At 65.8% G+C, this 115,343-nt stretch carries 100 protein-coding genes (1 of these 100 running past the window's edge); 40 read left to right on the forward strand and 60 right to left on the reverse strand.

The features are described from left to right. Positions 1-522 precede the first annotated feature (522 nt). Positions 523-1,212: an FkbM family methyltransferase gene (locus D4Q52_RS15925; RefSeq protein ID WP_182915336.1), complete on the reverse strand. Its 690-nt coding sequence runs from the start codon at positions 1,210-1,212 to the stop codon at positions 523-525. Between the two features lie 500 nt (positions 1,213-1,712). On the opposite strand from D4Q52_RS15925, the gene D4Q52_RS26525 reads away from it, so the two are divergent. Continuing rightward, on the forward strand, positions 1,713-1,889 hold the full coding sequence (locus D4Q52_RS26525) for a hypothetical protein (protein WP_182915337.1): 177 nt from the start codon (positions 1,713-1,715) through the stop codon (positions 1,887-1,889). A 220-nt stretch (positions 1,890-2,109) separates the two neighbouring features. Further along, entirely contained in the window at positions 2,110-2,424 is a 315-nt protein-coding gene (locus D4Q52_RS15930; protein ID WP_119857556.1) for a hypothetical protein, read from the forward strand. A 142-nt stretch (positions 2,425-2,566) separates the two neighbouring features. Here D4Q52_RS15930 and D4Q52_RS15935 read toward each other — a convergent pair whose 3' ends face one another. Beyond that, positions 2,567-2,998 carry a DUF5413 family protein gene (locus tag D4Q52_RS15935; RefSeq protein ID WP_119857557.1) on the reverse strand — a complete coding sequence of 144 codons (432 nt, stop codon included), beginning with the start codon at positions 2,996-2,998 and terminating at the stop codon, positions 2,567-2,569. 103 nt (positions 2,999-3,101) lie between these two features. Next, positions 3,102-4,646 carry an acetolactate synthase large subunit gene (locus D4Q52_RS15940; protein WP_119857558.1) on the reverse strand — a complete coding sequence of 515 codons (1,545 nt, stop codon included), beginning with the start codon at positions 4,644-4,646 and terminating at the stop codon, positions 3,102-3,104. A 187-nt stretch (positions 4,647-4,833) separates the two neighbouring features. On the opposite strand from D4Q52_RS15940, the gene D4Q52_RS15945 reads away from it, so the two are divergent. Further along, complete coding sequence (locus tag D4Q52_RS15945) at positions 4,834-5,409, forward strand: L,D-transpeptidase (RefSeq protein WP_119857559.1); 576 nt, start codon at positions 4,834-4,836, stop codon at positions 5,407-5,409. A 74-nt stretch (positions 5,410-5,483) separates the two neighbouring features. Then, the gene (locus D4Q52_RS15950) at positions 5,484-6,290 is read left to right on the forward strand and encodes a DUF2927 domain-containing protein (RefSeq protein WP_119857666.1); all 807 of its coding nucleotides are present in this window, start codon (positions 5,484-5,486) and stop codon (positions 6,288-6,290) included. 193 nt (positions 6,291-6,483) lie between these two features. On the opposite strand, the gene D4Q52_RS15955 is transcribed toward D4Q52_RS15950, so the two are convergent. Beyond that, complete coding sequence (locus tag D4Q52_RS15955) at positions 6,484-7,656, reverse strand: isovaleryl-CoA dehydrogenase (protein ID WP_119857667.1); 1,173 nt, start codon at positions 7,654-7,656, stop codon at positions 6,484-6,486. 339 nt (positions 7,657-7,995) lie between these two features. Between D4Q52_RS15955 and D4Q52_RS15960 the strand changes: the two genes are divergently transcribed. From D4Q52_RS15960 to mdlC, 5 genes are all read left to right on the forward strand, one after another. Then, positions 7,996-9,261, forward strand: coding sequence for a cytochrome P450 (locus tag D4Q52_RS15960; protein WP_119857560.1), 1,266 nt, complete (start codon positions 7,996-7,998; stop codon positions 9,259-9,261). A gap of 32 nt (positions 9,262-9,293) precedes the next feature. After that, on the forward strand, positions 9,294-10,469 hold the full coding sequence (locus tag D4Q52_RS15965; RefSeq protein ID WP_119857561.1) for an acyl-CoA dehydrogenase family protein: 1,176 nt from the start codon (positions 9,294-9,296) through the stop codon (positions 10,467-10,469). Positions 10,470-10,577: 108 nt separating this feature from the next. After that, a complete protein-coding gene (locus D4Q52_RS15970; RefSeq protein WP_119857668.1) occupies positions 10,578-11,672 on the forward strand; it encodes a CaiB/BaiF CoA transferase family protein in 1,095 nt (364 codons plus the stop codon). Between the two features lie 12 nt (positions 11,673-11,684). Beyond that, a complete protein-coding gene (locus tag D4Q52_RS15975) occupies positions 11,685-12,542 on the forward strand; it encodes an FAS1-like dehydratase domain-containing protein (RefSeq protein WP_119857562.1) in 858 nt (285 codons plus the stop codon). 232 nt (positions 12,543-12,774) lie between these two features. Further along, a complete protein-coding gene (gene mdlC, locus D4Q52_RS15980; RefSeq protein ID WP_119857563.1) occupies positions 12,775-14,397 on the forward strand; it encodes a benzoylformate decarboxylase in 1,623 nt (540 codons plus the stop codon). Positions 14,398-14,539: 142 nt separating this feature from the next. On the opposite strand, the gene D4Q52_RS15985 is transcribed toward mdlC, so the two are convergent. Together D4Q52_RS15985 and trhA are read right to left on the reverse strand one after the other, a co-directional pair. After that, positions 14,540-15,337 (reverse strand): SDR family oxidoreductase, encoded by a 798-nt coding sequence (locus D4Q52_RS15985; RefSeq protein ID WP_119857564.1) that lies wholly within the window; start codon positions 15,335-15,337, stop codon positions 14,540-14,542. Positions 15,338-15,391: 54 nt separating this feature from the next. Beyond that, on the reverse strand, positions 15,392-16,090 hold the full coding sequence (gene trhA, locus D4Q52_RS15990) for a PAQR family membrane homeostasis protein TrhA (protein ID WP_119857565.1): 699 nt from the start codon (positions 16,088-16,090) through the stop codon (positions 15,392-15,394). 208 nt (positions 16,091-16,298) lie between these two features. Here trhA and D4Q52_RS15995 point away from each other — a divergent pair, with 208 nt between their 5' ends. From D4Q52_RS15995 to D4Q52_RS16015, 4 genes are all read left to right on the forward strand, one after another. Further along, a complete protein-coding gene (locus D4Q52_RS15995; RefSeq protein ID WP_119857566.1) occupies positions 16,299-17,768 on the forward strand; it encodes a YcjX family protein in 1,470 nt (489 codons plus the stop codon). Beyond that, positions 17,765-18,838, forward strand: coding sequence for a YcjF family protein (locus tag D4Q52_RS16000; protein WP_119857567.1), 1,074 nt, complete (start codon positions 17,765-17,767; stop codon positions 18,836-18,838). The genes D4Q52_RS15995 and D4Q52_RS16000 overlap by 4 nt, the downstream gene beginning before the upstream one ends. A 192-nt stretch (positions 18,839-19,030) precedes the next feature. Beyond that, positions 19,031-20,809, forward strand: coding sequence for an adenylate/guanylate cyclase domain-containing protein (locus D4Q52_RS16005; protein WP_119857669.1), 1,779 nt, complete (start codon positions 19,031-19,033; stop codon positions 20,807-20,809). Positions 20,810-21,152: 343 nt separating this feature from the next. Further along, positions 21,153-21,395 carry a hypothetical protein gene (locus D4Q52_RS16015; protein ID WP_119857569.1) on the forward strand — a complete coding sequence of 81 codons (243 nt, stop codon included), beginning with the start codon at positions 21,153-21,155 and terminating at the stop codon, positions 21,393-21,395. Between the two features lie 80 nt (positions 21,396-21,475). Here D4Q52_RS16015 and D4Q52_RS16020 read toward each other — a convergent pair whose 3' ends face one another. Beyond that, positions 21,476-22,126: a hypothetical protein gene (locus D4Q52_RS16020; RefSeq protein WP_119857570.1), complete on the reverse strand. Its 651-nt coding sequence runs from the start codon at positions 22,124-22,126 to the stop codon at positions 21,476-21,478. Positions 22,127-22,257: 131 nt separating this feature from the next. Between D4Q52_RS16020 and putA the strand changes: the two genes are divergently transcribed. Then, the gene (gene putA, locus D4Q52_RS16025; RefSeq protein WP_119857571.1) at positions 22,258-25,260 is read left to right on the forward strand and encodes a bifunctional proline dehydrogenase/L-glutamate gamma-semialdehyde dehydrogenase PutA; all 3,003 of its coding nucleotides are present in this window, start codon (positions 22,258-22,260) and stop codon (positions 25,258-25,260) included. Positions 25,261-25,398: 138 nt separating this feature from the next. Then, positions 25,399-26,604 carry a CaiB/BaiF CoA transferase family protein gene (locus tag D4Q52_RS16030; RefSeq protein WP_119857572.1) on the forward strand — a complete coding sequence of 402 codons (1,206 nt, stop codon included), beginning with the start codon at positions 25,399-25,401 and terminating at the stop codon, positions 26,602-26,604. Position 26,605: 1 nt separating this feature from the next. Here D4Q52_RS16030 and D4Q52_RS26530 read toward each other — a convergent pair whose 3' ends face one another. The 3 genes from D4Q52_RS26530 to D4Q52_RS16040 all read right to left on the reverse strand — a co-directional run bounded on the left by D4Q52_RS26530 (position 26,606) and on the right by D4Q52_RS16040 (position 29,362). Then, positions 26,606-26,758 carry a hypothetical protein gene (locus D4Q52_RS26530; protein ID WP_182915338.1) on the reverse strand — a complete coding sequence of 51 codons (153 nt, stop codon included), beginning with the start codon at positions 26,756-26,758 and terminating at the stop codon, positions 26,606-26,608. 29 nt (positions 26,759-26,787) lie between these two features. Further along, positions 26,788-28,287: a hypothetical protein gene (locus D4Q52_RS16035; protein ID WP_119857573.1), complete on the reverse strand. Its 1,500-nt coding sequence runs from the start codon at positions 28,285-28,287 to the stop codon at positions 26,788-26,790. A 100-nt stretch (positions 28,288-28,387) separates the two neighbouring features. Continuing rightward, complete coding sequence (locus D4Q52_RS16040; RefSeq protein ID WP_119857574.1) at positions 28,388-29,362, reverse strand: hypothetical protein; 975 nt, start codon at positions 29,360-29,362, stop codon at positions 28,388-28,390. 217 nt (positions 29,363-29,579) lie between these two features. Here D4Q52_RS16040 and D4Q52_RS16045 point away from each other — a divergent pair, with 217 nt between their 5' ends. Then, positions 29,580-30,191, forward strand: a complete 612-nt coding sequence (locus tag D4Q52_RS16045) for a glutathione S-transferase family protein (RefSeq protein ID WP_119857575.1) — start codon at positions 29,580-29,582, stop codon at positions 30,189-30,191. 49 nt (positions 30,192-30,240) lie between these two features. On the opposite strand, the gene D4Q52_RS16050 is transcribed toward D4Q52_RS16045, so the two are convergent. Both D4Q52_RS16050 and D4Q52_RS16055 read right to left on the reverse strand, forming a co-directional pair. After that, positions 30,241-31,131, reverse strand: coding sequence for an NAD(P)/FAD-dependent oxidoreductase (locus D4Q52_RS16050; RefSeq protein ID WP_119857576.1), 891 nt, complete (start codon positions 31,129-31,131; stop codon positions 30,241-30,243). Positions 31,132-31,141: 10 nt separating this feature from the next. Continuing rightward, positions 31,142-31,582 carry an RrF2 family transcriptional regulator gene (locus D4Q52_RS16055; protein ID WP_119857577.1) on the reverse strand — a complete coding sequence of 147 codons (441 nt, stop codon included), beginning with the start codon at positions 31,580-31,582 and terminating at the stop codon, positions 31,142-31,144. Between the two features lie 133 nt (positions 31,583-31,715). On the opposite strand from D4Q52_RS16055, the gene D4Q52_RS16060 reads away from it, so the two are divergent. Further along, complete coding sequence (locus D4Q52_RS16060; protein WP_119857578.1) at positions 31,716-31,946, forward strand: DUF2798 domain-containing protein; 231 nt, start codon at positions 31,716-31,718, stop codon at positions 31,944-31,946. 265 nt (positions 31,947-32,211) lie between these two features. On the opposite strand, the gene D4Q52_RS16065 is transcribed toward D4Q52_RS16060, so the two are convergent. The 5 genes from D4Q52_RS16065 to D4Q52_RS16085 form a co-directional block, all read right to left on the reverse strand. Further along, on the reverse strand, positions 32,212-32,709 hold the full coding sequence (locus D4Q52_RS16065) for a TPM domain-containing protein (RefSeq protein WP_119857579.1): 498 nt from the start codon (positions 32,707-32,709) through the stop codon (positions 32,212-32,214). A 14-nt stretch (positions 32,710-32,723) separates the two neighbouring features. Continuing rightward, entirely contained in the window at positions 32,724-33,626 is a 903-nt protein-coding gene (locus tag D4Q52_RS16070; protein ID WP_119857580.1) for a TPM domain-containing protein, read from the reverse strand. Positions 33,627-33,642: 16 nt separating this feature from the next. Then, positions 33,643-34,263 carry a LemA family protein gene (locus D4Q52_RS16075; RefSeq protein ID WP_119857581.1) on the reverse strand — a complete coding sequence of 207 codons (621 nt, stop codon included), beginning with the start codon at positions 34,261-34,263 and terminating at the stop codon, positions 33,643-33,645. Between the two features lie 215 nt (positions 34,264-34,478). Further along, positions 34,479-36,809 carry a xanthine dehydrogenase family protein molybdopterin-binding subunit gene (locus tag D4Q52_RS16080; RefSeq protein ID WP_119857582.1) on the reverse strand — a complete coding sequence of 777 codons (2,331 nt, stop codon included), beginning with the start codon at positions 36,807-36,809 and terminating at the stop codon, positions 34,479-34,481. A 437-nt stretch (positions 36,810-37,246) separates the two neighbouring features. After that, complete coding sequence (locus D4Q52_RS16085; protein WP_119857670.1) at positions 37,247-38,122, reverse strand: dihydrodipicolinate synthase family protein; 876 nt, start codon at positions 38,120-38,122, stop codon at positions 37,247-37,249. 153 nt (positions 38,123-38,275) lie between these two features. Between D4Q52_RS16085 and D4Q52_RS16090 the strand changes: the two genes are divergently transcribed. The 3 genes from D4Q52_RS16090 (at position 38,276) to D4Q52_RS16100 (ending at position 42,625) form a co-directional block, all read left to right on the forward strand. Then, on the forward strand, positions 38,276-40,384 hold the full coding sequence (locus tag D4Q52_RS16090) for a S9 family peptidase (protein WP_119857583.1): 2,109 nt from the start codon (positions 38,276-38,278) through the stop codon (positions 40,382-40,384). A 159-nt stretch (positions 40,385-40,543) separates the two neighbouring features. Beyond that, on the forward strand, positions 40,544-41,839 hold the full coding sequence (locus tag D4Q52_RS16095; RefSeq protein WP_119857584.1) for an O-acetylhomoserine aminocarboxypropyltransferase: 1,296 nt from the start codon (positions 40,544-40,546) through the stop codon (positions 41,837-41,839). A gap of 3 nt (positions 41,840-41,842) precedes the next feature. Then, positions 41,843-42,625, forward strand: coding sequence for an alpha/beta fold hydrolase (locus D4Q52_RS16100; protein ID WP_119857585.1), 783 nt, complete (start codon positions 41,843-41,845; stop codon positions 42,623-42,625). Between the two features lie 369 nt (positions 42,626-42,994). Here D4Q52_RS16100 and cbbX read toward each other — a convergent pair whose 3' ends face one another. The 3 genes from cbbX to D4Q52_RS16115 all read right to left on the reverse strand — a co-directional run bounded on the left by cbbX (position 42,995) and on the right by D4Q52_RS16115 (position 45,957). Continuing rightward, entirely contained in the window at positions 42,995-43,921 is a 927-nt protein-coding gene (gene cbbX / locus D4Q52_RS16105; protein ID WP_119857586.1) for a CbbX protein, read from the reverse strand. Positions 43,922-43,923: 2 nt separating this feature from the next. Beyond that, the gene (locus D4Q52_RS16110; protein WP_119857587.1) at positions 43,924-44,346 is read right to left on the reverse strand and encodes a ribulose bisphosphate carboxylase small subunit; all 423 of its coding nucleotides are present in this window, start codon (positions 44,344-44,346) and stop codon (positions 43,924-43,926) included. 153 nt (positions 44,347-44,499) lie between these two features. Continuing rightward, positions 44,500-45,957, reverse strand: coding sequence for a form I ribulose bisphosphate carboxylase large subunit (locus D4Q52_RS16115; protein WP_119857588.1), 1,458 nt, complete (start codon positions 45,955-45,957; stop codon positions 44,500-44,502). A 171-nt stretch (positions 45,958-46,128) separates the two neighbouring features. Between D4Q52_RS16115 and D4Q52_RS16120 the strand changes: the two genes are divergently transcribed. Next, on the forward strand, positions 46,129-47,100 hold the full coding sequence (locus D4Q52_RS16120) for a LysR family transcriptional regulator (RefSeq protein ID WP_119857589.1): 972 nt from the start codon (positions 46,129-46,131) through the stop codon (positions 47,098-47,100). Positions 47,101-47,323: 223 nt separating this feature from the next. On the opposite strand, the gene hemA is transcribed toward D4Q52_RS16120, so the two are convergent. From hemA to bchF, 14 genes are read right to left on the reverse strand one after another with little or no spacing between them, the layout of a single operon-like run. Next, complete coding sequence (hemA, locus tag D4Q52_RS16125) at positions 47,324-48,535, reverse strand: 5-aminolevulinate synthase (RefSeq protein WP_119857590.1); 1,212 nt, start codon at positions 48,533-48,535, stop codon at positions 47,324-47,326. After that, positions 48,532-49,602: a putative photosynthetic complex assembly protein PuhE gene (gene puhE / locus D4Q52_RS16130; protein ID WP_119857591.1), complete on the reverse strand. Its 1,071-nt coding sequence runs from the start codon at positions 49,600-49,602 to the stop codon at positions 48,532-48,534. Before puhE ends, hemA begins: the two co-directional genes overlap by 4 nt. A 12-nt stretch (positions 49,603-49,614) precedes the next feature. Beyond that, positions 49,615-50,730, reverse strand: a complete 1,116-nt coding sequence (gene acsF / locus D4Q52_RS16135) for a magnesium-protoporphyrin IX monomethyl ester (oxidative) cyclase (protein WP_119857592.1) — start codon at positions 50,728-50,730, stop codon at positions 49,615-49,617. Then, positions 50,727-51,032: a hypothetical protein gene (locus tag D4Q52_RS16140; RefSeq protein WP_119857593.1), complete on the reverse strand. Its 306-nt coding sequence runs from the start codon at positions 51,030-51,032 to the stop codon at positions 50,727-50,729. Before D4Q52_RS16140 ends, acsF begins: the two co-directional genes overlap by 4 nt. Next, positions 51,029-51,517, reverse strand: a complete 489-nt coding sequence (puhC, locus tag D4Q52_RS16145) for a photosynthetic complex assembly protein PuhC (protein ID WP_119857594.1) — start codon at positions 51,515-51,517, stop codon at positions 51,029-51,031. The genes D4Q52_RS16140 and puhC overlap by 4 nt, the downstream gene beginning before the upstream one ends. A gap of 13 nt (positions 51,518-51,530) precedes the next feature. Further along, entirely contained in the window at positions 51,531-52,193 is a 663-nt protein-coding gene (puhB, locus tag D4Q52_RS16150) for a photosynthetic complex putative assembly protein PuhB (protein WP_119857595.1), read from the reverse strand. Beyond that, positions 52,190-52,957, reverse strand: coding sequence for a photosynthetic reaction center subunit H (puhA, locus tag D4Q52_RS16155; protein ID WP_119857596.1), 768 nt, complete (start codon positions 52,955-52,957; stop codon positions 52,190-52,192). Before puhA ends, puhB begins: the two co-directional genes overlap by 4 nt. 21 nt (positions 52,958-52,978) lie before the next feature. Next, positions 52,979-54,412, reverse strand: a complete 1,434-nt coding sequence (locus D4Q52_RS16160) for a BCD family MFS transporter (RefSeq protein ID WP_119857597.1) — start codon at positions 54,410-54,412, stop codon at positions 52,979-52,981. Then, positions 54,409-55,110 carry a magnesium protoporphyrin IX methyltransferase gene (gene bchM, locus D4Q52_RS16165; RefSeq protein ID WP_119857598.1) on the reverse strand — a complete coding sequence of 234 codons (702 nt, stop codon included), beginning with the start codon at positions 55,108-55,110 and terminating at the stop codon, positions 54,409-54,411. Before bchM ends, D4Q52_RS16160 begins: the two co-directional genes overlap by 4 nt. Then, the gene (bchL, locus tag D4Q52_RS16170) at positions 55,110-56,048 is read right to left on the reverse strand and encodes a ferredoxin:protochlorophyllide reductase (ATP-dependent) iron-sulfur ATP-binding protein (RefSeq protein ID WP_119857599.1); all 939 of its coding nucleotides are present in this window, start codon (positions 56,046-56,048) and stop codon (positions 55,110-55,112) included. Before bchL ends, bchM begins: the two co-directional genes overlap by 1 nt. Beyond that, a complete protein-coding gene (locus tag D4Q52_RS16175) occupies positions 56,045-59,791 on the reverse strand; it encodes a magnesium chelatase subunit H (protein WP_119857600.1) in 3,747 nt (1,248 codons plus the stop codon). Before D4Q52_RS16175 ends, bchL begins: the two co-directional genes overlap by 4 nt. Beyond that, positions 59,766-61,388: a ferredoxin:protochlorophyllide reductase (ATP-dependent) subunit B gene (gene bchB / locus D4Q52_RS16180; RefSeq protein ID WP_119857601.1), complete on the reverse strand. Its 1,623-nt coding sequence runs from the start codon at positions 61,386-61,388 to the stop codon at positions 59,766-59,768. The genes D4Q52_RS16175 and bchB overlap by 26 nt, the downstream gene beginning before the upstream one ends. A 1-nt stretch (position 61,389) precedes the next feature. Next, on the reverse strand, positions 61,390-62,676 hold the full coding sequence (locus tag D4Q52_RS16185; RefSeq protein ID WP_119857602.1) for a ferredoxin:protochlorophyllide reductase (ATP-dependent) subunit N: 1,287 nt from the start codon (positions 62,674-62,676) through the stop codon (positions 61,390-61,392). Next, complete coding sequence (gene bchF / locus D4Q52_RS16190) at positions 62,673-63,263, reverse strand: 2-vinyl bacteriochlorophyllide hydratase (protein WP_425328488.1); 591 nt, start codon at positions 63,261-63,263, stop codon at positions 62,673-62,675. The genes D4Q52_RS16185 and bchF overlap by 4 nt, the downstream gene beginning before the upstream one ends. A 234-nt stretch (positions 63,264-63,497) precedes the next feature. Here bchF and D4Q52_RS16195 point away from each other — a divergent pair, with 234 nt between their 5' ends. Both D4Q52_RS16195 and D4Q52_RS16200 read left to right on the forward strand, forming a co-directional pair. Next, positions 63,498-64,382, forward strand: a complete 885-nt coding sequence (locus D4Q52_RS16195; RefSeq protein ID WP_119857604.1) for a cobalamin B12-binding domain-containing protein — start codon at positions 63,498-63,500, stop codon at positions 64,380-64,382. 65 nt (positions 64,383-64,447) lie between these two features. Then, positions 64,448-65,107, forward strand: coding sequence for a heme oxygenase (biliverdin-producing) (locus tag D4Q52_RS16200; protein WP_119857605.1), 660 nt, complete (start codon positions 64,448-64,450; stop codon positions 65,105-65,107). Positions 65,108-65,119: 12 nt separating this feature from the next. On the opposite strand, the gene D4Q52_RS16205 is transcribed toward D4Q52_RS16200, so the two are convergent. Together D4Q52_RS16205 and ppsR (D4Q52_RS16210) are read right to left on the reverse strand one after the other, a co-directional pair. Next, entirely contained in the window at positions 65,120-67,318 is a 2,199-nt protein-coding gene (locus D4Q52_RS16205; protein WP_119857606.1) for a GAF domain-containing protein, read from the reverse strand. Then, the gene (gene ppsR / locus D4Q52_RS16210) at positions 67,319-68,695 is read right to left on the reverse strand and encodes a transcriptional regulator PpsR (protein ID WP_119857607.1); all 1,377 of its coding nucleotides are present in this window, start codon (positions 68,693-68,695) and stop codon (positions 67,319-67,321) included. 313 nt (positions 68,696-69,008) lie between these two features. Between ppsR (D4Q52_RS16210) and D4Q52_RS16215 the strand changes: the two genes are divergently transcribed. Then, on the forward strand, positions 69,009-69,425 hold the full coding sequence (locus D4Q52_RS16215; RefSeq protein WP_119857608.1) for a c-type cytochrome: 417 nt from the start codon (positions 69,009-69,011) through the stop codon (positions 69,423-69,425). A gap of 93 nt (positions 69,426-69,518) precedes the next feature. Here the strand turns inward: D4Q52_RS16215 and D4Q52_RS16220 are convergent, their stop codons facing one another. From D4Q52_RS16220 to D4Q52_RS16300, 17 genes are all read right to left on the reverse strand, one after another. Beyond that, the gene (locus D4Q52_RS16220) at positions 69,519-69,788 is read right to left on the reverse strand and encodes a hypothetical protein (protein WP_425328489.1); all 270 of its coding nucleotides are present in this window, start codon (positions 69,786-69,788) and stop codon (positions 69,519-69,521) included. Between the two features lie 48 nt (positions 69,789-69,836). Then, the gene (locus D4Q52_RS16225; RefSeq protein WP_119857610.1) at positions 69,837-70,301 is read right to left on the reverse strand and encodes a TspO/MBR family protein; all 465 of its coding nucleotides are present in this window, start codon (positions 70,299-70,301) and stop codon (positions 69,837-69,839) included. Between the two features lie 162 nt (positions 70,302-70,463). Then, on the reverse strand, positions 70,464-71,669 hold the full coding sequence (locus D4Q52_RS16230) for a geranylgeranyl diphosphate reductase (protein ID WP_119857611.1): 1,206 nt from the start codon (positions 71,667-71,669) through the stop codon (positions 70,464-70,466). A 1-nt stretch (position 71,670) separates the two neighbouring features. Next, entirely contained in the window at positions 71,671-73,005 is a 1,335-nt protein-coding gene (locus D4Q52_RS16235; RefSeq protein ID WP_119857612.1) for a BCD family MFS transporter, read from the reverse strand. Positions 73,006-73,033: 28 nt separating this feature from the next. Beyond that, entirely contained in the window at positions 73,034-73,942 is a 909-nt protein-coding gene (gene chlG / locus D4Q52_RS16240; RefSeq protein WP_234831221.1) for a chlorophyll synthase ChlG, read from the reverse strand. Next, a complete protein-coding gene (gene ppsR / locus D4Q52_RS16245; protein ID WP_119857614.1) occupies positions 73,935-75,368 on the reverse strand; it encodes a transcriptional regulator PpsR in 1,434 nt (477 codons plus the stop codon). The genes chlG and ppsR (D4Q52_RS16245) overlap by 8 nt, the downstream gene beginning before the upstream one ends. A gap of 305 nt (positions 75,369-75,673) precedes the next feature. Continuing rightward, positions 75,674-76,597 carry a photosynthetic reaction center subunit M gene (gene pufM / locus D4Q52_RS16250; protein WP_119857615.1) on the reverse strand — a complete coding sequence of 308 codons (924 nt, stop codon included), beginning with the start codon at positions 76,595-76,597 and terminating at the stop codon, positions 75,674-75,676. 27 nt (positions 76,598-76,624) lie between these two features. Beyond that, complete coding sequence (gene pufL / locus D4Q52_RS16255) at positions 76,625-77,458, reverse strand: photosynthetic reaction center subunit L (protein WP_119857616.1); 834 nt, start codon at positions 77,456-77,458, stop codon at positions 76,625-76,627. Between the two features lie 131 nt (positions 77,459-77,589). Next, on the reverse strand, positions 77,590-77,769 hold the full coding sequence (gene pufA, locus D4Q52_RS16260; RefSeq protein WP_011442873.1) for a light-harvesting antenna LH1, alpha subunit: 180 nt from the start codon (positions 77,767-77,769) through the stop codon (positions 77,590-77,592). A 15-nt stretch (positions 77,770-77,784) separates the two neighbouring features. Beyond that, positions 77,785-77,982 (reverse strand): light-harvesting antenna LH1, beta subunit, encoded by a 198-nt coding sequence (gene pufB, locus D4Q52_RS16265; RefSeq protein WP_054165516.1) that lies wholly within the window; start codon positions 77,980-77,982, stop codon positions 77,785-77,787. Positions 77,983-78,134: 152 nt separating this feature from the next. Beyond that, the gene (locus tag D4Q52_RS16270; RefSeq protein WP_119857617.1) at positions 78,135-78,359 is read right to left on the reverse strand and encodes a hypothetical protein; all 225 of its coding nucleotides are present in this window, start codon (positions 78,357-78,359) and stop codon (positions 78,135-78,137) included. 77 nt (positions 78,360-78,436) lie between these two features. After that, entirely contained in the window at positions 78,437-79,885 is a 1,449-nt protein-coding gene (gene bchZ, locus D4Q52_RS16275; protein ID WP_119857618.1) for a chlorophyllide a reductase subunit Z, read from the reverse strand. Then, on the reverse strand, positions 79,885-81,510 hold the full coding sequence (gene bchY, locus D4Q52_RS16280; RefSeq protein ID WP_119857619.1) for a chlorophyllide a reductase subunit Y: 1,626 nt from the start codon (positions 81,508-81,510) through the stop codon (positions 79,885-79,887). Before bchY ends, bchZ begins: the two co-directional genes overlap by 1 nt. Before the next feature lie 25 nt (positions 81,511-81,535). Further along, complete coding sequence (locus tag D4Q52_RS16285; RefSeq protein WP_119857620.1) at positions 81,536-82,534, reverse strand: chlorophyllide a reductase iron protein subunit X; 999 nt, start codon at positions 82,532-82,534, stop codon at positions 81,536-81,538. Further along, positions 82,534-83,472, reverse strand: a complete 939-nt coding sequence (bchC, locus tag D4Q52_RS16290) for a chlorophyll synthesis pathway protein BchC (protein ID WP_119857621.1) — start codon at positions 83,470-83,472, stop codon at positions 82,534-82,536. Before bchC ends, D4Q52_RS16285 begins: the two co-directional genes overlap by 1 nt. A gap of 78 nt (positions 83,473-83,550) precedes the next feature. After that, positions 83,551-84,681, reverse strand: a complete 1,131-nt coding sequence (locus tag D4Q52_RS16295; RefSeq protein ID WP_119857671.1) for a methyltransferase — start codon at positions 84,679-84,681, stop codon at positions 83,551-83,553. Between the two features lie 46 nt (positions 84,682-84,727). After that, on the reverse strand, positions 84,728-85,594 hold the full coding sequence (locus D4Q52_RS16300) for a polyprenyl synthetase family protein (protein WP_054165521.1): 867 nt from the start codon (positions 85,592-85,594) through the stop codon (positions 84,728-84,730). A 121-nt stretch (positions 85,595-85,715) separates the two neighbouring features. Between D4Q52_RS16300 and crtD the strand changes: the two genes are divergently transcribed. Both crtD and D4Q52_RS16310 read left to right on the forward strand, forming a co-directional pair. Beyond that, positions 85,716-87,263: a 1-hydroxycarotenoid 3,4-desaturase CrtD gene (crtD, locus tag D4Q52_RS16305; protein WP_119857622.1), complete on the forward strand. Its 1,548-nt coding sequence runs from the start codon at positions 85,716-85,718 to the stop codon at positions 87,261-87,263. A gap of 31 nt (positions 87,264-87,294) precedes the next feature. After that, entirely contained in the window at positions 87,295-88,248 is a 954-nt protein-coding gene (locus D4Q52_RS16310) for a carotenoid 1,2-hydratase (RefSeq protein WP_119857623.1), read from the forward strand. Positions 88,249-88,399: 151 nt separating this feature from the next. Here D4Q52_RS16310 and D4Q52_RS16315 read toward each other — a convergent pair whose 3' ends face one another. After that, the gene (locus D4Q52_RS16315) at positions 88,400-89,410 is read right to left on the reverse strand and encodes a CBS domain-containing protein (RefSeq protein ID WP_119857672.1); all 1,011 of its coding nucleotides are present in this window, start codon (positions 89,408-89,410) and stop codon (positions 88,400-88,402) included. Positions 89,411-89,946: 536 nt separating this feature from the next. On the opposite strand from D4Q52_RS16315, the gene D4Q52_RS16320 reads away from it, so the two are divergent. Then, positions 89,947-90,591: a hypothetical protein gene (locus D4Q52_RS16320; RefSeq protein WP_119857624.1), complete on the forward strand. Its 645-nt coding sequence runs from the start codon at positions 89,947-89,949 to the stop codon at positions 90,589-90,591. Positions 90,592-90,871: 280 nt separating this feature from the next. Here the strand turns inward: D4Q52_RS16320 and D4Q52_RS16325 are convergent, their stop codons facing one another. Continuing rightward, complete coding sequence (locus tag D4Q52_RS16325; protein ID WP_119857625.1) at positions 90,872-92,488, reverse strand: ABC transporter substrate-binding protein; 1,617 nt, start codon at positions 92,486-92,488, stop codon at positions 90,872-90,874. Between the two features lie 262 nt (positions 92,489-92,750). Between D4Q52_RS16325 and D4Q52_RS16330 the strand changes: the two genes are divergently transcribed. From D4Q52_RS16330 to D4Q52_RS16375, 10 genes are all read left to right on the forward strand, one after another. Beyond that, positions 92,751-93,881, forward strand: coding sequence for a M20/M25/M40 family metallo-hydrolase (locus D4Q52_RS16330; RefSeq protein ID WP_119857626.1), 1,131 nt, complete (start codon positions 92,751-92,753; stop codon positions 93,879-93,881). A 180-nt stretch (positions 93,882-94,061) separates the two neighbouring features. Then, complete coding sequence (locus tag D4Q52_RS16335) at positions 94,062-95,003, forward strand: ABC transporter permease (RefSeq protein WP_119857627.1); 942 nt, start codon at positions 94,062-94,064, stop codon at positions 95,001-95,003. A 10-nt stretch (positions 95,004-95,013) separates the two neighbouring features. After that, positions 95,014-95,904 (forward strand): ABC transporter permease, encoded by an 891-nt coding sequence (locus D4Q52_RS16340; protein ID WP_119857628.1) that lies wholly within the window; start codon positions 95,014-95,016, stop codon positions 95,902-95,904. A gap of 124 nt (positions 95,905-96,028) precedes the next feature. Continuing rightward, complete coding sequence (locus tag D4Q52_RS16345) at positions 96,029-97,681, forward strand: ABC transporter ATP-binding protein (protein ID WP_119857629.1); 1,653 nt, start codon at positions 96,029-96,031, stop codon at positions 97,679-97,681. Between the two features lie 135 nt (positions 97,682-97,816). After that, positions 97,817-99,316, forward strand: a complete 1,500-nt coding sequence (locus D4Q52_RS16350; protein WP_119857630.1) for a M81 family metallopeptidase — start codon at positions 97,817-97,819, stop codon at positions 99,314-99,316. Between the two features lie 456 nt (positions 99,317-99,772). Continuing rightward, complete coding sequence (locus D4Q52_RS16355; RefSeq protein WP_119857631.1) at positions 99,773-100,753, forward strand: alpha/beta fold hydrolase; 981 nt, start codon at positions 99,773-99,775, stop codon at positions 100,751-100,753. A gap of 153 nt (positions 100,754-100,906) precedes the next feature. After that, entirely contained in the window at positions 100,907-101,959 is a 1,053-nt protein-coding gene (locus D4Q52_RS16360; protein WP_119857632.1) for a hypothetical protein, read from the forward strand. Between the two features lie 15 nt (positions 101,960-101,974). Then, positions 101,975-103,084, forward strand: a complete 1,110-nt coding sequence (locus tag D4Q52_RS16365; RefSeq protein ID WP_119857633.1) for an ATPase — start codon at positions 101,975-101,977, stop codon at positions 103,082-103,084. Continuing rightward, complete coding sequence (locus tag D4Q52_RS16370; RefSeq protein WP_119857634.1) at positions 103,077-104,456, forward strand: vWA domain-containing protein; 1,380 nt, start codon at positions 103,077-103,079, stop codon at positions 104,454-104,456. Before D4Q52_RS16365 ends, D4Q52_RS16370 begins: the two co-directional genes overlap by 8 nt. 34 nt (positions 104,457-104,490) lie before the next feature. Continuing rightward, entirely contained in the window at positions 104,491-105,891 is a 1,401-nt protein-coding gene (locus D4Q52_RS16375; protein WP_119857635.1) for a carotenoid oxygenase family protein, read from the forward strand. Between the two features lie 30 nt (positions 105,892-105,921). On the opposite strand, the gene D4Q52_RS16380 is transcribed toward D4Q52_RS16375, so the two are convergent. Further along, positions 105,922-107,799: a sigma-54-dependent Fis family transcriptional regulator gene (locus D4Q52_RS16380; protein ID WP_119857636.1), complete on the reverse strand. Its 1,878-nt coding sequence runs from the start codon at positions 107,797-107,799 to the stop codon at positions 105,922-105,924. Between the two features lie 236 nt (positions 107,800-108,035). Between D4Q52_RS16380 and adh the strand changes: the two genes are divergently transcribed. Together adh and yiaY are read left to right on the forward strand one after the other, a co-directional pair. Continuing rightward, on the forward strand, positions 108,036-109,556 hold the full coding sequence (gene adh / locus D4Q52_RS16385; RefSeq protein ID WP_119857637.1) for an aldehyde dehydrogenase: 1,521 nt from the start codon (positions 108,036-108,038) through the stop codon (positions 109,554-109,556). A 181-nt stretch (positions 109,557-109,737) separates the two neighbouring features. Next, positions 109,738-110,889 (forward strand): L-threonine dehydrogenase, encoded by a 1,152-nt coding sequence (gene yiaY / locus D4Q52_RS16390; RefSeq protein WP_119857638.1) that lies wholly within the window; start codon positions 109,738-109,740, stop codon positions 110,887-110,889. 252 nt (positions 110,890-111,141) lie between these two features. Here yiaY and D4Q52_RS16395 read toward each other — a convergent pair whose 3' ends face one another. Next, positions 111,142-111,984, reverse strand: coding sequence for a DUF1194 domain-containing protein (locus tag D4Q52_RS16395; protein WP_119857639.1), 843 nt, complete (start codon positions 111,982-111,984; stop codon positions 111,142-111,144). Between the two features lie 220 nt (positions 111,985-112,204). Between D4Q52_RS16395 and clpS the strand changes: the two genes are divergently transcribed. After that, entirely contained in the window at positions 112,205-112,516 is a 312-nt protein-coding gene (gene clpS, locus D4Q52_RS16400) for an ATP-dependent Clp protease adapter ClpS (protein WP_119857640.1), read from the forward strand. Between the two features lie 83 nt (positions 112,517-112,599). Here clpS and D4Q52_RS16405 read toward each other — a convergent pair whose 3' ends face one another. From D4Q52_RS16405 to D4Q52_RS16415, 3 genes are all read right to left on the reverse strand, one after another. Next, a complete protein-coding gene (locus D4Q52_RS16405; RefSeq protein WP_119857641.1) occupies positions 112,600-113,799 on the reverse strand; it encodes an adenylate/guanylate cyclase domain-containing protein in 1,200 nt (399 codons plus the stop codon). Between the two features lie 72 nt (positions 113,800-113,871). Next, positions 113,872-114,957: a chorismate synthase gene (gene aroC, locus D4Q52_RS16410; RefSeq protein ID WP_119857642.1), complete on the reverse strand. Its 1,086-nt coding sequence runs from the start codon at positions 114,955-114,957 to the stop codon at positions 113,872-113,874. 131 nt (positions 114,958-115,088) lie between these two features. Continuing rightward, positions 115,089-115,343 carry the 3' portion of a histidine phosphatase family protein gene (locus D4Q52_RS16415; RefSeq protein ID WP_119857643.1) on the reverse strand. Its footprint extends 339 nt past the window's final position, so only the last 255 of its 594 coding nucleotides appear in the window; its start codon lies off the right edge, out of view; its stop codon occupies positions 115,089-115,091.

Here is a 115,343-nt window from a genome sequence, read left to right on the forward strand (position 1 = left end):
CGATCGACGCCCTGCTCAAACCGCCGCCGACCATCAAAGATCAGCGACAGTTGAGCCTCAGTATTGATCAAATTTAAACCGGACAGCCGTGGCACAAGGCCGGGCATGACGCGTGGAGGCGGAGGTATCAGAATCAAAAGGGCGAATTCTCGGCGAGGCACTGAGAAGCCCGGCGAAGCCGAGCATCTCTACGAATAAAGCCACGCCGCACCGGTGGCCCATGGGTGGAGACGGCGCTTCGCACCTTCTCACCATGAGGTTGCGCGAGAGGCGACGTCACCTCCGCCGGCTCAGACTCTAACAAAAGCCGATCAGCTCGAGCAGATGCGATGCGGATGATCCTCGGCACATCACGATCAGCGCCGCCCCTTGCAGAGCGCGTTCCGGTTCGATCACCCGCCGAAGAACGCTATGAGATACAAAGTAGCAGCCCTTCAACTCAGCTTCGCCGGAATAAATGCCCTCTTTTCCGAAGTCGGTTAGTGGTGCGGCTCTCAACGGATCTGCCGACCGCAGGCCGTATCAGACAGGTCGAAACAGGCAGTCGACCTCGACCATCGACATCCCATCCTCGTGATCGAAATTAACCGGTGCAATCTGCGCGGGAATGAAGCCCAATGAAGCCATGTATGTGAGGGCCTCAGGGAGCGTCCAGTTTCCGCGATAGAATTGAACGACCGGAAGTTCCAGCAGGACTCCCTTGGATCGCGATAGCGTTCGGCGTCCGCCTTCGAGGACCGCTTTCTCAAATCCCTGGGTGTCGATCTTGATGAGATAGTTCGGTTCGCCGTCGTCGGCGACATCATCCAGTTTCTTGACCTCGACTCGTTCCTGGGACACCGCGGTGGAGTTCTGGTCAAACTGCACCGCCGCGTCATCAAGATCGAGAAACGAGCTGAACCGCGAATCTTTTGAGACGTGAATGTCGAGCTGACCTGCGGTATCGCCCAAACCGAAATTGAAGGCCTTCCACTTACCGTCGCGGCGCGTTTTTTGTTCGAGCTCCTGAAATACCAACCTGATCGGCTCAAAAGAGATGAGTTTGCCGTGGTATCCGCGCTCTCTCGTCCAAGCTCCAAACTGACCGGCGTTTGCACCGACGTCGTAAATCAGTTCGATGCGCCGATCCCGGATAAAATCGAAGAGATCTGGTCGCGGTCGGCGAACTTCGATACCGAATCCTCGCAATGCGCGCTGCAAATGCCTCATCATCGCTACAATCTCCAAATCACAAATGTGGTCGACCGAAATGTAAATCGCTTGCCGGCGCTTGGCCTGAAAACAGCAAGTATCCTTTGTTACTTGACGTGCGTCAATTGCTTCACGGGGGCACGCAGACGGGATCGGAGATCCCCAAGAGGTCATAGCGGCGCGAGGCGAACGCCATCGAGGCGAAATGGCGCGTCGTCATCGCGTCAGCTCCACGGCTTCCAACGACATCCCCGAACGGCATTGTCGCGCCGCTGAACTCGAGGCGATGCCGGATTCAGCAGAATGAGGGTCGGCGCATCGATTTGGGGGGCAGCAGAGCGAGGGGGACGCCGGACAAGCTAAGTTCCATCGCGGAACGTCGAACCGACGCCCTCTTTCAGCGCGCAGCGGCAGGATCGAACCTGCAGGCTGCGAGGTTAACTGGTAGTTTACCATATCGAGGCCACCAGCGGAACGAAACAAATTGCTTAAAATTGTCATGGTGACGGACGGAGGGGACCATGGCTCGGATCGACTATCTCAACGACCAGATCTCACGCGCGGAACGGTTGGCGAAGATGATCGCCGATGAGCTGACCGCCACCCGGCTGCGGGCGTTTGCGGCGGAGTGCCGGGCCGAGCTGGCGGCTACCCAAGGCCGCGGCGAGTTTGCCGGGTTCGGACCGCAGGCGGGTTGAAACGGCCAAACCTCCGATCGGGCGTCCTGAACGGTGAGTCCGCTACCCTCCCCGATATGCGCATGACCCGCTCGCGCGCATTGGCTGAGGCAACATCATCCCGCAGATTTGAGCACCTCTGGGCACCGCACCAATTGATCCTGCACAATGCGGCCGCCCCCGACCTTCGTTTAGCGGAGGTCGAGATGGCCCACAGAGCATCGGCGGGAGGCGACGGACTATGGCTCACACCCTCGAACAGACGATCAACGCGTTGCTCGAACAGGAGCCGGCGCTGCGGCAATGGCTGGAGCAGATGCGGGCGCTGATCCGCGATACCCGCGGGGTCACCGCGATCGCCGGGCTGACGCCAGCGGAAACCGAAGAATTCCTGCGGCTGGACCCGCGGCTGCGCGCCCATCGCGGCGCCATGACCACCGCCGAATTCGAGGCGGCGAGCGGCCGGCACGCCGAACTCAAGAGCCGGATCGAAGCCGCGCTGCAGGACGGCGCCATCGAGAGCCTCAGCGACTGGGGCGCCCCAGCCCGGGGCTGATGAGCGATCGTAGCGTGGGTTGAGCGCAGCGAAACCCACGGCGGGGGTCGCCGCAGGTATTTCTTCGATTTCAACAAACCGAGGTGATGGGTTTCGCTGCGCTCAACCCATCCTACGGCTCACCACGCTACGGCTGCGCCGCTCATGCCGCCGCCTGCGTGGCGTGCGGGCCGACCGGCTTGCAGAACCGGCTGACCAGCCAGGACGACAGCACCGCCGGTACCAGCCCGACCAGGCCGTAAAGCAGGAACTGCACGGCGCCGGCGTCGGCGCCGCGGTTGGAATAGAGAAACGCGGTGAATACGAATCCGATCGTGCCGACGATCACCAACCGCAGCGGCGGCTTGATGATGCGGATGTGGCAGATGATCTCGTCGATCGCCGCCATCATCAGCGCCGGCAACAGGCCGAACAGATAGCTGTATTGCAGCGACTTGAACATCACGACGAAGAACTTCTGCACCTCCATCAGATTGGTGTGCATCCAGTAACCCGACAGATAGCTGGTCGCGAACAACAGCAGCAGTCCGCCGACGAACGGCCCGATCGCGCCGAAGATCAGATATCGCTTCATGCCTGCTCCACCCGCGGCCCACCCGGCCGCGCCACTACGCTACGCCCGCCGCGCCGCCGCCGACAACTGCCCTGCGCGGCGGACGGGCGACATGCGACGATGGTTACATCCGCACTTCGATCAGGCTCGGCCCGCTGCCACGCACGCCCGCGTCGAGCGCGGCGTTGAGTTCGTCGGCGGTCGTCACCGCCCGGCCCGGGACGCCCATACCCTTGGCCAGCGACACCCAGTCGAGGTCCGGCCTGTCGAGCGTCAGCATGTCCTGCGCCCGCTTGCCGGGCTCGCCGGCGCCCACGCCGTCGAACTCGCCTCTCAAGATTTGGTACTTGCGGTTGGCGAACACAACGGTGGTGACGTCGAGATTTTCCCGCGCCTGGGTCCACAGCGCCTGCAGCGTGTACATCGCGCTGCCGTCGCCGACCAGGCAGATCACCTTGCGGTCCGGACACGCCACCGCTGCGCCGACCGCGACCGGCGGCGAAAAGCCGATCGAGCCGCCCATGTTCTGCAGCCAATCATGCGGCGCCGCCGCCGCGGTCGGCGGGAAGAAGCCGCGGCCAGAGGTGATCGACTCGTCGATGACGATGGCGTTCTCAGGAATCGCGACTGCGATCGCCTGCGCGATATTGTCGAGCGTCAGCGCGCCGCTGGGCTTGGCGATGTCGACCAGCGTCTGCGGCGGGACATCGGACGCCTTGGCGCCGAGTGCGCCGGCCAGCGCTTCCAGCGCGCCTTCGGAATTGTCGCCGGCGTCGGTCATGCGATGGGCCTCGCAACCCTCCGGCTTCAGCAGGCTCGGCTTGTCCGGATAGGCGAAGAACGCCACCGGATCCATCGCCTCGACCAGCACGATATGGCGGAAGTCCTTGAGGATCGGCAGCGCCGCTTCGACCACATAGGGCACCCGCTCGATGGAGTAGCGGCCGCGGCCGCGGGCCATCCGTGGATTATAGGTCTGGCCCATCACCCTGCAGCCGGTCTTGCCGGCGATCCGCGCCGCCAGCGCCAGACCGCGCTCGGTCAGTGCGCCGCCGGACAGCAGCAACAGCGTCGGCTCGCCGGAGCGCAGCACGCGCGCCGCCGTCTCGACCGCCTGCGGCGAGTAGCTCGGACGCTGCTGATCGGCCGGCACTTCGGCGATGCCGTCGGCCTCATTCCAGGCGGTGTCGGCCGGCAGGATCAGCGTGGCGATCTGCGGCGGCGTGCTCTTGGCCGCAGCAATCGCGGCGGCGCCGTCACGCGCCACCGACGTGGCGTCCGGCGACGTCCGCACCCAGGACGACATCGGTCGCGCCAGGCCCTCGATATCGGACGTCAGCGGCGCGTTGTAGTCGATGTGGTAGGTGGCGTGCTGGCCGACGATATTGACGATGCCGGAATTCGCCTTCTTGGCGTTGTGCAGATTGGCCAGGCCGTTGGCGAGGCCGGGGCCAAGATGCAGCAGGGTGGAAGCCGGCGTCCGCTTCATCCGGAAGTAACCATCGGCGGCGCCGGTGACGACGCCCTCGAACAGCCCGAGCACGCAGCGCATGCCCTCGACGCGATCGAGCGCGGCCACGAAATGCATCTCGGAGGTGCCGGGGTTCGTGAAGCAGACGTCGACGCCACCATGCACGAGCGTCCTCACCAGGCTTTCGGCGCCGTTCATCGTTTCTCTCCCTGTGCTGTCATCCCTCCGATCAATCATTGTTGAACGTGTTCGTCAAAGGGGCGAACACGCGGGACAGCGCTTCGTCGGGCGCACGTCGGCACCGGGCTCGTCGCCGCGACGACTTGCGCAATCGCCATGATTGTGGCCTGTCTAGGGTGAGATTCCGACGAATGCGAGGTTCACGATGGTTCGCTCTGCCGCCCGCCTGTTTGCGCTCGCCGCCCTGTTGGCTGCTGGGGTGACCCAGGCAGCCGCCCAGGAAGATATGCGGTCCGTGATGGGGTTCGGGCCGTTCTTCCGCTCCGGGCCGTCCGCCAGTCCCATCCCGCGCGAACGCGTCAGTTTCATGGGCAACTACGCTCCTGGCACCATCGTGATCAGCACCTCTGAACGCCGGCTGTATCTGGTCGAGCCGGGCGGCAGCGCGCTGCGCTACGGCATCGGCGTCGGCCGGGACGGGTTCCGCTGGGCCGGCGTGCACCGCATCACCGCCAAGAAGGAATGGCCGAGCTGGACGCCGCCCGCGCAGATGCTGCGCCGCCGCCCCGACCTGCCGCGGCACATGGCGGGCGGCGAGGACAATCCGCTCGGCGCCCGGGCGATGTATCTCGGCTCGACGCTGTACCGGATCCACGGCTCGAACGAGCCGGAAACGATCGGTCAGGCGGTTTCGTCGGGCTGCTTCCGGATGACCAACGAAGACGTCGTTGACCTCTATGACCGCGTTCGCGTCGGCGCCACGGTGATCGTGCGGAATTGATGCAGCGGGGCGCGCAGCCCCACCGCTTCGAATTGCTGGTTGTGCGGCGCGGCGGATTGCGGCAGCGTTCCGTCATGCACTTCGGCCGCGCCACCGCTATCCTAGGCCCCGCGCTCGCAGCGATGCTTGCCGCGACGACGGGCACGCTGCCGGTGCGGGCCGCCGACACCACCGACATTTCGGCCAATCAGCGCGCCGACAAGCGCGACTTCACCGACAGCCAGATCTTCGACGGTTTCTTCAAGACCGCGTTCGGCGCCGAGTATCACCTCGCCGGCCGGGTCGACCGCATCCGCAAATTCGAGGGGCCGGTGCGGATCTTCGCGGAGGGCGAGACACATCCCGATCGCCGCGCGCAGCTGGGCCGCGTCGTTGCCGACATCGCCAAGCGGGTCCGGCATCTCGACATTGCGATCACCGACGACGCCGACGAGGCCAACGTCACGGTCCACCTCGTCCGCGACAGGAATCTGAACAAGACGATCCAGACCTTCTACGGCGCCGAGCGCGCCAAGGAGATTCGCGAGTCGCTCGATCCGCAATGCCTGTCCGGCTTCCGCAAGAACGACAAGTTCGAGATCGAGCATGCCGACGTCATTCTCACGATCGACAATGGCGACTTCGTTTTCCTCGACTGCGCCTACGAGGAGCTGTTGCAGTCACTCGGCCCGATCAACGACACCGACGAGGTACCGTGGACGATGTTCAACGACAACGTCCAGAAGGGCTATTTCGACGTCTACGATCAGTATCTGATGAACATCCTGTATCACCCGCAGATCAAGCCGGGCATGACCGTGCAGGAGGTCAAGTCGGTGCTGCCGCAAGTGATGGCCGACGTCCGGAGCTTCGTCGGCAAGGTGAACGGGCTGGGGCAATAGGCGACTGACCGGCAGCTCTTCCTGCGACGACCTCTCCCCGTCATTCTGGGGCACGCGAAGCGTGAGCCCCGAATCCATATCCCCTGGCATCTCGACTAGTAATAACGACCGCCGCCCGTTACCACAGGCGCTGCGGCGTATGGATTCCGGGCTCGCCGCTGCGCGGCGCCCCGGAATGACGAGGGGTGTTGGGCTACGCCGTTTTGGTGAACAGTTCGCGGCCGATCAGCATCCGGCGGATCTCGCTGGTGCCGGCGCCAATTTCGTACAACTTGGCGTCGCGCAGCAGACGGCCGGTCGGATAGTCGTTGATGTAGCCGTTGCCGCCGAGCAGCTGGATGGCGTCGAGCGCGCATTGGGTGGCGCGTTCGGCGGCGTAGAGGATCGCTCCGGCGGCGTCCTCGCGGGTCGTCTCGCCGCGGTCGCAAGCCTTGGCCACGGCGTAGACGTAAGCGCGCGAGGCGTTCATCGTCACATACATGTCGGCGACCTTGCCCTGCACCAGCTGGAAATTGCCGATCGGCTCGCCGAACTGCTTGCGCTCGTGCACATAGGGCAGCACCACGTCCATGCACGCCTGCATGATGCCGAGCGGCCCGGCGGCCAGCACCGCGCGCTCGTAGTCGAGCCCGCTCATCAGCACGTTGACGCCGCGGCCGACCTCGCCGAGCACGTTCTCCTCCGGCACTTCGCAGTCCTCGAACACGAGTTCGCAAGTGTCGGAGCCGCGCATGCCGAGCTTGTCGAGCTTCTGGGCGGTGCTGAAGCCCTTGAAACCCTTCTCGATCAGGAACGCCGTCATGCCGCGCGGACCGGCGTTGGGATCGGTCTTGGCGTAGACCACCAGCGTTTCGGCGACCGGGCCGTTGGTGATCCACATCTTGTTGCCGTTGAGTATGTAGCGGTCGCCTTTCTTGTCGGCGCGCGTCTTCATCGACACCACGTCGGAGCCGGCGCCGGGCTCGCTCATCGCCAGCGCGCCGACGTGCTCGCCGCTGATCAGCTTGGGCAGATACTTGCGCTTCTGCGCCTCGTTGCCGTTACGGCGCAGCTGATTGATGCAGAGGTTGGAATGTGCCCCATAAGACAGGCCGACCGACGCCGAGGCGCGCGAGATTTCCTCCATGGCGATGCAGTGCTCGAGATAGCCGAGCCCGGCGCCGCCATATTCCTCCTCGACCGTGATGCCGTGCAGGCCGAGTTCACCCAGCTTCGGCCACAGCTCGCGCGGGAACGTGTTGGTCTTGTCGATGGCCTCGGCGCGCGGGGCGATCTCGTCCGCCGCAAAGCCGCGCACCGTTTCGCGGATGGCGTCTGCGGTCTCGCCGAGATCGAAATTGAACAGGCTCTGCGCGTTCGGAATCATGGTCGGGCTGTCTCCACTCGCCGCGCGGCACCGCCGCGCCGTGTTCTGATTGAGCGGCACCATGTCATGCCGACGCAGGGCTGAGAAGGCTCCACAGGTGGGTTTGGGCCGCGGGCGGCGGCGGCCCCGCAGCGCCTCCACGCAACTGTTGCGCCGCCGAAGCCGGATATCGCGCGATCTTGCGCGGAGCCGCTCTCCGATCGCCGCGTTCGCCTTGCTCTTGCCCACGCAACCGGATGTAATCGCCGCCACGGACTGCCGCGACCAAGACGGCAGCCACGACAGACTGACCGCTGCAAGGTGGCAGTCAGGAGCGAAACACCGACCATCGAGGCCCCCATGCACGGCACCATCGACATCGACACAGCCGCCCGCCAACGCGCCGCGCGTGAGGAGGCCTACGCCACCCCACTGAAGGACTTTCATCCCGGCGCGCCGCGGCACTTCCGCGACGACACGCTGTGGCCGTGGTTCGAGCGGTTGCGCGCCGAGGAGCCGGTGCATTACTGCACCAACGCGCCGATCGAGCCGTATTGGAGCGTGGTGAAGTACAACGACATCATGCATGTCGACACCAGCCACCAGGTGTTCTCGTCGGACTCGACGCTCGGCGGCATTTCGATCCGCGATGCTCCGCCCGGCTACGACTGGCCGAGCTTCATCGCGATGGACGAGCCGCGGCATTCGGCGCAGCGCAAGACGGTGTCGCCGATGTTCACGCCGGATCATCTCGACGAACTCGCGGTGCTGATCCGGCAGCGCACCCGCAAGGTGCTGGACGGCCTCCCGCGCGGCGAGACCTTCAACTTCGTCGATCGCGTCTCGATCGAACTCACCACGCAGATGCTGGCGACGCTGTTCGACTTCCCGTTCGAGGAGCGGCGCAAGCTGACGCGCTGGTCGGACGTCGCCACCGCGCTGCCCAAGAGTGGCGTGGTCGAGTCCGAGCAGCAGCGCCGCGACGAACTGAACGAATGCGCCGCGACCTTCGCCCGGCTTTGGAACGAGCGGGTCAATTCCGATCCGCGGAATGACCTGCTGTCGATGATGGCGCATCACGACGCCACGCGTTACATGGACCGCGACAATCTGATGGGCAATCTCATCCTGCTGATCGTCGGCGGCAACGACACCACCCGCAACACCATGACCGGATCGGTGCTGGCGCTGAACGAAAACCCGGACCAGTTCGCCAAGCTGCGCGCCAATCCGAAGCTGATCGACAGCATGGTGCCCGAGGTGATCCGCTGGCAGACGCCGCTGGCGCATATGCGCCGCACGGCCAAGGAGGACACCGAGCTCGGCGGCAAGACGATCCGCAAGGGCGACCGCGTGGTGATGTGGTACGTCTCCGGCAACCGTGACGACGAGGTGATCGAGCGGCCGAACGAGTTCATCATCGACCGCAAGCGGCCGAAGATCCACCTCTCCTTCGGCTTCGGCATTCACCGCTGCGTCGGCATGCGGCTGGCGGAATTGCAGCTCAAAATCGTCTGGGAAGAAATGCTGGACAGGTTTGACCGCATCGAAGTTGTCGGGGAGCCGAAGCGGGTGTATTCGAGCTTCGTCAAGGGCTACGAGTCCTTGCCGGTTCGCATTTCCTGACCTCTCCCAAGAAAAAGAAGACAGCCTCGACAATGAAACATCATGCCGCCGCGGAGCAGGACGAATTCCACGACATCCGCGACGCCGTCGCCAAACTGTGCGCGCAGTTTCCGGGCGAATACTGGCGCAAGCTCGACCGCGACATGGCCTATCCGAAGGCGTTCGTCGATGCGCTGACCGAGGCCGGCTATCTGTCGGTGCTGATCCCCGAGGAATATGGCGGCGCCGGGCTGAAGCTGTCGGCCGCGGCGGCGATCTTGGAAGAGATCCAGCGCGCCGGCTGCAACGGCGGCGGCTGCCACGCACAGATGTACACCATGGGTACTCTGCTACGCCATGGCAGCGACGAGCAGAAGGCCAAGTGGCTGCCCAAGATCGCCAGCGGTGAGCTGCGCCTGCAAGCCTTCGGCGTCACCGAGCCGACCTCGGGCACCGACACCACCTCGCTCAAGACCTTTGCCAAGAAGGATGACAACGGCGACTACGTCGTCAACGGCCAGAAGATCTGGACCAGCCGCGCCGAATATTCCGACCTGATGATCCTTTTGGCGCGCACCACGCCGAAGGATCAGGTTACGAAGAAGACCGAAGGCCTGTCGGTGTTCCTGGTCGACATGCGCGAAGCGCGCGGCAGCGGCCTGGAGATCCGGCCGATCCGCACCATGATGAACCACGCCACCACCGAAGTGTTCTTCACCGACATGAAGGTGCCGAAGGAGAACCTGATCGGCGAGGAAGGCAAGGGCTTCCGCTACATCCTGTCCGGCATGAATGCCGAGCGCATCCTGATCGCCTCGGAGTGCATCGGCGACGCCAAATGGTTCATCGCCAAGGCCACCAACTATGCCAAGGATCGCGTGGTGTTCGGCCGGCCGATCGGCCAGAACCAGGGCATCCAGTTTCCGATCGCCAAGGCCTACGCCAACATGCGCGCGGCCGAGCTGATGGTGAAGGAAGCGACCCGCAAGTACGAAGCCGGCATGGACTGCGGCGCCGAGGCCAACATGGCCAAGATGCTCGCCGCCGACGCCTCGTTCGAAGCCGCCAACGCCTGCATCCAGACCCATGGCGGCTTCGGCTTCGCCGAGGAATACGACGTCGAGCGCAAGTTCCGCGAGACGCGGCTGTATCAGGTTGCCCCGATCTCCACCAATTTGATCCTGTCGCACGTCGCCGAGCACGTCCTCGGCATGCCGCGGTCGTATTGATTTGTCGTCATTGCGAGCGAAGCGAAGCAGTCCAGAGCCGAGCACTGCGCCACTGGATTGCTTCGTCGCTTCGCTCCTCGCAATGACGGAGCCATGCAGGAATACAGAATGCTTCCGCTCGAAGGACTGACCGTCATCGCCGTCGAACAGGCGGTCGCGGCGCCGTATTGCAGTTCGCGGCTGGCCGATGCCGGCGCGCACGTCATCAAGATCGAACGCCCCGAGGGCGATTTCGCCCGCGGCTATGATGCCGCCGCAAAGGGCCAGAGCAGTTACTTCGTCTGGCTCAACCGCGGCAAGGAATCCGCCGTGGTCGATCTGTCGACCCAGGAAGGCCGCGACGAGCTCGAAAAGCTGATCGCCTCCGCCGACGTGCTGCTGCAGAACCTCAAGCCCGGCTCGATGGACAAGCTCGGCTTCGCCCGCGAGCGGCTGCGCAAGGACTATCCGAAGCTGATCATCTGCACCATCTCCGGCTACGGCGACGACGGCCCCTACGCGCATCGCAAGGCCTATGACCTGTTGATCCAGGCCGAGAGCGGCCTCGCCTCCATCACCGGCGGCCCGGAAAGCGCCTCGCGCGTCGGCATGTCGGTGGTCGACGTCGCCACCGGCGCGGCCGCGCATGCGGCGATCCTCGAAGCGTTGATCGGCCGCGGCCGTTCGGGGCAAGGCGCCGACATCCGGATCTCGATGTTCGACGTGATGGCCGACTGGCTCACCGTGCCGCTGCTCAACGCCGAAGCCGGCAACCCGCCGAAGCGGCTCGGCCTCGCGCATCCGTCGATCGCGCCCTACGGCGTGTTCACCTCCAAGGACGGCAAGGACATCCTGATCTCGATCCAGAGCGAGCGGGAGTGGAAGAAGCTCTGCTCCGACGTGCTGCGCCAGCCGGATCTGCCGAACGATCCGCGGTTGAAGAACGGCGTTGAGCGGGTGAAGAACCGCGCCTACACCGACAAGATCGTCGCCGATATCTTCGGTTCGCTGACCCGCGACGACCTGCTCGAACATCTCGCCAGCGCCGACATCGCCTTCGCCGAAGTCAACACCATGGACGACCTGTCGCACCATCCGCATCTACGCCGGATCGAGGTCGACACGCCGAACGGCAAGGTCGGCTATCCGGCGCCGGCCGCGATCGTGGTCGGCGAGGAGCGGCATTACGGCGCCGTGCCGGGCATCGGCGACAAGCGCAAGTAAGCGGGGACCACCATGACCAATACGCTCGACATCGATCATCTGCGCCAGTGGATCGGCCGCAGCGAACAAGCTAGCGATCTGGTGACGCCGCAATTGGTCAAAGGCCTGCGGGCGACGCTGTTCCTCGACATCGGCCAGCCCAAGACCGGCGACGCCGCGCCGTTCACCGCGCATTGGTGCCTCGGCCAGCCGGTATATCCGATGGACATGTTGGAGCCCGACGGCCATCCCACGCGCGGCGGCTTCCTGCCGCCGGTGCCGCTGCCGCGGCGGATGTGGGCGGGCGGCGAACTGACTTTCATCGATGCGCTGAAGGTCGGCGACGAAGTCACCCGCACCTCGACCATCGGCGACGTGCAGATCAAGCAGGGCTCGACCGGCACGCTGTGCTTCGTCACCGTCAACCACGAGATCACCACGCCCCGCGGCGTCGCGATCCGCGACCGGCAGGACATCGTCTATCGCGACGTGCCGCCGCCCTCCGCAGCGCCGGCGGCCCCGGCCAAGCCGGCCGCAGCCCCGCCAGCCGCGCAGCATCGCGAGAGCCACCTCGCCGATCCGGTTTTGCTGTTCCGCTATTCGGCGCTAACCTTCAACGGCCACCGCATCCATTACGACCGCGACTACGTCACCAAGGTCGAAGGCTATCCGGGCCTGATCGTCCACGGCCCGATGCAGGCTGCGCTGCTGGTCGAATTCGCCGCCAGGCTGAAGGGCGCGGCGCCGACGACATTTGCGTATCGCGGCGTGCAGCCGCTGTTCGACGGTGCCGAGTTCAGCGTCAACGCTAACGCGGTCGGCGACAAGCTCGAATTGTGGACCGCGAATGCGGACGGCGTGCCGACCATGAAGGGCACCGCGAGCTGGTAGCTGCTCGCCGCAAGCACGTCATTCCGGGGCGCGAGCGCAGCTCGCGAACCCGGAATCCCGAGCTGTTCTGCGATTCAGGCGCTTCCACAATTTTGGGATTCCGGGTTCGCGCGCGAAGAGCGCGCGCCCCGGAGTGACCGCGGGGATAGGGGGAGATATTGACTCCCCTCCCCGCGTGCTGATTGATCGGCTTCAATCACCAAGCGCGGCGCGCTGCGCCGGAGGAACCGCCTTGCCGAAGAAGCCGAAGCCGCACGCGGCGACCACCACCGTCAAATCCGCCACCTTCGACCTGCTGCGCGCCTTCAACATCGACAAGGTGTTCGGTAACCCCGGCTCGACCGAGCTGCCGTTCCTGAGCGACTGGCCGGACGATATCGACTACGTGCTGGCGCTCCAGGAGGCCTCGGCGGTGGCGATGGCCGACGGCTACGCGCAGGCGACGCGCAACGCCGGCTTCGTCAATCTGCATTCGGCCGCCGGCGTCGGCAACGCGCTCGGCAACATCTACACGGCGTTCAAGAACCAGACGCCGCTGGTGATCACCGCGGGTCAGCAGGCCCGCAGCCTGCTGCCGCTGCAGGCCTTCCTCGGCGCCGAGCGCGCCAGCGAGTTTCCGCGGCCCTACGTGAAATACAGCGTCGAGCCGGCGCGTGCCGAGGACGTCCCGGCCGCGATCGCACGCGCCTACTACGTGGCAATGCAGCCGCCGTGCGGCCCGACCTTCGTGTCTGTGCCGATCGACGACTGGGCGCGGCCGGCGGCGCCGGTGCCGGCGCGCAGCGTGACACGCGAACTCGGCCCGGAGCACGGCGCGATGCAGGCGCTGGCCGAGGCGCTTGCCACGGCGAAGAAGCCCGCGCTGGTGGTCGGCCCCGCGGTCGATCGCGCCGCGGCGGTCGGGCTAATGGTGCAAGTCGCCGAGCGCGCCAATGCGCCGGTGTGGGTGTCGCCGTTCTCGGCGCGCTGCAGCTTCCCCGAGCGGCATCCGTTGTTCGCCGGCTTCCTGCCGGCGTCGCCCGGGCAGCTGTCCGAGGCGCTGGGCGCCTATGACGTCGTCGTGGTCATCGGCGCGCCGGTGTTCACCTTCCATGTCGAAGGCCACGCGGCGATCTTCGACGGCGGCACACAATTGTTCCAGATCACCGACGATGCCGACGCCGCGTCGGTGACGCCGCTCGGCACCAGTATCCTTGCGACGATGACTCCGGCGCTGTCGCTGCTGCTCGAACGACTTCCTCAGGCCAAGCGCGCCGCACCGGCTCCGCGTGCGGTGCCGCCGACGCCGCAGGCTTCCGACCCGATGCCGGCCGAGTTCTTGCTGGATGCGCTGAGCAAGGCGATGCCCAATAACGCGGTGCTGATCGAGGAAGCGCCCTCGCATCGGCTGGCCATGCAGAAATACATGCCGATGCGTGGCCAGAATTCGTTCGCCACGATGGCCAGCGGCGGCCTCGGCTGGTCGCTGCCGGCCTCGGCCGGGTTTGCGCTGGCGAACGACCGGCGACGCACCGTCTGCCTGATCGGCGACGGCTCGGCGATGTACTCGGTCCAGGCGCTGTGGACCGCCGCGCAGCGCAAGCTGCCGCTGACGGTGATTATCCTGAACAACGCCGGCTACGGCGCGATGCGGTCCTTCAGCCAGGTGATGCAGGTGCGCAACGTGCCGGGGCTGGAGCTGCCGAATATCGACTTCGTCCAGCTCGCGCAATCGATGGGCTGCGCCGCAGAACGCGTATCACGCTGCGAGGATCTGAGCGCCGCGCTGAGCCGGGCGCTGTCGCATGACGGCGTGTTCGTGCTCGAGGCGATGCTGGATAGCGCGGTGCCGCTGCTGTACGCGAAGAACGGGTAATTAATTAGCACCGTCGTTCCGGGGCGCGCGCAGCGCGAACCCGGAACCCAGGAGTTGTTACGAAGAATCGATGAACTCTTCGAGATTCCGGGTTCACGCAGCTTCGCCGCGCGCCCCGGAATGACTGCGCGTTGCCGGAGAGCTACGCCTTCCCGAACGCCTCGCGCAGTTTCGCCTGGATCTTCGCCATGCCGCCAATCCAGCGGTCGTAGTTGTCGGTCTTCTTGCGCATGTAGTCGATCACCTGCGGGTGCGGCAGGATCAGGAAGGTTTCCTGTTCGACGCCCTTCAGTGCGTCCTGCGCGACCTGTTCGGGCGACAGGTTGCCGTCGGCCGACTGCGGCCCCTTGGGCAGGCCACGCAGCATGTCGGTGTCGACGCCCTGCGGGCACAGGATCGAGACGCGGATGTTGTGGGCCTTGTGCGAGATCGCGAGGTTCTCGGCGAAGCCGACGGCGCCGTGCTTGGTGGCCGAATAGGCCGGGCTGCCGACCTGCGACAGCAGGCCCGCCGCCGAGATGGTGTTGAGGAAATAGCCGCCGCCGCGTGCCTTGTAGCGCGGGATCAGATGTCGCGCCGCGTAGACATGCGCCATCACATGGATCATCCAGCTCTTCATGAAAGGCTCGTCGGACGAGCCGCCGGCATTCTCCGACATCGGATCGAAGCCGCCGCCGATGCCGGCGTTGGAGCAGAACAGGTCGATCGGGCCGAACTGCCGCTCGGTTTCCTCGATAACGTGCTGAATGTCGGATTCCCTAGCGACGTCGCATTTGAACGCCGCGCCGCCGATCGACTGCGCCACCGCTTCGGCGCGCGCCTGATCGAGATCGGCGACCACCACCTTGGCGGCGCCGGCCCTGGCGAAAGCCTCGCACAGCGCCTGACCGATGCCGTTGCCGCCGCCGGTGACGACGACGATTTTGCCAGCAATCTGCATGTTTCCCCCGTGTTGTTGTTGCGGGGGTGTCTTATCGCAAAGGCCTACAGATCGCTACGCCGCCAGCACCAGATCCATCACCGCCACATAGTGGCAGGCTGCAGCGAGCAGCACGAACGCATGCCAGATCGCGTTCTGGAACCGCAGCCGGCGCCAGGCGTGAAAGATCACGCCGAAAGTGTAGAGCGCGCCGCCGAGGCCGAGGAACCACATCGCGGTGGTCGGCAACGCCTCGATCACTTGGTCATAGGCGATGATGCCGCTCCAGCCGAGCGCGAGATAAAGCCCTACCGACAGCTTGTCGAACTTCCCGGGCTTGAAAAGCTTGAGCAGGATGCCGACCACCGCGACGCCCCAGACGCCGGCGAGCAGCGCCAGGCCGAAATTCTGGTCCGGGATCTGGGTGATGATCGGCGTGTAGGTCGCGGCAATCAGGATGTAGATCGCCGAATGGTCGAACCGGCGCAAAATCCATTTGCGCGGCGACACCGGCCACAAATTGTAGGCGGCCGACAGGCCCAGCATCGCCAGCAGACCTGCCGCGTACACAGATACCGAGACGATGGTCGGCGTCGACGCAAACACTCCGGTCAGCGTAATCAACGCAGTGACGGCGATCAGGCCGGCGACAAGGCCCAGAACGTGAACCACGCCATCGGCGATCAACTCCGCCCGATCGTAGTTCCAGTGCACTGCCCCTTTGCCATCGATTCTGGCGTGCGAAACGATTTGCTTGAAGCGAAACACTGTCATAGGCGAAGCGCGGACCCTGTCTTTCGTTGACCTGACACCTACATGGCGATGACGAGCGGTGCATGACAGGCCGGCGGCCTGCTAATGCCCACGAATTCTATCCGCCGGAAAGGCGGCGAAGCCATGGCCCCCCGCAGGTCGGATTGTCGCATCACGCGTTTTCCGGCTAACCTACCCGTCACCCATCTCCTGTTTGAATATTCGCCGCATGGCCTTCAGTTTTTCCAATCTGGTCGAGGAAGCCTGGCTGTCGGCGCGGGCGCTGAAAGACTACAGCGAGACCCTCTTCAACCCGACGATCCGGCTCGGTGTCACCGGGTTGTCGCGCGCCGGCAAGACGGTGTTCATCACCGCGCTGGTGCACGGGCTGTCGCGCGGCGGTCGGTTTCCGATCTTCGAATCGATGTCGACCGGCCGGATCGCCACCGCCCGGCTGGCGCCGCAGCCCGACGACGCAGTGCCGCGCTTCGCCTACGAGAATTTCCTCGCCACCCTGATCGAGCAGCGGCAATGGCCGACCTCGACCGTCGATATCAGCGAGCTGCGGCTGGTGATCGACTATCAGCGCAAGAACGGCGCCGCGCGTACCCTGACGCTGGACATCGTGGATTATCCCGGCGAGTGGCTGCTGGACCTGCCGCTGCTGGGCAAAAGCTACGAGAGCTGGGCGGCCGAGAGCCTGTCGCTGTCGCGGCAGGACCCGCGGGCGCGGGTCGCGCGCGAGTGGCACGCACATCTGGCGACGCTCGACCCCAACGGCCGCGAGAACGAACAGGAGACGCTGACCGCGGCACGGCTGTTCACCAGCTATCTGCGCGCCTGCCGCAATGAGCAGTTCGCCATGAGCCTGCTGCCGCCCGGCCGTTTCCTGATGCCCGGCAACCTCGCCGGCTCGCCGGCCCTGACCTTTGCGCCGCTCGACGTGCCGGTAGACGGGACGGCGCCGGAGCGCTCGCTGTGGGCGATGATGCGGCGGCGCTACGAATCCTACAAGGACGTCGTGGTGCGGCCGTTCTTTCGCGATCACTTCGCCCGGCTCGACCGCCAGATCGTGCTGGCGGATGCGCTGAGCGCGTTCAACGCCGGCCCCGAGGCGCTGCAGGATCTCGAAGCCGCGCTCGCCGGCATCCTCGACTGCTTCCGGGTCGGCCGCTCGTCGCTGCTGTCCAGCGTGTTCCGGCCGCGAATCGACCGGATCTTGTTCGCCGCCACCAAGGCCGACCATCTGCACCATTCCAGCCATGACCGGCTGGAAGCGATCCTGCGCAGGCTGGTCGAGCGTGCCATGCAGCGCGCCGAATTTGCCGGCGCCACCGTGGACGTCGTGGCGCTGGCGGCGGTCCGCGCCACCCGCGAAGCCCAGGTGCAACGCGGCCGCGACCGGCTGCCGTCGATCGTCGGCACGCCGATCAAAGGCGAGATGGCCGAGGGCGAGGTGTTCGACGGCGAGACCGAGGTCGCCACCTTCCCGGGCGACCTGCCGACCAATCTGCAGGGGCTGTTCAAGGGCGAGGACACGTTCCGCGGGCTTGCCGCCGGTCCGCACCAGGACGCCGATTTCCGCTTCCTGCGCTTCCGGCCGCCGCGGCTCGCCACGCATGATCCAGAGGGCCCGGCGCTGCCTCATATCCGCCTCGACCGCGCGCTCCAGTTCCTGATCGGAGACAAACTGCAATGACCGAGCGGGTCCCTCCGCGCCGGCCGGCGACCTTCAAGCTGACCGACCCCAGCGTCGTGCTGATCGACTCGGACGAGGCCGGCCCGAGCGCCCGCCCGACTGCGCCGGAGCCGGCGCCCTCGGCGCCGCCGCCGCGCGCTCGCGTGCAGCTGGCGCAGGAGAAAGAGCATCCGATCGTCGCCCCCAAGGCGCCGCGCAGCATCATCAATCCGCGCAAAGGCTTTAGCTGGGGCACGCTGTTCTGGAGCGCCGCGACCGGGCTGCTGTCGCTGGCGTTCTGGCTGTGGGTCAGCAAGCTGGTGGAGGATCTGTTCGCGCAAAGCGCCACGCTCGGCACCGTGGGGGCGATCCTGGCCGCGCTGGCCGGCGGCTCGCTGGCGATCATCATCGGCCGCGAGGCGTTCGGCCTGATCCGGCTGGCGCGGATCGAGCAACTGCACAGCCGCGCCGCGCGCGTGCTGGAGACCGACAATCGCGCCGAAGCTCAAGCGATCGTTCGCGAATTGTTGAAGTTCGAAAGCCCCAATCCGCAGCTCGCCCACGGCCGCGCCACGCTGGCCAAGCATCTCGACGACATCATCGACGGCGCCGACCTGATCCGGCTCGCCGAGCGCGAGCTGATGACAACGCTGGACATCGAGGCGCGGGCGCTGATCTCCAAGGCGGCGCAGCGCGTTTCGGTCGTCACCGCGATCAGCCCGAAGGCGCTGATCGACGTGTTGTTCGTGGCGATCGCAGCGACGCGGCTGATCGGCCAGCTCGCCCGTCTCTATGGCGGCCGGCCCGGCGCGCTCGGCATGATCAAGCTGATGCGGCAGACGGTGACGCATCTCGCCATCACCGGCGGCATCGCGCTCGGCGACAGCGTGATGCAATCCGTGCTCGGCCACGGCCTCGCCTCGCGGTTGTCGTCCAAGCTCGGCGAAGGCATCGTCAACGGCATGCTGACCGCCCGCCTCGGCCTCGCCGCCATCGACCTGACCCGCCCCCTCCCCTTCAACGCCCTGCCTCGGCCCGTGCTGGGCGATCTGGTCAAGGACTTGCTGAAGAAGCGCGAGAAGGAAGAGTAGCTCTCCCCCTCGCGGTCATTCCGGGGCGCCGCGCAGCGCGACCCCGGAATCTCGCGGTGTTGCTACCGCCTAACGCCACAACTTCTGAAGTCCGGGTTCGCTCGCAAGGGCGAGCGCCCCCGAATGACGTGCGCGCGGAAGCGTTATCCGCCGCGAGTTGACCAGCGGTTGAATTCCTTCGACAAGCGGCAGATGCACCGCCCGCCCGACCATCGCGAGACCAGACGGACCACGGACGGCCAACACGCCCGCCTGCCCGGCTGGCTTCGCCGCATCGGCATTCGCCAGGTCCGGATGTTCACCGGGCTGGTGATGTTCGCCTATTTGCTCAGCCATTTCCTCAATCATGCGCTGGGCAACATCTCGCCCGAAGCACTCGAGGCCGGGGTGCTGTGGCATCTCGAAATCTGGCAGTTCCTGCCGGTGGCGATCCTGTTCTACGGTTCGGTGACGATCCACGCCGGGCTAGGTCTGTGGGCGCTGTATCAGCGCCGGCAGTTCCGCTGGCGGACGATCGAGCCTCTGCAGCTGGTGCTCGGGCTCAGCGTGCCGCTGCTGATCTACAGCCATGTGATCGGGCTGCGGCTCAGCAACGTGCTGTATGGCATCGACAAGCTGTATCCGCAGGTGCTGTACGCCTATTGGGTCGCGTCGCCGTCCTACCGGATCTGGCTGATGGTGACGGTGATGCTGGTGGCATGGGTCCACGGCTGCATCGGGCTGGCGCTGTGGCTGCGGATTAAACCGGCCTTCCGCAAGGCCATGCCTTGGCTGCTTGTGCTCGCGGTACTGATCCCGACGCTGGCGCTGCTCGGCTTCTATGAAGGCGGCCGCGACGTCATCCGCGTCGCCACCGATCCGGCCTGGCAGGACGCCAATCTGTCGATCAAGCAGATGGGCACGCTGCATCAGCAGCAAACGCTCGATTGGATCGGCGACGCCTTCGTGCTCGGTTATCTCGGCCTGATTGCGCTGGCGTTGATTGCCCGCGCCATCCGCGGGCTGATCGAACGCCGCGGCGGCATGATCCGGCTGACCTACGGGGGGGACCGCACGGTGCGCGTGCCCAAAGGCATGAGCGTGCTCGAAGCCAGCCTGCGCCACAACATTCCGCACGCCAGCGTCTGCGGCGGCCGCGCGCGCTGCTCGACCTGCCGCATCCGCGTGATCGGCGACGTCGCCGAGCTGCCGCCGCCGACCAGCCGCGAGGCCTTCGTACTCGGCAGCGTCGGGGCCGCCGACGACCCGACCATCCGGCTCGCCTGCCAGCTGCGGCCGACCCATGACCTCACCTTCCTGCCGGTGTTTCCGCCGCGCAACGTGGCGGCGGCGCGGCAGGCGGCGCGCGCGTCACGGATCGGCGACGAGCGCTATCTGGTCAGCATGTTCGTCGACCTGCGCGGCTCGACACAACTCGCCGAGACGCGGCTGCCGTTCGACACCGTGTTCATCGTCAACCGCTTCCTCGGCGCGGTGTCGCGCGCGGTGATCGCCTGCGGCGGCCAGCCCAATCAGTTCGTCGGCGACGGTGTGCTGGCTTTGTTCGGGCTCAGCGACACGCCCCGCGAGGCTTGTCGAAACGCCATCCGCGCCGCGGCCGCGGTCGCCGCATCGGTCGACGAATTGAACGAGCTGATCGGCCACGATCTCGGCGAGCCGATCCGCTTCGGTGTCGGCATCCATGGCGGCGTCGCGATCCTCGGCGAGATCGGCTATCGCGACCACATGGTCTTTACCGCGCTCGGCGACTCCGTCAACGTCGCCGCGCGGCTGCAGGACATGACCAAAACGCTCGGCTGCGAGACGCTGCTGTCCGACGAGACCCGGGCCACCGCCGGCATCGCTGCCGACCTGCTACCAACCCAGCAGGCCGAACTCCGCGGCCGCGCCGAGCCGATGCTGGTCTGCCCGATCGCTCAGTCTCGCGATCTGGCCACCGCACTGGATCGCAGCGAGGCGATGCTGGCGTAGCAAGTCGGCTGACTCGTCCGCCACCGCCTCGTCATGACCGGGCTTGTCCCGCCTGCGCAACCGAAGCCGCTTCGGCGCGGCGAAGGCCCGGCCATCCACGCCTTTTCCTATCTTCTGCTGCAAGGCATGGATGTCCGGCACAAGGCCGGGCATGACGCGTGGATAGAAAAGCGCCCGATGAAGAGCGGGTGTGGAGCGCCGCAGAAAACTCTGCGGGCGGTGTGAACCCAGCTGATTCTTGTTGCGACGAAGGTGCGATGGGCAGGATCTGAAGGCCAGATCCTACTGACGCTGACAGGCTGGAACTAACAACCGCGCCTCGTGCGCAATGAGGAGTACGACCATGTTTCGCAAGCTCGCACTCGGACTGATCGCCGCCGCTTCGCTCGGTGTCGCTGCGCTCGCCCCCACCGCCGCCTCCGCCGGTGGCGGCTGGGGCTGGCATCCGCACCACCATCATCACTGGCACGGCGGTCCTACGCTCGGTATCGGCTTCGTCGGCTATGGCGGCGGCAGCTGCTACGTCACACGCCGCGTTCCGACGCCGCACGGCTGGCGCTGGCGCACTTTCAACATCTGCTACTAAGTCATTCGTTTCACGACTAACGGGGCTGCAATCCCGGTCGCCAGCGCGGCCGGGATTGCAGCCGCGTTGCTTTCCGCCGCTCAGTCGAGCTTGACCCACTGATCGACCGGCATCACTTCCGGCGTCTGCGCGTAGGCGCGGGTCCACATGTCGACGACCCATTCGGCGCCGGTGGCTCGTTCGACCAGCACGGCGGTGTTGTGCGGCGTTTGCAGCACCAGGACGTTGCCGCGATATTTCGGGTCGCCGACACTGTGATACTTCAGCAGGCCCCATTCCTGCATCACCAGCAACAGGCTGGTGGTGTTGCGGGTGGTGTCCCAGCAATCGTAATTGTGCTTGTCGTCGAAGTAACGGAAGTCGGCACGGGCGATCCGCTTGTCGGTGCCGAGCACCGGGCCGAGCCTGCGATCGAGCCACACCACCGCGATTTGTACCGCCTTGCGCTCCGCTGCCGCGGAGGCCTTACCCGCCGCCATGATCCGCGTCAGCGCCGCGCGATCGCCGGGGCCGAACGCGAGCTCGTGACGGCGGCGGCAGACAAAGCCGTAGCACACCGTCATGCCCGACGCCGTCGGCGGATTGATCGACACCGACGTGTAGAGCTGCGCCACCTGCGGGCTGAGCTGATCGGCTTGCGCCGGCACCAGCATCTCGCCGAGCGCGATGCCCGCCGCCAGCATCGCGACGAGGCTGCGCCTCGCCTTCCAGCCGAATCTTTCTGCCCGCATCCTGTTCTCAGCCCTGTCGAAAACCAGCCAAACGCTAGCGTGGCAGACGTGCGGTGCCAATATGGAAGGAAGATGCCACCCGATTTGCTGCACAGGCTGATGCGGGCGGCACACACCCGACGAGGACCGCCATGGCGCCCGATCTGCCGTCTCCCGCTTTTACGGCGCCCTACGCCCCGGACGACGCGGCGCTCGCGGCCGGGCTGCTGTGCGCCGCTCCGCAGACTTCGGGCGCGGCGCGGATCGACGCCACCGCGACCAGTCTGATCGCGGCGATCCGCGCCGGTGATCGGCTCGGCAGCGTCGAGGCGATGCTGCGCGAATACGCGCTGTCGACCAAGGAAGGGCTGGCGCTGATGGTGCTGGCCGAGGCCTTGCTGCGCATCCCCGACAGTGCGACCACCGACGCCTTCATCGAGGACAAACTCGGCCAGGGCGATTTCGCTCATCACCGCGTCCAGTCGGATGCCTTGCTGGTGAACGCATCGGCGTGGGCGCTCGGCCTGTCGGCGCGCGTCGTTCACACCGGCGAGACTCCGCAAGGCACGCTCGCCGGCCTCGCCAAGCGCATCGGCGCGCCGGCGGTGCGCGCGGCGACGCGGCAGGCGATGCGGCTGATCGGCAATCACTTCGTCCTCGGCGAGACCATCGAGGCGGCGCTCGGCCGCGCCAAATCGCAGGAGAGCGACGGCGTGCGCTACTCCTACGACATGCTCGGCGAAGGCGCGCGCAGCCGCGACGACGCCGACCGCCATTTCGACTCTTACGCCCACGCCATCGCGGCGATCGGAACCGCAGCCGGCAACGCGGCGCTGCCGGCGCGGCCCGGCATCTCGGTGAAGTTGTCGGCGCTTCACCCGCGCTTCGACGCCGTCAGCCGCGACCGGGTGATGCGCGAACTCGTGCCACGTCTGATCGAGCTGGCGCGACAGGCGAAGTCCTACGACCTCGCGTTTACGGTCGATGCCGAAGAGGCAGACCGGCTCGAGCTATCGCTCGACGTGTTTGCCGCGGGTCTGCCCGATCCGTCGCTCGCCGGCTGGGACGGCTATGGCCTTGCGGTGCAAGCCTATCAGAAACGCGCGGCGGCAGTGATCGATCATGTCGCGGAACTGGCACAGCGTTTCGATCGGCGGCTGATGCTGCGGCTGGTGAAGGGCGCCTATTGGGACACCGAGATCAAGCGCGCGCAGGAGCGTGGGCTCGATGGCTATCCGGTGTTTACCCGCAAGGCGATGACCGACCTCAACTATGTGCATTGCGCGCAGAAGCTGCTGGGGCTGCGGCCGCGGATCTTTCCGCAATTCGCCAGCCACAACGCCCTGACGGTCGCGACCGTCCTCGAGCTCGCCGGTGATACTGAAGGCTACGAGTTTCAACGGCTGCACGGCATGGGTGACGCGCTGTATGCGCGGCTGCTCGCCGATCATCCCGGGCTCGCCTGCCGGATCTACGCGCCGGTCGGCGGTCACCGCGATCTGCTCGCCTATCTGGTGCGACGGCTGCTGGAGAACGGCGCCAATTCGTCCTTCGTGGCGCAGGCCGGTGACGACCGGGTGGAGATCGCCGAGTTGCTGCGACGCCCGGAAGCCATCATCGGCACGCCAGCACAGGCGCGCAGCGAGCGCATCCCGCTGCCGCGCGATATGTATCAGCCTCGGCGCATCAATTCGCGCGGCGTCGAGTTCGGTGACCGCACATCGCTGCAAACGTTGCTCGCCGCAATCGAGGCTGCGCGGCGGCCCCTGCCAACGCTGCCATCCGGCACGCCGGAGAAGGCCGCAGGGGCGATCGCTGCGGCTCGTGATGGCTTCGCAAGCTGGAGCCATATGACGGCCGAGCTCCGCGCCGCCGCGCTGGAACGTGCCGGCGATCTGCTGGAGCAGCGCCGCGCCGCCTTCATCGCGCGGCTGCAGGACGAAGGCGGCAAGACGCTGGACGACTGCGTCGCCGAAGTGCGCGAGGCGATCGACTATTGCCGCTACTACGCGGCGGAGGGTCGGCGGCTGTTCAGCGACGGCATGGCCTTGCCCGGCCCCACCGGCGAGAGCAACACGCTGCGGCTGCGCGGCCGCGGAGTCTTCATCGCGATCAGCCCGTGGAATTTTCCGCTGGCGATTTTCCTTGGCCAGGTGACTGCGGCGCTGATGGCCGGCAACACCGTGGTGGCCAAGCCGGCGGAGCAGACGCCGGCGATCGCCGATGCCGCCGTGACGCTGTTGCACGAAGCCGGCGTGCCGCGCGACGCGCTGCAATTGGTGCAAGGCGACGGCGCGGTCGGCGCGGCGCTGGTGCAGAGCCTCGATATCGCCGGGGTGGTGTTCACCGGCTCGACCGAGGTGGCGCGCGCGATCAACCGGGCGCTCGCCGCCAAGGATGGACCGATCGTGCCGCTGATCGCCGAGACTGGCGGCATCAACACCATGATCGTCGACGCCACCGCGCTGCCCGAGCAGGTCGCCGACGATGTCGTGGCCTCGGCGTTCCGCTCCGCCGGCCAGCGCTGTTCGGCACTGCGGCTGCTGTTCGTGCAGGACGACGTCGCCGACAGGATGATCGCGCTGATCGCCGGCAGTGCGCGCGAACTGCAGCTCGGCGACCCGCGCGATCCGGCAACGCATGTCGGCCCCGTGATCGATGCGGAGGCGAAGACCAGGCTCGATGCGCATATCGCGCGGCTGCGGCGCAAAGCAAGGTTGCACTTCGCCGGTGAGACGCCCAGCGCTGGCAACTACGTGGCGCCCCACATCTTCGAACTGCGCAGTGCGGCGGAACTAACCGAGGAAGTATTCGGCCCGGTCCTGCACGTGGTGCGCTACCAGGCTTCGGAACTCGGCGCCGTGCTCGACCAGATCGCGGCGAGCGGCTACGCGCTGACGCTCGGCGTGCAATCGCGGATCGACGACACCGTGGCGCGCATCATCGCGCGGCTGCCGGTCGGCAATGTCTACGTCAACCGCAACATCATCGGAGCGGTCGTCGGCGTGCAGCCGTTCGGCGGCTCCGGCCTGTCGGGCACCGGACCAAAGGCCGGCGGCCCGCATTATCTGCCGCGCTTCGCGCTGGAACAGACGGTGTCGATCAACACCGCCGCCGCCGGCGGCAACGCCGCGCTGCTGGCTGGCGAGGAGTGAAGTCATCCCGAATGCCATCCATGCTGGCCGTATTGTTGCATCACGCGGCGAAGCCGGGTCATATGCGAGGGAACGTCCGGCGCGTTGCGGCGCGAATTCCGGGCGACGAAAACCAAGAAACTCAGGGAGCGACGCAGCATGGATGACGGCATCTTCAAGGGTCTCAAGGTGCTGGACTGCGCCAGTTTCATTGCGGCGCCCGCGGCTGCGACCGTGCTGTCGGACTTTGGCGCCGACGTCATCAAGATCGAACCGCCGGGCGCCGGTGATCCTTATCGCAATTTGCCGAACCTGCCGGGCTATCCGCGAAGCGAGCACAACTACGCGTGGATGCTGGAGGCCCGCAACAAGCGCAGCCTCGCGCTCGACCTCGCCAAGCCCGAGGGCAAGGAGGTGCTGCGCCGGCTGGTCGCCGAGGCCGACGTGTTCATCACCAACTTCCCGCCGCCGGTGCGGGCGCGGCTTGGTATCACTTACGCGGATCTGGCGCCGCTCAACGAGCGGCTGATCTATGCGAGCTTCACCGGCTACGGCGAGCGCGGCGCGGAGGCCGACAAGCCGGGCTTCGACAGCAACGCCTGGTGGGCGCGCTCCGGGCTGATGGATCTGGTCCGTGCCGACGAAGACTCGACCCCGGCGCGCTCGGTCGCCGGCATGGGCGATCATCCCTGCGCGATGGCGCTGTACGGCGCGATCGTCACGGCGCTGTACAAACGCGAGCGCAGCGGCAAAGGCAGCGAGGTGAAGTCCAACCTGATGGCCAACGGCATCTGGTCGTCGAGCGTGCTGGCGCAGGCCAAGCTGGTCGGCGCCGAGTTTCAGGAGCGACGGCCGCGCGAGCGTGCGCTCAACGCCGTGGCCAATCACTATCGCTGCCGCGACGGCCGCTGGCTGATCCTGTCGCTGCTCAACGAAGAGAAGCAGTGGCCGGCGCTGATGCGCTGCCTCGGCCGCGAGGATCTCACCGACGATCCGCGCTTCGCCACCAAACCCGACCGTCACGCCCGTTCGGTCGAACTGATCGCGATCTTCGACGAAATCTTCGCCACGCGCGACCTCGCTGACTGGCGCAAGGCACTCGACGGCAACGGCCTGGTGTTCGGCGTCGTCGGCATTCTCGACGACATTCCGGGCGATCAGCAGATGATCGAGAACGAGGTCCTGGTGCCGTTCGAGAACAACACGATCATGACCATCAACAGCCCGATCTGGGTCGAGGGCAGTGCCAAGACTCAGCCGAGGTTGCCGCCGGCACTCGGCGAGCACAGCGACGAAGTGCTGCGCAGCGCCGGCTATGACGACGCCGCGATCAAAGCGCTGCGCGCGTCGGGCGCGGTAGGGTAGTTCAGCGCAAGAACACCCAGCCGAACACCGCGAGCGCGATCACGATGGTGATGATGATCGCGAAGGTCGAGACGCGGACGGAGCTTGCGGTCTGCCGCGCGCTTTCGTTCTCGGCCATCTCGCGGTTGATCTGTTTGGTTTCTGGATCGGTCACCGGACGTCTCCTCGATCACGTCGCCCGGATCAGCGCGGCGCGACGAAGCACATGCCGATCGGAAATGCCGGCGCGCCGCCCGCCGGCTGACAGCTCAACCCAGCCGCGCAGGTCCAGTTCCGGAAGCTCGGATCGACCTCGCCGGCATGAGGCAAACCACAGGCAGCGCCCCAGCCGCCGCGCGGCGCATCGTCGCCGACGATACCGCCGTGCAGTTCGGGCCGATCGGTGAAGCCGCGCGCGAAGTCGGGCGTGCGCCCGCCGGCGATCGCGGCGATGATCGCACCGCGGCGCTGCTGATCGGCGACGAAATGCGGCGATCCCGGCGCAGCGATGCCATGCGAGGGCTCGGCGGTCCAATCGGTGCCGGGGAAGTGGAAGCCGCCGATGCCATTGGTCTGATGACAGCCCGAGCAGGTGATATCATTGAGCCGGCGTTCGAAGCCGGCCGGCGAGTGGACGCTTTGCAGCGCGACGCCGCTCTCGGCGGCGCGTTGTAACGCCGCTACGATGTCCGCGTCGCTGATCAGCGGATCAGATGTCGCCGGACCGACGAGGCCGGCTGCGGGTCGCTGCGCTGCATGCGAGAATGCCGTCGGCGTCGCGGCAATGGCGTCGCGCGCCAGGTACATGTCGGGGATGATCAGCGTGCCGCCATCGAACGCGGCGAGTTGCTGCGGCTGCAGCAGCCAGTGCTTGAACGCTTGGCCGAGTTCGGGATCTGCGACCAGGCGATCGCGGTCGATCTGGTTTTCCATCGGCGCGGCCTGGTAGCGGCCGGTCGCCGGGTCGAAGCGAAACACCCTCATGAGATAGTCGGCGCGGAACTCGCCGGCGATGGCATCGCCCGCGGTCGCGATCTGCAGATTGATCTCGAGCCGGTCGATCGCGGCCGGGCCGAGCGGCGCCAGAGGCCCGTCCCCAGCGATCAGGCGGCGGGCGCGATCGGCGCCGGTCTGCGGCCATGCTGCGGCGGCGAGCCAGCGCTGCGCCACCTCGCGGCAACTGATTGCGCCGTCACCGCCGCGAGCGCGTAGCACCAGGTTGAGCGTCATCGGCAGCCGCTGGCTGCCGGCCGCGGCGGTGTGCACCGGGCGATAGATCAGCCGCACCTCGCCGCAGCTGTCGGCCGCCACATAGCCGCGGTCGAGGCGGCTAGCGATGCCGGCCAGCACGAAGCGGGCGGTCGGCGCTTTCAGCTTGTCGCGATCGACCACCGTCCAGCGCGCCGTCGCGGCCGCGTTGCGATAGCTTGCAACTGCGTCGTCGAGTGCAGCGGCCAGGCCGGCCATGGCGGGCAGCGCGAACAGGCGGTCGTTGCTGATCGGACTGGAGGATGACGCATCGAGCATCTGCCGCAAGCCGAAGCCGGGATGCGGCGAGCTCGGGTCGCGCTGTTCGCGAAGGTCGAGTTCGCGCAGCGTCAGCGCATCGGTGACTGCGAGGGCTTGCGGCGGCTCATCAGTCGCGCCCGCGACGAGCGGAACGACACTGCAGATCAACACGATCACGCTCAGCCAGGCTCGCACCGATGTGCTCCCAATCGGCGCTGGTCGCGCCGCCGGACAGCCTAAAACAAAACGGCGCGGCATGTCTGCCGCGCCGCGCCGTTTTGAAGTTTCGTGATGATCAGCGCGCGACGATTAGACCGCGGCTCGTCACCACCACCCAGCGTCCGTCCTGGCGCCGGATCGCGTCGACCCGGCCGAGGCCGGGCAGCGGGTCGCCCGCATAGACCTCGAAGGTGCCTTCGCGGCCGACCACCACCGCGCCGCCGTCATAGACGTCGCGCAGCACCCAGCCGTCCACCGTTGGCAAGCGGCTGACCTCGGCCGGCTTCGGCACCGGCTTGGGCGAGACCGTGCCGGTGATGTCCTGAGACGCGGACGCCACTTGGGTCGGCGCAGGGGCAGCCGGAGCCGGCGCCGGCTTGTCGGCCTGCGCGGTGCGCAGCTTCTCGACCGTCTCGGTCAGCCTGGCGATCTTCTGCGCCGGCTCCGCCTGGGCCTTCTCGATCTTTTCGAGCCGATCGGTGGCCTTGCCGATTTGCGCGCTGGTGGACTTGGCCGCCTGGTCGACGCTGGCCTTCAGCGCGGCGACTTCGGTTTGGAGCTTGGCGACCTGCTCGTCCAATGCGCGCGCCTGCGTCTGCGCTTTCGTGGCCGTCTCGCTGCTGCCGGGATGGAACAGGTTGGCGTTGGTGAAGGCGCCGCCGGCCGCGCCGGCGAAGGCCGCGAGCACCACCGCGACGGCGATCAACGCCAGCTGACGCTTGTTGTGCGACCGACCGGCGTCGGCCGGCTGATCAGGAGCTTCGACTTCGATCTCGTCGTCCCAATTGCGGTACCAATTCTCGTGGCGCGGCGGCGCCATGATGGTGACCTTGCCGAGGCGCTCGGCGTCCCGAGCTGCTGCGGCCTTGTCCTTGATGCGCTCGACCTGATTGGCCGCCGCGGCGGGCTGCTCATGCTGCTGCGCTGATGCGTCAGCGCCGCTCGCCTGCGCAGCCGCCTCGTGTTCGCCCTCGGCCGCAGCCGACGCGGACGACGCAATGCCGGCGCCAGCCTGGTCCTCGCTGATGGGCTCTTTGCGTTGCTCGTCCACGTCAAATCCTCCTTGTCCGCTTGACCATTCGGTAACTTTGATTACTTGCGAATTCGTTACTTCCGTCGATGCTTACCAAAATTTCAGGAATCACAGATTTCGGCAGGCAATGTGGCGCGCACGGGCCATTGCCGCGTGGCTTTGCGCCGCACGCCGTCCCGCGCTAGGACAGTCATCGAGCACGGCGCGCAAAGTCGCCGGCACAGGGGAGACGTCCATGAAGCTGTACGATTCGATCGGTCCCAATCCGCGCCTGGTGCGGATGTTCATCGCCGAGAAGGGCCTGACGATCCCGACCCAGACCATCGACATCCGCTCTGGCGAGAACCGCCAGCCCGAGCATCTGGCGCGCAATCCGCACGGGCAGACGCCGACATTGGAACTCGACGATGGCAGCTTTTTGTCGGAGATCACCGCCATCTGCGAATATCTCGAAGAGATCCACCCGTCGCCGCCGCTGATCGGATCGACGCCGAAGGAGCGCGGCGAGTGCCGGATGTGGACGCGGCGCATCGACCTGACGATCTGCGAGCCTTTGGCCAACGGCTTCCGCTTCAGCGAGGGACTTAAGATGTTCAAAGACCGTGTGCCGTGTTTTCCCGACGCGGCGCCGGGGCTCAAGCAGATGGCAGCCCATCGGCTGCAATGGCTAAATGCGCAGATGCAGGACCACGAATTCGTTTGCGGCTCGCGCTTCACGCTGGCCGATCTCATGCTGTTCAACTGGATCGAGTTCGGCGCGCAGGTGGGCCAGCCGCTCGACCCGAGCAACCGCGTGCTGGTGGACTGGCACAAGCGGATCGCGGCGAGGCCGTCAGCGAAGGCTTGACGTTCTCTGAGCGTCGGTGCGGCCTTCGCCGCCGATTAGGCAGGCCGGCTCAGGCGTCGGGCCACACCAACGAGCGATGCAGATTGGCGCCGGCCCAGGCGCCATCTGCGACTGCCAGCGACAGCGAATGCGGCACCCGCGCCGCATCACCGCAAGCGAACGCGCCGGGCACTGTGGTCTGCTTCGCGTCATTGGTCTTGATCTGCGTGCCGAACGGCGTGTCGTGAAGTTCGCAGCCCATCAACGTCGCGATCGGTGTCGCCGGCATGTTGTGCGACGTCGTGAAGATGCCGGCGAACGGCAGCTTGCGGCCATCTCGTAGAACGATGGCGGCGTGATCGGCAATCCGCGCGATCGGCGTCGGTTCGATCGCAACGCCGCGGGCTTCGAGATCGGCTCGTGCCGCGTCGTCGGGCGCGACCGCGCCGTTGGTAAACAGCGTCACCTCGCCCCACTCCGGAAGAAGCTGCGCCTGATGCAGCGACATCTGGCAGGTGGCGATCACCGCGATCCGGCCGCGGTCGAGCTCATAGCCGTGGCAGTAGGGGCAGAGGAACACGCTGACTCCCCACCGCTCTTGCAGCCCCTCGATAACCGGCAGCGTATCCGACACACCAGTGGCGAACAGCAGACGGCGCCCGCGATGCTGCGCGCCGTCCTGCACTGTCACGATGAAATCGTCCTTCTGCCCGGATGCCGTTTCGGCTCGGCCATCGATCCAGCTCAGCGTCCGGTAGGCTTCGAGCTGACGCCGTGCTGTCGCGGCGATCTCCGCCGGGTCGGCGCCGTCCTGCCCGAGAAACCCGTGTGAATGATGTGCGAAGCGATTACGGCGTTGACCGGCGTCGATCACCAGGACGTGGCGGCGGGCGCGGAGTAGTTGAAGGGCAGCGGCCATCCCGGCGTAGCTGCCGCCGATCACGATAACGTCGTGTTGCATATCGATTCCCTTAGCTACGGGCGCGGTGCGCCGCGTGACGCCGATTGAAGTCTGCCGACAGCCTGGCCAGCGTCACCTTGGCGAACCGATCGAGTAACAGCGCCTCGGCGTCGGCAAAGGCGCCGTCGAGTGCGGCATTCACCGCCAGTTCGACCAGACAGCCGGGGTTCTCGTTGCGATTGCCGATCGCGAAAATCGAAGGCTCACCGAGCGCCTCGTGCAAGTCGCGCAAGGTGACGGCCTCGAGGTCAGCAGCAATCGTCCAGCCGCCAGACGGGCCACGCTCCGAGGTCACCAGTCCGGCGTCGCGGAGTAATCCCATCGTCCGCCGCACCACCACCGGATTGGTGCACATGCAGGCAGCCAGTTGTTCAGAGGTCATCGGCTCGTTCTGCTCGGCCATATGCAGCAGAGCGTGGAGCACGGACGACAGGCGGCTGTCTCGCTTCATGTAACTTCGTTTATTACGATTTACCCAACCACGCAAGCGCTCTGTCGGACAGCACGCACAAACCATGGCATGTCGTTTGCTTCGTGTGCTGCGTTACTTGATGAATCAGATGCGATTGCAGGCGAGTTCACACATGCTCGGCATTCCACGCAGGTACAGTCACTTCGTCTATGCGGTCCTGCAATCGGGGATCACCACGTCGATCGCTTCAATGATCGCCAGCGTACCATTCATTGGCGATCACACATTCTTGGAGCATTGGATCGGCGCTTGGGGCGCCTCCTGGATGGTGATGCTTCCCGTCGTGATCTTCGCTGCGCCGTTGCTGCGACGTTTGACGCTGGTTCTGACGACCGAGGACTGATCAGTTGAATGAGGTCGGAAGAGGCAGACGCCTTCGAGTTCCTCACCTGACTCAAAACTCAGGCCGAATTCTCAGCCACATTTTATAATCGATTAGTTTGTCCCAATTCCCGTCATGGCCGGGCTTGTCCCGGCATGACCCGTGGAACGAAAGTGCTTACCTCAAAGGGCGCATCTCCGGTTGGGCTCTCAGAATGAGGCCACGGTGCTTTCAGAAAACACCGGATGTTTCGAATGAGGAAAGAACTTCCCCCGCCGTCCGTCGGTCACACCACTACAGGCGCATCAGGCAGCTCATTCGTGCCGGTACCGTCATTGGGAAAATGCGTGGCCAGATGCGCGGTGATCAGCTCGATGCCGCGCAGCACGCCGGCCTCGAATTGCCCCTCACGGAAGGCGCTCTCCATCTCGCGGCAGATGTCTTCCCAGGTGCCGTCGCCGACGCGCACGTAAATGCCGCGGTCGGCGATGATTTCGACGTCGCGGTCGGCCAGCAGCACGTAGATCAGGATGCCGTTGTTGTGCTCGGTGTCCCAGATGCGGAGCTGCGAGAAGATGTCGAGCGCGCGCTCGCGCGCCGGCTGATCTCGGAACAGCGGCGCGTTGTCGAGCGCGCCTTCGACGACGAAGCGGATCTGCCCGACGTGCTGCGCCTCGCTGGCCTTGATGGCGCGCTCGATGGCGTCGAGCGAACTCGGCGGAAACGCACGCGCGACCTTGCCGCGGCTGCTGAAGAGATGCTTGCCGATGCGCCGGATGCCCATCCTCGCCTCCCCGCTCACCAGCTGCCGGAGGCGCCGCCGCCTCCGAAGCTGCCACCGCCGCCGCTGAAGCCGCCGCTGCTCGATCCGCCGGACCACGACGAGCCGCCGCTACCGCCCGACCAGACGCCGCCGCCACGCCGCCCGGAGGTCATCATCGGTCCGCCGAACAGGTCGATAAACAGCGCGAATAGGAATGCGGCAAAGCCGGCGACCAGTGCAAGATACCAGGCGAGCCCGAACACCAAGGCGACGATGCCAACCACAATGCCCGTCACGCCGGACGCCGCCGCGCGGCCCAGCGCGGCCTTCAGGATTCCATTGACCACGAACGAGCCGAACAGCAGCGGGATCGCCCAGCCGGAGATCTGATCGAATGATTCCGGTCCCGACCATTCGTGCTGCGGCTCCGGCTTCGGCAGCGGCTCGCCATCGATCACGCTCATCATCCGGTCGACGCCGGCCTCAATGCCGCCTGCGAAATCGCCGGTCTTGAATTTCGGCGTGATGATCTCGTCGATGATACGCTTGGCGGTGACGTCCGGCAGCGCGCCTTCAAGGCCGTAGCCGACCTCGATGCGCAGCTTGCGATCGTTCTTGGCGACCAGCAGGATGGCGCCGTCGTCGACCTTCTTGCGGCCGATCTTCCAGGCCTCGGCGACGCGGATCGAATACTGCTCGATCGCCTCAGGCTGCGTCGTCGGCACGATCAGCACCGCGATCTGGCTGCCCTTTCGGTCCTCGAACGCCTTCAGCTTCTGGTCGAGCCGCGCGATCGCGTCGCTGCTCAGCGTACCGGTTTGATCGACGACGCGGCCGGACAGCGCCGGCATCGCGACGTCGGCATGCACGAAAGGCGCTGCTGCCGCCATGACGAAGCACAGCAGCAGCGCAATCACGGACGCCCGCACGGCGCTCATCGCCTCCCTTCCGTGCTTACTTCGCCGGGGCTGGTGTCGGCGCCGGCGCCGCGTTGAAGTCGACCTTGGGGGCGGTCGAAATGTCCTTCTCGTTCTCCACCGTGAAGTTCGGCTTTTCCTTATAGCCGAACATCATCGCGGTGAAATTGGTCGGCACCGACCGCACCGTGACGTTGTAGGCCTGCACCGCCTTGATGTATCGGTTGCGCGCCACGGTGATGCGGTTCTCGGTGCCTTCGAGCTGCGCCATCAGGTTTTTGAACAGCTCGTCGGATTTGAGCTGCGGATAGTTTTCGGTGACGACCAGCAGCCGCGACAACGCGCTCGACAGCTCGCCCTGGGCCTGCTGGAACTTCTGGAAGGCGGCCGGATCGTTCAGCACTTCCGGCGTCGCCTGCACGCTGCCAACCTTGGCGCGGGCATTGGTGACGCCGATCAGAACGTCCTTCTCCTGCTGGGCGAAGCCCTTCACCGAGTTGACCAGGTTCGGAACCAGATCGGCGCGGCGCTGATACTGGTTGACCACCTCCGACCAGGTCGACTTGACCTCCTGGTCCTCGCTCTGAATGGCGTTGTAACCGCAATTGGTCAGGCTGAGCGTGGCGAGCGCCGCCAGCACCGTCAGAAACTTCCGCATCGATCTCTCCCCACGCGAACCCGCGCAGCATAGCATGCGCGGGGCAACCATTTGTCGGTCGTTGGACGGATATGGTTCTCAAGCCGTTCAAACCGACGCAACGCCTCGATCCGAATACCGTCATGGCCGGACTTGTTCCGGCCATCCACGCCTCGCCACAAGAAAAGACGTGGATGCCCGCGACAAGCGCGGGCATGACGTGGCGAGACGGTGCCTTAAGCCGCCTGCGCGGCCTTGGCGTCCTGGATCGCGCGCCACACCTTCTCGGGCGTCAGCGGAGTGTTGAGCGCGGTGACGCCGAGCGGGGCCAGCGCGTCGAGCACGCCGCTGACGATGCAGGGCGGACCGCCGATCGCGCCGGATTCGCCGCAGCCCTTGGCGCCGAGCGGATTGGTCCGGCACGGCGCCGAGGGATCGAGCGTGACGGTGATCGGCGGCAGATTGTCGGCGCGCGGGATGCAGTAGTCCTGATAGCTCGCCGTCAGCAGCTGACCATCCGGATTGTAGGCGGCGCTCTCATACAGCGCCTGGCCGACGCCCTGGGCGACGCCGCCGTGGATCTGGCCGGCGACCAGCATTGGATTGACCGCGTTGCCGACGTCGTCGACCGTGGTGTAGCGCACCACGCGCGACACGCCCGTCTCCGGATCGACCTCGATCTCGCAGATATGCGCGCCGTTCGGCCAGCTCGGACCATCGACTTCGCCGGTGGTATCGACGCTGAGACGGGCGCCCTTCTCCTTGGCGGCGATTTCGAACAGGCTGATCTTGCGATCGGTGCCGGCGATGGTCAGCGTGCCGCCGCTATATTCGATGTCCTCGATCGAGGCTTCGAGGATGTTGGCGGCCTTCTCGCGCGCCTTGGCGATCATGTCGACGGTCGACACCGCGACCGCAGTGCCGCCGACGAACAGCGAGCGCGAGCCGACGCTGCCGAAGCCCTGCGCCAGATCGGTGTTGCCCTGCACCACATCGATCTTGTCGATCGGGATGTCGAGCGCCTCGGCGATCATCTGCGAGTAGGTGGTCTCGAGCCCCTGCCCCATCGCCTGAGTGGCCGAATGCAGCACGATGCGGCCTTCGGCCGTGGCGTGCAGCTTGACGTTCTCGGTATGGGCGCGGCCGCCGGTCCACTCGATGTAGCTGGTAACGCCGCGGCCATACAGCAGGCCCTTCTTCTGCGCTTCCTTCTTGCGCGCCTTGAAGCCGTCCCAGTCGGACAATTCGGCGGCGCGCTCCATCATGTGGGCGAAGGCGCCGGAATCGTACACCTGGCCGACCGCGTTGGTGTAGGGCAGTTGCTGCGGCTTGATGTAGTTGGCCTTGCGGATCGCGCGCGGGTCGATCTTCAGCTGGCGCGCCGCGGCGTCCATCAGCCGCTCGATGATGTACACCGCTTCGGGGCGACCGGCGCCGCGATAGGCGCCGACCGGCGCGGTGTGGGTCATCACCGCCTTGATGTCGAAATGCACCAGCGGCAGGTCGTACACGCCGGTCTGCACGAACGGGCCGAGCACCAGCGGGATGATCACGCCGGCGCCGGCCAGATACGCGCCGGTGCCACCGATCGACGTGACCCGATAGGCCAGCACCTTGCCCTTGGCGTCGAGTGCGATCGACGCGGTCGAGGTCAGGTCGCGGCCATGGGTGCCGCCGACGAATTCGTCGGTGCGATCGCCGCGCCAGCGGATCTTCTTGCCGAGCTTGACCGCCGCATAGGCGACCAGCGCGTCTTCAGGATAAACGCCGGTCTTCATGCCGAAGCCGCCGCCGATGTCGCCGACCAGCACCTGGATCGACTCCTTCGGCCGCTTCAGGATGGCGTCGGCGAGCGCGTCGCGGGTCTGCGCCGGGGTCTGCGACTGCACCTGCAGGATCAGCCGGCCGGTCTTCTTCTCGATCTCCGCAATCGTGGCGCGCGGCTCCATCGCCGATGGGATCAGGCGCTGGCTGACGATGTCGAGCGACACGGTGTGAGCGGCCTTGGCGAACGCCTCGTCGACCTTGGCGGCGTCGCCATAGCTCATTGCCGCGACGATGTTGTCCGGCGCAGTGTCGTACACCACCGGCGCACCGGGCTGAATCGCCGCGGTCGGATCGGTCACCGCGGGCAGCTCCTTATAGTCGACCACCAGGGCTTCGACCGCCGCCTGCGCGGCGTCGCGCGAACTCGCGATCACGGCCGCCACCGGCTCGCCGACGAAGCGGACCTTCTCGTGCGCCAGCAGCCGGCGCGGCGGCAGCGCCATCGGCGAGCCGTCCGGGCGCTTGAAGATCGGCAGAGTCGGAATGGTGCCGATGTCGTCGGCAATGAGGTCGGCCCCGGTCAGCACCGCCTCGACGCCCGGCATCGCCTTGGCGGCCTCGGCGTCGATCGACGCGATCTCGGCATGGGCGTGCGGCGACCGCATGATCACCAGCCACAACGCGCCGTCGGCGGGCTTGTCGTCGAGATAGCCGCCGTGCCCGGTGACCAGACGCTGATCCTCGAGACGCTTGACGGGCTGGCCCGCGCCGAACCGCATGGAGCCGGGAAGAATGTTCATGCCGCATCCTTATGTTGCTTGCTTGGCAAGCGTTTTAGCGGAGATCGCGGCGGTACGCCAAGAGGGGGCTGAACCTCTCTCCGCTCGCGGGGAGAGGTCGACCGGCGAAGCCGGTCGGGTGAGGGCATGGCACGCCATGCCATTGACGCTCGACCTCGCGGAGAGGCCGGCCCCTCACCCATCCCTCTCCCCGCAACAGCGGGGCGAGGGAGCCGGCTGTGCTGGGGTAAGGTCGCGTCTCAAGCACAGCGGCCGACCTCCCCTCCCCCTTGCGGGGAGGGGTCGGGGGTGGGGGTGCCGCGGGGAAGATGCTAGCGATGTGCGATAGACTGCGCCACAACCGTGGGACACTCAAAGACGAGCCGTGCCTGGGGACCCCCACCCCCTACCCCTCCCCGCAAGGGGGAGGGGAGTGCGCTGCGGCTCGTGGCTTGCGACTATGCAATCTCTTGCAGCACGGCCTCGACCGCCTTGCGCTCGTCCGCGGTCAGCGGGGCTTGCGGCGGCACTGGGTCGCCGACGTCGTAGCCTTGCAGCGACAGGCCGGCCTTGATGCAGGCGGCGAGGTTGAACTTGGCGAAGGCTTCGTTGACGCGCCACAGCTTGCGCTGCAGCGTCAGCGCCTCGTCCCAGCGCTGCGCCTTGCACAGCTCGTAGAGCTTCACACTCTGGCGCGGCGCGATGCAGGCGGGGCCGGCCATCCAGCCGACGCCGCCGATCAGCATCACCGCGGCCGGAATATGCGCGGAGGCCGAGAACACCTGCAGAGACTCGCCGCAGCGGTTGATGATCGACAACAGCCGGCCGGTGTTGGTCGAGGCATCCTTGATGTAGCGGATGCGCGGATGCTCGGCGAGCCGGGCGATGACGTCGAGCGTGAGATCCGAGCGCTGGAATTGCGGGTTGGTGTAGATCACCACGGGAATGTCGACCGCGTCGGCGATGGCGCGGAAGTAACTCTCGATCTGAGCGTCCTTCAGCGGGAAATACGCTTCGAGGATGGCGAGGATGCCGGTCGCGCCGAGTTTCTGATACGCCCTCGCCTGCGCCACCGCATCGGCCGTCGAGGTCGACGCCACGCCGGCGACCACCGGCACGCGCCCGGCTGCGGCCTCAATGGTCGCCTGCACCACCGCTTCACGCTGCGCGGCGCCCAGATAGGCGAACTCGCCGGTCGAGCCGAGCGGCGTCAGGCCGTGCACGCCCGCCTCGATCAGGTTGTCGCACAACCGGCCGAGCACCTCGGCCCGGACGCGTCCATCGGGATCGAGCGGCGACACCAGATAAGGAAACACGCCGTGAAATTCGGAAATCGTCTCAGCCACTTGCACGCTCCGCGAAGGTCCCGGCCGGCAACGGAACCGGCCGCGTCCTTTCGACCGTAAACCGGCGCGCGCCGCAAGGGCCAAACTCTGCTAAGCCGGACGTTGCCGAACCACGGCCTCCGCTTGCAACGAGACCTATCCATGACCCAGCCTTCCCGCAGCAGCCTGACGCCTCCCGTCGCGCCGCGCCGCCCGCACGCCTTCACCACCCACGGCATCACCATCCATGACGACTACGCCTGGCTGAAGGACCCCAACTGGCAGGAGGTGCTGCGCGATCCGTCGCTGCTGGAGCCGGACATCCGCACCTATCTCGAGGCCGAGAACGGCTACACGCAGAGCGTGCTCGGCCACACCGATGCGCTGCAGAAGAAGCTGGTCGCGGAAATGCGCGGCCGTATCAAGGAAGACGATTCCAGCGTGCCGCAGCCGGACGGACCTTACGCGTACTTGCGCAAGTATCGCGAGGGCGGCCAGCATCCGCTGTACGGCCGCACGCCGCGCGACGGCGGCGAGCTCGACGTGATCCTCGACGGCGACGAACTTGGCAAGGGGCTGGAGTACTTCGAATTCGGCGGGCGCCGGCATTCGCTCGACCACAAGCTCGAAGCCTGGAGCGCCGACACCAAGGGCTCCGAGTACTATACCATCCGGGTGCGCGACTGGGCGACCAAGCAGGACCTGCCGGACGTGGTCGAGGAAACCGACGGCGGCGTGGTGTGGACGGCGGACTCGTCGGCCTTCTTCTACGTCAAGCTCGACGACAATCATCGCCCGATGCAGGTCTGGCTGCACAAGCTCGGCACCGCGCAGGCCAACGATCTGCTGGTGTACGAAGAACAAGACTCCGGCTGGTTCACCCACATTCACGAGAGCACCAGCGGCCGGTTCTGCGTGATCGCCGGCGGCGACCACGAAACCTCCGAGCAGCGACTGATCGACGTGGCGGACCCGACCGCGCCGCCGCGGCTCGTCGCAGCCCGCGAACTCGGGGTTCAGTATTCGATCGGCGATCGCAGCGACGAGCTGTTCATCCTCACCAATGCGGACGGCGCGATCGACTTCAAGATCGTCACGGCCCCGCTCGCGTCGCCGACCCGTGAAAATTGGCGCGACCTGATCCCGCATCGCGACGGCGTCTACATCATCGACTTCGATCTGTTCTCAGGTCACCTGATGCGGCTGGAGCGCGCCAACGCGCTGCCGTCGGTGACGATCCGCGATCTCGCCAGCGGCGACGAGCATGCCATCGCGTTCGACGAAGCCGCTTACTCGCTGTCGGCGTCGGGCGGCTATGAATTCGACACCACCGTGATGCGGTTCTCCTATTCGTCGATGACGACGCCCTCGGAAGTCTACGACTACGACATGGCGACGCGCGAACGCGTGCTGCGCAAGCGCCAGGAGATTCCGTCGGGCCACAACCCGGCCGATTACGTCACCACGCGGATCATTGCCAAGGCTGACGACGGCTCAGAGGTGCCGGTGTCGATCCTGCACCGCAAAGGCCTCGCGCTCGACGGCAAGGCGCCGCTGCTGCTGTATGGCTACGGCTCGTACGGTCACGCCATGGGTGCCGGCTTCTCGACCAACGCGCTGTCGCTGGTCGACCGCGGCTTCGTCTACGCCATCGCGCACATCCGCGGCGGTGCGGACAAAGGCTGGGGCTGGTACCTCGACGGCAAGCGCGACAAGAAGACCAATTCGTTCGACGATTTCGCCGCCAGCGCCCGCGCGCTGATCGCGGCGAACTACACGTCGGCCAAACGCATCGTCGCGCATGGCGGCAGCGCCGGCGGCATGCTGATGGGCGCCGTCGCCAACCGATCCGGCGATTTGTTCGCCGGCATCGTCGCCGAGGTGCCGTTCGTCGACGTGCTCAACACCATGCTGGACGACAAGCTGCCGCTGACGCCGCCGGAATGGCCGGAGTGGGGCAACCCGATCCAGAGCGAGGCGGACTTCAAGACCATCCTGTCCTATTCGCCCTACGACAACGTCGCCGCGAAAGACTATCCGGCGATCCTGGCGATGGGCGGCTTGACCGATCCGCGCGTCACCTATTGGGAGCCGGCCAAATGGGTGGCCCGGCTGCGCGCCACCATGACGGGCGGAGGCCCGGTGCTGCTGCGCATCAACATGGGCGCCGGCCACGGCGGCGCCTCCGGTCGCTTCAGCCGCCTCGACGAGGTCGCCATCGTCTACGCCTTCGCGCTGTGGGCGGTGGGCCTGGCTGACGAGCAAGCGTGAGCGTGTCATAAAGCCCGCAATACACCCTCTCCCCGTCATTGCGAGCGCAGCGAACAATCCAGAAGCGCCGAGCACTGAGCCTGGATTGCTTCGTCGATTCGCTTCTCGCAGTGACGGAGACCAACTAACAAGCCAATCAGGAAACAACCCGAGCACATCATGGCCGCACCCAAACCGCCCGGATTTGAAACCCTCAGCCTGCACGCCGGACAACATCCCGATCCAGTCACCGGCTCGCGCGCGGTGCCGATCTATCAGACGACGTCCTACGTGTTTCAGGACACCGACCACGCCGCCGCGCTGTTCAACATGGAGCGGCCCGGGCATCTGTACACCCGCATCTCCAACCCGACGATCGCCGTGCTCGAAGAGCGCATCGCGGCTTTGGAGAACGGCGTCGGCGCGGTGGCGACGGCGAGCGGCATGGCGGCGCTGCATCTCGCCATCGCCACGCTGCTGAACGCCGGCGATCACATCGTGGCGTCGTCGTCGCTGTATGGCGGCACGATCAACCTCTTGGCGCACACGATGCCGCGGTTCGGCATCACCACGACGTTCATCAATCCGCGCGATCATGCAGCACTGCAAGCGGCGATCCAGCCGAACACGCGGCTGATGATCGGCGAGACCATCGGCAACCCCGGGCTCGAAGTGCTTGACATTCCGAAGGTCGCGGCGATCGCGCACGAGGCGAAGATTCCGCTGCTGATCGACAACACCTTTGCGACGCCCTATCTCAGCAAGCCGATCGAACTCGGCGCCGACATCGTGATGCATTCGGCGACCAAATGGCTCGGCGGCCACGGCATCGCGATCGGCGGCGTGCTGGTCGATGGCGGCCGGTTCGACTGGCGTGCAAGCGGCAAGTTTCCGACGCTGACCGAACCTTACGCCGGCTATCACGACGTCGTCTTCGACGAGCAGTTCGGCCCGCCGGCGTTCGTCATCCGCGCGCGGATGGAAGGCCTGCGCGACTTCGGCGCGTGCCTGTCGCCGACCAACGCGTTCCAGCTGCTGCAGGGCATCGAGACGCTGCCGGTGCGGATGGATCGGCATGTCGCCAACACCAAAGCGGTGCTCGAAGCGCTGCAGGCGAACAAAGCCGTCGACTGGGTGCTGCATCCAACGCTAGAGAGCCACCCGGACTACGCGCTGGCGCAGCAGCTGTTGCCGAAGGGCGCCGGCTCGATCATCTCGTTCGGCATCAAGGGCGGTCGCGAAGCAGGACGGAAATTCATCGAGGCGCTGCGGCTGACCAGCCATCTCGCCAATGTCGGCGACGCCAAGACGCTGGTGATTCACCCGGCCTCGACGACGCATCAGCAGATGAGCGCCGAGCAACTCACCGCCGCCGGCATCGGCGAAGAGCTGATCCGGCTGTCGGTCGGCATCGAGACCGCCGACGACATCATCTCCGACCTGGCGCAGGCGCTGCGCGTTTCGCAGAAGGGCTGAGCCATGCAGATCAACGTCAATGGCATCGACACTTTCGTCGCGACCGGCGGCCATCCGTTCGATGCGTCGCGTCCTGCGGCCGTGTTCATCCACGGCGCCGGCTTCGATCATTCGGTGTGGGCACTGCAGACCCGCTGGTTCGCGCATCACGGCTACGCCGTGCTGGCGCCGGACCTGCCCGGCCACGGCCGCTCCGGCGGCGCACCGCTGACAACGATCGCCGAGATGGCCGACTGGATCGCCGCGCTGCTGGACGCCGCGGGCGCGCAGCCAGCCAAGCTGATCGGCCACTCGATGGGCTCGCTGATCGCGCTGGAAACCGCTGCGCGGCACCCGGACAAGGTGGCGTCGCTGGCGCTGATCGCCACCACCTCGGTGATGGCGGTCGGCCCGGATCTGCTGAAAGCCGCCGAAGCCAACGATCCCGCCGCGATCGCCATGATGACGATCTGGGGCCTCGGCCCGGATGCGGAGATCGGCGGCAACCTCGCTCCCGGACTATGGATGCACGGCGGCTCAGTGCGCGTGCTCGAAGCCAATAAGCCCGGCGTGATCTTCAACGATCTCTCCGCCTGCAACGACTACAAGGACGCGCTGGCGGCGGCCGCAAAGGTGACGGCGCCGACACTGCTGATCCTCGGCGAACGCGACATGATGACGCCGACCAAGAACGGCAAGACACTGGCTGCGGCGATCGCCGGCTCGCGCACCGTGATCCTGAAAGGCGCCGGCCATACGATGATGGTGGAGCGCCCGGACGACGTGCTGAAGGCGCTGCAGGGATAGCCCCGAGGAGGTCATTCCGGGGCGCTCGCGCAGTGAGCGAACCCGGAATCCCGACCTGTGGAGCACCCGGCATTTGCAACAACGTCGGGATTCCGGGTTCGCCCCGCGGGCCGGCCAAAGGCCGCCCCGCGATGCGCCCCGGAATGACGTGGTTGGGGCTACAGGCCTCGCCCAAGCACAGCGAGCTCCCTCGCCCCGCTCTTGCGGGGAGAGGGTTGGGGTGAGGGGCGACGCGGGCACGGCGGATGAACTCTTCCCCACCCCACCCCGCTCGCTAACGCGGTTCACCCTCCCCCTCCAGGGGAGGGTGAAGCGCGTGGCACTTACAATACTCGATCGTAGGCGCCCTGCCGCGCGGTCAGCGGTGAACTACATCCTGCCCTCTCCCTTTCCGAATACCCTGCTCGCCAGCACATCCTTGGCTTCGATCGTCATCAGATCCTCGACGCTCAGTGAGCGGTCGAGGTCGGCGATCAGGCGGTTGGCTTGGCGGAGGCGGATGCGGTCGAGGGCGTTGCGGATGGAGCGGGCGTTGGCGAACAAAGCTTGCGTCTTGCGCACCGCGATGTAGCGCTCGAACGCGGCGCGCGCCTCCGCGTCGAAGTGATAATTCTGCTCGCTCAGCATGCCCTCGGCGATGCCGAGCAGTTCGCCGTCGGTGTAGTCCGGGAAGTCGATGTGGTGGGCGATACGCGAGCGGAAGCCGGGATTGGAGGCGAAGAATTTTTCCATGCGGTCGGCGTAGCCGGCCAAAATCACCACCAGATCGTCGCGCTGGTTTTCCATCACCTGCAGCAGGATCTCGATCGCCTCCTGACCGTAGTCGCGCTCGTTCTCCGGCCGATACAGATAATACGCCTCGTCGATGAACAGCACGCCGCCTATCGCCTTCTTCAGCACCTCCTTGGTCTTCGGCGCGGTATGGCCGATATATTGCCCGACCAGTTCGTCGCGCGTCACCGAGACGACGTGGCCGCGCCGGACGAAGCCGAGCTTGTGCAGAATCGCGGCGATGCGCAGCGCCACCGTGGTCTTGCCGGTGCCGGGGTTGCCGGTGAACGACATGTGCAGCGTCGGATTGCCGGTGGCGAGACCCATCCGCTTGCGCAAGCGTTCGACCAGCAGCAGCGCCGCAATTTCGCGGATGCGAGTCTTCACCGGTTTCAGACCGATCAGTTCGCGATCGAGCTGATCCAGCACCTCGCCGATGCCGACGGCATCGAACTCGGCTCGGAGGTCAACGCGCTCGGGTGGCGCGTCGATCTCGTTGCTCGCTGCGGGAGTGGTCGTGTCCACGATCAGCCTCCGTAGCGCTGGCCCTCAGGCTTGTCGGCCGAGTAGGCGCGGGTGGTGTAACGCATGTTACGGCCATCCACTTCCTGACGGTCGAGCCGAAAGCCGGGCTCGTCCCTCGGCCGATTGACGATGAACGACAGCCGCACCGACTCCCAGCCGTGGCTGGAGTCGAACGCCGACAGCCGGATATAGCGATCGCCGTAAATCTTGCGGCATTCGGTGAGCTCCATCATCACGCCGGCGGCGTCCTGCAGGTCGAACATCGGCAAGCCCCACATCTCCCAGTAGGTGTTGCGAGGATGCGGGTCGTCGGTGAATTCGAGATTCACCGCCCAGCCCTTGCCGAGCGCGTATTGCACCTGGGCGGAAATCTGCTCGTCGGTGAGATCGGGCAGATACGAGAAACAGCCTTGAGTCAGTCGCATGGAAATGGCTCCTTGGTTCGCTAGACCGAAAGCCTTCGTCATTGCGAGGAGCGAAGCGACGAAGCAATCCAGGAGCCCAGTGCATCACGCTGGATTGCTTCGCTTCGCTCGCAATGACGGGGCGAGCTTATCGGCCCGGGTCCGTTCAGGTTGTTAAACCGAGACCGACGCAGTCGGTGCGTAGTCTGGGGTGTCGGTGGATTCGTAGTTGAAGGTCACGTTCTTCCAGGTGTCGAGCGCGGCCTTCAGCGGCGTGCAGGTCTGCGCCGCCTTGGCGAGGATTTCCGGGCCTTCGTGGACGTAGTCGCGGCCCTCGTTGCGGGCGAGGATCATCGCTTCCAGCGCCACGCGGTTGGCCGTGGCGCCGGCCGCGATGCCCATCGGATGGCCGATGGTGCCGCCGCCGAACTGCAGCACGACGTCTTCACCCAAAAGGTCGAGCAATTGGTGCATCTGGCCGGCGTGGATGCCGCCCGAGGCAACCGGCATCAGCTTGTTGAGGCTGGCCCAATGCTGCTCGAAGAACACGCCGTTCTCCAGCCGCATCGGATTGTGGTCCTCGCGGCAGATGTCGTAGTAGCCCTTCGTCGTCGCAGGATCGCCCTCGAGCTTGCCGACCACGGTGCCGGCGTGAATGTGGTCGACGCCGGCGAGCCGCATCCATTTGGCGATGACGCGGAACGACACGCCGTGACTGCGCTGCCGCGTATAGGTCGAGTGACCGGCGCGGTGCAGGTGCAGGATCATGTCGTTCTTGCGCGCCCATTTGGCCATCGACTGGATCGCCGTGTAGCCGATCACCAGATCGATCATCACGATGATCGAGCCGATCTGTTTGGCGAACTCGGCGCGCTCGTACATGTCCTCCATCGTCGCCGCGGTGACGTTGAGGTAGGTGCCCTTGATCTCGCCGCTGGCCGCCTGCGCCTTGTTGACCGCCTCCATGCAATATTGGAAGCGCTCACGCCAATGCATGAAGGGCTGCGAGTTGATGTTCTCGTCGTCCTTGGTGAAATCGAGCCCGCCCTTCAGCGCCTCGTAGACCACGCGGCCGTAGTTGCGGCCGGACAGGCCGAGCTTCGGCTTGACGGTGGCGCCGAGCAGCGGACGGCCGAACTTGTCCATGCGCTCGCGTTCGACCACGATGCCGGTCGCCGGGCCCTGGAACGTCTTCACGTAAGCGATCGGCAGCCGCATGTCCTCGAGCCGCAGCGCCTTGAGCGGCTTGAAGCCGAACACGTTGCCGATGATCGACGCCGTCAGGTTGGCGATCGAGCCGGGCTCGAACAGATCGAGATCGTAGGCGATATAGGCGAAGTACTGGCCGGGGCCGTTCGGCACCGGATCGACCCGGTAACACTTGGCGCGATATTTCTCCGCCGCGGTCAGCCGATCGGTCCACACCACCGTCCAGGTCGCCGTCGAGCTTTCGCCGGCGACCGCCGCGCAGGCTTCGATCGAGTCGACACCGTCCTGCGGGGTGACGCGAAACAGCGCGATGACGTCGGTGTCCTTCGGCTCGTAGTCGGGCTCCCAATAGCCCATCTTCTTGTATTCCATCACGCCGGACCGATAGCGGTCCTTGCCGCGGATGGTGACTGACTCGTTCATGTCGTCCTCCCTGAAGATCATGATGGGTGTGGCAGAGCCGGGCCGGAGGTCGCGGCATGTCGGAAGGTGAAATGCTGCATCGGAGGCACTCGCCTGATGCCGACGATCTTGACGGAAGCGAGCCAATAAGAGAAATTTCATTATCTTCACGATCGCAAAAGTTTCACTTATATGAGCCGCCAGTTCAGGACCGTTTCGATCCGTCAGCTCCGTGCGCTCGCCGCGCTGGCAGAGACCGGCAGCATCACCGCCGCCGCCAACAAGCTGCATCTGACGCAGCCGGCGGTGACGCTGCAACTGCGCAATCTGCAAGCGCTCGCCGGGATCCCTTTGATCCAGCGTCGCAGCGACGGCATGCAGCTCACCGATGCCGGGCTGGAAGTCTTGGCGCTCAGCGAACGCATCGAGGCGGCGATCGCCGCCTGCGACACCTCGCTGGAGATGATCGCCGGCAAGACCGCCGGCCGGATCTCGATCGGCGCGGTGTCGACCGCGAAGTACTTCGTGCCGTTCGCGATCTCGGGATTTCTCAAGCTCAACCCGAAGATCGACGTGCGGCTGTTCATCGGCAACCGCCAGGAGATCGGCGCGGCGCTGCGCGGCTACGAACTCGACATCGCCATCATGGGGCGGCCGCCGGTCGATCTCGAAGTAGAAACCCATCTGATCGGCGACCATCCGCACGTCATCATCGCGCCGACCGCGCATCGACTGGCGCGCAAGTCGAACATCGCGCTCACCGAACTCGCGGGGGAGACGTTCCTGACGCGCGAGCCCGGCTCGGGCACGCGCAGCCTGATGGAGCAGCTGTTCGGCAGCGCCGGCATCCGGCCGACCATCGGCATGGAGATGGGCAGCAACGAGACCATCAAGCAGGCGGTGATCGCCGGCCTCGGCATCGCCTTCCTGTCGGCCCACACGGTCGCGACCGAGCTCGACGAGCGCCGGCTGGTGATCCTCGACGTCGTCGGGCTGCCGATCGTGCGGCAATGGTTCGTGGTGACGCGCAACGACAAGGTGCTGCTGCCGCCGGCGCGCGCGATGCTGGACTTCCTGAAGGCCGAAGGCCCGCAATTCCTGCCGCGGACCGACCGGCGCCTGCGACTGACGCGGCCGTCCGCGGCAACCGGGAAGCGCGGCTGACGACGATCTTCGTAATGTGCGGAAGACTTGGCGTCATTGCGAGCCACCGGGTCGGCGCTCCGCGCCGTCCGATGACAGGCTCCGCGAAGCAATCCAGCGCGGTGCACTGAGCTGGATTGCTTCGCTTCGCTCGTAATGACGGAGAAAACGCACAACGCGCGCCTTGCGGCGCGCGTTGTGATGTTTGCTCGGTCGCGGTCGCGAGGCGACCAAGCGCTCCGGTTCAGGCCGCCTTGGCCAGACCGACCCGCGCCCAGATTTCCCGTAGAGCCTGCACCAGGTGCTCGATATCGGCGTCGGTGTGCTGCGGCGACGGGGTGATGCGCAGGCGCTCGGTCCCGCGCGGCACCGTCGGGTAGTTGATCGGCTGCACATAGATGCCGTAGCGGCTGATCAGCTCGTCGCTGATCTGCTTGCACAACGCGGCGTCACCGACCATCACCGGCACGATGTGGCTCGGATTCGGCATGTGGGCGACGCCAGCCTGGTCGAGCCGCGCGCGCAGTCGCGCGACGCGGTCCTGGTGGCGCTCGCGCTCGGCCGAGCTGGCGCGCAGATGCCGGATGCTGGCCAGCGCACCGGCCGCCACCGCCGGCGGCGGCGAGGTCGAGAAGATGAAACCCGAGGCGAAGCTGCGGACGAAGTCGCACACCGCGGCCGAGCCGGCGATGTAGCCGCCGACCACGCCGAACGCCTTGGCCAGCGTGCCTTCGATGATGGTGAGCCGATGGCTCAGCCCCTCCCGATCAGCGATGCCGCCGCCGTTCGGGCCATACAGGCCGACGCCGTGCACTTCGTCCAGATAGGTCATCGCGTTGGCCGCGTCGGCGACGTCGCAGATCTCGGCGATCGGCGCGATGTCGCCGTCCATCGAGTAGACCGATTCGAACGCCACCAGCTTCGGCGCGTGCGGATCGAGATCGGCCAGCTTGCGCTCGAGATCGCGTGGGTCATTGTGCGCGAAGATGCGGGTCTCGCTGCGGCTGTGGCGGATGCCCTCGATCATCGAAGCATGGTTGAGCTCGTCCGACAGGATGACGCAGCCGGGCATGCGCGACGCCAGCGTCGACAGCGAGGCCCAGTTCGAGACGTAGCCCGAGGTGAACAGCAGTGCCGCTTCCTTGCCGTGCAGCGCGGCGAGTTCCTGCTCCAGCAGGACGTGATAGTGATTCGTGCCCGCGATGTTGCGCGTGCCGCCGGCGCCGGCGCCGCAGCTGTCGAGCGCCTCGTGCATCGCCTTCAGCACCTCGGGGTGCTGGCCCATGCCGAGATAGTCGTTGGAGCACCACACCGTGACTTCACCTGTGCCGTCCGGCTTGTAGTGCGTGGCGCGCGGGAACGAGCCGGCATGGCGTTCGAGATCGGCGAACACGCGATACCGGCCCTCACGATGGAGGCCTTCGAGCTGCCGGCGGAAGTAGGCTTCGTAATTCATGACGTCCTCCCGTTGATCGTTGCGGCCGGCTCGGCAGCGATGCCGACGCGGGCCGGAGCCAGTCCGCTGCGCGGATGCTGTTCGAGGAAAGTCTGACGAAACTGATCTTCGAGGCGCTGGCGGGCGCAGCTCGAGCGCGGCTTCGGCGGTTCGTCCTTACGTGTAGTCGGAACGACGACGAGCTGCGGCCCGGACGCGGTGCGCGCCTCGGCGGTCTGTGGCGATTCGGAAGCTTGCGTCGGCGCGGCATGCACGGACGCAGCGGCAACGGTAGACGGATTCTGTTCCATGATGATGCTCTCCGGCGAGAAAGCTGGACGAATGCCCCAACTCCAAAGTGTGATGGCAGGCAGTGGTAGCAGCATGAACCAATGTTCGACGACGCCAAGTGCGAACAAAGTCGATACCAGCGTCAGGCCGACGACTTCGAACGGCGTATCCGCGACTTCGACGATGCGCTGGATCATCACCACCAGCACGGCGGTGGCAGCGGTCACCGAGATCGGGAAGAACGCACTCACCGGCTTGCGCGCGAAGTAGGTCTTCAGAAATTGGACCGCATCCGGCATCAGCTCGTCATTGGTGACGGGGACGCCGAGAAACAGGTTGATCTTCGCGCTCTGGCGCAGCACCCACAGCGCCAGATAGGTCCAGCGGCCGACTTCGTTCTCGGCGCCGAGCGTCACCCACACCACGATGGCGCCGCAGGCGAGCAGACAGATCTCGTGATAGATGATCGCCTGCAGCGCGTAGCTGAAGCGGGCAAAGCCCTTGGCGTCCGGCGGGCACGGCTCGGCCCGCGGGCCAGTGAGCCAACCGGACAAGAACGCGATCTCCTGCGCGCCCCACAGGAAGATGATGCAGCTGAACGCCATGTAGGCGGCGCCGACGCTGGTATCGTGCGCCGTGACCGACAGGCCGCACAGCGCGATCGTGACCATCCCGCCCGCGCACACCGCCCGGAGCAACTCCGAGCGGCCGACGCTGCCAACCAGCAGCAGCACCGCGCCGGTGGAGAACCACCAGACGAAAGCCGCGAAGATCGGGGGGCCGAGATAGGACACCATCGCGCTACTCTCTCACCACGCCGGCCGCAGGCCGATGACGCGGGGCAGTTCGTTTCGCTTGGCCGGCAGCAGGAACAGACGACCGAACGCCAGCGCGGCCGAAGCCGCGTAGAACGGACGCTTGAGCTTGCCGATCACGCCCTGGCTGCGCGACTCGGCGATCTTCTCCGCCGCCCTGCGCAACCGTTCGAGGTTGGCGAGGAAGCGCGGATCGTCGAGATTGATCGTCACCGGGAAGACCTGCTTGGAAATCTCGGTGGTGATGCGGAACACCTGCATGCCGTAATCGGTGGCATCGACGCCGAGTGCCTCGTAGAACGCCGGCCGCATGTGGTCGCGCACATACATCGTGGCGAACACGGCGAGCAGGAAGAACCGGATCCACAGCTTGTTGACGCCGGACAGCAGCGACGGATCGGCGCGCATCAGCAGCGCGAACGCCTCGCCGTGCCGGAACTCGTCGTTGCACCAGCGCTCGAACCACTTAAAGATCGGGTGAAAGCGGCGCTCCGGATGCCGCTCCATCTGGCGGTAGATGGTGATGTAGCGGGCGTAGCCGATCTTCTCCGACAGATAGGTCGCGTAGAAGATGAACTTCGGCCGGAAGTAGGTGTACTTTTTGACCTTGGTCAGGAACGACAGATCGACGCCGATGCCGTGATCCTTGAGGATCTCGTTGATGAAGCCGGCGTGACGCGCTTCGTCGCGGCTGAGCAGGCCGAACAATTCGCGGATCTCGGGGTTCTTGATACGCTTCTTGATTTCCGAGTACAGCACGCAGCCGGAAAATTCGGCGGTCAGCGACGAGACGAGAAAGTCCTTGAACTCGGCGCGAAGTTCCGGCGGCAGCTTGTCGAGGTCGCTGTCGCGGAATTCGTCGGTCTTCTTGAAATGCGACTTGTTATAGTCGGCGCGCATCTCGTTCATCATCGTCGTCCACTCGGCGCGGACCAGGCTGACGTCGAGCTTGTCCATCGCGGCGAAGTCGGTGGTGTAGAAGCGCGGGGTGAGGATCGTGTCCTCTTTGGCGATGTTGAGGCTGTCGACGCTGCCCTTGATCGCGGGCCGGGACGTCGGCTTCGACGTCGGTCGTAGCGCGCCCTGCGCGCCTCCCTCCATCGGAATCATGAAACCCTCCCATCTGAGAAGCTGACTTCGTAAAGTTCGGTCAGTTCGCGATAACCTTCCAGCCGCGCGCGGATCCTGTCGAGCCAGCCGGCCCGCACCACGGTCGCGGTGCGGCGAACGACCAGCCGTTCGCCGAATTCGACGTGGGTCGGCGCGTCGTGCACCAGCACTTCGTCGCCGGGACCGATCTCGACGTCGCCGTCGAGGATCACGTGGGCATGAAGAGTTTCCGACGTCTGCTCGATTTCCACCGTGCAGGGGACGTCGAAGCTTGTGCGTTTCCCGATCCCGAACGTGCTCATTTCGAGCCGTCCTTGTCTTTGTCGTTGGCTGCCCCGACCGTCGGGCCGGGCATCAGTTGAGAGAAGGCGCGCAGGTTGTCGGCGCCGAAGGCGTTGAGGTCGAGCACCTTGCGGGTGGCGGTGTCGGTCAGCGTGTACTGGCCGTTGCTGTGGCGGGCGAGCACGAAGGGCGGCGCCGAGCCGACCCCGGCCACCGCGCGCTCGCGCGCCAGCCCGCGCATGGCGACCCGAACGAACCCGGATTCGCCCGGATGGATCGTCCGCACCAGGCTGTGATCGCTGGCGCGATAGATGTTGACCAGCCCGTTGGCGCTGTCCTCGAACGTCAAGTCGACGCTCTCCACGACCGCCGGTGGCGTCATGTGAGAATGCCCGTAGCCGGTCAGGCGGACGGTGGCGCCCGCCGCGATCGCAAACAGTACGACCGCTGCGGCGCCGATCAATGCGCCTTTGGGAACGGTGAAACTTTCGGCGGCCTCACTCATCTCTGTCTCCGGTTCAAGCGACGGCGGGGGCCGTCGAGTTCGACAACGGGCCTTGGGTCGGTCCGCTGGTAGCCGTTTGAACGAGAGAGACCGCGGCGGGATCGAGCTGTGCTTTCACCGCCTCGGTGAGGGTGGCGGCCACCTTGGCAACGTCGGGGACCGACGTCAGCATCGGCTCGGGCTCGCGCAGGCGCCAGGGCCGGATGTGCGGCCACAGCAGAACGTAAGAGGTGCGCTTGGTATCGATGATGCGCAGCGGAATGTCGCCGCTGCCGTCGTTGCGTTCGGTCAGATCGGCGTTGACGATCTTGCCGAGCGGAATGTTCAGCGTGATCGGCAGCGCCACTCCGGTCTGGATCAGCACGCGCTTGGAGGTGATGGTGTAACAGCTGGCGCGCCGGAACAGGTAGGTGAGCAGCGTCAGCAGAGCGAGACCGCCGATCGCCGGGATGAGAAGCGTCGCCGCGGACGCCGACGCTTCTCCGAGTGATTGACCGTGTGACCAGTTCGACCAGGCCTTCCACACGATCAGCAGGGCGAAATAGATCGCCACGGCCCGCATGTGGAAGGTCCGGAGTGCCAACCCCTTGAAGGTCGGCTTCCCCTGCCAGAGAACGCGCTCTCCCTCCGGCAGTGGCGACGGAAGCTCACGAAACTGGCTGGGGGATTGGGTCATACGATGGGCTCCTGACGCAGCGGCGTGGCGTAGAGGGTGCCGGCGCCGTAATACGCACAGACCTTGTCTTCCTCGAGCTTGGTGACCTGATCGGCCTTGGCCAGCGCCGGCACGCCGGCGAACTGATCGCCGCGGATGGCATCGACCGAGACCTTGCCGACCGGGCTGTTGATCAGCGCGAACGGCACCGGCAGCAGCACCTTCTTCTTGGTCTTCACGACTTCGACTTCGAGGTAGCGCGCGAGTACTTCGGCGCGGTCGACCCAGACTTCAGTCACCGTACCGCCGATCTGGCCGTCACAGCCGACCACCGGGAAACCAACCGGATTGGGATCGCGCGGATCGAGGAACATGCCCTTCGCGGCGCGGAGCGGCGCGATGATCGGCAAATTGTCGAGGCCGAGCTCCGGCACGTCGGCGCGCTGCGCGTAGGAGCCGGGACCGACACCGTCGGCGAACGGATTGCCGGTCGGGACGAACGGCGCACCGGGCCACGGTGCGGTCGGCGCGAGCGCGACATTGGGCCGATCGTTGCCGGACGACGGCACCGTCTTGGTCGCACCGCCGCGCAGCAGATAGGTCTTGGGATCCGGCGGGGCCGGAACGCCGATCTTGCCGAGCCGCGTGCCGCTGCCGGTGTCGGCGACCAGCGGATAGCCCTCGCGCTTGTCTTCACGGCGAAGATAGAAGAGCAAGCCGGCGAAGAAGATCCAAAATACGTACAGGGTAACCTGTGCTAAGTCCAAATACGCTCCGGGTTGCATGAGCGGACCCCTTCCTCTTTGTTAACCTGGAAATTCGGCAAGGCCGAACTTGGTAGCAGGCTGCGCCCCGCCCGATCGTGCCGTGCGCACGAGCGGACCGACCGCAACCAGCGTCGCGAACAGCAACGCGATCTCGATGTTGTAGACAAAGCCGTAGCCGATCGCCGGACCGGACAGCGCGACGCCGAGCGCGCCGCTGTCGGCGAGCGACGCGACCAGGTCGCGAATGCCGCCGCCGAGCAGGATGCCGCCGCCCGCAGCGGTCGCCTGGACGGCGCCCCACGTGCCGAGCGCCAGCCCGGGATCGCTGTCCGAGGCCACCGCCATCGCGGCGGTCAGCGTGCCGGCGGCGAACAATCCGCCGCCGAGGCCGATCAGCGCCGTGCCGATGCGGAACAGCAGGGCCGACTGCGCCGGCGCCGCGAACATCACCGCGGCGAACGCGAAGATGCCGATCAGCGCGCCGAAGCCCGCGAGCCGATATGGATCACCGCCGCGGCCGAGCGTGCGCGCGGCGAGGCCGAAGCCGGTGAGCGTGCCGAGCGCGAAGAACGCGGTAAGCGCGGTGGTCTGGCCGACCGACAGCCGCAGCACTTCGGCCCCATACGGCTCCAGCAGGATGTCCTGCATCGAAAAGCCCGCGGTGCCGAGCGCGACCGCGATCAGCATCCGCGACGACCCGCCGGCGGCGCGGAAGCGCGCCCAGGACTGATTGAACTGCGGCCGCTCGCGGCTAGCGGAGGTCAGTGTCGGGTTGCGCGCTTCCTGTTTCCACAGCGCCACGATATTCAGCAGCAACTGCGCGACCGCGACGCCCTGGATCACCTGGATGAGTTGCAGCTCGCTGAAGTTGCGCAGCAGTTCGCTGAAGATCAGCGCGCTGCCGGTCATCCCGACCAACAGCATGACGTACAGAAACGCGACGACGCGCGGCCGCGATTGCTCGGGCGCCAGATCGGTCGCCAGCGCAAGCCCCGCGGTTTGCGTCGTGTGCATCCCGGCGCCGACCAGCAGGAATGCCAAGGCGGCACCGAACTGGCCATAGACCGCCGGATATTCGCCGCCCCCGGACAGCACCAGCAGCGCGAACGGCATGATGGCGAAACCGCCGAATTGCAGCAGCGTGCCCATCCAGATATAGGGCACGCGGCGCCAGCCCAGCACCGAGCGGTGGTTGTCAGACTTGAAGCCGATCAGCACGCGGAATGGCGCAAACACCAGCGGCAGCGACACCATCAGCGAGACCAGCAGTGTCGAAACGCCGAGCTCGACGATCATCACCCGGTTGAGCGTGCCGTTGAGCAGCACCACCGAAGCGCCGACCGAAACCTGAAACAGCGACAGCCGCAACAGGCGGCCGAGCGGCAGCTCCTTGGTGGCGGCGTCGGCAAACGGCAGGAAGCGCGAGCCGAGACGCATCCAGCCTTTCGCCATCGTTGCCGCCATCTGGCTCATCGTCGAACCATCTCCAGCGCCTGCGAGGTGTAGAACCCGGACGACACGCGATGCGTCCGGCCCGGCTGCCATGGCCGCAGCGCCGGCTCTTCCGAGATCAGCTTGAGCAACTTCTTTTCGCTGATCGGCTCGATCGCCGGCGCACGGTCTGCGCGCGGGAAGAAGCCACCGACGAAATGCATCAACGCCAGCGCCGGCGTCTTCGGCGCGAAGGTCACCGCCATCGACTGCCGCGTCCGCGACGCCAGCGTCGCCAGGATCCGGCAGATATCGTGCGGCAGATAGTGGATCAGCGAGTCCATCGCGACGACGAAGTCGAATTCGCCGAGCGCCGGATCGAGCATGTCGCCGGAGCGGAAGTCGATCGCGGCCGGATCGATATCCTCCGGCAGACGCTCGCGCGCGACGCCGACCAGCGTCGGCGACAGATCGATCGCCAGCACCTGCGCGCCGCGCCGCGCCGCTGCGATCGACAGCGCGCCGGTGCCGCAGCCGGCATCGAGTAGCCGCGTGCCGGTCATGTCGGCCGGCAGCCACGACAGCAGCGTGTTGCGCATCTCGTCGCGGCCGGCCCGCACGGTGGCGCGGATGCCGCTGACGGGGGCGTCGGACGTCAGCTTGGCCCACGTATCGGCCGCGGTGCGGTCGAAGTACGTCTCAAGCTCTCCGCGTCGCTCGATGTAGCTGCCCAACGCCATCAATCAAATCCCAGGAGATCAAAGATGTCGCGATCTTTCAGCGGCTTGCCCTGGACGGGAGGCTCTTTGGCGTCCCACAATTCCGTTGCCAGCCGAAGATACTCTTGTTGCACAGCCAAAATTTCGTCGGTGTGATCCATCTCAAAAAGTGTCATTTTTTTCAGACGGCTCTTCCGGATGACATCGAGGTCCGGCAGATGCGCGACGCGCTTGATACCAGTGCGCTCGCCGAACTTGTCGATCTGGTCGGTCTCGCGGCTGCGATTGGCAATCACTCCCGCCAAACGAACGGCGTAGTTCTTCGACTTCGCCTGGATCGCCGCGGCGATGCGGTTGGCGGCGAAGATCGAATCGAAATCGTTGGCGGCGACGATCATCGCCCGCTCGGAGTGCTGCAGCGGCGCCGCGAAGCCGCCGCACACCACGTCGCCGAGCACGTCGAAGATCACCACGTCGGTGTCTTCGAGCAGATGATGCTCCTTCAACAGCTTCACGGTCTGGCCGACGACGTAGCCGCCGCAGCCGGTGCCGGCCGGCGGTCCACCGGCCTCAAGGCACATCACGCCGTTGTAGCCTTCGAACACGAAATCTTCGGGGCGCAGCTCCTCGGAGTGGAAGTTCACCTCCTCGAGCACGTCGATCACCGTCGGGATCAGCCGCTTGGTCAGCGTAAAGGTCGAGTCGTGCTTCGGATCGCAGCCGATCTGGAGCACGCGCTTGCCGAGCTTGGAGAACGCCACCGACAGGTTCGACGAGGTCGTGCTCTTGCCGATGCCGCCCTTGCCGTAGATCGAGAACACCTTGGCGCTGCCGATCTTGACGTTCGGGTCGAGCTGTACCTGCACGCTTCCCTCGCCGTCGCCTTCGGCGCATTTCGACGCATTGAGGTCGGCGCAGCCCGAAGTCTTCAGCTTGAGGGGATCAGTCAGGATGTTCATGCGGCCACTCCTACGCCTTCAAGGCGATCCTCCAGCTCTTCGCCTGCCTTGCGCAGGACCTCGAGCATTTCCGGGTCCGGAGACCAGTAGTTGCGTTCGTGCGCTTCGATCAGCCGGTTGGCGACCTTGGCGGACGCGACCGGGTTGAGCGCAGCCAGGCGCGCGCGCATTTCCGGATCGAGCACGAAGGTTTCGGTGAGCTGTTTGTAGACCCACGGCGCGACTTCACCGGTGGTAGCCGACCAGCCCATCGTGTTGGTGACGTGCTCTTCGATCTGGCGCACGCCCTCGTAGCCGTGCTTGAGCATGCCTTCGTACCACTTGGGATTGAGCATGCGGGTGCGGGTCTCGAGTGCGACCTGCTCGGACAGCGTGCGAACCGTACCGGCGCCGCGGGTCTGGTCGCCGATGTAGACCGGCGCCGCCTGCCCGCCCTTGGCCTTGCGCACCGCGCGGCTGATGCCGCCCAGCGTATCGAAATAATGATCGACCGTGGTGACGCCGAGTTCGACCGAATCGAGGTTCTGGTACGCGAGATCGACGTCGGCGAGCGCGCTCTTCAACAAATCGGCGTGCTGCACCGGCTGGCCCTTGAGACCGTAGGCGAAGCTCTTGCGCTTGGTGTAGGTCTCGGCGAGTTCGTCCTCGTCTTCCCAGCGGCTGTTCTCGACCAGATGGTTGACGTTGGAGCCGTAGGCGCCGTCGGCATTGCCGAACACCCGCAGCGACGCCGTTTCCATGTCGCAATTATGCGCGGCCTGATAGGCCAGCGAGTGCTTGCGGATGAAGTTCTGTTCGGCCGGCTCCTCGGCACTCGCCGCCATGTAGGCGGCTTCGGCGAGAAGCTTGATCTGTAACGGCAGCAGGTCGCGGAAGATGCCCGACATGGTGATGATCACGTCGATCCGCGGCCGGCCCAGCTCCACAAGCGGAATCAGATCGGCACCGGCGAGCCGGCCGTAACCGTCGAACCGCGGCCGCGCGCCCATCAGCGCCAGCGCCTGGCCGATCGGCGCGCCTTCGTTCTTGAGGTTGTCCGTGCCCCACAGCACGATCGCCACCGTCTCGGGCAGCGCGTTGCCTTCGGCGATATGCTTGTCGATCAGCCGCTGCGCCTGCTTGGCGCCGTCCTGCAGCGCGTAGGCCGACGGGATCCGGAACGGATCGAAGCCGTGCAGATTGCGGCCGGTCGGCAGCACCTGCGGCGTGCGCAGTAGATCGCCGCCTGGCGCCGGCCGGATGAACTTGCCGTCGAGCGCCCGCATGATCGCGGCGAGCTCGTGGTCCTCGGCCAGCAGCTTGTCCATCCCGGCCAGCTCTTTGAGCATGTCGAGATTGGCCTGCGCTTCCGGACCGTTGCCCGACAGATGTTCGGGATGGCCGCCGCGGACCAGCGCTTCGAGCACCGCCTTGTCGGGGCGCTTGCCGTGCATCGCATCGGCGATCGCTTCCAGCGTCTCGACGCGCTCCTCTTCGGACGGCACGTTGCCGACGACGTGAAGGCCGTGCGGGATCAGCGCGTACTCCATTTCGAGCACCGCGTCGGCGAGCTTGGCGATGGCGGCGCCCGCATCTTCCGCAGTCCAGGCCGGCTCCGCCGGCACCAGATCGAGTCCGGCGGCCTGTGCCTGCACCAGCACGGCGAGATTGTCGCGTTCGGTGTCTTCTTCCGGCGTCAGTCCGCGCCAACGCTCCAGCGATGATTTCAGCTCGAGCAGTCCGCGATACAGGCCCGCATGCGCGACCGGCGGCGTCAGATAGCTGACCAGCGTCGCGGCCGAGCGGCGCTTGGCGATCGCGCCTTCGGATGGGTTGTTGGACGCGTAAAGATACAAGTTCGGCAAATCGCCGATCATGCGGTCCGGCCAGCAGGTACCGGACAGGCCGGTCTGCTTGCCGGGCATGAATTCCAGCGCGCCGTGGGTGCCGAAATGCAGCACGGCGTGGGCGCCGAAGTCCTGCTTGAGCCAGCGATAGAATGCCGAGAAGGCGTGCGTCGGCGCAAACCCCTTCTCGAACAACAGCCGCATCGGGTCGCCTTCGTAGCCGAATGCCGGCTGCACGCCGACGAAGACATTGCCGAAGCGCTCGCCGAGCACGAAGATCGACGAACCGTCGCTCTGATGCTTGCCGGGCGCCGGACCCCACTGCCCTTCGATCTCGCGCAGCCAGCGCTCCGACTTGACGTGATCGCCGGCGGCGACACGTGCGTGGACATTCGCGGCCGCGCCGAACCGCGACGCGTTGCCGTTGATGATCGCTTCGCGCAACGCGTCGACGCTGTCGGGCACCTCGACGGTGTAACCCTCACGCTTCATCGCGGTCAGCGTGTTGAACAGCGACTCGAACACACCCAGAAACGCGGCCGTGCCGGTGTTGCCCGCGTTCGGCGGGAAGTTGAACAGCACGACCGCAACCTTGCGATCCTTGCGCTCGCTGCGGCGGAGTGCAACCAGGCGCGCGGTGCGCGACGCCAACATCTCGGCGCGCTCGCCGCACACATGCATGTCGCCGCCGGTTTCGCTGCGCTCGAACTTGCAGAACTTGTCGCAGCCGGGGCAAGCAACATCGCCACCGTCGGAGCGGCCGCCATAGACCATCGGGCCAGACGAACCGTCGAGCTCGGGGATCGCCACCATGATGGTGCTTTCCACCGGCATCAGGCCGCGATCGGACGCCGCCCACTGCTCGAGCGTTTGAAATTCCACCGGGTGCGCCGACAGATACGGCACGTCCAGCGCGGCCAGGATGTCCTCGGCCGCCTTGGCATCGTTGTAGGCCGGGCCGCCGACCAGCGAGAAGCCGGTGAGTGACACCACCGCGTCGACCACCGGGCGGCCGTTGTGGATGAAGAACTTCTCGATCGCCGGGCGCTGATCGAGCCCCGAGGCGAACACTGGCACGACACGGAGACCCTTGGCCTCGAACGCCTCCAGCATGCCATCGTAATGGCCGGCATTGCCCGCCAACAGATACGAGCGAAGCAGCAGCACGCCCACCGTGCCCCTTGCGTCGGAGGGGCCCGCCGGCAACTTGTCGGCCGTCTCGGCGATGCGGCCCTTCATCTTCGGGTGATAGACGCCGATATCCGCGTAGTCGATCGGCGGTTCGACCTTGGCGACGCCGCGCAGCGCCTTGCGCGGGCCGTTCGCATAGCGATCGATCAGCAGCCGCACCATGTTGGCGATGTTCTGCTCGCAGCCGGCCAGCCAGTATTGCAGCGTCAGGAAATAGGCGCGCATGTCCTGCGCGGTGCCCGGGATGAAGCGCAGCAGCTTCGGCAGCTGCCGCAACATCTTCATCTCGCCCTTGCCGGCGCTGCCTTCGTGCTTTTTGCCGCGCAGCTTCTTCAGCCAGTTGATCATGCCGAGCGCCTCGGCGCTCATGTCGAACTTGCCGATATGCGTGAGCTTCACGACTTCGGCGGCCGACATGCAACACACCATGGCGTCGCACTGCGTGCGGCGCGCCACGAGCGCCGGCATCACTGCGCGGACGTGATCGTCCATGAACAACATGGTGGCGATGATGATGTCGCCGGTGGCGATATCGGCGAGGCAGCGCTCGAGCGCAGGACCGTCGCTGCCCCACTCATCTGCGGAGTGCACGGTCAGTTCGAGGCCGGGATAATCCTTACGCAGCACATTGCGTGCGCGCGCGGCGGCACCGGACAGATGGCTGTCCAGCGTGACGATGACGACCCGAACCGGGGTGTTGTCAGCGGGCGAAGTGCGCTTTGGCATCGTACAATGTCTCGACGGTGATGGTTGCGACGCCGTTCTCGTTGGCGAACCGCTCGGTGTTGCGGCGGGCCTTGCCACGAACGAAGAACGGAATCTTTTGCAGTTCCTTTTCCGCTTCAGGAGCCCAGACGGCCCCCGCGGCCGCACCGTTTACAGCAGCCGATTTGGATGCTGCATCGTCGAGAGTCGTCGCGCCTTGCGGCAGCGCAATTACTACCTCCGCGGTTTCGGGCGCGGCTTGCGGCGCGTGCCCGGTGCCGAGATGGGACGGCAACGCGCCGTCCTTGAACTCGAAATCATCCTTGAACATCGCCAGCAGATGCTCTTCGAGGCCCATCATCAGCGGATGGACCCAGGTATCGAAGATTACATTAGCGCCTTCGAACCCCATCTGCGGCGCGTAGCGCGCGGGGAAGTCCTGGACGTGGACCGGCGCCGAGATCACCGCGCAGGGCACGCCGAGCCGCTTGGCGATGTGGCGCTCCATCTGGGTGCCGAGCACCAGCTCGGGATGCAGCTCCGCCACCTTGGCTTCGACTTCGAGGTAATCGTCTGTGATCAGCGCCTCGACGCCATACTTCGCCGCCGCTTCGCGCAGATCGCGACCGAATTCGCGGCTGTAGGTGCCGAGTCCGACAACCTTGAAGCCGAGTTCTTCCGAAGCGATCCGCGCCGCGGCGATCGCGTGGGTGGCATCACCGAAGATGAAGACACGCTTGTTGGTGAGGTAGGTACTGTCGACCGAATGCGAGTACCACGGCAATCGAGTCGCCGCCTCGGCGAGCACCGGCGCAGGATCGACACCGGCGAGGGTCGCAACTTCACGGATGAACTCGCGCGTCGCAGAGACGCCGATCGGGATCGTCTTGGTGAACGGCTGATGGAAGATGCGGTGCAGCCACGAGGCCGCCTGCCCGGCGATCTCCGGATACAGCACGACGTTGAAATCGGCGTCGCCGAGGCGGGCGAGATCCGCCGGCGTCGCGCCCATCGGCGCGGTGACGTTGACGTCGATGCCGAGCTGGCCGAGCAGCTTGGTGATCTCGGCGACGTCGTCGCGGTGGCGGAAGCCCAGCGCGGTCGGACCGAGCAGATTGCAGGTGGCGCGCACGCCCGGCGCGCGCTTCGCACGCTTGGTGCCGGGCGCCGGCGCTTTCGGGCCGGCGATGGCGCGGACCAGCTGATAAAACGTCTCGGACGCGCCCCAATTCTCCTTGCGCTGATATGCCGGCAGATCGATCGGGATCACCGGGATGGGAAAGCCGAGCGACTTGGCGAGCCCGCCCGGATCGTCCTGGATCAGCGAGCCGGTGCAGGACGCGCCGACGATCATCGCCTGCGGTTGGAAGCGCGCATAGGCATCGCGCGCCGCGGTCATGAACAGTTCGGCGGTGTCCTTGCCGAGGTCGCGCGCCGCGAACGTGGTGTAGGTCACCGGCGGCCGCTTGGCGCGGCGCTCGATCATGGTGAACAGCAGATCGGCGTAAGTGTCGCCCTGCGGGGCGTGCAGCACGTAGTGCAGCCCGTCCATGCCGGTAGCGACGCGCATCGCGCCGACGTGGGGAGGTCCTTCGTAAGTCCAGACGGTGAGCTGCATGTCAGGCCACCAGCTTGGCGCGGCGCACCAGCGGCCGCGCGAACAATTCGGCGAGATCGGCCGCCTGCTCGTAGCCCTGGATCGGGGTGAACACGAGTTCGATCGACCATTTGGTGGTGATGCCTTCGGCCTCGAGCGGATTGGCGAGCCCAAGGCCGCACACCACGATGTCCGGACGCGCCGCGCGGCAGCGGTCGAGCTGCAGGTCGACGTCCTGGCCCTCGGTCAGCGCGACGTCGGGCGGCAACAGCTTGAGCTCTTCGGCGAGGTGCTCGCGGTGCAGATACGGCGTGGCGACTTCGACCAGCTGCATCGACAGCTCGCGCGCCAGGAAGCGCGCCAGTGGAATTTCGAGCTGCGAGTCCGGGAAGAAGAAGATGCGCCGGCCAGCGAGTTCGGACTTGTACGCCGCAAGCGCACGCTCGGCGCGAGCCCGGTTCGGCTCGGTGACTTTGTCGAACTGCGCGGCCGCGACGCCGAATGCATCGGCCGCGGCGCGCAGCCATGCGGTGGTGCCCTCGACGCCGAACGGGAACGGCGCGGCCAGACGCTTGGCACCACGCTCCTGCAGCGCCCGAACCGTCTCCGGCAGGAATGGCTGCGCCATCAGGATCTTGGTATTCGGCCCGACGCTCGGCAGCGCGGTCGACTTGCGCGGCGGAAAGAACGCCACCGGGCCGACGCCGAGCGCGTCGAACATGCGCTTGAACTGATCTTCGACGACGTCGGCGAGCGAGCCGACCACGAGCAGCGATGCGGTCTCGTCCTGAGCGGCCGGCAGCGCCGGAACCAACGATGCGAGGCAGGCGTCTTCGCCTTGCGTGAATGTCGTTTCGATGCCGCTGCCCGAATAGTTCAGGATGCGAACGTCGGGCGAGAAGCGCTGCGACAGCCGCAGCGCCGCACGCGACAGGTCGAGCTTGATGACTTCCGACGGGCACGAGCCGACCAGGAACAGCAGCTTGATGTCGGGACGGCGAGTCAGCAGTTGCGTGACCACGCGATCGAGCTCTTCGTTGGCGTCGGTGAGACCGGCGAGGTCTTTCTCTTCCATGATCGCCGTGCCGAACCGCGGCTCGGCGAAAATCATCACGCCGGCGGCCGACTGGATCAGATGCGCGCAGGTGCGCGAGCCGACCACGAGGAAGAAGGCGTCCTGAATTTTGCGATGCAGCCAGACGATGCCGGTAAGCCCGCAGAAGACTTCGCGCTGGCCGCTCTCGGTACGAACCTCGCGCGTGACAGGATCGACCTCAGGCGCGGCGCAAGGGGAGACATGTACGGTCATGCGCGGCTACCGGAGATATGAGCAGCACCCTCGGCGGCGAGCCGCTCATCGCGGCGCGCGGCGCGCAGCTTGAGGACGAATTGCGTCGCGTTGACCACGTAGGTCGCATAGGCCGCGAGGGCGACCAGCATTTGCTGACGCGGATCACCAAGGCCGGCGAACAGCATCACCAAGTAAGCGGTGTGCAGCGCGAGCACGAGGAAGCTGAAGACGTCTTCCCAGAAGAAGGCCGGCGCAAACAAGTAGCAGCCAAAGACTTCCTTCTCCCAGATCGCTCCGGTGATCATGATGGTGTAGAGCACCAGCGTCTTGATCACGACGGACGCCGTCGCAACGGTGTAGCCATCGCCGGTCCAGAGGTAACGCAGCACCAGTCCGAGGCTGATCAGGAAGATCAGAAACTGCACGGGCGCAAGGATACCTTGCACCAACGTCCACTTTGTTGCGTCGCGGCGAACCCGCTCGTCGGGCGTGTAGAGCATCTTAAGCCTCTGACCAGGCTGGGAATTGCGTGCGGCTGATGGCGCCCGGGAAGCGGGCGTTGCAGCAAAGGTTTTGACAACCTTGGTGTAAAGAACGTTTGACACACCGACATCACGGTGATGCGATACCGATATGCGGGGGCACGAGGCGAGCAACATCGCACCAAGACCCTCATTTCCTTGATCTGATGCTGATCTGAATTCCACCGCGCCACTCCCTAAGTGCGGCTGATCGACAAAGGCTAGACCCCGACATCACGAGTGTCAACTGAACCATACGTAAATTAAACTTGACGGTCGCATGGCCCGTCGGGTTATCTGGTCACAAGGGGGTATCCAATGACCGACCGCAAAGAGCTCTCGATCTCGCACAGCCCCTGCGTGAACCGGCGCCCGTTACCCGTGAGCTTGAACTTCTCTCCTCCTGAGCCGATCTGGCGATACCGGCCGCCGATCGGCAGCGACGCGATTGCCCGTTCGATCCGCACTCAGATGCTCCCTCACGTCGGTCTCGCGCTCCGCTCCATGTCTTTCCCGCCCTCTCCGGAAGCGGCCGAACCGGCTGCACCGTTCGAAGTCCAGCAATTCACGCTTCTGATCTTGAGCGCCGACGAAGCCGCGGCTTTCGCCTACGTCGAGAATCTTATCTCGCGCGGCATGGCGATCGATTTGATCTTCCTCAACCTGCTCGGCCCGGTCGCGCGCCGGCTCGGTGAGATGTGGGAAGACGACACCACTGACTTCGCCAACGTCACGCTGGGCGTCAGCAAGTTGCAGCGGGTCATGCGCCACCTCGGCGAAACTTCGTCGTCAGCCGACGACGTTCAGCGCATCGGTTCGGTGCTGCTGACGACCGTCCCGGGTGAGCAACACAGTTTCGGCCTGGCGATGGTGGCGGAATTCTTCCGGCACGATGGCTGGGATATCTGCACCGGGCCGTTCAGTTCGCCGCGCGAATTGTCATCGCTGGTGACGGATCGGTGGTTCGACCTGATCGGCTTCTCGTTGACCAGCGACCGCCGGATCGACGAGTTGAAGCGGCTGATCCAGGATGTACGGCGGCTGTCCCGCAACCGCTGGGTCGGCGTCATCATCGGGGGGCCGGTCCTGGTAAATCGCCCCGAACTGGCCAATTTGCTGGGTGCCGACATGAGTGCTACCGACGGCGCCCATGCGCCGCAGCTGGCTCGTGCACTGCTTCCGATGCTGAAAGGGCGACGGTGACGCTTGCGGGCTTCGCCGCCTCGCTTCGGCTCTGCTATAAGACAGGCTGAAGACGAGGAGATCGAATGACCGCAGTTTCCGCGGAAAGCGTCGCACCGAGCGTCGTGACCGCACTCTACGTGCAAACCAGAGCCCTTCACCTCGAGGCGGAGCGAACCGGCTTCATCGCCGACATGCTGCGCGGCGCCGCCAGCCGGAACGGCTATGCGCTGCTGCTGCGCAACCTGCTGCCGGCTTATCACCAGATCGAAGACGGCCTCGAGCGCCATCGCGACGATCCCATGCTGCGGCCATTGGCCCGCTATCGCCTGGCGCGAGCGCCGGCAATCGCGGCTGATTTGGCCGCGTTGACCGATGACGAGCTGCCGCTGCTGCCGGAAGGCGAAGCTTATGCGCAGACCATCGCGCGCGCAGCCGAGGGCGACGGCAGCCGGCTGATCGCGCACGCATATACGCGCTATCTCGGCGACCTCAATGGCGGACAGATCGTCAAACGCCTGCTACAGAAGTCGCTCGGCCTCGGCCCGCGGGAGCTGGCCCATTACGACTTCTCGGCGATCGGAGAGCTCGCAGCCCTCAAGACCGGCTACCGCCAAGCTTTGGAGCTGGCCGGCGCGGCCGCCGCAGACCCTGAAGCGATCATCGCCGAAGGCGCGGTCGCGTTCGAATGCAACATCGCGCTGTCGATCGCCGTGCAGCGCCGACTTTCGGGCCCGCCTGCCTAATTTCGCGCTGGACTATTTCTTGGTCTTCTGCGGTTTGCCCGGGGTTTGATCTGCGGACGCCCGGGAGGCGTGTAGCATCAGATGCTGCAGCACTTCGGCGGTCCGCATCGTCGAATCGCGCACGCCTTCCAGCATTTCGGCGATCCGCCCGGTCTCCACCCCGTAGGTGATTTCCAGCGCCGCCAGCTGCGCGTTCTCGACCACCGCCGACAGCAGGTTCTGGTAGACGAGATCGGATTGCGTATCGAGCCGCAAGCCGGAGTTTCGGCTGCTCTTGAGGATGCCTTCCTGAAAACGGCCGCGCGCGGCTTCGGCAGCCCGACGAGCGGCGTTGTCGTTGAAGATCAGCACAAAGCCGAGCGCGCGATCCCGCGATGGTATCACCGGATCGGCGCGAACCAACAGCGAGCGAGTCTTGCCGGCCGCTTCGCGCAACAACAATTCGCCGCGCCAGCCGCGCTGACGCTCGATCATCTCGGCGATATTGCGCCTGAAGTCGAACGGATCAAAGAACGCCAAGGCGAGATCCTCGAGCCGGTGCAGCGGAGGATAGCCATCCGGCAGGATCGCGGTGAAAGCGGTGTTGATCAGCAAAATCTTGCCGGCCGCATCAGCGATCACCACCGGATGGTCGGAGCTCGCAACCTGTCGCGAGAACTGATCGAGCTGTTCCTGAGCGATCAGCGTTCGCACCGCGCGGAATTGCAGCACGATGTCGGCGACGGACTGGCCGATGGTTCGCACCGCGGCAAGATCGGACGGGGTCCAGGGATCCGACGTCCCCTCCACCACCTGATTCCATTTGGCGAAGGAGCGACGCGGCGACAGATCGGCGGGAGTGTCGCCAATCACGAACGGCTTCTTCGGATCTCCACCCCAGGTAACCGTCCGGACCCGCTCGGGACGAAACCAGATCAGGAATTCGCCAGGTTGATTCGACACCGGGGCCGCAGCGATGCCGCTGGCAACCGGCGTCAGCGTCGCGAAGTCTTGCACGTCGATGCCCAGCGACGACGTCGAGATCACTGCAGCGCGCGGCTGACGCGCCAGCCAGGCGGCGATTTCGCGAATGTCGTGCGTGCCGGGGACTTCGCCGACCGTGGTCACCTGCCCTTCATAGACCAACGCGGCGCCGCTGGCGCGCACCGGCTGCAGGATCGACTGAGAGACATCGAAGATCGCCGCACGCCAATCGCCCTCGCGCGAGATGCTCTCGATCATGCGCTGTTCGAGCCGCTGAACAAACAATTCGGATTGGCTCTGCGCGAAACTTTCCAGCGCGGTGATACGCGTGGCGATGGCTTCGGCGAGCATCTCACAAACGGCACGCAGTTCGAAATGGATGAATCGCGGCTGATAGTGATGGCAGGCGACCAGCCCCCACAGCTTGCCGCCGACCATCAGCGACACCACCAGCGTGGCGCGCACGCCCATGTTCTTCAGGTACTGCAGATGGATCGGCGACATCGAGCGCAGGAAGCAGCCCGACATGTCGAGGTCGCGTCCGGTCAGCGGCGACAACCGCGGCTGCAACGGCACCGGCTCGTAGGCGACATCGACCAACACGCGCACGCGCTGCCGCTCGTACAGCCTTCGCGCCATTTGCGGAATATCGGAGGCCGGATAGCGGTTGCCCAGATAGGATTCGAGACCCGGAGCGTGCCGCTCCGAAAACACTTCGCCGTGGCCTTCTTCGTCGAAACGATAGACCATCACCCGGTCGTAGCCGATGCGGTCCTGAAACAGCAGGGCAGCTTCGTCACACAGTGCGCGGACCGAATTCGAGGTGCGAATCTTGTCGAGCGCCTGACCGACGGCGGTCGGCAGATCGAGCGGCGGACCGGCGCGCTCGAGCTCGACGATCAGGCCACCTTCCGGCGGCCGGTGGATCAGGCCATCGAAGTCCAAAGCGGGCGTGCCGATCCGGCAGCGCACCGCGATCGGGGTTCCTTCGGACGTCGGATCGAGATGCGGCAGGATGCGGATCAGCAGATCGCCTTCGAGATCCGCGAGGGCGACGCCGACGACCTTTTCGACGTTGAGAAATTCGGCCGCATTGACACTGGACTGAATGATGCGGTGGTCGGGCTCACTGACGACCAGCAATGCACCATGCGGCTGGATCGATCCTGCGAGGTGGATCTGTTCCTGCTCACAATTGGAAAGGTCCGCTGTTCCGAATGCGGGCGAGATGGTCGGTTGAACGGCCAATCATTCCTCGGAGTCGTCGTCCATGGAAGTCTCTTGTGAGCTGGACCCCTTGTCATCGAGTCCATACCGGGCGAGCTTGGCATAGAGGCTCTGTCGGCTCAAGCCGAGCAATTCGGCGGTCGCGGTGCGGTTACCTTTGGTCAGCTCGAGCGCTTCCTTGACGTAGTGGCGCTCCACGATACCGACGGTATTCTTTACCAGCTTGCGTAGAGAGGAGCGGCCCAGCTGCTTGCTGATCGGCCCGAGCGCCGCGCGCAGCGCATCGCTTTCTCCGCCGGTAAGCCGGCGCGACACATTGCGGATCAGCACGCCGACGTAGTTGTGGTCGTCGCCATCGACGGCGGAAATCTCGACCTCGGTCTCGCTGCCGAGTTCGCCGCGAATGGTTGTCTGGAACAGCCGCACCGTCTTGTAGCGCTGCAGGTGCGAGAGGAGCGCGGCGAGATCGGCGCCGGGCTGGTTCAGCCAGCGGCCGAGCGATTCGCCGATCGCCGACCCCTTGGAGCCGATCTGTACAAGATCGAGAAACGCCTGATTGGCGTGCCGGATCACGCCCGCCGAATCGAGCGCCACGAAGCCGTCGGGCACGCGGTCGATCAGCGTTTTCAGAACGGTCGGCTCGCGGTCGTCGCCGCGCGGCGCGGACGTCACGGGAGCGAACTGCAGCAGAAAGACCTGGCCGCGCTCCGATGACACCAGAGAGCCACGCACCATCCATGGACGCGCCTCCCGGCCGAGATGCACCAAAATGCTCAGCGCCTTGCCCCGATCGCGGACGCGCAGCAGCATCTCGCGGACAGCGTCCCGATCAACTTCAGCAATCTCACCGACAATCTCGCGGCCAGTAACGTCCGCGTTGTCGCGGTCGATCCCTGTGAGCGCCTGCACAGCAGCGCGATTGGCTTCGACGATCCTGAGATCGTTCGCCGAGACGATTACCACCGCCTCGGTGGCCGCATCGAACACCAGGCGATAGCGCGTTTCCATCTCGCGCAGGCGCCAGTAATCGCGCTCGATGGTCTGCTGCGCTGCAATCAGCCGCGAATGCAGTTCGGTGACCGCCTGCAGGTTCTTGCCGACTGCCACCATGCCGGTGCGATCACCGAGCAGCATGGTGGTGAATTCGATCGGAATCTCGGTCCCGGACGGAAAGCGCTGATTGATCTGACGGAACGCCGAGATCCCACTGGAGCGGGCATCGTCGACCATCCGGCGAACTTTGTCGCCGCCCTCCTCACCCGCGATATCCGACCACGGCCTGCCGAGCCAAGCCTCGACGCTCTCTCCCGACAAGGCAGGCGACAGACTTGCGTCGCGGATCACACCGTCCATATCGAGTAACAGTGTGATGTCAGGCTGTGCTGGTTTGGCAGACATCGTTCCACTCGCAGGCGGTTCCGGCGTCGGGAGACGTCTGGAGAAGGTCGCGCCCTGTGGAATTATGCAGACCTTGTGCCAATGACAAGTGCAAGCTCCTCCTAAATAAGAAGGAAATTCGCCGAATTGCCTAGTCTGTAACTTTATTGCGCGAAATCAAGGCGATACAAGACACAAACGTCCAGTTCGACAGAGTGCTGAGTGTCAGAATTCCTTTACAGGGCAGTTTAGAAGGAGTTTGGATACACCATCGTCGAGCCCGAACTGGGCCCCGATACCGTGGGCGCAACCGACTGAGATCTAGGAGAGAGACGTGGTCCGTAAATTTCTCGCAATTGTCACCATCACCGCTGCCGCAGGATCTCTGTCGACAGGCGCGTCGGCGCAGGACGCCGCGAAGGGCGAGGCTGTGTTCAAGCAGTGCCAGACCTGCCACCGCGCAGACAAGAACATGGTCGGCCCGGCGCTCGGCGGCGTGATCGGCCGCAAGACCGGCACCGCGGCCGGCTTCACCTACTCGCCGCTGAATCACGCCGCTGGCGAAGCCGGTCTGGTGTGGTCGCAGGCCAACGTCGTCGAATATCTCGCTGACCCGAACGCCTATCTGAAGAAGTTCCTGACCGACAAGGGCCAGGCCGACAAGGCGACCGGCTCGACCAAGATGACCTTCAAGCTGGCCAACGAGCAGCAGCGCAAGGACGTCGCCGCTTATCTGGCCACCCTGAAGTAAGCCATCGGTCGCCGGCTGCGGCCGGCGCGTTCTCAAGAGCTCCGGTCCGCGAGGATCGGAGCTCTTGTCATTTGAGGATGATGATCTCCGCCCTCAACGGCGCCAGCGCCGCAGCACATCGACCAGATGCGCCGCGCCCGCGAGCATGAGGCAAACCGTAGGCAGCACCCAGGAGCCGCCAGTCAGCACAGCGCGTAGCGCCAGCAGCATCAGCGCCCCCGAGCACATCCCCGGTAGGAAATCAGCGGGCGCGATGCCGCGCCTGCGCCATCCCCAGTAACCGATGATCCCGACAGCCTCGAGCACCAGGAAGCCGAGGATCAGATCGACGAGCAGGCCGCTGGTGAACAGATCGGACATCATCGACATGTCCAGCCCTTCAATGTGAGAGATGACCGGCGGCCGCGACGATCAGAATGGCGCATTGAGCTGGACCACGGTCCAGTTCAGTGTGGCCGCGAAGCTGACCCAGATCAGATACGGCACCAGATAGTAGCTGGCCGTCCGTGCGCCTCGCCAAAACACAACGATGCCCGTCGCCACCGAAAGCCACAGCAGCGGCACTTCCAGCAGCGCCCAATCCGGCCGCTGCACGGTGAAGAACAGCATGCTCCACAGCACGTTGAAGAAGCCGTTGGCGGCGAAGATGCCGATGACCCATTCGCGTTGAGCCCGCGTGGTCGCGCCGCGCCAGGCGTAGACCGCGGACATCGCCGCCAGTGCAAAAATCACCGTCCAGGCCGGACCGAACGCCCAGTCCGGCGGCTGCCACCACGGTTTGCTCAGGCTTTGATACCAGGGCCCGGTGTCGGTGAGCGATCCGCCGAGCAATCCGACCAGGATGGCGACGGCAAAGGCAACAAGGATCGGATTCACGTCGGACCTTCAGGGCGTTGGGCGCTTCGCGCGTCCGCTTGGCGGTGAGATGCGGCGAAGAAGAAAACAGAATCGAGTCGGCGACCCAGACTATCAAGGTCGGTGCTTCAACGCACAGGGCCGAGATGCCCCTGCGCGGCGAGATGGGATGAATGCTAAGTCTCAGACGGAGGCGAAGCCGGTCATGTGCGCCAAATTCTTGAAGAAGATCCGGACATGCGCGATCGGCTTGGCACGGACCAGCTTCTTGTTCATGTAGGCGTCCCAGGTCAGCTTCTGGACGTCGCGATCGCGGCAGATGCTGACGAACTGCTCGCGGCGCTTGTCGCTCGCGTACCAGTACCATTGCATCAGCCCGAGGATTCGGAACACAGAGCCGTTCGCCCGCATGAAGCGCTTGCGCGCCAGCTTCAACGCCTTGGCGTCGGCGGTCTGCAGAAACTCACCAACGGCCTCCGCCGCCAGCCGGCCGCCGAGCAGCGCGTAGTAGATGCCCTCGCCCGACGCCGGCGCGACCACGCCCGCGGCGTCGCCGGCGAGTAGCACGCTGTGGCCGTCGTCCCAGCGCGCCAGCGGATGCAGCGGGATCGGCGCGCCTTCCTTGCGGATGGTCTCGACCTCGTCGAGGCCGGTCTGCTTGCGCAGCTCGGCCACCGAATCACGCAGCGAGAAGCCCTTGTGCATCGAGCCGGTGCCGACGCTCACCGTGTCGCCGTGCGGAAACACCCAGCCGTAGAAGTCCGGCGACACCTTGCCCTGGTAGTACACGTCGCAGCGCCGGCTCTCATAGGCCGCCCGCTGCTGGGCGCCGGGGGCCTTGATGATCTCGTGATAGGCAAACACGAACGGCACGCGGTCGGCATCCGGTAGGAACTGCCGCGCCACCGCCGACACCGCGCCGTCGGCGCCGATGATCGCTCGCGCCTTCACCGTCTGCTCCTGCATGGCGCCGTCGGGCTGGCGAGCTTCGTAGTGGATCGTGTTGACGCCGCCTTCGTCACGCGTGAAGCGACGGAACAGGCCGGTGCGGCGCTCGGCGCCGACGCTGGCGGCGCGCTGGCGCAACCATTCGTCGAAATGCTCACGGTCCACCATGCCGACGAAGCCGCCGTCGATCGGCATGTCGACTTCGACATCGGTCGGCGACACCATACGGGCGGCGTTGATCTTGGCGACCAGCATGCCGTCCGGAATTGCGAAGTCGCGGATCGCGCGCGGCGGAATGGCGCCGCCGCACGGCTTGATGCGGCCGGCGCGGTCGAGCAGCACGACGCGCTTGCCGGCTCGGGCGAGATCGCAGGCCGCGGTGGCGCCGGCCGGCCCTCCGCCGACGACGACGACATCATAGATCGCGGAGTTATCGCTCATCCTATCCTCCCGCCACTGCTGCATTCGACAAATCGACGCCGCGGCCGGCGCCGCGCGCGGAACGCTGCTGGGCGCGATGCACCCACACCGCCATCACCGCCGACACCACGAACAAGCCGGCCTCGGCCGCGAACACCGACGCGTAGGACAGCGCCGGTGAACTCAGGACCAGACGCGCCACGTCGCTCGCCAGCGTGCCGACGAAGCCGCCGATGCCGAAGGCGATCGCCTGCGCGGCGCCCCACAATCCCATGCGGACGCCCTCGCGCTTCTCGCCGCCGGCGCTGACCAGCTCCATCATCGAGCCGATCGCCGCCACCGCGTAGGCGCCGTTGGTGACGCCGAGCACAAAGACGTTGGCGCGCAGCGGCCAGGAGCCGCCGACCATCGCGGCGGTGGACAGCCCGAGCAGCGCGATCGCCGAGGCGATGCAGCCGCCGACGGTCCAGACCTTGAGGTTGCCGCGCGTCTTCGGAAACATCGCGCCGATCAGCGGCACCAGCGCCATGCCGAGCAGCGTGCCGCCATGCTGGACGCTCGACAGCTTGGTGGTTTCGCCCGGCGTGAACGCGAACACCGCGCCGGCAAACGGCTCCAGGATCAGATCCTGGGCGCTGTAGGCCAGCATCGACACGAACACGAAGATGGCGAAGCGGCGCGCCTGCGGCTCGGCCCAGACTTCCTTGATGGCGGCGCGGAACGAGCCCTTCTCCGGCGCCGCGACCAGCCCAGCCGCGACCTTGCCTTCCACGCCCCACACCCCGACGAAGGTCAGCAGCATCGCGATCAGCGACACGCCGCCGGACACGGCAACCAGCCGCGACGGCGAGAATGGATCGAGCAGATGCCCGGCAAAGCCGGTGGTGACGATGAAGCCCGAGATCATCATCACCCAGACGATGGTGGCGGCCGCAGCGCGGCGCTTGTCGTCGACCCGCTTGGCAAGCAGCACCAGCAGCGACGTGCCGGCGGCGCCGACACCGCCGCCGATCAGGCAGAACGCGACGATCGCCAGCGCGACGCCGAGCAGCGGCTGGGTCGCCATCCAGGCGGTCGCGACCGCGGCGAGGAAGCCGCCGAGCGCCAGCACCGCCATGCCGCCGATGATCCACGGCGTGCGGCGCGCGCCGCGATCGGAGCCGTGCCCCCAGGCCGGACGGAACACCTGCAGCGCGTAGTGGATCGCCACCAACGCGCCGGGCAGCATCGCCGGCAGCGCCAGCTCCACGACCATCACGCGGTTGAGGGTCGAGGTGGTGAGCACGACGATCGCGCCGAGGCCGGTCTGCACCAGCCCCATCCGAACAATGCCCAGCCAGGACAACGGCCGCATCATGATTGCGCACCTCCGATTGCGATGAAACTCATGCCGCGCCTCCGAACGAGGAAACCGCGACGGCGCTCGCCATCATGCCCATCACGTAGAGCGCGACGCCGAGGCCGCTGAACCAGGTGGCGCGTGCGACCGGCGCCCGCAGGAAACGCACCATCAAAGCGAGCTGAAGCACCAGCACGAGGCAGACGATCGCCGCGCCGATTGGACGGTCCCAGGACAGCAGCAAGGCGACAACCAACACTTGAGGGATCGCCATCACGGCGCAGGCCGTGCGCGCGGCGTTGTCGACCCCGAGCCGGACCGGCAGCGAACCGACGCCGGTCTTGATGTCGCCCTCGATCGACTTGAAGTCGTTGAGCGTCATGATGCCGTGCGCCCCGGCGCTGTAAAGCAGCGCCAACGTCACGATCCACCAATGCGGCAGGCCGCCGAGCATCACGGCGGCGCCGGTGAACCAGGCGAAGCCTTCATAAGTAATCGCGCAGGCGCCGTTGCCGAGCCAGCCGTTCTGCTTCAGCCGCAGCGGCGGCATCGAATAGATCCAGGCCAGCACCAGGCCGAGCACGGCGGCGCCGAACACCCAGACGCCGAGCAGGCTGGCGAGCAGCAGCGATGCGGCGGTCCACATGAACGACAGATACAGCCCCCAGCGCCCCGGGATACGGCCGGATGGGATGGGACGATTCGGCTCGTTGATGGCGTCGACGTCGCGATCGAACCAGTCGTTGACGACCTGGCTGGTGGCGACCAGCAGCGGCCCGCACAGCACGATGCCGGCGATCACTTCGACCCAGCGCGACGAAATCGGCACCCCCGACGACACCACACCGCAGGCGAACGCCCACATCGGCGGAAACCAGGTGATCGGGTGCAGCACTTCGAGCACCGCCGAGGGCGCGGGGCGCAGCGCCACCGGATGGGTTGACGCGTTACTCATCAGCAGCCTCTCCTTCGGGCGCATGCTCTGCGAGGCCGTAGCGGCGCAGCTTGACGTAGAGGCTCTGCCGGCTGAGGCCGAGCATGTCGGCTGCCGAGGCGCGGTTGTCGCCGGTGAGTTCGAGCGCCGCCTCGATCGACAATTTCTCGATCACATCCGTGGTTTCCCGGACCAGGTCGCGCAGCGGCACCCGGCCGATCAGCTCGGTGAGTTGCGCTACCGAACGCGGCAGCTCGCGCTTGGAACTAGGCGCCGCCGGCAACCGCTTCTCGACGTTGCGGATGGCGAAGCCGAAGCACGGCTTGTCCTCGATGTCGTTCAGCGCGACGGCCGAGACCTCGACTTCGGCGGCGGCGCCGTATTCGCCGCGCAGCACGGTGGCGAACAGCTTGATGGTGCCGCTCTGCCGAAGATTGGCGAGCGCGACGCTGAGATCGACGCCGGTGCGGCCGAGCCATCGATCGAGCAGTTCGCCGCGCGCCTGTTCGGGGCTGCCGAGTTGCGCCATCTCCAGGAAAGCGAGATTGGAGCGCACCACCCGGCCGTCGAATTGCGTGATCACCAGCGCATCGGCAGCGGATTCGAAATATTTCAGCAGCAGCGAGGCGCTCTTGGCCGCGCCGACCTCCGGAGCGGCGGACTGCGACGTCAACCGCACCAGGAACAGCGAAGCATTTTCCTGCCGGAACAGCGACGCCGACATCTCACAGGTCCGCCCCGAATTGGCGAGACGGATCTTGGCGCGGCCGTCGCGGCCGGTGGAGCGGACATCCCCCAACAGACCCAGCACGGCCGGGCGATCGGCGGGATCGAAGTGACTGGCGAGCGGCGAGCCCTGGGTCTGCGGCGCAGTCGCGTCGAACATCGCCAGCGTCGCCGGATTGGTGTCGACGATCAGTTCGCTGCTCGCATCCACGATCATGACGGCTTCCGAAGAGACCTGGAACAGCAGCCGATAGCGGGTTTCCGCATGGCGGAGCCGGATGTAGTCCCGCTCCATCGATTGCTGCGCGTTGATTAGCCGTTGCTGCATCAGCGCGAGTTGACGCAGATCACGCCCGACCACCAGCAATCGATCGTCGCGCCCGAAGCCGACCGCCGAATACAACACCGGCACGTCGTCGCCGCCGGGTGACGGATGATTGACCTGGCGCCAGGTCGGCGTGTCCCGCACCGTGGCGTCGAGCAGCAGTTCGCGGATCTTCGGTTGGGTATCGGACGTCACGACATCGATCAGACGGGAGCCGAGCCAGCGGCCCTGTGCGTCCAATTCGAGTGCCAGTTCGTCCTTGTTGAAGGCGACGTCGCGAATCACGCCCTGAGGATCAATCACTAGTGCAACGTCCGTCGCTGCAGCGATCAGCTTCGCCGCAGCCTCGGCACCGAGATCACCCAGCGACTCCTTCGGCGATTTGAACACTTGCACCAGGGCAAATATCCTCCAGCAAGAACCCGTCCCTTCGTCCGGCGTCTGCTCGACCAAGTCTTTCGTTTTCTTATTGCCCCGCGCCGCGGATCGGCATCGGGTTGCGTCGGCTTGGCTTGGCGGTCGAGGCGCGGATGGGAGGCGCTGTCTTACCTCACGTCGCTCCGCCCGTCATTATCCGGCGAAGAAGTTTCCGTGCATGTGACGGTCTGTCGTCCGGCTCCTGAGCCTTCCAAACAGCACACGCCTGATCGGATGTTTTCAATCAGGCGTGCGCAATTGTCAGTCGAGAGGATCTGGCTGCACTACCGCGGCGGAGCCAGGCCGTGCTTCACGCCCCAGTCGAACCAGTTGTCGACCACCGGACCCGTCAGGATGATGCCGATGGCACCGGTCAGCGGGCAGAGCACCGCGAACCACCAGGCCCAGCGATGGATCGATTCGGCCGTGGCGTTGAAGCCCATCGTCCAGCGCCAGAACAGAGCAGCGCGTTCAAGTGCAGTACCACGGTCCAGCATCTGCTCGATCTCGCGCTCGCCGCCGTAGCGGCTCACGGCCAGAATGGTCGCACCATGCATGGCGAACAGCAGAGCCGAGCCATACAGGAATGCGATCGAGAGGCAGTGGAAGGGGTTGTAGTACAGGTTGCCGTACTTGATCGAGAAGTTGTTGGTCCAGTCGAGATGCGGGAAGATGCCGAACGGCGGCGCTTCGCTGAACGAGCCCATCAGCACCGGCTGGATGAAGCCGAGCGACAGATAGAGCAGGATCGCCGAGGCGAACGCCCACGACACGTGGGTGCCCATGCCGAGGGCCCGCGAGCGGCGATAGGTGCGAACCCACCACAGCGCAATCGACACCGTCAGGAAGAAGCCGGCGATCAGCCACCAGCCGCCTTCCCGCAGCGGCGGGATCGTCAGGCCGTATTCCGGCTTCGGCGGCTCGAGCGCCAGCCAGCAGAACTGCCGCAGGAATTCGATCGGGCTCCAGTCCACCGACGCCAGCATATTGAGGCCGATGATCTCGATCGCGACGAAGCCGCACAGCAGCGAGCAGACACCGGTGAACCCGAGATAGATCGGACCAACCTGCGCGTCACCGATTTTGCCGAGCCAGTAGTTGAACGTCGTCTGGGTCTCGCGGGCAGAGCTGCCGGGTCGTAGCGGCACCCCCGCATAGGCAGGTCCCTCAACCTGGACCTGCGTAAAGATGTTCTGATATTGGGCCATGACAAGACTCTCTTGTGACCGGTTGAATTAGGAATTCCAGATCGGCAGGTTGCGCCACCAATTCCACCAATCCGGCCACGAACCACCTTCCGCCAGCACCGGGCCGCTGATGATCATGCAGACCGCGCTGAAGAACACGGCAGCCAGCGCCAGGAACAGGCCGAGGCGGTGAATGCCGATGGTGCCGATCGAGTAGCCGACCAGATCACGGAAAATGGTGTTCTCATGCTCGGGCGACTTCACCGGCTCGCCACGGTCCGGATTGAGGGCCGACAACACCAGACCGCCGTGCAGCGCCAGCGCCAGGCAGGTGGTGAAGAAGAAGGTGATCGCGATCATGTGCGCGGGATTGTAGTGGAACTGGCCGTAGGCGTAGCCGGTGTTCGACACCCAATCGAGATGCGTGAAGATGCCGTAGGGGAAGCCGTAGCTCCAGGAGCCCATCAGAACCGGGCGGATCACCACCAGGGTCAGGTAGGCGAAGATCGCGAAGCTGAAGGCGAACGGAACGTGATATCCGATGCCGAGCTTGCGGCAGATTTCGACTTCACGCAGCGCCCACGAAATGAAGGCACCCGTCGCGAAGATCGACACCCATTGCCAGATGCCGCCTTCGGTCAGCGGCGCAAAGCCGAGGCCGTATTTGGCGTCGGGCGGATTGACGCTGATCTGCCACAGCACCCAGGTCGGGCCCATCGCAGTATTCCAGATGATCAGCGCGGTCCCCATGAGCGCACAGAACACCGTCGCGACCCCGAAGAACCCGACGTAGAACGGGCCGACCCAGAAATCGAACAGGTCGCCCCCGATTAGCGTTCCGCCACGAACGCGGTATTTTTTCTCAAAACTGAGCATTGCCATCGATCGTTCCTCCGCGAGCGCGCCAGGGAAAATCCATCGTAGTGATCCAGTCCAGGTAGCTTCCCGGAAGCGAGCGAGCCCGGCAGTCAGGTCCGTTTCCCGCTCGTTCCGGCAAGCAATGCGTCATGCCATTAGACGGGCATGCTGGTGTAGGTCTGAGAGATCTCAGCCGTCTTCTTCGGGCCGTCCAGCCAGTTGAAGCGGCTGGTGCTCAGCAGGATGAAGTGGATGATGATGGCCAGGCCGAACAGGAACACGAACAGCAGGACCAGCGCGCGACGCGGATCAAACAGCAACCAAATTCGCCACATGGTAGTCTTCTCCCCTTAGCACAGATACGAAGTCATCTGATGGACAGTGTCCATCGCGTAACCAGTAGCCTTCGGCAGCCACGGACGCCACATCCAGGCGAGGATGTGAGCAACAACCGCGACGACGATGAAGAGAAAGAAGCTCGTCACGAAGATCGAGTGGAATTCCTTGGCTTCCGCTTCGGAAAGTCCCGAGATGGAACCGTCACTCATTTGGTACACCTCCTAGTGATGGCCTTTCGGCCGACTCGCCGCCCGAGGGCGGGCGGCAAACGTTTGCCGTATCGTTTCCGAAACGACAGCGAGTTACCGTTTCGTTTCCGAGACGGCAGTGTTCCGTCCGGCTAAGCCGGACGAAATTCGAATTACATGCCCATGAACGACGAGGTCACCAGAACGCTCGCGGCGTTGTGGGCTTCGCTGAACACGGATTGATGCTGACCGCTCTGCTTGCGCCAGGGCAGCGCGCGCGAAACGATGGCGCGGACCAGAAACAGCACGTAGCACGCCCCGAAAATCAGTTTGGATTCGATCGCAGCGTTATCAGGTAGCACCCGCGAGCGACGGCCGGTGTAGACGTAGTCGGACATCGATCATCTCCTCACTCTGGGATTGCGCATATTTGGTCGCGACATTGTGAACCGCATTGTTCTAGCTCAAATCATCGTTACGCAGATTGGCCGTCGAGCAGTGCGGCACGTGCTTGACTGACGAATTCGGTAGTGACTTTTTCCTGCCCGGCGCGGCGCGCGCTGTTTTCCGCAGCGTCACGCAAGCGCTTCGCGGCCGAAATACGCACCAGCACCGGATGAGATTCGAGGACCTCGTCGAGCAGGGCTTTCGCCTCGTCGCTCCACAGCAGCTCCTCGTGACGACGTGCCGGCGTCGGGTCGACCCGGTCGAGGTCGCTGCCGAGCGGCAGGATGTTGAATAGCGCGTCGAACAGCGCGTTGCAGACTTCCTGCACCAGGTAGGTGGCGCCGGAGTAGCCCATGAACGGCGTGCCGGTATGGCGGCGGATGACTGCGCCGGGGAACGAGGCCGGGATGTAGATCGCGCGGCCGCCCGACTCCGCCAGATACATTCTTTCGTTGTAGCTGCCGAACATGATCAGCGGCGGCGTCTGGCGGATCGCAGCGCGCACCGAATCGTTGTCCGGCTTGACGCCGGCCTTGCGCGAGAACGCAAAGGTGCAGGGCAGCCCCATTTCCTCTTCAAGGAAATGCCGGACGCCGCGTGTGTAGGTGTCGGTCGCCACGATCGCGAAACTGGCTGTGCCGAAGAAATCCTGGGTGACCGAGCGCCACAGATCCCACAGCGGCTTGATGGTGGTGTTCTTCTCGCGCTCGATGAACGGCTCGGGATCGAGGCCGGTGAGTTCGCCGAGCTTGCGCAGGAAGCGCGTGGTCGAATGCAGCCCGATCGGCGCCTGCAGATACGGCCGCTCCAGCGCTTCGCACAGCAGCCGGCCGAACTCGCGATACATGCAGACGTTGACGTCGGCGTTCACCAGCTTGGGAATGTCGGCGAGATGCGTGCCGAGCGGAAACACCATGTTGACTTCGGCGCCGATGCCTTCGATCAGGCGGCGGATCTCGGCGAGGTCGGACGGCATGTTGAAGGTGCCATAGATCGGCCCGATGATGTTGACCCGCGGCTTCTCGCCGTCCTTGCGATTACGCTCCGGAATCTTTTTCGGGCCGTATTCCTTCCACAGCCAGGAGATCGCGCGGTCGGCGCTCTGCCACTGATCCTCGTCGATGGTGCGCGGCAGAAAGCGCTTGATGCCGGTGCCTTCCGGCGTGACGCCGCCGCCGATCATCTCAGCGATCGACCCGGTCACCACCACGGCCGGCAGGAACGGATCGAGCGCACGGTGCGCGCGCTTCATCGCGCCTTCGGTGCCGGTCTTGCCGAGTTCGTCTTCACCGAGGCCGGTGACGACGATCGGCAGTTCGTGCGGCGGCAGCGCGTCGGTGTAGTGCAGCACCGAGGTCACCGGCAGGTTCTCACAGCCGACCGGACCGTCGATGATCACCTGCAGGCCCTTTACCGCGGTGAAGGCATAGACGGCGCCCCAGTAGCCGCCGGCGCGATCGTGATCGAGGACCAGCATCAGATCATCTCCTCCGCCTTGCGCTTCTTGGCTGCGGCTTCGATCTGCTTGCGATACTTGTCGCGGAACGCCGGATAGTCCTTCGGCGTGTCGGTCCAGATGCCGGCCGCGGGCCCCTGCCCGACGTCGCCGAAGAATTCCTTCATCTCATCGAAGCGCGCCTGATTGGCGAGCGCCGCGTTGATCACCTGCGCCAGCGAGCCGGCTCCGGCGACGCCGAACAGCGGCCGCGCCGAGATCAGATTGGTGAAGTACAAAGCCGGGATCGCCATGGTCTTGGCTTTCTGCACCACCGGGGTGGTGCCGATCGCCAGATCGGGACGGAATTCGTCGACCGCCGCGAAGTCCTGCTCGAGCGAGGCGCGGTACTGCACCCGCACGCCCTTGGCCTCGAGCCACTGGCGATCGAGATCGGACCACGGCGTCCGCGGCACAGCGGTGCCGACATAAGGCACGCTTGCGCCGCTTTCGATCAGCAGCCGCGCCACCAGCAGTTCGGAGCCCTCATAGCCCGAGACGGTGATGCGTGCGTTGATCGGCTTGGCGGCGAGCGCGGCCCTGATGGCCGGCAGGAAGCGGTTCTTGGCGGCATCGATCTTGTCGCGCGACACGTTGCAGGCAGTGCCGATCGCCTCCAGCCAGGTCTCGGTGCCGTCATGGCCGACCGGCGCCGAGCCGACCGTCTTTCGGCCGGCGAGATCGAACTGACGGATAGAGGCCTTGTAGAACGGATGAATCGCGGCGACGACTTCGCAGTCGAGCGCCGCATAGAGTTCGCGCCACTCGCGGGTCGGGACCACTGGACCCGCGGCGAGGCCGAGCGGCTCCAGCATCATGTTGATGCCGACCGGATCGGCCGGAAACATTTCGCCGAGCAGCGTCACGGTCGGGCGCTCGCTGCGGCCGCCGCGCGGCGCCTGCACCGGGCCCTGCTCGGCTTCCTTGCGGGCGTATTCCAGCATCGCGCCGGCCAGCACGTCCTTGGCTTCGGCATGTGTCGGCACGCCGAAGCCCGGGACGTCGATGCCGACGATACGGACGCCGTTGATTTCGTTCGGCAACAGATCGAGCGGCACGCCGGACGCGGTCGGCACGCAAAGATTGGTGATGATGATGGTGTCGTACTGCGCCGGATCGGCAAGCTTGTAGACCGCTTCGCGGATGTCCTCGAACAGCTTGCCGGTAACCAGCGTCTCGGAATTGAACGGCACGTAGCCGACGGTACGGCGTGCACCATAGAAATGCGACACGAAGGTCAGGCCGTAGACGCAGCAGGCCGAGCCGGACAGGATCGTCGCGGTGCGGCGCATCCGCAGGCCGACGCGCAGCGAACCGAACGCAGGGCACATGCTCTGCGGCTGATCGTGCGGGCCTTTCGGATAGTCCTCGGCGTAGCGTTCGAGCAACTCGCTCTTGCCGGCCGCCTCGGCCGCGGCCTTCATCTCGGCCGCGCCGGCATGACAGCCGAGGCCGTCGGTCTTGGTGGCCGCCGTGTTGATCTGCGCAGACGCGCCGTCTGCAGCTACGCCATCAGCGGCTACGCTGTCAGCCATGGCCTCGACATCGACCGGATCGGTGACGATCGATTCGCCGATTGGACCTGCATAGCGGGACATGACGTTCATGGCGAAACTCCGGACACGCTGCGCATCACACCGCGTCGTAGATCACTTCGAGCGACGGCTTGTTCAGCACCGCGGCGCCGCACATGTCTTCCATCGTGGCCGGCTGCAGCACGACGTCGCGGCCGGTGACGTCGCTGGAAAACAGGCCGAGCAGGCCGTCCTGGGTGAGCGGCTTCGGCCGCACCGGCGGCGCGGTGGCGACATTCTCGGCGAGCGACGCGAACAGCGGTCCCCACTGCCCGTCCGGCAATCCGATGATCTCGTAATTGGCGCTCTTGCGGCGGATGCCCTCGTCGGCGGGAATCGCCGCCAGCACCGGGATGCCGGCCGATTGCGCGAAGGCCTGCGCCTCGCCGGTGCCGTCGTCCTTGTTGATCACCATGCCGGCGACGCCGACATTGCCGCCGAGCTTGCGGAAGTACTCGACCGCGGAGCACACGTTGTTGGCGACGTACAGCGACTGCAGATCGTTGGAGCCGACGATGATCACCTTCTGGCACATGTCGCGGGCGATCGGCAGGCCGAAGCCGCCGCACACCACGTCGCCGAGGAAGTCGAGCAGCACGTAGTCGAAGCCCCATTCGTGGAAGCCGAGCTTCTCCAGCGTCTCGAAGCCGTGGATGATGCCGCGGCCGCCGCAGCCGCGGCCGACTTCCGGGCCGCCGAGCTCCATCGCGAACACGCCGTCGCGCTTGAAGCAGACGTCGCTGATGGTGACTTCCTCGCCGGCCAGCTTCTTTTTTGAGGAGGTCTCGATGATGGTCGGGGTCGCCTTGCCGCCGAACAGCAGCGAGGTGGTGTCGCTCTTCGGATCGCAGCCGATCAGCAGCACCTTCTTGCCCTGCTGCGCCATCATGTAGCTGAGGTTGGCGAGCGTGAAGCTCTTGCCGATGCCGCCCTTGCCGTAGATCGCGATAATCTGGGTCTCCTTGGTGACGGGAGTCGTCACCGGGGCGTCGGGTTCAATCGACGCCTCGGCCCGGAGTTGTGCGTCTTGCAGGCTGATCTGCGGAACGACGTTCATCAGCTCGGTCTCCAGTTCAGAACCATTTTGAGGCATGCAGGGTCTTCGAAAGCGATCCGATAGGCGTCGGGGGCCGACGCCGCCTCCTTGTGGTGCGTGATTAGTCCGTCGAGTGAGAGCTTGCCGCTGTCGATCAGCGCCTTGGTGGCGGCGATGTCCGGCGGCTGCCATTCCGCCGCGATCCGGATCCGGGCCTCACGCATGAAAGCCGGAGGGAACGCGAAGGACAGCGGCTCGCTGTAAAAGCCAGCCAGCACGATCTCGCCGGTCGCCGCGATGCGCGAAATCAAAATGTCGAGGAGCTTGGGATCGCCGCTGACGTCGTAGATGCTACGATAGTCGCGTCGCTCGTCGGTTTCGGGATTGATCACCGCGTAGCCATCGGCGCCGCCGCTGCGCAACGGGTTCTTCTCCCACACCGTCGGCGGCGGATTGCCGAGCGCGACGGAGATGCGTGCGAGCAGACGGCCGAGCACGCCGTGACCGACGATGCAGTCCGGCGGCGTCGCGCCGCGCGCTGCGATCGCGTGATACGCAGTCGCGGCGAGCGCGATCAGGATACCGCGTTCGCCGAGTTGCTGATCGAGCGGCACCACGCGCTTGGCGGGAACGACGAGGCGCGAAGCCGACGCCCCGAACAGGCCGCGGACTTCGCCGAAGCACTTCGCCCCGGGCACGAACACCAGCTGCCCCGGCTGCAGATCGGTTGCGGCGCCCGCCTCGACCACTTCGCCGACCGACTCGTATCCAGGTACCAGCGGATAACCCATCCCGGGGAATGGCGGCATCCGGCCCGACCACAACAACCGCTCGGTCCCCGTGCTGACACCGCTCCAGGCGACATCGACAACGACGTCATCAGCCGTCGGCGCCGTCAGGCTGACGCGACTGAGTTCGACGTGTTGTGGCTGCTTGAGGACGACCGCGATGGCTTCCATCGCCTACTCCAATCCAGGCGGCAGAGACCTGTCGCTAGAGTGTCAGAGTAAACTGACGGATTGCAGTGTCAAGCTAGATTAACACATCGGGGGCTTGATTGCGGTAATTACGGAGGCGACCAGCGGCATCGGGACGGAGTGCAATCGAATGTCACCGAACCCGGCTTCCGCCAGAAGCTCCCGTAGCCGGCCGAATGTGCGGCCCTGGCCGGTGCCCATCGCCCGTAAATAAAGAGCAAAATACGCGTCCGTGCTGGATTCCCGGCCGGGCGGGCTGGCGAGCGGCTCGGCAATCAGCAACTTGCCGTTGTCGGGCAAGGCGTTGTGCACTGCACGCAGCAGCGCCAACACCACCTCGTCATCGTGGTCGTGGATGATCCGGACCAGCGAGATGATGTCGGCACCCTCCGGCAGCGGATCATCACGAAAGCTGCCGCCGATCGTGCTGGCGCGGCTGGTCAGTCCGTTCGTTTGAAAGCGCTCGGCGGCCTTGGCAGCGACCGCAGGCAGATCGAACAGCATCACGCGCAGCCCGGGAGTCTGTTCGGCCACAGCCGAGAGGAAGGAGCCGTCGCCGCCGCCGACGTCGAGCAGGCAGCGGTGCTCGCGGAATGAAAAGACGTGCAGCACCTCGCGGGCGATCATCGGCTGCGAGGCGGCCATCAGCGCGGTATAGGGCAGCACCTGATCGGCATGAAGCTCGGCTGCGCCCTCGCCGCGCACATAGGCCCAATACGCCGCGAGTTCGCCGCCGCCGCGCGGGCCGCGCAGCACGGCGAGCGGATCGGCGAGGTCGCGATACAGCATGGCGTGATGCTCGACCAGGGCGAGAACGCCGGGATTGCCGCACAGCTCGGCGCCGAGCTGGCCGAGCCCGTAGCGGCCGCCGCTGCGCGGCTGGACCAGCTTCAGCGCGGTCGCGGCGTCGAGCAACAGCTGCATCGACTCGCGTGGCAGCGACAGCCGCAGCGCCAGCTCATCGACGCCGGCGGGACGCTCGCGCAGCAGATCGAACAGCCGGAGCTGCACACAGGCGAGCAGGATCTGGGAATAGACGAAGCCGGCGACGATATCGAACATCGCACCGGCGCGTCGCCGCGCGACCCCGCGCGTCAGCGGAAACACCGCGGCGAAGCGCTGAAAGCGAGCGCTCGACAGGATGGCATCGCGCCAACCGAGCAGTCGGTCGCGCAGGCTGGAGGAACTCATCATTCCTGCTACCACCGGCCGGCCGCACAGGCCAAGCCGGAGCGCATCACGCTGCGGTCGCGGCGAGCTTCGCCGGAACCAGGCGGGTGGCTTCCGACATGATCAGCGAGCGCAGTTCGTTGCCGTTGGAGCACGGTGGCATCGCATCGACCGCGCCGCGCACCAGCGACTTCAGGTGATAGATCGCGCCGTCGATGCCCATCTCGCGCACTGCGCTGGGGCGATCATGCGCGATATCCTGGCCGACCGGCTTGCCGATCTCGTCCTCGTCCGCGGCGGCATCGCGCAGATCGTCGGCGACCTGATAGGCCTCGCCGATCTTCTCGCCGACCATCCGCCACGGCTCCGGATCGGCGCCGGCTGAGGCTGCGCCTGCCGCGGTCGCGGCGACGAACAGCGCGCCGGTCTTGGAGCGGTGATAATGCGCGAGGTTGATCTCGGACTCGCATTCCCATGCCTGACCGGCGACGATGCCGAGCGGCACGCCGACGGCGCTGCCGATGATCTGTGTCAACTTCAACAGCCGCTCCGGCTGGCAAGACACCCGGGCGATCGACTGGAACGCCAGCACGATCAGCGCGTCGCCAGTGAGCACGGCGAGCGGCTCGCCGAACGCTTTGTGCACCGAAGGGCGGCCGCGGCGCAGATCGGCGCCGTCGAAACAGGGGAGATCGTCGTGCACCAGCGAGGCGCAGTGCATCAGTTCAAGCGCGGCGCCGGCGGCCTCGGTGGCAGCCGGATTGTCTTCGCCGCAGGCCGCGGCGACGCTGTGGCAAAGCCGTGGCCGCACCCGCGCACCGCGCGGGAAGACGGCGCTGCGCATCGCGGCCGCGAGCCGGGGCGGACAGCCTGCGAGGTCCGCCTGGTTGAGGGCCTCGGTGAGGGCGCGCTCGATCCGGTTGGTCACGTCCATGGCAGACTCCCGCTCCAAAGCCAGCAAGTGTCAATTTAACTTGTCATTGGCAACTGTAAGTTATTATGGACACCTGTCAATGGCATGGCGCAATGACACTTAAGGCGAAGCGGGAGTCGGCATGAGGGATCTGGCGGCGCGAAATCGGGTGGTGATCATCGGCGCCGGCGTGGCCGGCCTCACCTCCGCCATCGCCCTGGCCGCACGCGGTCTGGACGTCACCGTTGTCGAGCGCGCCGCGGCGCCCGGCGGCAAGATTCGCGAGGTCGGGATCGGCGCCGCGCGGATCGACAGCGGGCCCACCGTCTTCACCATGCGCTGGGTGTTCGAAGAACTATTTGCGGGCGCCGGGCTGAACTTCGCCGACCACTTCAAGCTTCGTCCGCTCTCGGTGCTGGCACGGCACGCTTGGGACGACAAGGCGCGGCTCGATCTGTTCGCCGACGAAGCACGCTCGGCTGATGCAATCGGCGCCTTCGCGGGCGCTGCCGAGGCAAGGCGCTACAAACAGTTCTGCACCGACAGCCGCAAGATCTATCAGATCCTGGAAAAGCCGTTCCTGCGCGCCACCGCGCCGAGTCTGCCCGGCCTCGCCACCGCGGGCGGCATCGGTGGCCTGCTCGAGCTGCGCAAGATCAGGCCGTTCACCACGATGTGGAATGCGCTCGGCGACTACTTCAAGGATCCGCGGCTGCGGCAAATGTTCGGCCGCTACGCGACCTATTGCGGCTCGTCGCCGTTCGAGGCGCCGGCGACCCTGATGCTGGTGGCGCATGTCGAGCAGCAGGGCGTGTGGATCATCGAGGGTGGCATGCATGCGCTGGCCCGTGCGCTGGCCGACTGCGCCACCGGGCTGGGCGCCACCATCCGCTACGAGCAGGAGGTGCGCGAGATCATGGTGTCGGGCGGTCGCGCCGCCGGCGTGATCCTGGCGAACGGCGACCGCATCGAAGCGTCATCGGTGATCGTCAACGCCGACGTCGGCGCTCTGCCGGGCGGCATGTTCGGCGCGGCTGTGCAGCGCGCCGCCGCACCAATCGCGCCGAAGCTGCGCTCGCTGTCGGCGATGACCTGGAGCATGGTGGCCAAAACTGACGGCTTTCCGCTCAGCCGGCATTCGGTATTCTTCTCGCGCGACTACGCCCGCGAATTCACCGACATCTTTGGCCGCGGCGAAGTGCCGAGCGAGCCGACCGTGTATATCTGCGGACAGGATCGCATCGACGACAGCGCGATGCTCGGCGACAATGGCGAGGAAGAGTTGCTGGTGCTGGTCAATGCCCCGCCGCTCGGCGACCGCAGGCGCTTCGAGGCGGACGAGATCGCGCGCGTGACGCAGCGGACGTTCGCCGTGCTCCAACGCTGCGGCCTGCGCGTCGAAGCACGGCCCGACAAGACGCAAGTCACCACGCCGGAAGATTTCAACCGGCTGTTTCCGGCGACCGGCGGCGCGCTGTACGGCCGCGCCTCGCACGGCTGGAGCGCGTCGTTCGAACGGCCCGGCGCGCGCACCAAACTGCCGGGCCTGTATCTCGCCGGCGGCAGTACGCATCCCGGCCCCGGCGTGCCGATGGCCGCTCTGTCCGGCCGGGCCGCCTCGGCCAGCCTACTGGCCGATCTCGACGCCGAGCAGCAGCGGCTGCGGCCGGCCGCGACCAAAGTCACCTGAAGCCTTCGACCTCAGAGTGTAGAACGCCCCGATGATTGCCTGGCCCAACGCGACCGACGAACGCCGCACCGGATTCAACCTCGACGTTCCGCCGAACGGCTATGCCTGGTGGTACGTCGACGCGATCAGCGACGACGGCCGCGAAGGCCTCACTATCATCGCCTTCATCGGCAGCGTGTTCTCGCCCTACTACGCGTATGCCCGGCGCGGCGGCGCGGCCGATCCGCTGAACCATTGCGCGCTCAACGTCGCGTTGTATCACCAGGGCAGCAAGCGCTGGACCATGACCGAGCGCTCGCGCCGGAAGGTCGCGCGCAATCTCGGCTCGTTCCTGATCGGCCCGAGCGATCTCGGCTGGGACGGCCGCGCGCTGACCATCAACATCAACGAGCTGAGCGCGCCGATCCCCGGCCGCATCAAGGGCCGCGTCCGCGTCGTCCCGCGATTCGTGACGAAGACTGACTTCGTGCTGAACGAGGACGGCAATCACCGCTGGTGGCCGATCGCGCCGCGCTCGCGGATCGAGGTGACGCTGGAGCAGCCGAAGCTGTCGTGGCAGGGCGAGGCCTATCTCGACAGCAATGCCGGCGACGCGCCGATCGAGACCGGATTCACCCATTGGGAGTGGGCGCGCGGCGCGCTGCGCGACAAGACCGCGATCCTGTACGAAGCCGAGCGCCGGGGCGGCAGCCGCATCGACCTGGCGATCACCTACGACGCGGAGGGCAATCTGGAACACTTCACTCCGCCGCCGTTGCTCCCCCTGCCCCGCTCCGGCTGGCGCATCGACCGCAGCGCCCGCAGCGAAGCCGATGCGCGCGTCGTCCGCACGGTCGAAGACACCCCGTTCTACGCCCGCTCGATGATCGAAACCACGCTGCTCGGCGAACGCGTCACCCTGATGCACGAGAGCCTGTCGCTGGACCGCTTCAAGATGCCGGTGGTCCAGGCGATGCTGCCGTTCCGAATGCCGCGGAGAAGGTAGCTCGCATTGCGGCCCCTTTTGATAGTAGGAAAAAGCCCGCTCATTGCGGCAGCGAGAGCCTGATCATCAACGAAGGCTTGATCAGCAATCAGCAGGCAAGCCTCCGATGCCTTCAGACCCGGCCCGATCGCAGCAGGGCGGCGCTTGACGTTCACTCCTCGTGCTTGGCCCAGCTCAGAAACAAGCCGATATCTCCGGGGATGCCTTCGGGGAAGTCGACCACGCGGGCGCTCAGGGTGAAGCCGTGGGGCCGGAGTTCGGCCTTCCAGCGCAGATAGAGGTCGGCCGCCATGCCGCGCAATGTCGATGGCCATTCCGGGTCGGGAGCATTGATGGCGCGGCCGTGGTCGGTGCACAGTTCGGCCGGAAAGCGCAGCAGCAGGAACTCCACTTCGCCCTTCTTGGCCATTGCGCGGGCATTGTGCAGCATGTGCTCCCAAGACTCGTCGGACAGATGGGTCGCCAGCATCTGGCTGGCCTGTCGATGGTGCTTCTCCTCGGCGATCCGCTTGGCCTCGCGCCGCTCCTGCTCTTCGTGGCGTTCATGCTCGGTGCCGAGTGCCTGAAACGCCGAGGCCGACAATTCATCGGCGGCGGGGTCGTGCGGCGGGGGCGGCGCGGCGACCTGGCCGCGATGCGACAGCGCCTCCAGTTTGTCGGACGCGACCGGCCGCAGGCTGCCGTCGTCGTGCACCGGATCGCCCGGGTGCAGATGCGGGGCGGCAAGCGTCTTCAACAGATCGGCGCGGCTGACGATGCCGACGACGCGGCCGTTGCGTACCACCGGTACGCGCTTGATGTTCTTCGCGTACAGAAGATCGGCGATCTCGGCGATGGAAACGCTGTCGTCGACGGTCAGCACCGGCGACACCATGATCTGCGCGGCGGTGCGGTGATCGGATTTGAGGAATTGCAAATAGTCGGGATGCACCTCGCCGCCTTCGGACAGCATCTGCAGCCACCAGTCGCGGCGGGCCTCGCGGGCGTTCTCGTTGCGCGGCATCAGATCGCCCTCGCTGATGATGCCAAGCGGCGCACCGTCCGCGTCGACCACCGGCACCGCACTGATGCCGTGCGTCAGCAAAGTTTCCGCCACCGCGCGCACCGGCGCGTCTGGTGGCACCGTCACGATCCGGGTGGTCATCACGTCGGCTGCTTTCATATTCGACTCCTCGCGGATCATGCTGCCCGTCACTGAACGGTCACATCCTTGCGATCGCGCCGCAGTCTAGGCGCGGATCCGATCAGTTTGACGAAATCGGATCTGCGATCGGCGCAATGGAGCCCGACGTGGGCCGCGGGGCATATCCGATGCTGGCGGGGTTGGATCGTTGGGACGACGACAGCAGTGAGGTGGGTGGCTTGTTAGAGAAAGTTAAACGGCTTCACGGCAGGCTGCGGTTGATCTGGATCACGCCGCCGAAACTCTCCGCGGGAGATGGAGTGACGGGAGACCGGGGCGACGCGGCGCCCGTGCCACGTCGAAGGGAAGGGCTGCGGGCCGAGACGGCCCGCCGCATTCCTGCGCATGACGTGGCGGGACGGGCTGTGCTACACATTACCACGGCCGCGAGAGGGGTTGATTTGCCTCAACGAGGCCGTGCAGGTGCGTGTTCTTTTGATTTTCGACAATGCAGTTAGCGGCCGGCGGCCTCTATACACGCCCGCCGCGCATGGCACGGATGGAAAGACATTGACATGGAGTATCTCTCCGCGATCGGGACGCTGCTGATACTGATCATCTTCGGCGGCGGCCTTGTGATAGTTGCCTATCTGGCTTTCGACGACATGCGTGTGCGCGGGCTGTCCTGGACCGGCGGCTCGTTTCCAGGGTCCGTGGCGTCGCTGACGGAGCGGCTCAAGGCGGTGCCGGCCGGTCCCGCGATCGTCGCCGCGGCCATCATGGCCGGCGCCATCGTCGTCTATGTGGCGGCCGGCAGCATGGAGCGCGCCCCGGCTCCCACCGCCACGTCGGAAGACAGCGCGGCTCCGGCCGAGGCCACGCCGGCATCGGCAAGCGTGGCCGCTGCGCCCGCGGCCGAGGCGCCAGCCGCTGCCGCCGCTTCTGCTCCCGCTGCTGCGCCTGCCGTCACGTCCCCGGCCGCCACCAACGCCATGGCCAGCATGGCGGCGCCAGCCGCAGTGCGCACCGTCAACGCGTCGAGCTGCGCCTCGAACGGCTGCCCGGTGTCGTGCAGCGCCGACGAGACGCTGGCTTCGGCTTATTGCATCAGCGGCGGCGCCGCACGCCTCGCCGATCAGCTGCAGGTCAAAGACGGCGTCGTGACCGCCCGCTGCAGCCCCAGCGCCAGCAGCATCACGGTCGCCTGCGCGCGGAAGTAATTAGGCTCATTCTCGGCGACCGAAAGCCCGGCCTCGCCGGGCTTTTTGTTGGAGATCCGTGCACCGCCTCTCCCCGTCATTGCGAGGAGCGCAGCGACGAAGCAATCCAGCGCCGCACAACGGGTTTCTGGATTGCTTCGTCGGCTGCGCCTCCTCGCAATGACGGGGATAGGCCGTGCCCGAGCCCCTCACAGCACTTCGCCGTCCCGCGAAGCGGAACGGCGATGCTCAGGTCGATGATGCAGTCGGCGCGGCGATCGACGTCGCCGCCCCCCTTCGCTCAGTTCTTCTTCTCGATGTTCCAGAACACCGGGGTGGCGGGGCCATCAAGGATGCCGGTGAGTTCGTTGCGCCAGACGCTGGGCGCCTGGTACTGGCCGAGCGGGATGTACAGCACCTGCTCGTAGACTTCCTTCTGCACCTCCTCGGCGAGCTTCTTCTGCTCTTCCGGCGAGGTGGCACGGGCGAACTGGTCGCGCAGCGCTTCGACCTTCGGATCGTCCGGCCAGCCGAACCAGCCGCCGTTCTTGCCCTTGCCGCCGGTCGAGACGTTGGCGACCGGGTTGAGAATGTCGGGCCCGGCCCAATTGGTGAAGAACATGTTCCAGCCGCCGTCTTTCGGCGGCTTCTGGCTGGCGCGGCGCGTCACCACGGTCTGCCAGTCGGTCGCCTGCACGTCGACCTTGAAGCCGGCCTCGCGCAGCAGCTGCGCGGCGACGATCGGCTGCGCCTTGAGTGACACGACGTCGCCCGGCGCCATCAGCGCCACCGGCGTGCCGTCATAGCCGGACTCGGCCAGCAGCTTCTTGGCCTCGGCCATGCCGTTGCCCTTGACCAGCGTCTCGGCGCCGACGTCGCTGGCGAGCGGCGTGCCGCAGCCGAACACGGCGCCGCACACTTTGTAGTAGTCGGGATTACCGACCAGCGCGTCGAGCACCGGCTTCTGGCTCATCGCCAGGAACGCGGCGCGGCGCACCTTCGGATTGTCGAACGGCGGATACAGGAAGTTCATCCGGCCGAGCGTCTGGAAGCCGAGCGGGCTCAGCGTGTGGATGGTCAGTTCCTTGTCCTGCTTCAGCACCGGCAGGATGTCGAACGACGGCGCCTCGACGAAGTCGATATCACCGGATTGCAGCGCGTTGATCGCGGTCTGGTTGTCCGCCATCGTGATCCACTCTACGCGGTCGACCTTCACCACCTTGCCGCCCGAGGTCCAGCTCGGCGCTTCCTTGCGCGGCACGTAGTCGGCGTTCTTGACATAGACCGCCTTGACGCCCGGCTGGAATTCGGCGGCGACGAATTTGAACGGGCCGGAGCCGATCTGCTCGGGGATCGCCTTGTCGGCCGGCGTCTCGGCGATGCGCTTCGGCATCATGAACGGCACCAGCGACGACGGCTTGCCGATCGACTCCAGCACCAGGCCGTAGGGCTCCTTCAGCTTCAGCGTGATGGTCTTGGGATCGGTCGCCTCGAGGCTGGCGGTGAAGTCCATCAGCTTCTGGCCCATGCCGTCCTTCTGGCCCCAGCGCTTCAGCGACGCGACGCAATCTTCCGCCGTCACCGGCGTGCCGTCGTGCCACTTCAGTCCGTCGCGCAGAGTGAAGGTGTAGGTCAGCTTGTCGTCGGAGACTTTGAACTCCGCCATCTGCGGCTGGACCCTGAAGTTCGAATCCATCGCCAGCAGCGTGTCGTAAACCATGTAGCCGTGATCACGCGTGATGTAGGCAGTCGTCAGACCCGGATCGATCACGCGCAGATCCGAATGCATCACCGCATGAATAGTCTTGGTCTGGGCATCGGCGATCCCCGGAAGCGTCAGCGACGCTGCGAGCGCGAGCGCGGGCAGCATGAATTTGGACGCAGCTACTGAACGCAGCCGATGCGACCTGTGCAACATTCGATGTTCTCCTGGCGTGAAACTGATCAACCGCAGATCATTGCTTGGGCAGGACGACAGACAAGACGACACGTCATCGCATGCTGACGCGCAGTTATTGCGCATTGCAGCACGCGACTACCAAGACTTGCACCAAGCGTGCCAAGCGTCAATCTGTTCGCTGTGGACCGGTCTGCTGCATGATGCACAGGACCGCGCATGTTTCGCTTTACAAAAGCGCCCGCAATCTTTCTCGTAGCAGCGTCCCAACCGCGAGTACGACATGAACCCTGCCAATCTGCCGTTCGATTCCGACACGATGCTGCAAGGCCTGCGCGCCTGGGTTGAATGCGAAAGTCCGACCTGGGACAAGTCCGCAGTCGAACGCATGCTCGATCTCGCTGCGCGCGATATGGCGATCATGGGCGCATCGATCGAACGCATCGCGGGGCGGCAGGGTTTCGCGGGCTGCGTCCGCGCGCGGTTTCCGCATCCGCGCATCGGCGAGCCCGGCATTCTGATCGCCGGCCATCTCGACACCGTGCATCCGGTCGGCACCATCGAGAAGCTGCAGTTTCGCCGCGAGGGCAACAAGGCATTCGGCCCCGGCATCTTCGACATGAAGGGCGGCAATTACTTGACGCTGGAGGCGATCCGCCAGCTGGCGCGGGCGTCGTTCACCACGCCGCTGCCGATCACCGTGCTGTTCACGCCCGACGAGGAGGTTGGTACGCCATCGACCCGTGACATCATCGAGGCCGAAGCGGCGCGCAACAAATATGTGCTGGTGCCGGAACCCGGACGTCCCGACAACGGCGTCGTTACCGGGCGCTACGCGATTGCGCGTTTCAACCTCAGCGCCACCGGCAAGCCCAGCCACGCCGGCGCCACGCTGTCGTCGGGCCGCTCCGCGATCCGCGAGATGGCGCGGCAGATTCTGGCGATCGACGCCATGACCGGTGAGGATTGCACGTTCAGCGTCGGCATCGTGCACGGCGGCCATTGGGTGAACTGCGTCGCCACCACCTGCACCGGCGAGGCGCTGAGCATGGCGAAGCGGCAGGCCGATCTCGATCGCGGCGTCGAGCGGATGCTGGCGCTGTCCGGCAGCAGCAACGACGTCGCATTCGAGGTCACGCGCGGCGTGACCCGACCGGTGTGGGAGCCAGACGCAGGCACCATGGCGCTCTATGAGAAAGCCTGTGCGGTCGCTGCGCAGATCGGCGTCAGCCTGCCGCATGGCAGTGCGGGCGGCGGCTCCGACGGCAACTTCACCGGTGCAATGGGCATTCCGACGCTCGACGGGCTGGGCGTGCGCGGCGCCGATGCGCACACGCTGAACGAGCATATCGAGGTCGACAGTCTCGCCGAGCGTGGTCGTCTGATGGCCGGGCTGCTTGCGACGCTCGAATGAAGATCCTCTTATCTCAACTAATCGGCCGTGGTTCCATGGCATGGGACTTGCTCCAGGATTTGCTCAAGAATCGGCAGCGGATCGACACCGATCCGCAACACGGACCCATGGCGATATGACGAACAGCATCAGGCGGATAAATTTTACTAATCGGCAGTCTGCTTCAACCACGGAGCGTCGATGCTCGGTTATCTGATCCGCCGCATACTCGCGGCCATCCCGGTGATGGGCGTCGTCGCGCTCGTCGTGTTCCTGCTGCTGCGGCTGACGCCCGGCGATCCCGCCGCGATCCTCGCCGGCGACAACGCCTCCCCCGAACAACTCGCCCGCATCCGCGCCTCGCTCGGCCTCAACGAGCCGCTCTACACGCAGTTCTTCAGCTGGATCGGCAAGCTGCTGCACGGCGATCTCGGCGTCTCGCTGATCTCGCAGGTGCCCGTGCTGCAGATGATCAGCCAGCGCATCGAGCCGACGCTCAGCGTCGCGATCGCCACCATCGTTCTGTCGATTGTCGTCGCGGTGCCGCTCGGCGTCATTGCGGCGTGGAAGCACGGCACCTGGATCGACCGCTTCGTCATGGGGCTGTCGGTGATCGGCTTCTCGGTGCCGGTGTTCGTGATCGGCTACGTGCTGATCCAGATCTTCGCGATCGACTTGCGCTGGTTCCCGGTGCAGGGCTTTCGCACGATGGCGCGCGGCTTCGGACCGTTCGTCGAACGGCTGGTGCTGCCGACGCTGACGCTGTCCTTCATCTACATCGCGCTGATCGCCCGCATGACCCGCGCGGCGATGCTCGACGTGCTCGGCGAGGACTATGTCCGCACCGCGCGCGCCAAGGGCATCACCGAAAGCCGCGTCCTGCTGCGCCACGCGCTGCGCAACGCCGCGGTGCCGGTGATCACCGTGATCGGCACCGGCTTCGCGCTCTTGATCTCCGGTGTCGTCGTCACCGAAAGCGTGTTCAACCTGCCGGGCATCGGCCGCCTCACGGTCGACGCGGTGCTGGCGCGTGACTATCCGGTGATCCAGGGCATGATCCTGCTCACCTCCGGCATCTACGTGGCCGTCAATCTGCTGATCGACGTGGCGTATACGCTGCTCGATCCGCGCATCAGGTACTAGGGGAACAGCGATGGCCATCGACAGCCTCCCCGAATCCTCAATGCCGATTACGCGGCCGTTCGGCCAGAAGTTCGGCTTTCTGTATTCCAGCCCGATCATCGCGGCGGCGTCGATCTGCCTGGCGCTGGTGGTCGCTTCCGCGATCTTCGCGCCGTGGCTGGCGCCGCACGATCCGCTGCAGCTGGCGCCGGCGCAGCGGCTGAAACCGGCGAGCGCCGAGTTTCTGCTCGGCACCGATGCCTACGGTCGCGACGTCCTGTCCCGCATCCTTTACGGCGGGCGCATCTCGCTGCTGATCGGGCTCGGCGCCGCGATCGTCTCGATCGCGATCGGCCTGGTGATCGGTCTGGTCTCCGGCTTCTTCAAATGGCTCGACGCCATCATGATGCGGCTGATGGACGGGCTGATGGCGATCCCCAGCATCCTGCTGGCGATCGCCGTGGTGTCGCTGTCTGGCGCCAGCCTGACCACCGTGCTGATCGCCATCACCATTCCGGAAATCCCGCGGGTGGCGCGGCTGGTACGCTCGGTGGTGCTGACGGCGCGCGAGGAGCCTTATGTCGAAGCCGCGATTTCGCTCGGCTCCAGCCTGCCCAAGATCATGGCGCGGCATCTGCTGCCGAACACCGTTGCGCCGCTGATCGTGCAGGGCACCTACATCGCCGCCTCGGCAATCCTCACCGAAGCGATCCTGTCGTTCCTCGGCGCCGGCATCAGCCCGGAGACGCCGACCTGGGGCAACATCATGGCCGAGGGCCGCGCGCTGTTCCAGGTCAAGCCGTCGCTGATCTTCTGGCCCGGCGTGCTGCTGTCGATCGCGATCCTCAGCGTCAATCTGATCGGCGACGCCGCCCGCGACGCGCTCGATCCCCGGATGAAACAGCGCGAGGGCTCGCGATGAGCGCCGAACCGTCGCAGCTTGATCCGTCATTGCGAGCGAAGCGAAGCAATCCAGAGCTCCGCGAACCGGCCGCTGGATTGCTTCGTCGCTTCGCTCCTCGCAATGACGGGAAGAAGAGGTCCGCATGACCGACAACGTTCTCGAAATCGACAACCTGGTCGTCCGGCTCGGCAAGGGCGGCGATGGCGACAAGGTGATCGACGGGATTTCGCTCAGCGTGCGGCCCGGCGAGACGATGTGCCTGGTCGGCGAAAGCGGCTCGGGCAAATCGGTGACGTCGCTCGCCACCATGGGACTGCTGCCGAAAGGCGTGCTGCACGCAAGCGGTGGGCAAATCCGGCTCGCCGGTGAGAACGTGCTCGCCGCCAGCGAGCGGCGGCTGCGGCAGCTGCGCGCCAGCCAGATGGCGATGATCTTCCAGGAGCCGATGACGGCGCTCAACCCGGTGGTCCCGGTCGGCAAGCAGATCGATGAGGTGCTGCGCTTCCACACCGATCTCGGCGCCCGCGAGCGGCGGAAGCGCATCCTCGACATGATGGAGCAGGTCCGCCTGCCCGACGTCGAGCGTATCTTCGCGTCCTATCCGCATCGCCTCTCCGGCGGTCAGCGCCAGCGCATCATGATCGCGATGGCGCTGGTGCTCGAACCCAAGCTCCTGATTGCCGACGAGCCGACCACCGCGCTCGACGTGACCACCCAGAAGCAGATCCTGACGCTGATCCGCGAATTGCAGCAGGCGCACGGCACCGCGGTGCTGTTCATCACCCACGACATGGGCGTCGTCGCCGAGATCGCCGACCGCGTCGCGGTGATGCGCACCGGGCGACTGGTCGAAACCGGACCGCTCGATCAGGTGCTACGCCAGCCGGCAATGGACTACACCCGCAAGCTGCTGTCGGCGGTGCCGAGCCTGGTGCCGCGCGCGCCGCGCGTCGCCACCGGCACCCCGGTGGTGCTGGAAGCCAACGAACTCGGCAAGGTGTATCGCGAGCGCTCCTTCCTCGGCGGCCGCCGCGAAGTCGTCGCCGCGCAGGACGTGACGCTGACGCTGCACAAGGGCCGCACGCTGGGCATCGTCGGCGAAAGCGGCTCGGGCAAATCGACCGTGGCGCGCTGCATCGTGCGGCTGATCGATCCGACCTCGGGCGGCATTCGCCTCGCCGGCCGCGAGATCTCCGATCTGTCGCGCCGGCTGCTGCGGCCGCACCGCAAGAAGATCCAGATCATCTTCCAGGATCCGTATCGTTCGCTCAATCCGCGAGTCAGCGTCGGCGAGAGCATCGCGGAGGGCCCGATCAACTACGGCATGCCGCATGCCGAGGCGATCGCCAAGGCGCGGCAGCTGCTCGAACTGGTGCATCTGCCGGCCGACGCGATCTCGCGATTCCCGCATCAATTCTCCGGCGGCCAGCGCCAGCGTATCGCGATCGCCCGCGCGCTCGCGCTCGATCCGGACGTGCTGGTCGCCGACGAGGCTGTATCGGCGCTCGACGTCTCGGTGCAGGCGCAGGTGCTGGAGCTGCTCGACGAAATCCAGACCCGGCTCGGCATCGCGCTGTTGTTTATCACCCACGATCTGCGCGTCGCCGCTCAGATCTGCGACGACGTCGCGGTGATGCAGAAGGGCCGCGTCGTCGAGCAGGGCCCGGCCGCCGAAGTGCTCACCAACCCGAAACAGGCCTACACGAGGCAACTGCTCGAGGCCGCCCCCGGCCGCGACTGGGACTTCGCGAATTTCCGCCCGGTGAGCGAAGCACCTGTTGCGATGGCCAACTAAGCACCCACCCCTCCCCGAGTCGTTCCGGGGCGCGAGCGCAGCTCGCGAACCCGGAACCTCTTCTTTTCCATAACTGCGAGATTCCGGGTTCGCGCTTCGCGCGCCCCGGAATGACGAAGCAAGAGAACAACGCTTATGACCCGCATCGCCGTCGGCGGCTTTCTGCACGAGACCAACACCTTTGCGCCCACCAAGGCGACCTGGGAGGATTTCGTTCATGGCGGGGGCTGGCCGGCGATGACCACCGGTGCCGACGTGCTGAAAGTGATGCGCGGCATCAATGTCGGGCTCGCCGGCTTCAATGACGAAGCCGCGACCCACGGCTGGGAGCTGGTCCCGACCATCGCCTGCGGCGCGAGCCCCTCGGCGCACGTGACAGAGGACGCATTCGAACGCGTCGTGAAAGTCATGATCGACGGCATTCGCGACGCGGGTCCCCTCGACGCCGTGTATCTCGACCTGCACGGCGCCATGGTCGCCGAGCATCTCGACGATGGCGAAGGCGAGATCCTCGCCCGCGTCCGCGACGTCATCGGCCCCGATCTGCCGCTGGTGGTCAGTCTCGATCTGCACGCCAACGTGACGCCGCGCATGGTCGAGCATGCCGACGCGCTGATTGCCTATCGCACCTATCCGCATGTCGATATGGCGGACACCGGCCGCGCCGCCGCCAAGCACCTCGCGCTTCTGCTGAGCAGCAGCCAGAAGTTCGCCAAAGCGTTCCGGCAGCTGCCGTTCCTGATCCCGATCTCGTGGCAGTGCACCTTCGACGAGCCGACCAAGGGCATCTACGACAAGCTCGCGGCGCTGCAGAGCGACGCAGTGCCGACGCTGTCGTTCGCGCCGGGCTTTCCGGCCGCCGACTTCCCCGATTGCGGCGCGAGCGTATTCGCCTATGGCCGCACCCAGGCAGACGCCGACGCGGCTGCCGACAAGGTGGCGGCCCTCGTGATCGGTCACGAGAACAATTTCGACGGTCCGATCTATTCGCCCGACGACGGCGTCAAGCTGGCGATGCAGCTGGCGGAGGGCGCCACCAAGCCAGTGATCATTGCTGATACCCAGGACAATCCCGGCGCCGGCGGCGACTCCGACACCACCGGCATGCTGCGCGCGCTGGTGCGCGCCAACGCGCAGCGTGCCGCGATCGGGGTGATCTACGATCCTGTCTCGGCGCAGGCTGCGCATGAGGCCGGCATCGGCGCCACGGTGCGGCTCGCGCTCGGCGGCAAGTCCGGGATCGCCGGCGATGCGCCCTATGAAGAAAGCTTCGTGATCGAGCAGCTATCGGGCGGGCGCTTCGTCGCACCCGGCCCGTATTATGGCGGACGCGTGATGGAGATGGGCCCGTCGGCCTGCCTGCGGATCGGCGACGTGCGCGTGGTCGTGTCATCGCACAAGGCGCAGCTCGCCGATCAGGCGATGTATCGCTATGTCGGCATCGAGCCGACTGAGCAAGCAATCCTGGTGGTGAAGAGCTCGGTGCACTTTCGCGCCGACTTTCAACCGATCGCCGAGCAACTACTGATCTGCGCCGCGCCCGGCGCGATGCCGGCCGATCCCGCATCGCTGCCGTGGACGAGGCTGCGCCCGGGCGTGCGCGTCAAGCCGAACGGCCAGCCGTTCGGAGGCTAGGGTTTGTTTTGGCTTTGCAACCGCCTCCAGCGCCGTCATTGCGAGGAGCGAAGCGACGACGCAATCCAGCCAAGCCCCATTTGCGGCCGCTGGATTGCTTCGCTTCGCTCGCAATGACGCGAAGCGCTGCGGATTTGGCTACCTTCATCTCCGGCCATCCACCCAATCGCACCTGAACCGATTTCAAAGGTTCGCAAACTCGCTGCATCGTCCGATCAACGGCAAGATGTCGTGCCACCATGTGAAAGCTGCTGGTTGACGTCACGCGCGCCTGACTCATCACGCATCAAACAACACAGAACTACTTCGCGGAGGTCGAGCAATCTGCGCGCTCATGTATGCTGATACCATTTTCCCAATTAGTTCCCTTCGACGCAGACATTATTGGAACGGATCAGGTTCCATTTCATTTGCTCACCATTCACGGGCGCCTTAGCGGCGCGAAGGGGATCGCAGATGTCCGTTACCAACAGCGAAACATTCGGCAATTCGAACGTTCAGCTCCATCCCAGGTCGAGCCTTGCGAATCCGGTCGGCGGCACGAGAACAGATATCGCGACCCGAGTCGGCCGTCTCGCGACTTACTCCCTCGGCTTCGCTGCGAGTGAGGAGACAACGCGCCCGCTCTTGCTGATCCACAGCATCAACGCAGCAGGCTCGGCGTTCGAGATCAAAACGCTGTATGATCACTATGCCCGATCTCGTCCGGTGCACGCGGTCGACCTGCCGGGCTTCGGCCAGTCCGACCGCGATGATCGCGAATATACAGCGCGGATGATGACCGATGCGGTGCACGCGGCGATCACGCGCGTGCAGGAGCTGCATGGCCCGGAGCCTATCGACGTAATGGCGCTGTCGCTGTCGTGCGAATTTGCCGCACGCGCCGCGACCGAAAAGCCGGAGGCTTTCCACACGCTGGGCCTGATCAGCCCGACCGGTTTTGAAGGCAAAGCTCGCGATGAACGTGTGCCGACCACACGTGGTCAGGGTTGGCTGCTCGGCACGCTGCGGTTCAAGCTGTGGGACGAAGGCTTCTTCAGGCTGCTCACGGCGCGGCCAGTGATCCGGAAATTCCTGGAGAAGGCCTGGGGCTCGAAAAAGATCGACGAGTCGATGCTGGACTATGACTACCATACTACCCATCAGCCCGGTGCGCGCTATGCCCCCTACTACTTCGTGGCCGGCTACATGTTCAGCAAGGACATCCTGAGCATCTACGAATCACTGCGGCTGCCGGTATGGATGGCGTACGGCACCCGCGGCGACTTCGTCGACTACCGGCACAAGAGCCGAGTCGCCGGGCGGTCAAATTGGACCATCCAGCAGTTCGACGCCGGCGCGCTGATGCACTTCGAAATTCTCGACCAGGTGGTACGTTCGTACGATCAGTTTCTCGCACTGTCAGAGCGGGCTGACGCACCTGTCGTGACGGCCTGACAAAAGCGGGAGCGCCGCACGAGGATGTGAAGCGGCGCTCCCTGTGATCACTACATGGGTTTGGTTTTCGTGTTGCAAACGGCGACACGAGCGCGGTTAACTGACAATGCAAGTCATGTGATACGACTCTCCATGCGGAGGTGTTGAACGAGAATGAACTACGCAAGCCTCCTCACCGGCTCTGCCGGCCTCGAATCACCGCCAGTGCACCCGCTGACGCACCATGAAATCCTCACGCTCGTGCAGCCGTTCACGCGACGCGACCTCCATGTCGATCTCGGCGCCAGCGATCGCATCAACCGACGGCTGATCTTCAAGCCTGTCATACATGACGAGCACGGTGTCGCAGGGATCGACGCACAGGAAGTGCTGCAGCTCGACAATCCCCGCCCCGGCTACAGCATTCTCACGCGCACGCTGACGCTCGGCTGCGGCCTCTCGGCCACATTGGAGACGCAAGGCGAAGACCCGCGCGTGTTGCTGGCCCGGATCGAAACGATGCGCCCGCAGCAGCAATTCCGCAATGTCGAAGGCACCACCGTGGCACTCAGCTATCGCCTGGCGCCGCGGCCCGGCGCCAAGGGCTACGATCCGGCCGCAGTCGATCGCGAATTGCTGCGCGGCGAGGCACGCATCGCTGGTTTCACCATCGTGCTGCGCGGGCCGCAGGTGCGCGGCTATCCGGCCGAGATCGACATCACCCCGCAGGTCGCCGGCGTCAAGCTGCCGGAGGATTTGTTGGCAGTGATGGGCTGGGCGTGGTCGCCGCTTCGCACCAGCAAGGCGGGCTACAGCGGCAAGCTGAAGGCGCGCGGCAGCGGCGCGGAGTTGAGCCGCGCCATCGAGGCGCGGTTCGAGCAAACCATTGCGCATCTGGCCCGCACGCTGTCGCAACCGCCGGCCGCCTTTCACGCCACGCAGGTGCGCGCGCGCTGGGGTGTGGCGCTGCGCCGCGCGCTGCCGCTGCTGTTCTTCGGCAGCCTGATCGTCGGTGCCGCAGGGCTGACGCTGGTGGATATTCCGCAGGACTCGATCTTCAACCTACTGCTGATGGGCGCACCGCCGCTGCTGATGATCGGCGCCTTCGGCATGCGCGACATTCCGTCGATGGAGATTCCGCCGTTACCACGCCGCATGACTCACACCGCCTGGCATCCGCAAATGGAGACCGCCGCGCAACCAGCTCTCGACGCACAGACGACCTAACCGAGGACTTGATCGATGCACGGCAACCCGATGAACATCCCCCCGGTCTCGATCGCGGCCGCAAAAGCCGCGCTGATCGAGCAATATGGCGAGCCGACGCTGCGCAAGCGCGCCTCGATGCTGTGGGGAACGCGCGGGGTCGGCAAGTCTTCGGTCGTGCGTCAGGTCGCCGAGCACTACAAGGTGCCGCTGGTTGATCTGCGGCTCACCACGATCGAACCGGTCGACATCCGCGGCGCGATCTATGCGGACGAGAATCTCGCCAAGACGGTGTGGTTTCCGCCGGAGTTTCTGCCGTCGCCGGATCAGCCCGAGGGTCTGCTGTTTCTCGACGAACTGACTGCCGCGGATCAGCGGCTGCAGATCTCGGCGTATTCGCTGATCCTCGACCGCCGCGTCGGCAACTACCAACTACCGGACGGTTGGCTGGTGGTGGCCGCCGGCAATGCCAGCTTCCACGGCGCGATCAGTCACGACATGGGCACCGCGCTGGCCGACCGGATGTTCCACTTCAACGTCCAGACCGCGATCGACGCCTTCCTCAGCCATGCGATGGCTCGCGACTTCGCACCTGAGGTGATGGCCTATCTCAAGGTGCGCCCCGACAAGCTCGACGACACCCAGGCGCAGCTCGCCGGCGATCATCTCATCGGCGCCAGCCCGCGCGGCTGGGAGGACATCTCCAACGTGTTGAGGTCGGGCCTGTCGGATGCAGCCAAGCGGCTGTTCGTGCAGGGCCGGATCGGCGCCGCCAACGCGGCGGAGTTCTTCGGCGTGCTGCGCGAGATCAAGGCCGGCACGGACGTGCTGAAGCTGCTGGCGGCGCGTCCCGGCCCGGAGACCGCCGCGCTGCTGCCGCGGACGCTCGATTCCCTTTACGGCATGCTGTACGGCCTGCTCGCCGCCTGCACCGACAAGGAGACGCTGGCGCGCGCGCTCGAGATCATCGAGCAGCTGCCTGATATCCGCGGCGCGGTGACACTACCGATCCGCGAGGCGCAGACGCTGGCGATGGAGCTGTTGATGCAACGCGGGCTGGAGAACGGCCTTGAGGCGGCGATCTTCGACAGCCCAGCCTATGCGCGCTATGGCGAACGCCGGCAGTTGGAAACGCAGGATGCCTGAAGCTGCGGCGCTGTTCAGTCATCGCGGCACGCGCGCCATCCAGCGCATGGTGGAGTTCGCGCCGTCGACCGGCGGCCTCGCGCTGTGGGTGCGGCATCAGGACCTGCCCGCTGATGGCGACGAGCCCGCATCGCCCGCGGTGACCGACGGCACCACCGTGTATTACAGCCCGACATTCGACAGACTGCCGCTCGCCGAGCAAACCGGGCTGGTCGCCCACGAGGTGCTGCACATCGCGCTGCGCCACCCGCAGCGCTATGTCGAGCTGCAGCGCGTGATCGGCGATGTCGATCTCGAACTCTACACCATCTGCGCCGACGCCATCGTCAACTCCACGCTGGCGCATCTGACCTGGCTGAAGCTGCCGGCCAAATCGGTGATGCTGGAGCAACTCCTCGCCCAGGCGCTGAAGCGCGAGCAGCCGGCCGAAGCGGCACTGCTGGAATGGGATGTCGAGAAGCTGTACCGCGCGATCGACGATCGCAGCGAGACCAGCAACAACGGCAAGCAGAAGTCCAAAGATGCCTCCCGCTCCGGTTCGGAATCCGATGAGTCCGGCAGCGGCGGCCGCAATCCGTCGCAGTCCCAATCGGAGTTGGTGAAGGAGAGTGCCGAGCAACGCGCCGACGGTGCGCGCTCCGCCAAGGTCCGCGAACTCGGCGCCGGCGGCGCACGCGACCTCATCCCTAATGCGGAGTCGCAATCCGCGCCCGAGGCGGAGGCCGAGCACGCCCGCGACTGGAGCGAGCGCATTCTGCGCGGCCACGCCGGCGACGGCGCGTTCTCGATGCTGCGCACGCTGCTCGCCGACCTGCCGCGCACCCGCACGCCGTGGGCGCAGGTGCTGCGCGTCCAGCTCGCGCGCGGCCTGGCGCGCAAGCCGGGGCTGACCTGGTCGCGGCCGGCGCGCTCCTACATCGCCAATCAGGGCCGCGCCGGCCCCCATCGCATGCCGTTCGAGCCGGGTTTCCAGGCCACCAAGAATGAGCCGCGGCTGGCGCTGATCATCGACGTGTCGGGCTCGATCGACGACCGCCTGATCGAGCGCTTCGCCAACGAGATCGAGACCATCCTGCGGCGGCAGGAAGCAGGCCTCGTGCTGATCATCGGCGACGAGCGCGTCCGCCAGGTCGAATTCTACGAGCCGGGACGGCGCTTCGTGCTCGGCGAAATCTCGTTCGCCGGCGGCGGCGGCACCGATTTCACGCCGTTGCTCGCCGAGGCCGACCGGCACAAGCCCGATATCGCGGTAGTGCTGACCGATCTCGAAGGCCCGGCGGACTTCAAGCCGCGCTGGCCGGTGATCTGGGCAGTGCCCGAGGCGAACGCGCAGACCACGCAGCCGTTCGGCCGGCTACTGACGTTGAACTAATCGGGGCCGACGACAAGATCGTCAGGAGCACGCCATGCTACAGGTGATCGGAATTCCGGACGCATGCGACAACCTCGCGCCGATCCCGATGGAGTGCGACGCGCCGTTTCTGCAGATCAGAGGCGAGCTGCCGCGCGAGCTGAACGGCACGCTGTATCGCAACGGCGCCAACCCGCAATTTGCGTCACCAAACGCGCACTGGTTCTTCGGCGACGGCATGCTGCATGCGTTCCGGCTGGAGAACGGCCGCGCCAGCTATCGCAATCGCTGGGTGCGGACGCCGAAGTGGCTGGCCGAGCACGACGCCGGCCGGCCGCTGTACGGCGAATTCAACATGAAGCTGCCCGACGCGCCGCGCTCCGCGCCCGACGACGGCAATGTCGCCAACACCAACATCGTGTATCATGCCGGTCGCCTGCTGGCGCTCGAAGAAGCGCATCTGCCGATGGAGATCGAGCCGGGCACACTGGCGACGCGCGGCTATCACGACTATGGCGGCGTCCTGAAGGGGCCGTTCACGGCGCATCCGAAGATCGATCCGGTGACCGGCGAGATGCTGTTCTTCGGCTACAATGCGGCGGGACCGCTCAAGCGCACGATGTCGTTCGGCGCGATCGACGCGTCGGGGCACGTCACCCGGCTGGAGTATTTCAAGGCGCCCTATGCGGCGATGGTACACGACTTCATCGTCACCGAGCACTACGTGCTGTTTCCGATCCTGCCGCTCACCGGCAGCCTCTGGCGGGCGATGCGAGGCAAGCCGCCTTATGCCTGGGAGCCCGGCAAGGGCTCTTATGTCGGGGTGATGAAGCGCGGCGGCTCGACCCGCGATATCCGCTGGTTCCGCGGCGACGCCTGCTTTGTGTTCCACGTGATGAATGCGTGGGAGGACGGCACCAGGATCGTCGCCGACGTGATGCAATCCGAGGAAGCGCCGCTGTTTCCGCACACCGACGGCCGCCGCACCGATCCGGACAAAGGCCGCGCGCGGCTGTGCCGCTGGAGTTTCGACCTCGCCAGCAACACCAGCGGCTTTTCACGTAGCTATCTCGACGACATCAGCGGCGAATTTCCGCGCATCGACGAGCGCCGCGCCGGCCTGCGCAGCCGCCATGGCTGGTATGCCTGCGCGAGCCCGGAAACCCCGACGCTCGGCATGCTGACCGGGCTGGTGCATGTCGACGGCGACGGCACCCGCCGCGCCCGCTATCTGCTGCCGGCGGGCGACACCATCGGCGAGCCGGTGTTCGTGCCGCGCACGCCCGACGCGGCCGAAGCCGATGGCTGGCTGCTGACGGTGATCTGGCGTGGCTGCGAAAACCGCAGCGACCTCGCGGTGTTCAACGCCGCCGACATCGAGAGCGGCCCGATCGCACTGGTGCAACTCGGCCACCGCGTGCCGGATGGCTTCCACGGCAATTGGGTGGCGAACTGAGAGCGAGCGCCCTAGGCGGCCCGCGCCTGTTCAGAGGCCGCGATCCTTCTCCTTGAGCAGACGGCGATAATACGTACTCCGATCGATCCCGAGCCGGCGCGCTGCGCGGGAGACGTTGCCGTCGCTGGCGTCGAGTGCCGCCTGAAGTGCTGATCGGGTCTGCTCCGCCAGCGAGGTCGGGGGCGGAGCGCTGAATACGATCTCGCATGCCGGCGCCGCCGCTCGGATTTCGGACGGCAGAGCCGAGACGTCCACCGGCTGGCCCGGCTCGCCGAGCACCATCAGGGCGCGCAGCGTGCCGACCAGCTGGCGGAAATTGCCCGGCCACTCATAGGCGGCCAGCAGACGCTCGACCTCGTCCGACAGCTCCACGCCGGCCGTCTCGCCGCCGAGTTGGCGCCACAGCCGGCGCACCAGCGCCAGCCGGTCAGGATGATGCCGCACCGGCGGTCGCTCGACGACATACTGGGCGATGCGGAAGTACAGATCCTGCCGGAACGCGCCGGCGGCCAGCAGCGTCGACAGCGACTGATGCGTGGCGCAGATCAGCGCGAAATCCACCGGCACCGGCTTGCCGCCGCCGAGCGGCGACACCTGCTTGTCCTGCAGCACGCGGAGCAGACGGCTCTGCAACGATAGCGGCATGTCGCCGATCTCGTCGAGGAACAGCACGCCGCCATCCGCCTGGCGCAACAGGCCGGGCGCGCCTTGCCGCCGCGCGCCGGTGAAGGCGCCGGCCTCGTAGCCGAACAGCTCCGACTCGATCAGACCTTGCGGCAACGCCGCGCAATTGACCGGCACGAACGGCTTGGCGTGCCGGTCGCTCTCGGCGTGGACGCGGCGAGCGAAGACGTCCTTGCCGGAGCCGGTCTCCCCGAGCAGCAGCAATGGGATGCCCGCATTGACCAGGCGAACGGCCCGCGACAGCGACGCCAGCATCTCCTCGCCGAGAATCGGCTCGATCTCGCCTTTCGGTGGCGCGATCGCCGCCGTTGCCGCACCGCCGCGGGACGGCCGGCGAGGAGCATCGCGCAGGCGGCCGTACAGCCGCGAGCCCTCGGGCCCGCGCAGCGGCTGGATCTGATCCGATGGACGTATCCCCGGCAGCAAAGTCGCCAGCCTGGCCCGATCGATCGCGGACCAATCCAGCTTCAACAGATCAAGGCCGCGCCGATTGGCACCGACCAGCACGCCATCGGCAAATGCCAGGACGCCCTCGCGCGGGGTCCCCACCAGGGCGCGGTCCGCGTGAAAGCGGAGCATCGTGCAGTGCTCGAACCCCTCGCTGAAGAACCGATGCTCGATCTGCTCGGCAGCCAGCCGCATCAATCCCAAAGCGTGAACGTGCCGGATCGCGGCGGGCCCGGTCATATCGAGCGCGCCCGCGATGTTGCCGCGCGGATCGATCAGCGGGGCCGCCGCGCAGGCCAGAATTCTGTGATGCTCGAAGAAATGCTCGGCACCGTGGACCACGATCGGCTGCCGCTCGACCAGCGCCGTCCCGATCGCATTCGTCCCCGTGGCAGCCTCGTTCCAGGACACACCGGGCCGCAGCGCCACTTCGGCGGCGCGCCCAGCAAAGGCGGCGTCACCGACCATGTCGAGCAGCACGCCGGCCGTATCGGTCAGAACTACTACACTACCAGTCAGGCGCGCATCGCCCTGCAACGCATCCAACTCGGGACGCGCCAGACGACTGAGCCGCGCGTGACGCTCTTGAAGCTCACGCAACTCATAAGCAGTAGGCGGTTCAAGCGAGGGTGAGCGGCTGACGTCGAGACCCTGCCCGGCGCATCGCTCCCACGACCGCAGGATCGGCGCGGCGATAATTCCCGAAACAGACCGTCCTTCGTCGAAGAAGCGACGACGCGCGACGAAAACGGCATCATGATCTGATGCAGGCGACATGGGCGTCTCCGGGGATGTTGGATTCTGCAACAGCTGTTGCGCCCAACTGATCGCAGTATCACACGCACTGTCGCGCGCTGTCCAGAGAGCGAACCCCGCCGCGGCTTCTCGCGACGTAGAATCTTCCCAGACTAATCAACAGCCTGCGCAATTCGTCGCGCGGTTTCACGGAGCTCCCGACAAACTGGCACGCGATGTGCGTAGTTACATGCACTTCAATAAATCGGGAGGAAGCCATGAACATCATCACGACCATTCAGCCGACGGCGAGTTCGATCTTCAAAACTCGCTACGGCAACTTTATCGGCGGCCGCTGGGTGGAGCCGCTCGACGGGCGTTACTTCGACAACACCACGCCGATTACCGGCGGCAAGATCACGGAGATTCCGCGCTCCCAGAAGGAAGATATCGAACTCGCGCTCGATGCAGCGCACGCGGCGAGCCCAGGCTGGGCCAGGACGACGACGACCGAACGGTCACTCATTCTCAATCGCATCGCGGACCGGATGGAGGACAATCTCGATCTGCTCGCAACCGCGGAAACGCTCGACAACGGCAAACCTATCCGCGAGACGCGCGCCGCCGATCTACCGCTTGCGATCGATCACTTCCGTTATTTCGCGGGTGCGCTGCGCGCGCAGGAAGGCTCGATCTCCGAGATCGATCATGACACCATTGCGTATCACTTCCACGAGCCGCTCGGCGTCGTCGGCCAGATCATTCCCTGGAACTTCCCGTTGCTGATGGCGGCGTGGAAGCTGGCGCCGGCGCTCGCGGCCGGCAACTGCGTGGTGCTCAAGCCGGCCGAGCAGACCCCGGCGTCAATCCTGGTGTGGACCGAGTTGATCGGCGACCTGTTGCCGCCCGGCGTCCTAAACATCGTCAACGGCTTCGGCGTCGAAGCCGGCAAGCCGCTGGCGTCGAGCCCGCGTATCGCCAAGATCGCCTTCACGGGCGAGACCTCGACGGGCCGGCTGATCATGCAATACGCCAGCGAGAATCTGGTGCCGGTGTCGCTCGAGCTCGGCGGCAAATCGCCGAACATCTTCTTCGGCGACGTCGCGGCGGAGGACGATCCGTTCTTCGACAAGGCGATCGAAGGCTTCGTGATGTTCGCGCTCAACCAGGGCGAGGTGTGCACCTGCCCGAGCCGCGCGCTGGTGCAGGAGTCGATCTACGACCGCTTCATGGAACGGGCGCTGGCCCGCGTCGCCGCCATTCGGCAGGGCGACCCGCGCGATCCCGCCACGATGATCGGCGCGCAGGCGTCGCAGGAACAGCTCGACAAGATCCTGTCCTACATCGACATCGGCCGGCAGGAAGGCGCCGAACTCCTCGCCGGCGGCGGACGCGCGGAGCTGCCCGGCGATCTCGCCGGCGGCTACTACGTGCATCCAACCGTGTTCCGCGGCCACAACCAGATGCGGATCTTCCAGGAAGAAATCTTCGGCCCGGTGGTGTCGGTAACCACCTTCAAGGACGAGGCCGAGGCGGTGGCGATCGCCAACGACACCCAGTACGGCCTCGGCGCCGGCGTCTGGACTCGGGACGGCACACGAGCCTATCGATTCGGGCGCGCAATCGCGGCCGGCCGGGTGTGGACGAACTGCTACCACGCCTATCCGGCGCACGCCGCCTTCGGCGGCTACAAGCAATCCGGCATCGGGCGCGAAACCCACAAGATGATGCTTGATCACTATCAGCACACCAAGAACCTGTTGGTGAGCTACGGCACCGGGCCGCTCGGCTTTTTCTAGAACCAGATCGATTTGACGGTGGGTGCGCGGCACTCGCCGCAGCAATGCCGGACGGCGTTTGATCGCGCCGTCCGGCCAGTGGGGCTCTGCCCCCGCGACGCGAGCACGTTTGGACCCATGCGCAGTCGTGCGAACGAACATCTCTCACCACAAACAGCAAAACTCATGGAAGGAAACAACGATGCCCACGACCACATTCTTCATTCCGTCACTCAATTTGTTCGGCGCCGGCTGCGTTTCCAGCGCCGCGGATCACGCCAGGGCGCGTGGCTTCAAGCGTGCGCTGATCGTGACCGACAGCGTGTTGCACAAGCTCGGCGTCGCCGACCAGATCGCCTCGATGCTGATCGAGCGCAATGTCACCAGCGTCGTCTTCCCCGGCGCCAAACCGAATCCGACGATCAAGAATGTCGAGGACGGGCTGGCGCAGCTCAAGCAGGAGAATTGCGACTGCGTGATCTCGCTCGGCGGCGGCTCGGCGCATGATTGCGCCAAGGGCATCGCGCTCACCGCCACCAACGGCGGCAGCATCAAGGACTACGAAGGCGTCGACAAATCGGAGCACGCCCAGCTGCCGCTGATCGCCGTCAACACCACCGCCGGCACGGCCAGTGAAATGACGCGCTTCTGTATCATCACCGATGAAGAGCGCCAGGTGAAGATGGCCATCGTGGATCGCCACACCACGCCACTGCTGTCGGTCAACGACCCGGTGCTGATGCTCGGCAAGCCGCCGGCGCTCACGGCCGCCACCGGCATGGATGCGCTGACCCACGCCATCGAAGCCTATGTGTCGATCGCCGCGACACCGATCACCGACGCCTGCGCGCTGAAGGCGATGTCGATCATCTCGAACAGTCTGCGCACCGTGGTGGCCGAGGGCCAGAACCTCGCTGCGCGGGAAGCGATGTCGTATGCGGGCTTCCTCGCCGGCATGGCGTTCAACAACGCCTCGCTCGGCTATGTGCACGCCATGGCGCATCAGCTCGGCGGCTTCTACGATCTGCCGCATGGTGTCTGCAATGCGGTGCTGCTGCCGCACGTGCAAGCCTACAACGCGCAGGTCGCGGCGGGCCGGCTGAAGGACGTCGCCCACGCGCTCGGCGTCGATATCACCGGGATGACCGACGCGCAGGGCGCCGACGCCGCGATCCACGCGATCCAGCGGCTGTCGGCCGATGTCGGCATTCCGGCGGGGCTCGGCGGGCTCGGCATGAAGGAAACCGATGTGCCGATTCTCGCCGCCAATGCGCTGAAGGATGCCTGCGGCTTCACCAATCCGAAGCAGGCGACCCAGACCGAGATCGAAACCATCTTCCGCGCCGCCGCCTGACGGCTCGCTTCAACCCAGCGGACGCGTCCCGCGCGTCCGCTGACGCGCAGAATATCTCGTCGTGCCTCACCGCCCCCGTCATTCCGGGGCGCGTAGCGAAGCGGAGCGAACCCGGATTCCGCAACGGGCACTGCCGGCAGATCCGCCGCGCACGCGGCCTGCGTGCGTTCACTGCCTCGCAGAACGCGTCGGGATTCCGGGTTCGCTCACTGCGTTCGCGCCCCCGGAATGACGGCGGGAGAAGAAAGCCAACTATCGCCCCCAGCGATCCTGCCAAATCTTCTCGCCGACGAGGCATGACACCCGCGGCGTGCGGTCCTGTTCGGCGACCGGCACGATGTGGCCCGGCGGGGTCAGGCCGGCGACTTCCATCACCAGTTTGGTGTGGATCGCTTCCTTGAACTTGTCGCGGCTCTTGATCGTCACCACGAACGAGCCCGGGCCGCCGATCACGCAATCTTCGTAGTAATAATCGAGATTCTCAATATCCATCGTCGAGTACGACGGCTCCTTCACCATGATCGGCAGGCCGTTGATGATGATGCCCTTCTCGACCGCGGCGTCGCGCGCCAGCGTCACCGGCTCGCCGTTGTTGTTGGGGCCGTCGCCGGAGACATCAATGACGCGGCGCAGCCCGTGGTACGGGTTCTGGTCGAACAGCGGCACCGCGAAATTGATCGCGCCGGAAATCGAAGTGCGTGATGCGCGGCGCAGCGGTGCGTTCATGATCTCGGTGGCGACGGCGTCCGCGGACTCCGGGCCGTCGATCACCTGCCACGGCAGAATGATCTTTTGATCTCCCGCCGCTGCCCACTCGAAATACGTCACCGCAATGCGTCCGGTCGGGCCGGTCTTCAGTGTCTTGAGAAAGTCGCTCGAGCGGATTGCTTGAGCATAGCCTTCGCGCTGCACGGCGAGCTCGTCCATATCCATCGAATAGGAGACGTCGACGGCGAGCACGAGTTCGACATCCACGGTCTTGGAATCGTCCATCCGATCGGCGAGTTGCGGCACGCGGTTGGGTGCGGCGAGACCCGCCACCATCCCGGCCGCCGTCACGGCGGCGGCCATCGTGCCGATCGAAATCCACCGCATCGCACGCCTCCGCTCGAGGATGACACGATGGTGACATGCCCGCCTGCGAGCGCAACGGCAAAGCCGGTTCCGCCGCGATCACGTTTAAGTCACTGCAGGTAATGGCGATCTTTATTCAAACCGCGTTGCACGGAAATTGCTCAGAGCGGGCTGTCACCGCAGGTTTCCCGAGCGGCGCGACGGCTGTAAACTGACCACGATCCACAACGGTGCAAACCTCATGAGCAACGTCGATGTCGTCACGCGGCGAGCTACCAAGACCAAGCCGAAGGTCGAGCGGCCGAAGCTGCACAAGGTGATCCTGGTCAACGATGATTTTACGCCGCGCGACTTCGTGGTCCACATCCTCAAAGCCGAGTTCCGGATGACCGAGGATCAGGCGTACAAAGTGATGCTGACCGCGCACCAGCGCGGCGTCTGCGTCGTCGCGGTGTTCACCAAGGACGTCGCCGAAACCAAAGCCACCCGCGCCACCGACGCCGGCCGAAGCAAGGGCTATCCGCTGCTGTTCACGACGGAGCCGGAGGAATAAGCGCGGACGACATCGTCACGCGCCGTTTGTAGTTCCCTCGTCCCCGCGAGCAGCCTCACTGGCGGGCTCGCTCGGTGCGCCGCCTACAACCCCTCCGCCGCCTGCAGCGTCTCGACTTCCAGCCCGTAGACCCGCTCGGTGTGCGACAGACCCCGGATCGGAAACTCACCGAGTTCGACGAAGCCCTCGGCGCACAGGCCGATGAAGTCCGAGGATGCCACAACGGTGCGACCGAGGCGGCCGGCGATGCGCTCGAGCCTTGCGGCGAGATTGACGGCTGGGCCGATGCAGGTGAAGTCGAGCCGGTTTCCGCCGCCGATATTGCCGTACAGCACTTGGCCGACGTGCAGCGCGACGCCGAAGCGAAAGCGCTCGATGATATGATTGCCCTCGATGTAGTTCATCGCTGCCACCGTGTCGCGGCACTCATGCGCGGCAGCCAGCATGCGCGCGCAGACGTCGGCCTCGTCGCTGCCGTCGGCGGCGATCGGAAACACCGCCAGCAGGCCGTCGCCCATGAACTTCAACACTTCTCCGCCGTGGCGCAGGATCGGGCCGACCTGACAGTCGAAATAGGCATTGAGCAGCTTGACCATCACCTCCGGCGGCAGCTGGTCCGACAGCGAGGTGAAACCCCGCATGTCGGACAGCCAGATCGCGGTGCGCATGGTGTCGGCGTGGCCGCGACGGATCTGCCCGGCGAGAATCCGCGCGCCGGCGCGGTTGCCGACATAGGTATCAAGCAGCGTGGTGGCGATCTCGCGCAGACTGATCACTTCGATCAGCCGCGCCAGCGGGCCGTTCAGCCGTCGCAGCGCGATCAGGTCGGCGCCGCTGAAGCCGCCGGGCCGGCGCGTGGTGAAGCTGACGCCGTTGACGGTCCCGTCCATGAAGATCAGCGGCAGCGCCAGATAATCGGTGACGCCCTCACCGCGCATGTCGTCGAAGAACGGGAATTCGCGGCTGGCCTGCTCATCCAGCCGGAAGCGCACTTCGGCGGCGCTGTCATACATCAGCTTCAGCGGACTGCGCTGATATTCCTCCAGCCCCTCGACATCCACCGTCGTCTCGCTGGTGACGGTCTCCTGCCCGTCGCGCCAGACGAAACCGTAGCCGTAGATGTCCGGATGCAGCGTCTCGACAAACACGCCGACGCGATACAGCGGCAGCCCGGCCTCGACCAGCCGCTCGCAGGTCCGCGTCATCATCGCGACCGGCTCCGGCTCGGAGCGCGCGCCATCGATCAGCCAGTCGATCAGGTCGTGAAACTGTTGTGATTGCATCCGGCCATTGTAGCGGGCCGCGGCGCGTTTGGCACCCGGGCACCGCTCATGGCAGCTCTCCGGGTGGCGATTTCAGCCGACCTGCCCGCGCTGGCGCAGCAGATGGTCGGCGAGCACGCAGGCGACCATCGCCTCGCCGACCGGCACGGCGCGGATGCCGACGCAGGGGTCGTGGCGCCCTTTGGTCAGGATCTCGGTGTCGGTGCCGGCGCGGTCGACAGTCTTGCGCGGGGTCAGGATCGAAGAGGTCGGCTTGACCGCGAACCGCGCCACCACCGGCTGGCTGGTGGAGATGCCGCCCAGAATGCCGCCGGCGTGGTTGGACAGGAAACTCGGGCCGTGATTGCCCATCCGCATCTCATCGGCGTTCTGCTCGCCGGTGAGTTCAGCGCTGGCGAAACCGTCGCCGATCTCGACGCCCTTGACGGCGTTGATGCTCATCAGCGCCGCGGCGATGTCGGCGTCGAGCTTGGCGTAGATCGGCGCGCCGAGCCCGGCCGGAACGCCCTCGGCGACGATCTCGATCACCGCGCCGATCGACGAGCCGGCCTTGCGGATGCCGTCGAGATAGTCGGCGAACAGCGCGGCGGCGTCCTTGTCGGGGCAGAAGAACGGGTTGTTGCCGATCTCGTCCCAGTCCCATTTGGCGCGGTCGATCTTGTGCGGCCCGATCTGCACCAGCGCGCCGCGCACGGTCATTCCGGCGATCACCTTGCGGGCGACCGCGCCGGCGGCAACGCGGGTCGCGGTCTCGCGCGCCGACGAGCGCCCGCCGCCGCGATAATCGCGGATGCCGTACTTGGCCTCGTAGGTGAAGTCGGCGTGGCCCGGGCGGTATTTGTCCTTGATGTCCGAATAGTCCTTGGAGCGCTGGTCGGTGTTCTCGATCTGCAGCGCGATCGGCGTGCCGGTGGTGACCTGCTCGCCGGTCGAGGGATGCGCCATCACGCCGGACAGGATCTTCACCTGATCGGCTTCCTGGCGCTGCGTCGTGAAGCGCGACTGACCGGGCCGGCGGCGATCGAGATCGCCCTGGATGTCCGCCTCGGTCAGCGGAATCAGCGGCGGGCAGCCATCGACCACACACCCGATCGCCACCCCATGGCTCTCGCCGAAGGTGGTGACGCGAAACAGATGGCCGAAAGTGTTGAACGACATAGCGGACCCACAGAAAACTTACTGTAAACAGTCAGTGTTGACTGTCAGCGACGTGTCGTAGCGGCTGAGGCATCACCGGTCAAACCGGGCTCTTTCTTCCTTCTCCCCTTGTGGGAGAAGGTTTTGGAGCCTCAGCTCACGATCTCCATCGCCCCGTCGCGGAACACATAAACTGAGCCTTGCAGAATGAACCCCTCCAGCGCTTCGCTCGGGGTTTTCACGCCGCAGGCAACCATCAGCATGCGGCAGGTGCCGACATGGCCGACCGCGATGGTGTCGGCGCTCACCGACGCCAGCCAATCGGCGATGAACGGAAAGCGGTCGGCGTAGCTCTCGCCGCGCAGCGGCGCGACGCTCCAGCGGTCGGCGTGGCGGGCGGCGTAGAC

The organism is Rhodopseudomonas palustris (genome assembly GCF_003591005.1).
Taxonomy (GTDB): Bacteria; Pseudomonadota; Alphaproteobacteria; order Rhizobiales; family Xanthobacteraceae; genus Rhodopseudomonas; species Rhodopseudomonas palustris_K.

Bases quoted from the DNA above. Each gene is read 5' to 3' on its own strand.
- D4Q52_RS15925 (WP_182915336.1), bottom strand. From the start codon at position 1,212: ATGATGAGGCATTTGCAGCGCGCATTGCGAGGATTCGGTATCGAAGTT.
- D4Q52_RS26525 (WP_182915337.1), top strand. From the start codon at position 1,713: ATGGCTCGGATCGACTATCTCAACGACCAGATCTCACGCGCGGAACGG.
- D4Q52_RS15930 (WP_119857556.1), top strand. From the start codon at position 2,110: ATGGCTCACACCCTCGAACAGACGATCAACGCGTTGCTCGAACAGGAG.
- D4Q52_RS15935 (WP_119857557.1), bottom strand. From the start codon at position 2,998: ATGAAGCGATATCTGATCTTCGGCGCGATCGGGCCGTTCGTCGGCGGA.
- D4Q52_RS15940 (WP_119857558.1), bottom strand. From the start codon at position 4,646: ATGAACGGCGCCGAAAGCCTGGTGAGGACGCTCGTGCATGGTGGCGTC.
- D4Q52_RS15945 (WP_119857559.1), top strand. From the start codon at position 4,834: ATGGTTCGCTCTGCCGCCCGCCTGTTTGCGCTCGCCGCCCTGTTGGCT.
- D4Q52_RS15950 (WP_119857666.1), top strand. From the start codon at position 5,484: ATGCACTTCGGCCGCGCCACCGCTATCCTAGGCCCCGCGCTCGCAGCG.
- D4Q52_RS15955 (WP_119857667.1), bottom strand. From the start codon at position 7,656: ATGATTCCGAACGCGCAGAGCCTGTTCAATTTCGATCTCGGCGAGACC.
- D4Q52_RS15960 (WP_119857560.1), top strand. From the start codon at position 7,996: ATGCACGGCACCATCGACATCGACACAGCCGCCCGCCAACGCGCCGCG.
- D4Q52_RS15965 (WP_119857561.1), top strand. From the start codon at position 9,294: ATGAAACATCATGCCGCCGCGGAGCAGGACGAATTCCACGACATCCGC.
- D4Q52_RS15970 (WP_119857668.1), top strand. From the start codon at position 10,578: ATGCTTCCGCTCGAAGGACTGACCGTCATCGCCGTCGAACAGGCGGTC.
- D4Q52_RS15975 (WP_119857562.1), top strand. From the start codon at position 11,685: ATGACCAATACGCTCGACATCGATCATCTGCGCCAGTGGATCGGCCGC.
- D4Q52_RS15985 (WP_119857564.1), bottom strand. From the start codon at position 15,337: ATGCAGATTGCTGGCAAAATCGTCGTCGTCACCGGCGGCGGCAACGGC.
- trhA (WP_119857565.1), bottom strand. From the start codon at position 16,090: ATGACAGTGTTTCGCTTCAAGCAAATCGTTTCGCACGCCAGAATCGAT.
- D4Q52_RS15995 (WP_119857566.1), top strand. From the start codon at position 16,299: ATGGCCTTCAGTTTTTCCAATCTGGTCGAGGAAGCCTGGCTGTCGGCG.
- D4Q52_RS16000 (WP_119857567.1), top strand. From the start codon at position 17,765: ATGACCGAGCGGGTCCCTCCGCGCCGGCCGGCGACCTTCAAGCTGACC.
- D4Q52_RS16005 (WP_119857669.1), top strand. From the start codon at position 19,031: ATGCACCGCCCGCCCGACCATCGCGAGACCAGACGGACCACGGACGGC.
- D4Q52_RS16015 (WP_119857569.1), top strand. From the start codon at position 21,153: ATGTTTCGCAAGCTCGCACTCGGACTGATCGCCGCCGCTTCGCTCGGT.
- D4Q52_RS16020 (WP_119857570.1), bottom strand. From the start codon at position 22,126: ATGCGGGCAGAAAGATTCGGCTGGAAGGCGAGGCGCAGCCTCGTCGCG.
- putA (WP_119857571.1), top strand. From the start codon at position 22,258: ATGGCGCCCGATCTGCCGTCTCCCGCTTTTACGGCGCCCTACGCCCCG.
- D4Q52_RS16030 (WP_119857572.1), top strand. From the start codon at position 25,399: ATGGATGACGGCATCTTCAAGGGTCTCAAGGTGCTGGACTGCGCCAGT.
- D4Q52_RS16045 (WP_119857575.1), top strand. From the start codon at position 29,580: ATGAAGCTGTACGATTCGATCGGTCCCAATCCGCGCCTGGTGCGGATG.
- D4Q52_RS16050 (WP_119857576.1), bottom strand. From the start codon at position 31,131: ATGCAACACGACGTTATCGTGATCGGCGGCAGCTACGCCGGGATGGCC.
- D4Q52_RS16055 (WP_119857577.1), bottom strand. From the start codon at position 31,582: ATGAAGCGAGACAGCCGCCTGTCGTCCGTGCTCCACGCTCTGCTGCAT.
- D4Q52_RS16060 (WP_119857578.1), top strand. From the start codon at position 31,716: ATGCTCGGCATTCCACGCAGGTACAGTCACTTCGTCTATGCGGTCCTG.
- D4Q52_RS16065 (WP_119857579.1), bottom strand. From the start codon at position 32,709: ATGGGCATCCGGCGCATCGGCAAGCATCTCTTCAGCAGCCGCGGCAAG.
- D4Q52_RS16070 (WP_119857580.1), bottom strand. From the start codon at position 33,626: ATGAGCGCCGTGCGGGCGTCCGTGATTGCGCTGCTGCTGTGCTTCGTC.
- D4Q52_RS16075 (WP_119857581.1), bottom strand. From the start codon at position 34,263: ATGCGGAAGTTTCTGACGGTGCTGGCGGCGCTCGCCACGCTCAGCCTG.
- D4Q52_RS16080 (WP_119857582.1), bottom strand. From the start codon at position 36,809: ATGAACATTCTTCCCGGCTCCATGCGGTTCGGCGCGGGCCAGCCCGTC.
- D4Q52_RS16090 (WP_119857583.1), top strand. From the start codon at position 38,276: ATGACCCAGCCTTCCCGCAGCAGCCTGACGCCTCCCGTCGCGCCGCGC.
- D4Q52_RS16095 (WP_119857584.1), top strand. From the start codon at position 40,544: ATGGCCGCACCCAAACCGCCCGGATTTGAAACCCTCAGCCTGCACGCC.
- D4Q52_RS16100 (WP_119857585.1), top strand. From the start codon at position 41,843: ATGCAGATCAACGTCAATGGCATCGACACTTTCGTCGCGACCGGCGGC.
- D4Q52_RS16110 (WP_119857587.1), bottom strand. From the start codon at position 44,346: ATGCGACTGACTCAAGGCTGTTTCTCGTATCTGCCCGATCTCACCGAC.
- D4Q52_RS16115 (WP_119857588.1), bottom strand. From the start codon at position 45,957: ATGAACGAGTCAGTCACCATCCGCGGCAAGGACCGCTATCGGTCCGGC.
- D4Q52_RS16120 (WP_119857589.1), top strand. From the start codon at position 46,129: ATGAGCCGCCAGTTCAGGACCGTTTCGATCCGTCAGCTCCGTGCGCTC.
- hemA (WP_119857590.1), bottom strand. From the start codon at position 48,535: ATGAATTACGAAGCCTACTTCCGCCGGCAGCTCGAAGGCCTCCATCGT.
- puhE (WP_119857591.1), bottom strand. From the start codon at position 49,602: ATGGTGTCCTATCTCGGCCCCCCGATCTTCGCGGCTTTCGTCTGGTGG.
- acsF (WP_119857592.1), bottom strand. From the start codon at position 50,730: ATGATTCCGATGGAGGGAGGCGCGCAGGGCGCGCTACGACCGACGTCG.
- D4Q52_RS16140 (WP_119857593.1), bottom strand. From the start codon at position 51,032: ATGAGCACGTTCGGGATCGGGAAACGCACAAGCTTCGACGTCCCCTGC.
- puhC (WP_119857594.1), bottom strand. From the start codon at position 51,517: ATGAGTGAGGCCGCCGAAAGTTTCACCGTTCCCAAAGGCGCATTGATC.
- puhB (WP_119857595.1), bottom strand. From the start codon at position 52,193: ATGACCCAATCCCCCAGCCAGTTTCGTGAGCTTCCGTCGCCACTGCCG.
- puhA (WP_119857596.1), bottom strand. From the start codon at position 52,957: ATGCAACCCGGAGCGTATTTGGACTTAGCACAGGTTACCCTGTACGTA.
- D4Q52_RS16160 (WP_119857597.1), bottom strand. From the start codon at position 54,412: ATGAGCCAGATGGCGGCAACGATGGCGAAAGGCTGGATGCGTCTCGGC.
- bchM (WP_119857598.1), bottom strand. From the start codon at position 55,110: ATGGCGTTGGGCAGCTACATCGAGCGACGCGGAGAGCTTGAGACGTAC.
- bchL (WP_119857599.1), bottom strand. From the start codon at position 56,048: ATGAACATCCTGACTGATCCCCTCAAGCTGAAGACTTCGGGCTGCGCC.
- D4Q52_RS16175 (WP_119857600.1), bottom strand. From the start codon at position 59,791: ATGCCAAAGCGCACTTCGCCCGCTGACAACACCCCGGTTCGGGTCGTC.
- bchB (WP_119857601.1), bottom strand. From the start codon at position 61,388: ATGCAGCTCACCGTCTGGACTTACGAAGGACCTCCCCACGTCGGCGCG.
- D4Q52_RS16185 (WP_119857602.1), bottom strand. From the start codon at position 62,676: ATGACCGTACATGTCTCCCCTTGCGCCGCGCCTGAGGTCGATCCTGTC.
- D4Q52_RS16195 (WP_119857604.1), top strand. From the start codon at position 63,498: ATGACCGACCGCAAAGAGCTCTCGATCTCGCACAGCCCCTGCGTGAAC.
- D4Q52_RS16200 (WP_119857605.1), top strand. From the start codon at position 64,448: ATGACCGCAGTTTCCGCGGAAAGCGTCGCACCGAGCGTCGTGACCGCA.
- ppsR (WP_119857607.1), bottom strand. From the start codon at position 68,695: ATGTCTGCCAAACCAGCACAGCCTGACATCACACTGTTACTCGATATG.
- D4Q52_RS16220 (WP_425328489.1), bottom strand. From the start codon at position 69,788: ATGATGTCCGATCTGTTCACCAGCGGCCTGCTCGTCGATCTGATCCTC.
- D4Q52_RS16230 (WP_119857611.1), bottom strand. From the start codon at position 71,669: ATGAGCGATAACTCCGCGATCTATGATGTCGTCGTCGTCGGCGGAGGG.
- D4Q52_RS16235 (WP_119857612.1), bottom strand. From the start codon at position 73,005: ATGATGCGGCCGTTGTCCTGGCTGGGCATTGTTCGGATGGGGCTGGTG.
- chlG (WP_234831221.1), bottom strand. From the start codon at position 73,942: ATGAGTAACGCGTCAACCCATCCGGTGGCGCTGCGCCCCGCGCCCTCG.
- pufM (WP_119857615.1), bottom strand. From the start codon at position 76,597: ATGGCCCAATATCAGAACATCTTTACGCAGGTCCAGGTTGAGGGACCT.
- pufL (WP_119857616.1), bottom strand. From the start codon at position 77,458: ATGGCAATGCTCAGTTTTGAGAAAAAATACCGCGTTCGTGGCGGAACG.
- pufA (WP_011442873.1), bottom strand. From the start codon at position 77,769: ATGTGGCGAATTTGGTTGCTGTTTGATCCGCGTCGCGCGCTGGTCCTG.
- pufB (WP_054165516.1), bottom strand. From the start codon at position 77,982: ATGAGTGACGGTTCCATCTCGGGACTTTCCGAAGCGGAAGCCAAGGAA.
- D4Q52_RS16270 (WP_119857617.1), bottom strand. From the start codon at position 78,359: ATGTCCGACTACGTCTACACCGGCCGTCGCTCGCGGGTGCTACCTGAT.
- bchZ (WP_119857618.1), bottom strand. From the start codon at position 79,885: ATGCTGGTCCTCGATCACGATCGCGCCGGCGGCTACTGGGGCGCCGTC.
- bchY (WP_119857619.1), bottom strand. From the start codon at position 81,510: ATGAACGTCATGTCCCGCTATGCAGGTCCAATCGGCGAATCGATCGTC.
- D4Q52_RS16285 (WP_119857620.1), bottom strand. From the start codon at position 82,534: ATGAACGTCGTTCCGCAGATCAGCCTGCAAGACGCACAACTCCGGGCC.
- bchC (WP_119857621.1), bottom strand. From the start codon at position 83,472: ATGGAAGCCATCGCGGTCGTCCTCAAGCAGCCACAACACGTCGAACTC.
- D4Q52_RS16295 (WP_119857671.1), bottom strand. From the start codon at position 84,681: ATGAGTTCCTCCAGCCTGCGCGACCGACTGCTCGGTTGGCGCGATGCC.
- D4Q52_RS16300 (WP_054165521.1), bottom strand. From the start codon at position 85,594: ATGGACGTGACCAACCGGATCGAGCGCGCCCTCACCGAGGCCCTCAAC.
- crtD (WP_119857622.1), top strand. From the start codon at position 85,716: ATGAGGGATCTGGCGGCGCGAAATCGGGTGGTGATCATCGGCGCCGGC.
- D4Q52_RS16310 (WP_119857623.1), top strand. From the start codon at position 87,295: ATGATTGCCTGGCCCAACGCGACCGACGAACGCCGCACCGGATTCAAC.
- D4Q52_RS16315 (WP_119857672.1), bottom strand. From the start codon at position 89,410: ATGAAAGCAGCCGACGTGATGACCACCCGGATCGTGACGGTGCCACCA.
- D4Q52_RS16320 (WP_119857624.1), top strand. From the start codon at position 89,947: ATGGAGTATCTCTCCGCGATCGGGACGCTGCTGATACTGATCATCTTC.
- D4Q52_RS16325 (WP_119857625.1), bottom strand. From the start codon at position 92,488: ATGTTGCACAGGTCGCATCGGCTGCGTTCAGTAGCTGCGTCCAAATTC.
- D4Q52_RS16330 (WP_119857626.1), top strand. From the start codon at position 92,751: ATGAACCCTGCCAATCTGCCGTTCGATTCCGACACGATGCTGCAAGGC.
- D4Q52_RS16335 (WP_119857627.1), top strand. From the start codon at position 94,062: ATGCTCGGTTATCTGATCCGCCGCATACTCGCGGCCATCCCGGTGATG.
- D4Q52_RS16340 (WP_119857628.1), top strand. From the start codon at position 95,014: ATGGCCATCGACAGCCTCCCCGAATCCTCAATGCCGATTACGCGGCCG.
- D4Q52_RS16345 (WP_119857629.1), top strand. From the start codon at position 96,029: ATGACCGACAACGTTCTCGAAATCGACAACCTGGTCGTCCGGCTCGGC.
- D4Q52_RS16350 (WP_119857630.1), top strand. From the start codon at position 97,817: ATGACCCGCATCGCCGTCGGCGGCTTTCTGCACGAGACCAACACCTTT.
- D4Q52_RS16355 (WP_119857631.1), top strand. From the start codon at position 99,773: ATGTCCGTTACCAACAGCGAAACATTCGGCAATTCGAACGTTCAGCTC.
- D4Q52_RS16360 (WP_119857632.1), top strand. From the start codon at position 100,907: ATGAACTACGCAAGCCTCCTCACCGGCTCTGCCGGCCTCGAATCACCG.
- D4Q52_RS16365 (WP_119857633.1), top strand. From the start codon at position 101,975: ATGCACGGCAACCCGATGAACATCCCCCCGGTCTCGATCGCGGCCGCA.
- D4Q52_RS16370 (WP_119857634.1), top strand. From the start codon at position 103,077: ATGCCTGAAGCTGCGGCGCTGTTCAGTCATCGCGGCACGCGCGCCATC.
- D4Q52_RS16375 (WP_119857635.1), top strand. From the start codon at position 104,491: ATGCTACAGGTGATCGGAATTCCGGACGCATGCGACAACCTCGCGCCG.
- D4Q52_RS16380 (WP_119857636.1), bottom strand. From the start codon at position 107,799: ATGTCGCCTGCATCAGATCATGATGCCGTTTTCGTCGCGCGTCGTCGC.
- adh (WP_119857637.1), top strand. From the start codon at position 108,036: ATGAACATCATCACGACCATTCAGCCGACGGCGAGTTCGATCTTCAAA.
- yiaY (WP_119857638.1), top strand. From the start codon at position 109,738: ATGCCCACGACCACATTCTTCATTCCGTCACTCAATTTGTTCGGCGCC.
- D4Q52_RS16395 (WP_119857639.1), bottom strand. From the start codon at position 111,984: ATGCGGTGGATTTCGATCGGCACGATGGCCGCCGCCGTGACGGCGGCC.
- clpS (WP_119857640.1), top strand. From the start codon at position 112,205: ATGAGCAACGTCGATGTCGTCACGCGGCGAGCTACCAAGACCAAGCCG.
- D4Q52_RS16405 (WP_119857641.1), bottom strand. From the start codon at position 113,799: ATGCAATCACAACAGTTTCACGACCTGATCGACTGGCTGATCGATGGC.
- aroC (WP_119857642.1), bottom strand. From the start codon at position 114,957: ATGTCGTTCAACACTTTCGGCCATCTGTTTCGCGTCACCACCTTCGGC.